Annotated in this window: 109 protein-coding genes and 7 pseudogenes (2 of these 116 cut by a window edge); 58 read left to right on the forward strand and 58 right to left on the reverse strand. The window is 35.5% G+C overall.

Annotated features, from left to right (window positions below):
* The 6 genes from GFS03_RS02825 to GFS03_RS02850 form a co-directional block, all read right to left on the reverse strand.
* Positions 1 to 76 carry the beginning of an ABC transporter permease gene (locus GFS03_RS02825; RefSeq protein WP_153422419.1) on the reverse strand. 1,532 nt of this gene lie to the left of the window's left edge, so only the first 76 of its 1,608 coding nucleotides appear in the window; it begins with the start codon at positions 74 to 76; the stop codon falls past the left edge of the window.
* Positions 69 to 767, reverse strand: coding sequence for an ABC transporter ATP-binding protein (locus GFS03_RS02830; RefSeq protein WP_153422420.1), 699 nt, complete (start codon positions 765 to 767; stop codon positions 69 to 71). Before GFS03_RS02830 ends, GFS03_RS02825 begins: the two co-directional genes overlap by 8 nt.
* Before the next feature lie 141 nt (positions 768 to 908).
* Positions 909 to 1,148, reverse strand: coding sequence for a hypothetical protein (locus GFS03_RS13740; protein ID WP_153422421.1), 240 nt, complete (start codon positions 1,146 to 1,148; stop codon positions 909 to 911).
* A gap of 33 nt (positions 1,149 to 1,181) precedes the next feature.
* A complete protein-coding gene (locus tag GFS03_RS02840; RefSeq protein WP_153422422.1) occupies positions 1,182 to 1,679 on the reverse strand; it encodes a 3-isopropylmalate dehydratase small subunit in 498 nt (165 codons plus the stop codon).
* Positions 1,680 to 2,927, reverse strand: coding sequence for a 3-isopropylmalate dehydratase large subunit (locus tag GFS03_RS02845; protein WP_153422423.1), 1,248 nt, complete (start codon positions 2,925 to 2,927; stop codon positions 1,680 to 1,682).
* 83 nt (positions 2,928 to 3,010) lie between these two features.
* Positions 3,011 to 4,312 carry a cryptochrome/photolyase family protein gene (locus GFS03_RS02850; RefSeq protein WP_153422424.1) on the reverse strand — a complete coding sequence of 434 codons (1,302 nt, stop codon included), beginning with the start codon at positions 4,310 to 4,312 and terminating at the stop codon, positions 3,011 to 3,013.
* Between the two features lie 80 nt (positions 4,313 to 4,392).
* On the opposite strand from GFS03_RS02850, the pseudogene GFS03_RS02855 reads away from it, so the two are divergent.
* Positions 4,393 to 6,015 (forward strand): annotated as a pseudogene (locus tag GFS03_RS02855) (glycoside hydrolase family 15 protein); the annotation flags it as partial.
* 16 nt (positions 6,016 to 6,031) lie between these two features.
* Here the strand turns inward: GFS03_RS02855 and GFS03_RS02860 are convergent.
* Positions 6,032 to 7,084: an ISNCY family transposase gene (locus GFS03_RS02860; RefSeq protein WP_153422088.1), complete on the reverse strand. Its 1,053-nt coding sequence runs from the start codon at positions 7,082 to 7,084 to the stop codon at positions 6,032 to 6,034.
* Positions 7,085 to 7,160: 76 nt separating this feature from the next.
* Between GFS03_RS02860 and GFS03_RS02865 the strand changes: the two are divergent.
* Positions 7,161 to 7,382 (forward strand): annotated as a pseudogene (locus GFS03_RS02865) (glycoside hydrolase family 15 protein); the annotation flags it as partial.
* 90 nt (positions 7,383 to 7,472) lie between these two features.
* Positions 7,473 to 7,868: a helix-turn-helix domain-containing protein gene (locus GFS03_RS02870; RefSeq protein ID WP_153422425.1), complete on the forward strand. Its 396-nt coding sequence runs from the start codon at positions 7,473 to 7,475 to the stop codon at positions 7,866 to 7,868.
* Positions 7,869 to 7,884: 16 nt separating this feature from the next.
* Here the strand turns inward: GFS03_RS02870 and GFS03_RS02875 are convergent, their stop codons facing one another.
* The gene (locus GFS03_RS02875; RefSeq protein ID WP_153422426.1) at positions 7,885 to 8,175 is read right to left on the reverse strand and encodes a winged helix-turn-helix domain-containing protein; all 291 of its coding nucleotides are present in this window, start codon (positions 8,173 to 8,175) and stop codon (positions 7,885 to 7,887) included.
* Positions 8,176 to 8,322: 147 nt separating this feature from the next.
* Here GFS03_RS02875 and GFS03_RS02880 point away from each other — a divergent pair, with 147 nt between their 5' ends.
* From GFS03_RS02880 to GFS03_RS02900, 5 genes are all read left to right on the forward strand, one after another.
* A complete protein-coding gene (locus tag GFS03_RS02880) occupies positions 8,323 to 9,057 on the forward strand; it encodes a ParA family protein (protein ID WP_153422427.1) in 735 nt (244 codons plus the stop codon).
* Between the two features lie 130 nt (positions 9,058 to 9,187).
* Positions 9,188 to 9,382 (forward strand): DUF3311 domain-containing protein, encoded by a 195-nt coding sequence (locus GFS03_RS02885; RefSeq protein WP_153422428.1) that lies wholly within the window; start codon positions 9,188 to 9,190, stop codon positions 9,380 to 9,382.
* A 5-nt stretch (positions 9,383 to 9,387) separates the two neighbouring features.
* Positions 9,388 to 10,902 carry a sodium:solute symporter family protein gene (locus GFS03_RS02890; RefSeq protein ID WP_153422429.1) on the forward strand — a complete coding sequence of 505 codons (1,515 nt, stop codon included), beginning with the start codon at positions 9,388 to 9,390 and terminating at the stop codon, positions 10,900 to 10,902.
* A gap of 64 nt (positions 10,903 to 10,966) precedes the next feature.
* A complete protein-coding gene (gene cobB / locus GFS03_RS02895) occupies positions 10,967 to 11,710 on the forward strand; it encodes an NAD-dependent protein deacetylase (protein ID WP_153422430.1) in 744 nt (247 codons plus the stop codon).
* A 33-nt stretch (positions 11,711 to 11,743) separates the two neighbouring features.
* Positions 11,744 to 11,944, forward strand: coding sequence for a hypothetical protein (locus GFS03_RS02900; RefSeq protein ID WP_153422431.1), 201 nt, complete (start codon positions 11,744 to 11,746; stop codon positions 11,942 to 11,944).
* A gap of 20 nt (positions 11,945 to 11,964) precedes the next feature.
* Here GFS03_RS02900 and GFS03_RS02905 read toward each other — a convergent pair whose 3' ends face one another.
* Positions 11,965 to 12,678: a nucleotidyltransferase family protein gene (locus GFS03_RS02905; RefSeq protein ID WP_153422432.1), complete on the reverse strand. Its 714-nt coding sequence runs from the start codon at positions 12,676 to 12,678 to the stop codon at positions 11,965 to 11,967.
* Between the two features lie 173 nt (positions 12,679 to 12,851).
* Here GFS03_RS02905 and GFS03_RS02910 point away from each other — a divergent pair, with 173 nt between their 5' ends.
* Positions 12,852 to 13,958 carry an ISNCY family transposase gene (locus GFS03_RS02910; protein ID WP_153422433.1) on the forward strand — a complete coding sequence of 369 codons (1,107 nt, stop codon included), beginning with the start codon at positions 12,852 to 12,854 and terminating at the stop codon, positions 13,956 to 13,958.
* 152 nt (positions 13,959 to 14,110) lie between these two features.
* On the opposite strand, the gene GFS03_RS02915 is transcribed toward GFS03_RS02910, so the two are convergent.
* Positions 14,111 to 14,566: a methylated-DNA--[protein]-cysteine S-methyltransferase gene (locus GFS03_RS02915; protein WP_153422434.1), complete on the reverse strand. Its 456-nt coding sequence runs from the start codon at positions 14,564 to 14,566 to the stop codon at positions 14,111 to 14,113.
* A 36-nt stretch (positions 14,567 to 14,602) separates the two neighbouring features.
* Positions 14,603 to 16,240, reverse strand: a complete 1,638-nt coding sequence (gene thrS, locus GFS03_RS02920; protein WP_153422435.1) for a threonine--tRNA ligase — start codon at positions 16,238 to 16,240, stop codon at positions 14,603 to 14,605.
* Positions 16,241 to 16,291: 51 nt separating this feature from the next.
* On the opposite strand from thrS, the gene GFS03_RS02925 reads away from it, so the two are divergent.
* From GFS03_RS02925 to sucD, 4 genes are all read left to right on the forward strand, one after another.
* The gene (locus tag GFS03_RS02925) at positions 16,292 to 17,248 is read left to right on the forward strand and encodes a UDP-N-acetylglucosamine--N-acetylmuramyl-(pentapeptide) pyrophosphoryl-undecaprenol N-acetylglucosamine transferase (RefSeq protein ID WP_153422436.1); all 957 of its coding nucleotides are present in this window, start codon (positions 16,292 to 16,294) and stop codon (positions 17,246 to 17,248) included.
* On the forward strand, positions 17,248 to 17,943 hold the full coding sequence (locus GFS03_RS02930) for an endonuclease III domain-containing protein (protein WP_153422437.1): 696 nt from the start codon (positions 17,248 to 17,250) through the stop codon (positions 17,941 to 17,943). The genes GFS03_RS02925 and GFS03_RS02930 overlap by 1 nt, the downstream gene beginning before the upstream one ends.
* A gap of 74 nt (positions 17,944 to 18,017) precedes the next feature.
* Positions 18,018 to 19,031, forward strand: coding sequence for a succinate--CoA ligase subunit beta (locus GFS03_RS02935; protein ID WP_153422438.1), 1,014 nt, complete (start codon positions 18,018 to 18,020; stop codon positions 19,029 to 19,031).
* Positions 19,028 to 19,879 (forward strand): succinate--CoA ligase subunit alpha, encoded by an 852-nt coding sequence (gene sucD / locus GFS03_RS02940; RefSeq protein WP_153422439.1) that lies wholly within the window; start codon positions 19,028 to 19,030, stop codon positions 19,877 to 19,879. Before GFS03_RS02935 ends, sucD begins: the two co-directional genes overlap by 4 nt.
* On the opposite strand, the gene GFS03_RS02945 is transcribed toward sucD, so the two are convergent.
* Together GFS03_RS02945 and GFS03_RS02955 are read right to left on the reverse strand one after the other, a co-directional pair.
* The gene (locus tag GFS03_RS02945) at positions 19,865 to 20,905 is read right to left on the reverse strand and encodes a hypothetical protein (protein WP_153422440.1); all 1,041 of its coding nucleotides are present in this window, start codon (positions 20,903 to 20,905) and stop codon (positions 19,865 to 19,867) included. The two genes, sucD and GFS03_RS02945, sit on opposite strands and share 15 nt — an antisense overlap.
* A gap of 440 nt (positions 20,906 to 21,345) precedes the next feature.
* Entirely contained in the window at positions 21,346 to 21,546 is a 201-nt protein-coding gene (locus tag GFS03_RS02955) for a hypothetical protein (RefSeq protein ID WP_153422442.1), read from the reverse strand.
* Positions 21,547 to 22,034: 488 nt separating this feature from the next.
* Here GFS03_RS02955 and GFS03_RS02960 point away from each other — a divergent pair, with 488 nt between their 5' ends.
* From GFS03_RS02960 to GFS03_RS02995, 8 genes are all read left to right on the forward strand, one after another.
* Positions 22,035 to 22,775, forward strand: coding sequence for a sulfocyanin (locus GFS03_RS02960; protein ID WP_153422443.1), 741 nt, complete (start codon positions 22,035 to 22,037; stop codon positions 22,773 to 22,775).
* Positions 22,776 to 22,814: 39 nt separating this feature from the next.
* On the forward strand, positions 22,815 to 23,579 hold the full coding sequence (locus tag GFS03_RS02965; protein ID WP_153422444.1) for a hypothetical protein: 765 nt from the start codon (positions 22,815 to 22,817) through the stop codon (positions 23,577 to 23,579).
* A 41-nt stretch (positions 23,580 to 23,620) separates the two neighbouring features.
* Entirely contained in the window at positions 23,621 to 24,604 is a 984-nt protein-coding gene (locus GFS03_RS02970) for an iron-containing alcohol dehydrogenase (RefSeq protein ID WP_153422445.1), read from the forward strand.
* Position 24,605: 1 nt separating this feature from the next.
* Complete coding sequence (locus tag GFS03_RS02975) at positions 24,606 to 25,070, forward strand: hypothetical protein (protein WP_153422446.1); 465 nt, start codon at positions 24,606 to 24,608, stop codon at positions 25,068 to 25,070.
* 122 nt (positions 25,071 to 25,192) lie between these two features.
* Positions 25,193 to 26,299 (forward strand): transposase, encoded by a 1,107-nt coding sequence (locus tag GFS03_RS02980; RefSeq protein WP_153422447.1) that lies wholly within the window; start codon positions 25,193 to 25,195, stop codon positions 26,297 to 26,299.
* A 106-nt stretch (positions 26,300 to 26,405) separates the two neighbouring features.
* Positions 26,406 to 27,026: a ParA family protein gene (locus GFS03_RS02985; protein WP_153422448.1), complete on the forward strand. Its 621-nt coding sequence runs from the start codon at positions 26,406 to 26,408 to the stop codon at positions 27,024 to 27,026.
* Positions 27,027 to 27,164: 138 nt separating this feature from the next.
* A complete protein-coding gene (locus GFS03_RS02990; RefSeq protein ID WP_153422449.1) occupies positions 27,165 to 28,082 on the forward strand; it encodes an alpha/beta hydrolase in 918 nt (305 codons plus the stop codon).
* 76 nt (positions 28,083 to 28,158) lie between these two features.
* Positions 28,159 to 29,169, forward strand: a complete 1,011-nt coding sequence (locus tag GFS03_RS02995; protein WP_153422450.1) for an acryloyl-coenzyme A reductase — start codon at positions 28,159 to 28,161, stop codon at positions 29,167 to 29,169.
* On the opposite strand, the gene GFS03_RS03000 is transcribed toward GFS03_RS02995, so the two are convergent.
* The 7 genes and pseudogenes from GFS03_RS03000 to GFS03_RS03030 all read right to left on the reverse strand — a co-directional run bounded on the left by GFS03_RS03000 (position 29,155) and on the right by GFS03_RS03030 (position 36,294).
* Positions 29,155 to 30,342: an acetyl-CoA C-acetyltransferase gene (locus tag GFS03_RS03000; RefSeq protein WP_153422451.1), complete on the reverse strand. Its 1,188-nt coding sequence runs from the start codon at positions 30,340 to 30,342 to the stop codon at positions 29,155 to 29,157. The two genes, GFS03_RS02995 and GFS03_RS03000, sit on opposite strands and share 15 nt — an antisense overlap.
* 39 nt (positions 30,343 to 30,381) lie before the next feature.
* The gene (locus GFS03_RS03005) at positions 30,382 to 31,281 is read right to left on the reverse strand and encodes an acyl-CoA dehydrogenase family protein (protein ID WP_153422452.1); all 900 of its coding nucleotides are present in this window, start codon (positions 31,279 to 31,281) and stop codon (positions 30,382 to 30,384) included.
* Between the two features lie 4 nt (positions 31,282 to 31,285).
* Complete coding sequence (locus GFS03_RS03010; protein ID WP_153422453.1) at positions 31,286 to 32,212, reverse strand: R2-like ligand-binding oxidase; 927 nt, start codon at positions 32,210 to 32,212, stop codon at positions 31,286 to 31,288.
* Positions 32,213 to 32,308: 96 nt separating this feature from the next.
* A complete protein-coding gene (locus GFS03_RS03015) occupies positions 32,309 to 33,067 on the reverse strand; it encodes an SDR family oxidoreductase (protein ID WP_153422454.1) in 759 nt (252 codons plus the stop codon).
* Between the two features lie 35 nt (positions 33,068 to 33,102).
* The gene (locus GFS03_RS03020) at positions 33,103 to 34,149 is read right to left on the reverse strand and encodes an alcohol dehydrogenase catalytic domain-containing protein (RefSeq protein WP_153422455.1); all 1,047 of its coding nucleotides are present in this window, start codon (positions 34,147 to 34,149) and stop codon (positions 33,103 to 33,105) included.
* A gap of 276 nt (positions 34,150 to 34,425) precedes the next feature.
* Positions 34,426 to 34,835: pseudogene (locus GFS03_RS03025) on the reverse strand (DUF3211 domain-containing protein).
* 67 nt (positions 34,836 to 34,902) lie between these two features.
* Positions 34,903 to 36,294: a 4-hydroxyphenylacetate 3-hydroxylase family protein gene (locus GFS03_RS03030; protein ID WP_153422456.1), complete on the reverse strand. Its 1,392-nt coding sequence runs from the start codon at positions 36,292 to 36,294 to the stop codon at positions 34,903 to 34,905.
* 235 nt (positions 36,295 to 36,529) lie between these two features.
* On the opposite strand from GFS03_RS03030, the pseudogene GFS03_RS03035 reads away from it, so the two are divergent.
* Positions 36,530 to 37,457: pseudogene (locus GFS03_RS03035) on the forward strand (IS1 family transposase).
* A gap of 124 nt (positions 37,458 to 37,581) precedes the next feature.
* Here GFS03_RS03035 and GFS03_RS03040 read toward each other — a convergent pair.
* Positions 37,582 to 39,042 carry an MFS transporter gene (locus GFS03_RS03040; RefSeq protein ID WP_153422457.1) on the reverse strand — a complete coding sequence of 487 codons (1,461 nt, stop codon included), beginning with the start codon at positions 39,040 to 39,042 and terminating at the stop codon, positions 37,582 to 37,584.
* A gap of 249 nt (positions 39,043 to 39,291) precedes the next feature.
* Here GFS03_RS03040 and GFS03_RS03045 point away from each other — a divergent pair, with 249 nt between their 5' ends.
* On the forward strand, positions 39,292 to 39,879 hold the full coding sequence (locus tag GFS03_RS03045; RefSeq protein ID WP_153422458.1) for a TetR/AcrR family transcriptional regulator: 588 nt from the start codon (positions 39,292 to 39,294) through the stop codon (positions 39,877 to 39,879).
* Position 39,880: 1 nt separating this feature from the next.
* Here GFS03_RS03045 and GFS03_RS03050 read toward each other — a convergent pair whose 3' ends face one another.
* Positions 39,881 to 40,324 (reverse strand): SCP2 sterol-binding domain-containing protein, encoded by a 444-nt coding sequence (locus GFS03_RS03050; RefSeq protein ID WP_153422459.1) that lies wholly within the window; start codon positions 40,322 to 40,324, stop codon positions 39,881 to 39,883.
* Between the two features lie 89 nt (positions 40,325 to 40,413).
* Here GFS03_RS03050 and GFS03_RS03055 point away from each other — a divergent pair, with 89 nt between their 5' ends.
* From GFS03_RS03055 to GFS03_RS03070, 4 genes are all read left to right on the forward strand, one after another.
* Positions 40,414 to 41,556, forward strand: coding sequence for a thiolase family protein (locus tag GFS03_RS03055; RefSeq protein ID WP_153422460.1), 1,143 nt, complete (start codon positions 40,414 to 40,416; stop codon positions 41,554 to 41,556).
* The gene (locus GFS03_RS03060) at positions 41,553 to 41,909 is read left to right on the forward strand and encodes a Zn-ribbon domain-containing OB-fold protein (protein WP_153422461.1); all 357 of its coding nucleotides are present in this window, start codon (positions 41,553 to 41,555) and stop codon (positions 41,907 to 41,909) included. Before GFS03_RS03055 ends, GFS03_RS03060 begins: the two co-directional genes overlap by 4 nt.
* Before the next feature lie 68 nt (positions 41,910 to 41,977).
* Positions 41,978 to 43,636: a long-chain-fatty-acid--CoA ligase gene (locus tag GFS03_RS03065; protein WP_153422462.1), complete on the forward strand. Its 1,659-nt coding sequence runs from the start codon at positions 41,978 to 41,980 to the stop codon at positions 43,634 to 43,636.
* A gap of 36 nt (positions 43,637 to 43,672) precedes the next feature.
* Positions 43,673 to 44,785 carry an acyl-CoA dehydrogenase family protein gene (locus tag GFS03_RS03070; RefSeq protein ID WP_153422463.1) on the forward strand — a complete coding sequence of 371 codons (1,113 nt, stop codon included), beginning with the start codon at positions 43,673 to 43,675 and terminating at the stop codon, positions 44,783 to 44,785.
* A gap of 31 nt (positions 44,786 to 44,816) precedes the next feature.
* Here the strand turns inward: GFS03_RS03070 and GFS03_RS03075 are convergent, their stop codons facing one another.
* Together GFS03_RS03075 and GFS03_RS03080 are read right to left on the reverse strand one after the other, a co-directional pair.
* A complete protein-coding gene (locus GFS03_RS03075) occupies positions 44,817 to 46,808 on the reverse strand; it encodes a 3-hydroxyacyl-CoA dehydrogenase/enoyl-CoA hydratase family protein (protein ID WP_153422464.1) in 1,992 nt (663 codons plus the stop codon).
* Between the two features lie 83 nt (positions 46,809 to 46,891).
* The gene (locus GFS03_RS03080; RefSeq protein ID WP_153422465.1) at positions 46,892 to 47,824 is read right to left on the reverse strand and encodes an MBL fold metallo-hydrolase; all 933 of its coding nucleotides are present in this window, start codon (positions 47,822 to 47,824) and stop codon (positions 46,892 to 46,894) included.
* 206 nt (positions 47,825 to 48,030) lie between these two features.
* Here GFS03_RS03080 and GFS03_RS03085 point away from each other — a divergent pair, with 206 nt between their 5' ends.
* The 3 genes from GFS03_RS03085 (at position 48,031) to GFS03_RS03095 (ending at position 51,603) form a co-directional block, all read left to right on the forward strand.
* Positions 48,031 to 49,494, forward strand: coding sequence for an MFS transporter (locus GFS03_RS03085; RefSeq protein WP_153422466.1), 1,464 nt, complete (start codon positions 48,031 to 48,033; stop codon positions 49,492 to 49,494).
* 277 nt (positions 49,495 to 49,771) lie between these two features.
* Positions 49,772 to 50,536 carry an alpha/beta hydrolase gene (locus GFS03_RS03090; protein ID WP_153422467.1) on the forward strand — a complete coding sequence of 255 codons (765 nt, stop codon included), beginning with the start codon at positions 49,772 to 49,774 and terminating at the stop codon, positions 50,534 to 50,536.
* Between the two features lie 5 nt (positions 50,537 to 50,541).
* Positions 50,542 to 51,603 (forward strand): alpha/beta hydrolase, encoded by a 1,062-nt coding sequence (locus tag GFS03_RS03095; protein WP_153422468.1) that lies wholly within the window; start codon positions 50,542 to 50,544, stop codon positions 51,601 to 51,603.
* 5 nt (positions 51,604 to 51,608) lie between these two features.
* On the opposite strand, the gene GFS03_RS03100 is transcribed toward GFS03_RS03095, so the two are convergent.
* Positions 51,609 to 52,526 (reverse strand): MBL fold metallo-hydrolase, encoded by a 918-nt coding sequence (locus GFS03_RS03100; protein WP_153422469.1) that lies wholly within the window; start codon positions 52,524 to 52,526, stop codon positions 51,609 to 51,611.
* Between the two features lie 44 nt (positions 52,527 to 52,570).
* On the opposite strand from GFS03_RS03100, the gene GFS03_RS03105 reads away from it, so the two are divergent.
* The gene (locus GFS03_RS03105; RefSeq protein ID WP_153422470.1) at positions 52,571 to 53,524 is read left to right on the forward strand and encodes a fumarylacetoacetate hydrolase family protein; all 954 of its coding nucleotides are present in this window, start codon (positions 52,571 to 52,573) and stop codon (positions 53,522 to 53,524) included.
* Here the strand turns inward: GFS03_RS03105 and GFS03_RS03110 are convergent.
* Together GFS03_RS03110 and GFS03_RS03115 are read right to left on the reverse strand one after the other, a co-directional pair.
* Positions 53,518 to 54,453 (reverse strand): alpha/beta hydrolase, encoded by a 936-nt coding sequence (locus tag GFS03_RS03110; protein WP_153422471.1) that lies wholly within the window; start codon positions 54,451 to 54,453, stop codon positions 53,518 to 53,520. The genes GFS03_RS03105 and GFS03_RS03110 overlap by 7 nt on opposite strands.
* Before the next feature lie 34 nt (positions 54,454 to 54,487).
* Positions 54,488 to 55,432 carry a phosphotriesterase family protein gene (locus GFS03_RS03115; RefSeq protein WP_153422472.1) on the reverse strand — a complete coding sequence of 315 codons (945 nt, stop codon included), beginning with the start codon at positions 55,430 to 55,432 and terminating at the stop codon, positions 54,488 to 54,490.
* An 80-nt stretch (positions 55,433 to 55,512) separates the two neighbouring features.
* Here GFS03_RS03115 and GFS03_RS03120 point away from each other — a divergent pair, with 80 nt between their 5' ends.
* Positions 55,513 to 57,195 (forward strand): long-chain fatty acid--CoA ligase, encoded by a 1,683-nt coding sequence (locus GFS03_RS03120; RefSeq protein WP_153422473.1) that lies wholly within the window; start codon positions 55,513 to 55,515, stop codon positions 57,193 to 57,195.
* A 43-nt stretch (positions 57,196 to 57,238) separates the two neighbouring features.
* Here GFS03_RS03120 and GFS03_RS03125 read toward each other — a convergent pair whose 3' ends face one another.
* Together GFS03_RS03125 and GFS03_RS03130 are read right to left on the reverse strand one after the other, a co-directional pair.
* Entirely contained in the window at positions 57,239 to 57,682 is a 444-nt protein-coding gene (locus tag GFS03_RS03125) for an SRPBCC domain-containing protein (RefSeq protein WP_153422474.1), read from the reverse strand.
* Between the two features lie 2 nt (positions 57,683 to 57,684).
* Positions 57,685 to 58,983 carry an FAD-dependent oxidoreductase gene (locus GFS03_RS03130; protein ID WP_153422475.1) on the reverse strand — a complete coding sequence of 433 codons (1,299 nt, stop codon included), beginning with the start codon at positions 58,981 to 58,983 and terminating at the stop codon, positions 57,685 to 57,687.
* Positions 58,984 to 59,165: 182 nt separating this feature from the next.
* Here GFS03_RS03130 and glpK point away from each other — a divergent pair, with 182 nt between their 5' ends.
* Together glpK and GFS03_RS03140 are read left to right on the forward strand one after the other, a co-directional pair.
* A complete protein-coding gene (gene glpK, locus GFS03_RS03135) occupies positions 59,166 to 60,665 on the forward strand; it encodes a glycerol kinase GlpK (RefSeq protein ID WP_153422476.1) in 1,500 nt (499 codons plus the stop codon).
* A 2-nt stretch (positions 60,666 to 60,667) separates the two neighbouring features.
* Complete coding sequence (locus tag GFS03_RS03140; protein WP_153422477.1) at positions 60,668 to 61,555, forward strand: MIP/aquaporin family protein; 888 nt, start codon at positions 60,668 to 60,670, stop codon at positions 61,553 to 61,555.
* 34 nt (positions 61,556 to 61,589) lie between these two features.
* On the opposite strand, the gene GFS03_RS03145 is transcribed toward GFS03_RS03140, so the two are convergent.
* Genes GFS03_RS03145 through GFS03_RS03160 form a run of 4 tightly spaced genes read right to left on the reverse strand, consistent with a single transcriptional unit; the run spans position 61,590 to position 65,182 of the window.
* Complete coding sequence (locus GFS03_RS03145) at positions 61,590 to 62,861, reverse strand: MFS transporter (RefSeq protein ID WP_153422478.1); 1,272 nt, start codon at positions 62,859 to 62,861, stop codon at positions 61,590 to 61,592.
* 50 nt (positions 62,862 to 62,911) lie between these two features.
* Positions 62,912 to 63,784, reverse strand: a complete 873-nt coding sequence (locus GFS03_RS03150) for an ABC transporter permease (protein ID WP_153422479.1) — start codon at positions 63,782 to 63,784, stop codon at positions 62,912 to 62,914.
* Complete coding sequence (locus tag GFS03_RS03155; RefSeq protein WP_153422480.1) at positions 63,781 to 64,782, reverse strand: ATP-binding cassette domain-containing protein; 1,002 nt, start codon at positions 64,780 to 64,782, stop codon at positions 63,781 to 63,783. The genes GFS03_RS03150 and GFS03_RS03155 overlap by 4 nt, the downstream gene beginning before the upstream one ends.
* Positions 64,775 to 65,182 (reverse strand): PadR family transcriptional regulator, encoded by a 408-nt coding sequence (locus GFS03_RS03160; protein WP_153422481.1) that lies wholly within the window; start codon positions 65,180 to 65,182, stop codon positions 64,775 to 64,777. The genes GFS03_RS03155 and GFS03_RS03160 overlap by 8 nt, the downstream gene beginning before the upstream one ends.
* 740 nt (positions 65,183 to 65,922) lie before the next feature.
* On the opposite strand from GFS03_RS03160, the gene GFS03_RS03165 reads away from it, so the two are divergent.
* Together GFS03_RS03165 and GFS03_RS03170 are read left to right on the forward strand one after the other, a co-directional pair.
* Positions 65,923 to 67,083: an AAA family ATPase gene (locus GFS03_RS03165; protein ID WP_153422482.1), complete on the forward strand. Its 1,161-nt coding sequence runs from the start codon at positions 65,923 to 65,925 to the stop codon at positions 67,081 to 67,083.
* Between the two features lie 28 nt (positions 67,084 to 67,111).
* Positions 67,112 to 67,534 carry a PaaI family thioesterase gene (locus tag GFS03_RS03170; RefSeq protein ID WP_153422483.1) on the forward strand — a complete coding sequence of 141 codons (423 nt, stop codon included), beginning with the start codon at positions 67,112 to 67,114 and terminating at the stop codon, positions 67,532 to 67,534.
* A 7-nt stretch (positions 67,535 to 67,541) separates the two neighbouring features.
* On the opposite strand, the gene GFS03_RS03175 is transcribed toward GFS03_RS03170, so the two are convergent.
* From GFS03_RS03175 to GFS03_RS03195, 4 genes and pseudogenes are all read right to left on the reverse strand, one after another.
* The gene (locus GFS03_RS03175) at positions 67,542 to 69,233 is read right to left on the reverse strand and encodes an alpha/beta hydrolase family protein (RefSeq protein ID WP_153422484.1); all 1,692 of its coding nucleotides are present in this window, start codon (positions 69,231 to 69,233) and stop codon (positions 67,542 to 67,544) included.
* A gap of 966 nt (positions 69,234 to 70,199) precedes the next feature.
* A complete protein-coding gene (locus GFS03_RS03180) occupies positions 70,200 to 70,469 on the reverse strand; it encodes a hypothetical protein (protein WP_153422485.1) in 270 nt (89 codons plus the stop codon).
* Between the two features lie 34 nt (positions 70,470 to 70,503).
* A pseudogene (locus tag GFS03_RS03185) lies at positions 70,504 to 71,580 on the reverse strand (MFS transporter).
* A gap of 35 nt (positions 71,581 to 71,615) precedes the next feature.
* Positions 71,616 to 73,169, reverse strand: a complete 1,554-nt coding sequence (locus GFS03_RS03195; RefSeq protein ID WP_153422488.1) for an aldehyde dehydrogenase family protein — start codon at positions 73,167 to 73,169, stop codon at positions 71,616 to 71,618.
* A 91-nt stretch (positions 73,170 to 73,260) separates the two neighbouring features.
* On the opposite strand from GFS03_RS03195, the gene GFS03_RS03200 reads away from it, so the two are divergent.
* The 3 genes from GFS03_RS03200 to GFS03_RS03210 all read left to right on the forward strand — a co-directional run bounded on the left by GFS03_RS03200 (position 73,261) and on the right by GFS03_RS03210 (position 77,292).
* On the forward strand, positions 73,261 to 73,854 hold the full coding sequence (locus GFS03_RS03200; protein WP_153422489.1) for a 2-keto-4-pentenoate hydratase: 594 nt from the start codon (positions 73,261 to 73,263) through the stop codon (positions 73,852 to 73,854).
* Between the two features lie 44 nt (positions 73,855 to 73,898).
* Positions 73,899 to 75,296 (forward strand): glycosyltransferase, encoded by a 1,398-nt coding sequence (locus GFS03_RS03205; RefSeq protein ID WP_153422490.1) that lies wholly within the window; start codon positions 73,899 to 73,901, stop codon positions 75,294 to 75,296.
* Positions 75,297 to 75,477: 181 nt separating this feature from the next.
* The gene (locus GFS03_RS03210; protein ID WP_153422491.1) at positions 75,478 to 77,292 is read left to right on the forward strand and encodes a phosphoenolpyruvate carboxykinase (GTP); all 1,815 of its coding nucleotides are present in this window, start codon (positions 75,478 to 75,480) and stop codon (positions 77,290 to 77,292) included.
* 41 nt (positions 77,293 to 77,333) lie between these two features.
* Here the strand turns inward: GFS03_RS03210 and GFS03_RS03215 are convergent, their stop codons facing one another.
* From GFS03_RS03215 to GFS03_RS03225, 3 genes are all read right to left on the reverse strand, one after another.
* Complete coding sequence (locus tag GFS03_RS03215) at positions 77,334 to 78,377, reverse strand: NAD(P)-dependent alcohol dehydrogenase (RefSeq protein WP_153422492.1); 1,044 nt, start codon at positions 78,375 to 78,377, stop codon at positions 77,334 to 77,336.
* Positions 78,378 to 78,510: 133 nt separating this feature from the next.
* A complete protein-coding gene (locus GFS03_RS03220; protein WP_153422493.1) occupies positions 78,511 to 79,254 on the reverse strand; it encodes an enoyl-CoA hydratase/isomerase family protein in 744 nt (247 codons plus the stop codon).
* Positions 79,255 to 79,440: 186 nt separating this feature from the next.
* Positions 79,441 to 80,100 carry a class I SAM-dependent methyltransferase gene (locus GFS03_RS03225; protein ID WP_153422494.1) on the reverse strand — a complete coding sequence of 220 codons (660 nt, stop codon included), beginning with the start codon at positions 80,098 to 80,100 and terminating at the stop codon, positions 79,441 to 79,443.
* Positions 80,101 to 80,262: 162 nt separating this feature from the next.
* Here GFS03_RS03225 and GFS03_RS03230 point away from each other — a divergent pair, with 162 nt between their 5' ends.
* Positions 80,263 to 81,231 carry a GH12 family glycosyl hydrolase domain-containing protein gene (locus tag GFS03_RS03230; protein ID WP_153422495.1) on the forward strand — a complete coding sequence of 323 codons (969 nt, stop codon included), beginning with the start codon at positions 80,263 to 80,265 and terminating at the stop codon, positions 81,229 to 81,231.
* On the opposite strand, the gene GFS03_RS03235 is transcribed toward GFS03_RS03230, so the two are convergent.
* A complete protein-coding gene (locus GFS03_RS03235; protein ID WP_153422496.1) occupies positions 81,220 to 81,633 on the reverse strand; it encodes a secondary thiamine-phosphate synthase enzyme YjbQ in 414 nt (137 codons plus the stop codon). The two genes, GFS03_RS03230 and GFS03_RS03235, sit on opposite strands and share 12 nt — an antisense overlap.
* Before the next feature lie 41 nt (positions 81,634 to 81,674).
* On the opposite strand from GFS03_RS03235, the gene GFS03_RS03240 reads away from it, so the two are divergent.
* The 6 genes and pseudogenes from GFS03_RS03240 (at position 81,675) to GFS03_RS03265 (ending at position 86,229) form a co-directional block, all read left to right on the forward strand.
* Positions 81,675 to 82,247: a metallophosphoesterase gene (locus GFS03_RS03240; protein ID WP_153422497.1), complete on the forward strand. Its 573-nt coding sequence runs from the start codon at positions 81,675 to 81,677 to the stop codon at positions 82,245 to 82,247.
* Between the two features lie 34 nt (positions 82,248 to 82,281).
* Positions 82,282 to 82,542 carry a hypothetical protein gene (locus GFS03_RS03245; protein ID WP_153422498.1) on the forward strand — a complete coding sequence of 87 codons (261 nt, stop codon included), beginning with the start codon at positions 82,282 to 82,284 and terminating at the stop codon, positions 82,540 to 82,542.
* Positions 82,514 to 83,308, forward strand: coding sequence for a transglutaminase-like domain-containing protein (locus GFS03_RS03250; protein ID WP_153422499.1), 795 nt, complete (start codon positions 82,514 to 82,516; stop codon positions 83,306 to 83,308). Before GFS03_RS03245 ends, GFS03_RS03250 begins: the two co-directional genes overlap by 29 nt.
* 50 nt (positions 83,309 to 83,358) lie before the next feature.
* The gene (locus GFS03_RS03255; protein ID WP_153422500.1) at positions 83,359 to 84,312 is read left to right on the forward strand and encodes a DUF973 family protein; all 954 of its coding nucleotides are present in this window, start codon (positions 83,359 to 83,361) and stop codon (positions 84,310 to 84,312) included.
* Positions 84,313 to 84,459: 147 nt separating this feature from the next.
* Positions 84,460 to 85,562 (forward strand): annotated as a pseudogene (locus GFS03_RS03260) (IS701 family transposase).
* Positions 85,563 to 85,764: 202 nt separating this feature from the next.
* Positions 85,765 to 86,229: an Lrp/AsnC family transcriptional regulator gene (locus tag GFS03_RS03265; protein WP_153422501.1), complete on the forward strand. Its 465-nt coding sequence runs from the start codon at positions 85,765 to 85,767 to the stop codon at positions 86,227 to 86,229.
* Between the two features lie 56 nt (positions 86,230 to 86,285).
* Here the strand turns inward: GFS03_RS03265 and GFS03_RS03270 are convergent, their stop codons facing one another.
* From GFS03_RS03270 to GFS03_RS03290, 5 genes and pseudogenes are all read right to left on the reverse strand, one after another.
* Positions 86,286 to 87,302 carry a thiamine pyrophosphate-dependent enzyme gene (locus GFS03_RS03270; RefSeq protein WP_153422502.1) on the reverse strand — a complete coding sequence of 339 codons (1,017 nt, stop codon included), beginning with the start codon at positions 87,300 to 87,302 and terminating at the stop codon, positions 86,286 to 86,288.
* Between the two features lie 18 nt (positions 87,303 to 87,320).
* Positions 87,321 to 88,568, reverse strand: a complete 1,248-nt coding sequence (locus tag GFS03_RS03275; protein WP_153422503.1) for a pyruvate ferredoxin oxidoreductase — start codon at positions 88,566 to 88,568, stop codon at positions 87,321 to 87,323.
* Complete coding sequence (locus GFS03_RS03280; RefSeq protein WP_153422504.1) at positions 88,565 to 89,656, reverse strand: 4Fe-4S dicluster-binding protein; 1,092 nt, start codon at positions 89,654 to 89,656, stop codon at positions 88,565 to 88,567. Before GFS03_RS03280 ends, GFS03_RS03275 begins: the two co-directional genes overlap by 4 nt.
* Positions 89,657 to 89,858: 202 nt before the next feature.
* Positions 89,859 to 91,138: pseudogene (locus GFS03_RS03285) on the reverse strand (MFS transporter).
* Positions 91,139 to 91,548: 410 nt separating this feature from the next.
* Positions 91,549 to 93,141, reverse strand: a complete 1,593-nt coding sequence (locus GFS03_RS03290) for an L-lactate permease (RefSeq protein ID WP_153422505.1) — start codon at positions 93,139 to 93,141, stop codon at positions 91,549 to 91,551.
* 1,263 nt (positions 93,142 to 94,404) lie between these two features.
* Between GFS03_RS03290 and GFS03_RS03295 the strand changes: the two genes are divergently transcribed.
* Positions 94,405 to 95,928 carry an amidase gene (locus GFS03_RS03295; protein WP_153422506.1) on the forward strand — a complete coding sequence of 508 codons (1,524 nt, stop codon included), beginning with the start codon at positions 94,405 to 94,407 and terminating at the stop codon, positions 95,926 to 95,928.
* Positions 95,929 to 95,958: 30 nt separating this feature from the next.
* On the opposite strand, the gene GFS03_RS03300 is transcribed toward GFS03_RS03295, so the two are convergent.
* Complete coding sequence (locus tag GFS03_RS03300) at positions 95,959 to 96,606, reverse strand: peroxiredoxin (RefSeq protein WP_153424533.1); 648 nt, start codon at positions 96,604 to 96,606, stop codon at positions 95,959 to 95,961.
* A gap of 1,100 nt (positions 96,607 to 97,706) precedes the next feature.
* Here GFS03_RS03300 and GFS03_RS03305 point away from each other — a divergent pair.
* Both GFS03_RS03305 and GFS03_RS03310 read left to right on the forward strand, forming a co-directional pair.
* Entirely contained in the window at positions 97,707 to 98,096 is a 390-nt protein-coding gene (locus GFS03_RS03305) for a HEPN domain-containing protein (protein ID WP_153422507.1), read from the forward strand.
* Positions 98,072 to 98,431, forward strand: coding sequence for a nucleotidyltransferase domain-containing protein (locus GFS03_RS03310; protein ID WP_153422508.1), 360 nt, complete (start codon positions 98,072 to 98,074; stop codon positions 98,429 to 98,431). The genes GFS03_RS03305 and GFS03_RS03310 overlap by 25 nt, the downstream gene beginning before the upstream one ends.
* A gap of 567 nt (positions 98,432 to 98,998) precedes the next feature.
* Here the strand turns inward: GFS03_RS03310 and GFS03_RS13455 are convergent.
* On the reverse strand, positions 98,999 to 99,556 hold the full coding sequence (locus tag GFS03_RS13455) for a hypothetical protein (RefSeq protein ID WP_238699160.1): 558 nt from the start codon (positions 99,554 to 99,556) through the stop codon (positions 98,999 to 99,001).
* Positions 99,550 to 99,825 carry a hypothetical protein gene (locus tag GFS03_RS13280; protein WP_153422509.1) on the reverse strand — a complete coding sequence of 92 codons (276 nt, stop codon included), beginning with the start codon at positions 99,823 to 99,825 and terminating at the stop codon, positions 99,550 to 99,552. Before GFS03_RS13280 ends, GFS03_RS13455 begins: the two co-directional genes overlap by 7 nt.
* 98 nt (positions 99,826 to 99,923) lie before the next feature.
* Here GFS03_RS13280 and GFS03_RS03325 point away from each other — a divergent pair, with 98 nt between their 5' ends.
* The 5 genes from GFS03_RS03325 to GFS03_RS03345 all read left to right on the forward strand — a co-directional run bounded on the left by GFS03_RS03325 (position 99,924) and on the right by GFS03_RS03345 (position 103,519).
* On the forward strand, positions 99,924 to 100,697 hold the full coding sequence (locus tag GFS03_RS03325; RefSeq protein ID WP_153422510.1) for an ATP-binding cassette domain-containing protein: 774 nt from the start codon (positions 99,924 to 99,926) through the stop codon (positions 100,695 to 100,697).
* On the forward strand, positions 100,698 to 101,312 hold the full coding sequence (locus GFS03_RS03330; RefSeq protein WP_153422511.1) for a hypothetical protein: 615 nt from the start codon (positions 100,698 to 100,700) through the stop codon (positions 101,310 to 101,312).
* Entirely contained in the window at positions 101,305 to 101,616 is a 312-nt protein-coding gene (locus GFS03_RS03335) for a winged helix-turn-helix domain-containing protein (RefSeq protein ID WP_153422512.1), read from the forward strand. The genes GFS03_RS03330 and GFS03_RS03335 overlap by 8 nt, the downstream gene beginning before the upstream one ends.
* A 126-nt stretch (positions 101,617 to 101,742) precedes the next feature.
* Positions 101,743 to 101,934: a DUF3311 domain-containing protein gene (locus tag GFS03_RS03340; protein WP_153422513.1), complete on the forward strand. Its 192-nt coding sequence runs from the start codon at positions 101,743 to 101,745 to the stop codon at positions 101,932 to 101,934.
* 4 nt (positions 101,935 to 101,938) lie between these two features.
* Positions 101,939 to 103,519, forward strand: coding sequence for a sodium:solute symporter family protein (locus GFS03_RS03345; RefSeq protein WP_153422514.1), 1,581 nt, complete (start codon positions 101,939 to 101,941; stop codon positions 103,517 to 103,519).
* A gap of 58 nt (positions 103,520 to 103,577) precedes the next feature.
* On the opposite strand, the gene GFS03_RS03350 is transcribed toward GFS03_RS03345, so the two are convergent.
* Positions 103,578 to 104,387 carry an amidohydrolase family protein gene (locus GFS03_RS03350; protein WP_153422515.1) on the reverse strand — a complete coding sequence of 270 codons (810 nt, stop codon included), beginning with the start codon at positions 104,385 to 104,387 and terminating at the stop codon, positions 103,578 to 103,580.
* 233 nt (positions 104,388 to 104,620) lie between these two features.
* Here GFS03_RS03350 and GFS03_RS03355 point away from each other — a divergent pair, with 233 nt between their 5' ends.
* A complete protein-coding gene (locus GFS03_RS03355) occupies positions 104,621 to 105,178 on the forward strand; it encodes an isochorismatase family cysteine hydrolase (RefSeq protein ID WP_153422516.1) in 558 nt (185 codons plus the stop codon).
* Here the strand turns inward: GFS03_RS03355 and GFS03_RS03360 are convergent, their stop codons facing one another.
* Together GFS03_RS03360 and GFS03_RS03365 are read right to left on the reverse strand one after the other, a co-directional pair.
* Positions 105,179 to 106,189 carry a DUF973 family protein gene (locus GFS03_RS03360; RefSeq protein WP_153422517.1) on the reverse strand — a complete coding sequence of 337 codons (1,011 nt, stop codon included), beginning with the start codon at positions 106,187 to 106,189 and terminating at the stop codon, positions 105,179 to 105,181.
* A 47-nt stretch (positions 106,190 to 106,236) separates the two neighbouring features.
* Positions 106,237 to 107,046, reverse strand: a complete 810-nt coding sequence (locus tag GFS03_RS03365; protein ID WP_153422518.1) for a hypothetical protein — start codon at positions 107,044 to 107,046, stop codon at positions 106,237 to 106,239.
* A gap of 697 nt (positions 107,047 to 107,743) precedes the next feature.
* On the opposite strand from GFS03_RS03365, the gene GFS03_RS03375 reads away from it, so the two are divergent.
* Positions 107,744 to 109,036, forward strand: coding sequence for a phytoene desaturase family protein (locus GFS03_RS03375; protein ID WP_153422519.1), 1,293 nt, complete (start codon positions 107,744 to 107,746; stop codon positions 109,034 to 109,036).
* Entirely contained in the window at positions 109,036 to 109,551 is a 516-nt protein-coding gene (locus GFS03_RS03380; protein WP_153422520.1) for a DUF488 family protein, read from the forward strand. The genes GFS03_RS03375 and GFS03_RS03380 overlap by 1 nt, the downstream gene beginning before the upstream one ends.
* Positions 109,552 to 109,561: 10 nt before the next feature.
* Here the strand turns inward: GFS03_RS03380 and GFS03_RS03385 are convergent, their stop codons facing one another.
* Genes GFS03_RS03385 through sixA form a run of 6 tightly spaced genes read right to left on the reverse strand, consistent with a single transcriptional unit; the run spans position 109,562 to position 113,996 of the window.
* A complete protein-coding gene (locus tag GFS03_RS03385; RefSeq protein ID WP_153422521.1) occupies positions 109,562 to 110,371 on the reverse strand; it encodes an amidohydrolase family protein in 810 nt (269 codons plus the stop codon).
* Positions 110,372 to 110,398: 27 nt separating this feature from the next.
* Positions 110,399 to 111,034 carry a CHAD domain-containing protein gene (locus tag GFS03_RS03390; RefSeq protein WP_153422522.1) on the reverse strand — a complete coding sequence of 212 codons (636 nt, stop codon included), beginning with the start codon at positions 111,032 to 111,034 and terminating at the stop codon, positions 110,399 to 110,401.
* Positions 111,015 to 111,632, reverse strand: a complete 618-nt coding sequence (locus tag GFS03_RS03395) for a dTMP kinase (RefSeq protein ID WP_153422523.1) — start codon at positions 111,630 to 111,632, stop codon at positions 111,015 to 111,017. Before GFS03_RS03395 ends, GFS03_RS03390 begins: the two co-directional genes overlap by 20 nt.
* Positions 111,616 to 112,260: a dTMP kinase gene (gene tmk, locus GFS03_RS03400; RefSeq protein ID WP_153422524.1), complete on the reverse strand. Its 645-nt coding sequence runs from the start codon at positions 112,258 to 112,260 to the stop codon at positions 111,616 to 111,618. The genes GFS03_RS03395 and tmk overlap by 17 nt, the downstream gene beginning before the upstream one ends.
* Positions 112,257 to 113,510 (reverse strand): Ppx/GppA phosphatase family protein, encoded by a 1,254-nt coding sequence (locus GFS03_RS03405; protein WP_153422525.1) that lies wholly within the window; start codon positions 113,508 to 113,510, stop codon positions 112,257 to 112,259. Before GFS03_RS03405 ends, tmk begins: the two co-directional genes overlap by 4 nt.
* On the reverse strand, positions 113,511 to 113,996 hold the full coding sequence (gene sixA / locus GFS03_RS03410) for a phosphohistidine phosphatase SixA (RefSeq protein ID WP_153422526.1): 486 nt from the start codon (positions 113,994 to 113,996) through the stop codon (positions 113,511 to 113,513).
* Between the two features lie 680 nt (positions 113,997 to 114,676).
* Here sixA and GFS03_RS03415 point away from each other — a divergent pair.
* Positions 114,677 to 115,343, forward strand: the 5' portion of a protein-coding gene (locus GFS03_RS03415) for an AAA family ATPase (RefSeq protein ID WP_256365654.1). Its footprint extends 281 nt past the window's final position; only the first 667 of its 948 coding nucleotides appear in the window; its start codon is at positions 114,677 to 114,679; the stop codon falls past the right edge of the window.

Here is a 115,343-nt window from a genome sequence, read left to right on the forward strand (position 1 = left end):
TTGATAAACCTATTGTTAGAAAAACCCTACCTAGTGATGCGAGAGATGCCAAAAATATCAATAGAATTTCACTCATTGCTATTCCCTCCTTTCTTTACTGGGGTTAAGAGGGCGTAAAGTATATCTAAATACTCTTGAAAACTTTCATCCTTTGGATTTCTTGGCCTTTCCAATTTTATTTCTACCTCTCCAATTACTGTAGCTGGTCTTCCGTTTAGAACGTAAACTCTATCAGCTAACTCTACCACTTCACTCAGGTTATGAGATACTAAGACTACGCTATGAAGTGTAGTAGACTCATTAAATAGCATCGAATGTACTTCTTGCCTTAAACCCTCTGCAGTTAACTCATCTAAGTGTGAAAACGGTTCGTCCATTAAAAGCACTAATGGATTAGCGGCTAAAGCTCTAGCTATTGCTATTCTTTGTCTCATTCCTCCGCTCATTTGTTTTGGGTAAAAATCCTCAAAACCTTGAAGTCCTACTACCTCTAGCATGTGCTTAGCTAATCTGTCCTCTTCTTCTTTAGGTAATTTCCTATATTTTAAACCCAGTTTAACATTTTCCAATGCAGTTAACCAAGGAAAAGTAGCTATTGATTGATGTATAAGTGTAATTTTTGGCGTCGGGCTAGTTACCTTTTTTCCTAATAGTCTAATTTCCCCTTTAAGGGGTTTTACAAATCCTCCTAGTACTCTTAGTAGTGTTGATTTACCAATCCCAGATGGACCTACTATAGCTATAAGCTCCCTATCTTTAGTGTACATATTAATATTTTCGAATACTAAATATCCATTAGGGTAAGCGTAAGCTATATCTAAGGCCTCTAGGATTCTTCCAACAGCTTCACCGTTTTCTCTCTTCTTATAAATTCTTAAAAGCTTTTCGACCGTTTTTCCTATTGTAAACTACATTGGGGATTTATCTTTACGATGAAAAATATTGGAAATTCTTTTTAATTTTAGAAGTGTGTTTAGAATTAATAACTCTATTGAAAAAATCAAACAAAGATAAATAACGTTAAACGGCATGGTAGTTAAAAGTTGATATACTGAATATCCATAAACGAGTTTAACACTCTCTATTCCAATCCTATAATCAACGAGCGTAAGCAATAGAGAGACCAAACCGATAATAATCCACTTCACAATAATAGTATTAAAAACTAAAAAATAAACTTTTTAGTTTCGGTTTACTGTCTGCATCTTCTTTAGATATTCCATTATTCCTCCAGATTCCAGTATCTCTAATGCCATTCCAGTTATGCCCTTTCCCTTAAGCACCTTATTATCAACTATGATTTCACCAGTCTCCACGTTAATTTTAACATAACTGTTTTCATTTATCTCCTTAGTGCAATTTGACAACGTTATAACTGGCAAACCATTATTAATCGCATTCCTATAGAATATTCTAGCGAACGACTCAGCGATTATTGCCTTGACTCCAGCAGCCTTAAGGGCTATGGCAGCTTGTTCTCTTGAGGATCCCATTCCAAATACTTTACCCGCTACTATTATAACACCCTTTGATGCCTTCTTGTAAAATTCTGGATCTAATGGTTCCATAGCGTGCTGAGCCAAATACTGTGGGTCAGTATATTTTAAGTACCTAGCTGGAATTATTATATCAGTATCTATTTTGTCACCAAACTTAATTACTGGACCTTCTATTATCATTCATAACACCCTAGGATCTGTAATCTTACCTTCCAATGCACTAATTGCGGCAACAGCAGGGCCAGCTAAGTAAACTTTAGCCTCATTACTTCCCATTCTCCCTTTAAAGTTTCTGGAGCTTGTTGACACAATGTTCTCACCAGGCCCGGCTATGCCGAAGTGTCCTCCTAAGCACGGTCCGCAAGTTCCATACGTTACGATACATCCCGCATCGACTAGTGTTTGTATGTAACCTCTCTCTAAAGCCTCCTTAAACATTCTGTAAGACGCGGGGATAGCGATACATCTACTCTTTACCTTCTTTCCTTTCATTATTTTAGCGGCTATCTCGAAATCGCTCAGCCTACCATTTGTACAAGAGCCTATGTAAACTTGATCTACTGGAGTACCCTCTAATTCATTCACGACCTTAACGTTATCTACACTATGAGGAGCTGCAACAAGAGGTTCCATTTTGTCTAATTGAATAGTATACTCATCAACGTATTTTGCACCGTTATCTGGTGTAACCAGTTCTGGTTCATATCCTCTCATTTCTTTGATATATCTCCTTGTCTCTTGATCTGGTATGAACATTAGTGCATCAGCATTCATTTCAATTCCCATATTTGATACTGTTGCCCTATAATCCATTGGAAAACTTAACGGATCCTTAACAAATATTTCCAACGCCATTCCATTAAAGTAATCTGCCTTAAAATCTCCTAGCAATTTTAATGCTACATCTTTCCCAGTTATCCACTTAGCCGGTCTACCATCTAAAACTACTTTAAATGGTTGTGGAACTACTAACCAAGTTTTGCCAGTTATCACAGCTGCAGCAATGTCACTAGCTCCCATACCTTGAGCAAATGCTCCTACAGCACCGGATGTAGTTGTATGGCTATCTGCTGCTAAAATAACTTGTCCAGGGTTTGCGTATTGCTCTATCATAATTTCGTGTAAAATTCCATAGTTTATATCGTAAAAATTAGGAATGCCTTCTGATTTAACGAACTTTCTTATATATCCTTGAATTTCAGCGCTCCTTACATCGGGAGGAGGAGCTAGATGATCGAAAGCTATTACCAATTTATTTTTATCGAAAACTTTGACCATGTTAGCTTTTTCCATTACCTCAATCACATGGTAACCAGTTAAGTCATGAAATGCTACTATGTCTACCTTAGCCTCTATAACATCTCCCGGTGAGACGTCCTTTCCAGAAGCTCTACTTAGAATTTTCTCAGTTAACGTTTTTGCCGACATCAATAAGAAATTAAAATCATTAATAAATAAGCGTTTCTTACGAAGGAATTACATTTACATCGTACCAAATTCGAAAAAGAAACTTATTTCAGTTTAGATTTTTTGCATATCTCGTAAAGCCTTTTTGCAATATTTACCCTTATTCTCCAATCTACTATAGGTTTAGGATAGTTTTTCAGAGTATATTTGTACACATTATGTATAATCTCTGCGTCATAGCTTTCCAATTCGTTTACCCACTTTTTTATATACTTTGCCTCAGGATCATAAGTAATCTGCTGTTTCCAGGGATCAAATACTCTAAATATATAATCAGTACCTACTGAGGCGACCCATTGCCAATTCCCATTGTTAACTGAAGGATCATAGTCAATTAGTTTACTTGCAAAGTATTTCTCACCTATCTTCCAATCTATTAGAAGAACCTTAACTAAGAAAAATGCGGTCAACATTCTAACCCTGTTTGGCATATCTCCAGTTAGTTGCAATTGCCTCATTCCAGCATCAATTATTGGGTATCCAGTTTTTCCCTCAACCCAAGCTCGAAATAGTCTTTGATTATTCTCCCACTCAACACAATTGTACTCACTTCTTAAAGGTTCATGAAATACCCTCTCATTATAGTAAGCCAATAAGGTATAGAAATCCCTCCAATACAATTGTCTAATTATAGCCTGATTATCTATTAGAAAATAATAAACTTCTCTTACGGATACAGTTCCAAATTTCAGATGAGGTGAAAGAAAAGTCCTGTTATCCTCTGCTACAAAGTCCCTCCTACTATAGTCGATATGTTTTGCTCTATCTATTAATTTCAAGGCCTCCTTTCTTCCTCCTCTTACCCCTCTACGAGGCGGTAGTTCATATTCATCTCCCAGAGAATTTCTATAGTAATTCGTATAATTATTTTGAATGGGCTTCCTAACTTGCTTATTCTTCACTGCGTTGTAAAATGTTGTGAAGTTCCTATAGTTTTTAAAATCGTTCTTGGTAGTGAGTAAGTAATCCTCAAAAGATTTTACAGTTTTTCCACTTTCCTCACAATATTCGTAGATTCTTTTGTCTCTCATTTTGCTAAAGGGAGTATAGTCTTCATTTAGATAAATCGCGTCAACCTCTTTAAGTAAGCTCTTTATTACTTCTTCAGCAACTCCGTAATAAACGTAAAGCCGTGATCCCCTTTCCCTTAACTCGTCATTTAGCTCATTTAATGAGTTAATCATAAAGTTTAAGGCAAATTCCGATTTGTACTGATTTTCATCACCAACTTGTCTGGGATCCAGTATAAATGCAGGGATGACTTTCTCGCATTCCTCTAGAGCTTTGATTAGTCCAGTATTATCATCTAACCTCAGATCCCTTCTAAACATAAATAGACAGAGCACGCTTGTATTTTATACGTGAGTTATTAGATTTGTGTTAAAAGGGGTTAGAATAAAAGGGAATTTAACATTATGTATTATATATGACAAGATATTTGATTTTAGGCAATGGATCATTAACAGTCTTATATGATGGTAATTTTACTATAAGAGAATTGTATTGGCCATTAACAACTTCAAACAACTTACACAAGGGTAGGTTTGGAGTATTCGTTAACGGTAAGTTCTCATGGCTAGATAATTTAAGTCCAAAGATTGGGTATATAGATAATACCTTAGCAGTATATTCCTCTTTCTCCTTTGAAGGAGTTAATTTTTATTTAGAAGATGTAATAGATATGGCTTATGATATTTGGATTAGAAAAGTTTCAGTAAAGAATGTAGAAGATAAAGACGTTAGAGTTTTTAACACCTTTGATTTTCATGTTGGTGGAACACCAGACGGTAATACTGCACTTTTTGATCCTTACTCTGAGTCTATGATACAATATAAAGGTTCTAGATGGTTTTTGGTTTCATCTTCCATTCTCTTCTACCAGTATGCTACGGGAATTAAGGAATATAAAGGACTTTTAGGTACATGGAAGGATTGTGAGGATGGTGAGCTTTCAGGCAATCCAATTGCTCAAGGTTCAGTGGATTTCGCTAGTAGTTTCAAATTGTATGGAGAAGATTTTTACATATGGTTGGTAGCTGGTAAGAATTATAACGAAGTTAGGGGTTTAAACGATTACGTGAGGAAAAGAACACCCCAGGTTTTGTTTAAAAGGGTTAAGGATTATTGGAGTGGATGGATAAGTAAAGTAGACGATTATGGCGATTATAATTCCATTTTGAGGAAGAACTTATTAATTTTGCAATCACATGTACAGAACAATGGTGCCATAGTAGCATCACTCGATACTGATATTATGAAGTTTAATAGAGATACATATAACTACGTATGGCATAGGGATGCAGTATTTTGCATTTTAGCTCTTGAGCTAATGGGATACTTTGATAGATCTAGACAATTCTTTGAATTTACTAGAAAACTTTTTACAATAAATGGAGCACTGTTTCATAAATACACTGTCGAAGGACATTTCGGTTCTACATGGCATCCTTGGACTTTAGACTATTTGCCTATTCAAGAAGACGAAACTGCATTAGTACTTTACGCTTTATGGTTTCATTTCTCAAGATGGAAGGATGTTGATTTTATAAAGACGTACTATAGACCTATGGTGAAGGGAATAGCTGATTTTCTAATAAATTATAGAGAAAAGGCTACTGGGCTTCCACTTCCCTCATTCGATCTATGGGAAGAGAGAATTGGTATTCACTTTTATACCGCAATAACTGTAATTGCCGCATTAAGAGCTGCAGCAAATTTTGCGAGGTTTTTCGGAGAAGATGAGCTAGCTAAAAAATACGAAAATGTCTCAGATCAGATGCGCAATGCGCTAGATCTATTTTGGGTTGGTGACCATTACGCTAGAACAATATACATAAAGGAAGGTCAAGTTTATAAGATCGATAAAACTGTTGACGCAAGTACATTATTAGCGCCAATATTTAACGTAATTCCAATTGATGATTCTCGGTTTGCTAAGAATTTAGAGACTGTAATAGAGAAGTTAAATGTTAAAATGGGATTAGCTAGGTATGAGGGTGATCAATATTTGAGAGGAGGTGATAAACCCAATGTTTGGTTTATATCTACATAGTACTTTATAGATTTTATCGTAGTCTGAATAGTTTCTTATAGTCAAAGAAGTATCCATAAACGTTTTTCAAGTACCTTGAGAGAGCCTTTACACCAAGGTGGGAACCGAGCTCATACTTCAAGATGTGGAGGAAGTTCACAACTAGTCCAACAAGCTTCATGTATCCGAGGATCTTGACTACGCTCTTGAACGAACTGCTCCTAAGGCCTAGGACCTTCAAATCCCTTATCATAGTTTCAACATCCCACCTATTCTCCCAAGTCGTTATTACCTCCTCAGAGGTCATGGTTAGATCGGTCGTGAAGAAGTACCTCCTCCCGCAACCTTTATAATTGTCAACTACAATTAATTTAATAGGAACGCCGAGGTACGTGACGGAGAACTCTCCCTCGGGGAACTCGGCGACCGGCACGGATCTACCTCCCTCGGTAACCCGCGCGCTCGCCTTGAGTTCCGAAACAACACCGGGCAGAAGAGTTCTCCCGTTCACGTACCACGAATCGAACGCTATTGAACTAACGTTAAGCCTCCTCCTCACTTTCTCTATCAGCTCAATTGCGATTTCGATCTTCGTTCTGAACTGGACTGGCTTCCCTTCTTGTTTCAAGATATTCACGACTTTTTGTGGTAGGTAGATCTCGAGGTGGATCAGGTAGACCTCGTTGGTTTCCAAGTCTCTTATTGTGGCTACAAGGATTTGGTGTGCTGGGATGTAGGTTTTATCCTTCCTGGAGTAGAAGAATTGGGTCATGTGACCTGAGACCCACGCGGCTTTAGCGTAGTATTTCTCGTTTAGTGTATCGTCTATTGAGAGCTGGACCTTGTGTTCCCCTACTAATTCCTTCACTACTTCGATTAGATCGACCTTAGCGACCTCCTCTAACTTCCTCAAGGCGTATTCGTAGTCAATTCCAGCCGTGGTGCACTTGGCCCTCATTGATCCATCCTCGATCAGAGATGCACCCAGTAACTTCTCTAGGGATTTACTGCCTAGCGTCTTCTTCACTTTCTCTAGGTACTTCCTTACCCTTGCAAATCTCCTGTTGAAGAGACTCGTTATTTTCATTGTTTAGTCTTGGTATTATCATCCTAAAAAGTTTTTAAGGTATTTCAAATTGACGTCATTTTCAGGAAACTACTAATCTACATTATGGTTGTCTGAGGTTTATTCGTTAATGGGTGAGAAAGAAAAGGCTAAGGAGAAAATAGATTGGGTTATATCGAAATCTCTACCAACTGGGGTTATACCAGAACAAATCGATGAGCATGATAATTATCCATCAGTTTCTCCCTTAGCGTGGAGTCATGCCGAGTTAATTAGGGCAATATATGCGTTAAGAAATGGTATATTAGATCCTAAATAAATCGTAATTTTAACTATTATCTTTTATCATTATAAATTAAGTTTACAAGTTACCAAAAGATTTTTAAGAGTTTTATGAAATCCTCTAATCATGCAAGGTAAAAATGAAATAAGCATGCCGGATGGAAGAGTAGCCGATATCTTCAACGTAGTAAAATTCCTTTATGGGCTTAGCGATAGGGATATAGAAATTTTAAAACTACTAATTAAATCTCAGAATCCACTAACAATGGAGGAAATTTCAAACGAATTAAATATTACAAAATCTGTTGTAAATAAATCTATATTAAATCTTGAGAAGAAGAATATAATAATTAAAGAAAAAATGGAAACTTCTAAAAAAGGGAGAAGAGCATATACGTATAAAGTGAATGCACAGTATTTAAGCGATAAATTACTCAGTGATCTAGACCAATTAGTGAAGGATTTAAAGGAAAAGATAGCAAAGATGATGGGTGTAGAGATGGAAAAAACTACTAGTATTTAAAGGAAAAAACTTCCTTTTATTGTTTAATAGATAGAACGCTATTAATTTTCTCCTTTAGTTGATCCATGCTCTTTCTCATATCGTTGAATTTCCTTATATCTTCAAGTAGTTCCTCTCCCTTTTTAGTTAACATGTATTGCTTTCCTTCTTGTTTTATGATTTCCAAATCCATTAACATCTTTATATATCTTCCAGTTAGAGCATAGCTCAAATTGGCACCATACATTATTCTGGTCTTAGGAGAACCAGATTTACAAGCCTCTAGTATCGCCTGTATAATTTCTAACTTGCTTCTTTTCTTAGCCATGGTAAACTTTCTATATATTGTAGTTTATAAACTTTTGCTTTACACCCAATATATTATTAGTCTTATAAGTTTAGAGTTGTCTTTACTTTTTCACATTACTGGAAACTACTAACTTATTTAAACTCTAATGATTAAATGATTCTTATAATGGAAAGAATTGACATAGTGAGCGTTAAAGGAGGTGTAGGAAAATCATTTATAGCTTATTTTCTAACTAAATTGCTTGCTACGAACCTTAGAACATTATTGATAGATAAAGATTTAACGTCTACAATTAGTAGAGTCTATAATATAAGAGGCAACTTACTATCTTATTTGACAATGGATCAGTCTTATCCATCTTATTTTAAGGAAGTTGATAGTAAACTTACAGTAGTTAATCTAGGCTGCAGTAGAAAGATAAAAAATGTAGAACCCAGAAAAATAGCAGAAATCTATAATGGATTTTCGGATTACGATTTGATGATAGTTGACAATCCACCAATACCTTCAGATGTTTGTTTAGATACTGAGCTTCAAGCTTACTATACTTATTTAAGGGAAAAGAGATTGAATTACAATATGATCTTAATACTACCCCCCAATCAGATTTTGTTAGATGAGAGTTTAGCATTTATTGAATTGTTTAAGGATTATGTTAATAATGAATTGAGTATATTGTTGGGTACAGATTTGGTAAATTTTGACGTGATATCCTCAGTAATAAATATGTATAATCCTAGAGAAAGAATAGACATTAGCAAGGTTGAGAATCTAACTGATAAAATAGTTAAAATTCCATTCAAAAAGGAAGCAATATATACACCTCTTAATCAACTAAGCATGCCGAAGGAAATTGAGGAATTGGCTAAATATGTGCTAGAGTATCTAGAGAACAATTAAGATATAACTATTCTTGATAATATCAGTTCATTAAAGTTAATACCATTCGATGAATACTTTAATGTTTCAAACGATATAATGAAAGAAAGAATTATATACATGGAATTACTCATCGAAAAATAGTGATAAAATGGTTAGTGGTAAAAGAGTTTTAGCTGGAATATTAATTATAATACCATTTATCGTATATTTTCCGATACCAACATATAATAAAGTAGAGCCAGATTTAGGGAGTTTGCCATTCTTCTATTGGTATCAAACATTGTGGCTAGTAATATCAACAATACTTTTCTCAGTAGCTGCACTCCTTCTTGCCAGAAGGTGATGTAGGTGTTAGGGCTAGCTGGAATGATAGTTTTTATAGTGCTTTTCATAATATTTGTATTTCTTGGATTTTATGGAGCCTTTTGGAGAAAGGGAAACTTAGATTTGCTTCACGAATGGGGATTGGCTGGTAGAAGATTAGGTACTGTTCTAGTATGGTTCTTAATGGGTGCAGATTTATATACAGCATATACTTTTATTGCAGTACCATCAGGCCTTTACGCTAAAGGTGCGATATATTTCTTCGCAGTACCATATGTTTCTTTAACCTTTGCAATAGCAATGTTAACAATGCCTAGGTTATGGATTGTTTCGAGAAATAGAGGTTATGTGACTGCAGCTGATTTCGTTAAGGATAGATTCAATAGTAGTATTTTAGCAGTTTTAATAGCATTAACTGGTGTAGTTGCCGAATTACCTTATATAGCACTACAAATAGTAGGTATGAAGTCGGTCTTGCAGATAATGCTATTAGGAATAGGTAACGAGGCCTTAGTATCTGAAATCTCCCTAATAGTTTCCTTCATAATTTTAGCTGCATTTACGTACACTTCTGGCCTTAGAGGAGCTGCATTATCTGGAGTCTTTAAGGATATTTTGATCTGGATTACGGTTATATCGATAATCGTAATCGTGCCACTACAATATGGAGGTTTCGCTCACGCCTTTAGCGTTATAAATTCAGCAAATCTTTCAGCAAAATATTCTACATTACCAAGTAACTTAGATGTAGCATATTGGAGTTTATTCTTAGGGAGTGCATTAGCCCTATACCTTTATCCACATGCAATAAACGGTTCATTAAGTGCTGATGACAAGAATAAGTTAATGTATAGTACTGCCTTACTTCCAATTTACGGAATTGGTCTGGCAATAATAGCTATGTTCGGCATTCTAGTTTACGCAGTACCAAACGCGTTAAGTGTTGTATCTAAATATGGGGGCGCTCTAGTAGTTCCTGCATTAATAACATCAACTATGCCAGACTGGGCTGCTGGTATAATGTTACTCGGTATATTTGTAGGTGGTTTAGTCCCGGCAGCAATAATGGCTATTGCGGCTGCTAACTTGCTAGTGAGAAATGTAATTAAGGAGGTAAATCCAAGCATTACACCTAAAGGGGAAACTTCGTTAGCTAAGTGGATTTCAGCGGTTATAAAGTTCTTAGCTTTAGCCTTCGTCTTCCTAGTTCCATCCACATATGCCATCACCCTTCAATTGTTAGGAGGAATATTTATAACACAGACATTACCGGCAGTGTTCCTAGGTTTATATACAGAATGGTTTAATCCGTGGGCATTAACTGCTGGATGGGCTATTGGAATTGGAAGCGGAACTTACATGTTTTTCACGTTTGGATTGCCTCGTGCCTCATCTCTATATCCTACACCCTTTGGTTTAATGTATGCTGCAGTGATAGCGTTAGTGCTAAATCTAGTTATTTCAGTTATAGGTACACTTATAGCTAATGCCCTAGGATTCAAGACTAAAAGTAACATATCTGCGGAAGATCTAAAATGATAAAAGTTAAACCCCCTTTTTTATTTTAAAAATCTTATTTACTTACTAGTAGTATATTCTAATTATGGAGTATGAGAAAATAGCTGAAGAACTTATTTCCTCTTCTTACGCAATAGCCTTTACCGGAGCCGGAATCAGTACAGCTTCCGGTATTCCCGATTTTAGAGGCCCTCAAGGACTATGGAAAAAGTATTCTCCAGAGTTAGCTACTGTAGAATATTTTGAAAAAGAACCTAAAAAATTTTGGGAGTTCTATTCATTGAGGATGAGGGGATTATTTGAAGCCAAACCTAATAAGGCACACTACTCACTGGCTGAATTAGAAAAAATGGGTATAATTAAGGTAATAATAACGCAAAATATCGACGGTTTGCATCAGAAAGCTGGTTCCAAGAATGTTATTGAACTTCACGGAACTATGAGGAGATCGTACTGTGTTTCATGTTTAAGGACATATGATTCGCTAAACGTCTTAGGTATGATAGAAAAGGGTATTATTCCACCTAGATGTGAGTGTGGTGGGATAATAAGGCCAGATGTTGTGCTTTTTGGAGAACCAGTTAAGAATATTTATGAGGCTTTAAGTATCGCTTATGAATCTGATCTCGTAATCTCAATAGGTTCTTCATTAACTGTGTATCCAGCCAATTTAATTCCACAAACTGTTAAGGAAAGAGGAGGTAAACTGATAATTTTAAACATGGAGGAGACCCCATTGGATAGTATTGCAGATTACGTTGTTAGAGAACCAGTAGAAATTTCGTTGCCAAAGATAGTAGAAGCTGTGAGACAAAAAATACTTTCGTGAATCTCACTAATGGTTTTAAGCAAAATTTCTAATATGATTGACGAGGAAGAGGAATTAAAGTTAATAAAACAAATATTTTTAATAATTAAGGAGAACGTGCCGGACGATTGTAGAGATTTGGTAATTAATAGATTGATGGATCGATTAATGAATGATATTAAGGATCTCGGCGTTAAAGAGGCAGTGAAAAAATGGTTAGTAGAGGAGGATGAGGAAGTTATCATAATTCATTAAATCAGGCGCGGATTTGATCTTCACCTTTCAGTGCTTAGCCCGTTCTTCATCTTTATTAAATCTTCATAGACCTCCTCTATATCTTTTATTGTATCTATTGATCTCCAATAGACATCATAATACTTGATGCCCATCAATAATGATTCTTTAGCAAGTTTCGGAAAAGTGAGTTTTTCCATGTCTCCCTTCTCTGGTAAGTATTTGAATATTTCCTTTTTCATTAAATAAACTCCTGCATTTATCCAGTAGTTTTCTAAGATTGGCTTCTCCTTAAAATCTATAATCTTATCGTCCTTAGTCTCTACTATTCCATATGGGCTCTTTAAGGGAACAAGTGACATTGACATTACGTTTTCACTAGATACTTTTAACTTACTTATGTCTAAATTAGTGATTATATCGCCATTGAGTACTATAAATGCATTTTCAGTACTTAATAATTTCTCGACCTTCTTGAGCGCTCCTCCAGTACCTAAAGGTTCCTCCTCTATAGAAAAATACGTTGAAATTCCTAATCTCTTTTCGTTGTCACTTAACCACTTTATGAGAACCTCCCATTTATAACCCGTTAATATTATAAATGACGTAATACCGAATTGTTTAAGCCAAGAGATCTGCCATTCTATGATTGGTCTCCCAGCTATTTCAATCAATGGCTTAGGTCTATCATCTGTAAGTGGTCTTAATCTCTTACCATAACCGCCTGCTAAAATAACTGCATGCATAACATACATATTATTTCTAATTTAATAAACATTTTCTTATAGTAGCCTAAAAACTTCATAGTGTGGAGCATTATCTGCAATTTCTTTTCATGACAGCAGTTATCATATTTTCCCTTAGTAGTACCGAGTCTACGGTACTACCTAGAAAGTTTTTAACATTCTAGGTCATTTTATTAAAAGGTATGAAAAACGAGATCAAGGACTTGGCAAGTAGAGCTAAGACAGAACTCGTAAACACCATCAATTTCGTAGTAGGAACACTAAGGATGCAAGGACTAACAAAAAAGGTCGCTATCGCACTAGCCTTAATCGCATTCATAAGCGATAGAGCTAGCGTGAAGAACATCTCACAAACGTTCAACCTAGATTACAACAACCTACTCAAAGCATTAGAGGAAGTGGAAAAAGCGTGGACGAACTACCTAGACAAATTAAGAGAACTAATCAAAGGACCAGTAGTGATCATAATCGACGACACGTTCGACCACAAGGAATACGCTAGAGCTAGAAACAGAGCGAGCGGACAAGGAAACTACATCATGTGGTGTCAAGCACACAAGAGATTCGAATCCGGAGTCCAATTACTAACAATCGCAATCTACGATCTTAACACCAAGAAAGCTTACATGATAGGAGCCTTCCCCTACGCCATTAGAGAAATGTACGAGAGGGGAATGGTGAAGGAGTTCCAAACCAAGATCCAGATGGCCTCTGCATTAATGAAGCTGCTGAGAGAGAAGTTTCAAGTGATGAGAGTCGTCTTCGACTCTTGGTATTGGTCGAGTGAGCTCGTCACTGACAAGGTAGTGTCTGAACTGAAGTCCAATAGGAGAGTCCTCAGAGTCAAGTCAATCCAGGGGACCCATGATGAGGTGGAGGGTCACCTTCACGTGGGCGATCTACCCCCTGGAAGTTATTTGGTTGACTTGACCCTGAAGGACAAAGTTATTACAGTTAAGTTGTTCGTCGAGGAATATAAAGATTACGGCAGGAGGAACCTCTATACTACTGACCTATCCCTTAGCAAGGAAGAGGTTGAGGAGACTTGGAGGATAAGGTGGGAGATCGAGAAGTTTCACAGGGACATTAAGGTTCTAGGTCTTCAAGATACCTCTTTCTTCAAGAGGATTAGGCTTCAAGGTTATGTCCTCCTCTTCGTGATGCTCGTTAACGCGGTTAGGGAGCTATTGGCCTCCCTTAACTTAAGGAGCGTTGAGGAGTTGTTGAGGTTCGTTGAAAGGCATTTAGGAGGGATAGTGGGACTAATGAAAATCTTTAAACTACGTTAAAATCTCATAACTGCTGTCATGAATTCTTTAGCTCTAAAGACATAAACTTGTCAGCTTGGACTTCTGGGAAAAATATTCAAGTAACTCATAGATGATATAAAACTTTTTTATAAAAAGTTCTGGTTGCACAACTGTATAATAAATTTTTCATATCATTCTGGTAATTTGACTCCCTCCAATTCCAATAAGGCTCTCTTCAACTTGACTCCTCTGGAATATCCTCCAATGCCGTTCTCAGCTATTACTCGATGGCATGGTATGATTAGAAGAATTGGATTTTTAGATAACGCCATGCCAACAGCCCTTGGTGAGGTTCCCAGTGAATCAGCGATCTGTTTATACGTCATAACCTTTCCCCAAGGAATCTTCATTACTTCTTTAAATACTGATAACCTAAAGGGATAGGTTTTTATGCTAATAGGCTCCCTTAAGTTTACTGGTTTACCTTCAAAGTAAAGATCTAACTTATGGAAGAAATCAGCAAAATTACTGTCATCTCTAGAATTTCCTTCTACACAATTACAAAAATCTAACATAATGAATCCTTTATCATCCTTAGCTACTGTTATGTAACCAAAAGGACTTTTGTATAAACCATATACTAGCACAAGAATTAATATACTACATATTGATATAAAAATTAGCTATTTTAACGCTTTTACTGCAGTCTGCTCTACATCCCTTTGCGCAATCTCGTTAATCAATAGCTCTAGTAACTTTTCAAACTTAACGTTCCTCACTTCAACGTTACCCCTAGCTCTAACAGTTACTGTACCCTCACTAGCTTCCTTCTTACCAACTATTAATATGTATGGAACTCCTTGATCATATGCGTTCTTAATCCTCTTACTTAAAGTCTCTCCGGCGTAATCGATCTCTGCCCTTATTCTCCTTTTTCTCAAATCGTTTAGCACTTTTTCTGCATATTCGTTTATCTCGTCAGTTATTGGTAAAACCTTAACTTGTACTGGGCTCAACCACGTAGGTAACTTACCTTTAAAGTGTTCCAGTAATATTGCAATAAATCTATCTATTGATCCATATATTGCTCTATGCACCATTACCGGCCTCTTTTTTATTCCATCCTTATCAATATATTCCAACTTGAACCTTTCTGGCAAGTTGAAGTCAACTTGTATCGTTGATAGTTGCCACCATCTACCTAGACTATCCCTTATCTCGAAGTCGATTTTAGGTCCATAAAACGCACCTTCCTTTTCCTTAATACCAAATTTTAAGCCCGATTCTTGCAACGCGGAGATCAACGCGTTAGTAGCTTTTTCCCACAGTTCATCAGAACCTATACTTTCATCCGGCCTAGTACTTAAATAAGGCTTAATATCGTCGTCTTTGAAACCAAACTTATGCCAAACTTCTACGGTCTTAGAAATGAGCATCTTAATCTCTTCCTTTAGTTGATCTTCTCTAAGGAAAATGTGACCATCGTCCTGGACGAAACCTCTAACTCTAAGTAACCCATACAATTCCCCTTTCTTTTCCCATCTATATACGTGACCAAACTCTGAGAATCTAATTGGAAGATCACGATAGGTTCTGGGTTTAGATTTGTAAATTAGGATATGTGCTGGGCAATTCATTGGTTTTACTCCGTACTCGTCACCTTCCATGTTAAACACGATTAGCTTATCCCTATACAAGGTGTAATGACCAGATATCTTCCATATATCAGTCTTTAGAACGTGACTAGTATAAACTTCTTGATATCCCATACTGTCATTTATCTCTCTCATAAATGCAATGAGTTCATTTCTTATCGTTTGTCCTTTAGGATGAAATAGTACTAATCCGGATCCAGCTTCTTCGTGAAAACTAAACAAGTCTAACCTTTCTCCAATTAACCTATGGTCAGTCTCTTCAGCTTTTTCTAACCAAGTAAGGTAGTCCTTCAGTTGTTCTTCAGTCTCGAAAGCCACACCCCTAATTCTAACGTATTGTTCATTGGGATTAGGATGATGGGTTGAGATATTTAAAATTTCAAAATACTTGGGATTTAGAGTGGTTGAAATTGAAACCTTATCCTCTACTATTGAAACCTTGTTTCCTTTATATACTACTTCATTATTACTAATTGATATATTAGCTTGAACGTTTTCATTAATTGCCTTTTTTACCTCATCTAAGGTAATGCTAGTGTCCGATTTCACATCGATGTAGAAATCCCTTTCGCCTAGTCCAACTGCGACTGGCTTATATCCCTTTTCTATTAGATTTATGGCTAAAATTATCGCACCTTTTAGCCACATTGGCTTATAACTTTCCATAAATATCGCTATGTCATTTAACTTAAATCTTTAGCTGTTACAAAGAGTATTGTGTCACGAATCCTAATAATAGCTAGTGGTGGTGGTCATACAGGATTTGCCAGGGCTATTGCACAATATTTACCCGAAAAAGTGGATTTCGTAATACCTAAAAATGACTCTTACAGTAGACAGATGATATCACAATACGCAAATAAAATCTATGAAATACCTAAAGGAAGAGAACCAGATGAAAGTAGTCTAGTATTATTTAAGAGACTATTCTCTATTATAATGAAGAGCGCTAATCTTAAGAAATATGACCTAATTATAGCTACCGGAAGTAATCACTCCATATTTCCTTCATTTTTTCAATACTTAAAAGGTGGGAAGGTTTACGGTATCGAAAGTCAGGATAGACTTATCACCAAGGGAAAGGCTATAAGTATAATATCGAATTACGCTAAGGGTATATTTCTTCATTGGCAAGAGCAAAAGAGGCTTTATGAAAAAAAGGGTATTGTTGTGGGACCTATCGTTGAAAAGCCTAAGTATGAGAGTAAAGATGAAGGCTACATATTAGTTACGGCTGGTAGTATGGGTTTTAAGAGGTTATTCGACGTAGTTGTAAAATATGTTATAGGGAAGAGGATTGTCATACAGACGGGGAAAGTAGATCCGACAATTTATCGTAATCAAAATATTACTACGTTTAGTTTTGATCCAGATTTAGAAAAATGGATAGCTAACGCATCTTTAGTGATAACACATCAAGGTAAGACTGCAATGGAAGCTGTAGTAATGTACAGGAAGCCTGTAATAATAGTTTATAATAATGATTGGAAGAGTGCAACTACGTCAAGCGATGCCAAGAAGTATGCTGAGATATTGGGAGCCACATTTTTGAGTGATCCAATAACGTGGAGCGACTATAACGTTTTATTAGAAGCTATAGAAAATGCTAATAAACCTAACGTTTTTGATATAGGTACTCCAAATCTAGTTAGACATGTATTGAGTGAACTATAATGGTTAGTAAAATATTTGAAGTATTATTGGAAATATTTGAACATAATAGAAATGTATTGAAGGAAAAAGGTTGGATAGTTTCATCTGAAAATTCTTATGAATGGTGGGACGGACTAAAAAGTGCAGAGGAAATAATTATTTCGGCAATATTGGTTCAGATGTCAAGATGGGAAATTGTAAAAAGCAAAGTGGAAGAGATGAGGAATAAAGGTTTGACTGATTTTTATAGATTATACAATGCAACAGAGCAAGAATTATATGATATATTAAAGGGGATTAACTTCTATAAGACTAAGGTCAAGAGATTAATTAATATATCTAAAATCATAATAAATCTAGGTAGTATTGACAAATTTTATGACAGAAAGTTACTTTTAAGTATTGATGGCATAGGTGAAGAAACAGCTGATTCAATCTTGCTTTTTGCAGGACATAAGCCAAATTTCCCACCATCGGAATACGGTAGGAGAGTATTATCTCGAGTATTAGGGATTAACATAATGAAAAAGAATGAAGTAAAAACATTAGTAGAAGAAAACTTAGAGCGAAATGTCTATGAATACAAATTACTACATGCTGGAATAGTCACTGTAGGTAGAGCGTTCTGCTTTATTAAAAATCCCAAATGTGAAGATTGTATTTTGAAGAACGTATGTAAATATCATTTAGAGAAAATTCACCGTGATACAAAATAGACCTCTTTAAATACTTTTACTAAATTTAAGTAATGCATAGTAATGTTTAAATTTTTATGTGATAAGTATGTGATATGAAGTTATACGAATATGAGGGAAAGAATCTTTTTAAGCGTGTAGGAATACCAGTACCCAATGGTGTTGTAACCTCTGAACCAATAAAATGGCAAGGAAAAGCTGTAGTGAAATCTCAACTATTGGAAGGCGCAAGAGGAAAGAGAGGTCTTGTAAGAGTAACTGATGACGTTTATAATACTATTTTGGAGTTGAAAAAACTAGGAGTAGATAAATTCTTAGTGGAGGAGTTTGTTCCTCATGAGAAGGAGTTTTACGTCTCAGTATTGTTAGATAGGGAAACTGCAGAGCCAATGTTAGTTTTATCTAGAGAAGGAGGTATTGATGTCGAGCAAGCTAAGGATGTTAAGAAGATGATAATACCACTAGAGAGAGGAGTTAGGAGTTATGATATTATTGAGGCTGAGAAGTATTTAGGAGTTAAGGGATTAGGGCAAATAATACAAGGTTTATATAAATTATTTGTAGATTACGACGCCGAACTAGTTGAGATTAACCCATTAGCTGTAACTAACGATGGTAGGATATTAGCTCTTGACTCTAAGGTGATTTTAGAGGATAATGCATTATACAGGCATGAGGATTTGTTAAAAGAGTTAGGGAGGCATGAAGTTCGTGATAATTATGTGGAACTAGATGGGGATATAGGGATAATAGGGAATGGGGCAGGATTAACTATGGCTTCGATGGATCTAGTTAAGTTAAATGGTGGGAATCCAGCGAATTTCTTGGATGTTGGTGGAGGAGCTAGTAGGGAACATGTTAAAGAAAGTGTTCTTAAAGTAGGTAGTAATCCTAGAGTTAAAAAAATTGTTATAAATATTTACGGTGGAATTACTAGATGTGATGAAGTAGCGTTAGGTATAGTTGATGCCTTAAAGGAGATAAAGAAGCCAATATTTGTTAGATTATTAGGTACTAATGAAGAATTAGGGAAGAAAATATTAAGGGAGAATGGAGTAAACGTATATGATGACGTATTAAAAATGATAGGTGATGCAGTACGCTCATAAACAAAAATACTAGGGTAATTGTTCAAGGAATAACTGGAAGAGAAGGGAGTTTTCATACACAACAAATGCTTAAATATGGTACAAAAATAGTTGCTGGTGTTACACCAGGTAAGGGTGGAACTCAAGTTAACGGTGTTCCAGTTTACGACACAGTAAAGGATGCGATGAAAGAACACGAAGCAGACGCTTCTATAATTTTCGTTCCAGCAAGATACGCAGTTGATGCTATATACGAGGCAGTTGATGCGGGAATAAAACTAATTGTAACTATAACCGAGCATATACCGGTTTTAGATATGGCTAGAGCTATAAAATATGCTAGAGGTAGGGGATCTAGAATAATAGGGCCTAATTGCCCTGGAATAATAGCTCCAGAGGAAAGTCTAGTTGGAATACTTCCAGCTAGAGCATTCAAGAAAGGTAAAATAGGGATAGTATCTAGGTCTGGTACGCTAACATATGAAGTTTCAGAGTTACTTAAGAACTCTGGTATGGGTCAATCTACTGTTATAGGTATAGGAGGAGATCCAATAATTGGTACGACTACTTTAGAAGTTGTGAAGATGTTTGATCAAGATCCAGAGACTGAAAAAATTGTCGTGATAGGAGAAATAGGTGGTACTATGGAGGAGAGATTAGCGGAGGCATATAAGAGGGGAGAAATTAAGAAACCGGTTATAGCTTACATAGCAGGAATGACTGCACCAAGAGAGAAAAGAATGGGACATGCGGGGGCTGTCGTTTACATGGGTATGGGAACTTTTGAGAGTAAAATAAGAGCATTTAAAGAAGCTGGAATTCCAGTCGCTAATACTCCTTATGATATCCCTAAGTTACTTCTTTCTTAACATATAAGTAGCTAGAGAAACAACTGCAACTACTATAACTGCAGATAATGCGTAGATTAGGGAGAAACCATTACCTATCTCACTATTTTTTACATTGAAACTTCCCTCAATGTAATTTGAGTAGTGATTTCCAAATACGATTATTAGGTTTCCGGAATAAGGAATCGATATCATGTAGTAATTTGTTCCGGGGAGATAGCTTCCAATTATTGGTACCGATGTATTGTAATAGTACGCATTTCCCGATGATGTTAATACTATCATGTAAATGCTTCCATTATATATGAACTTAGACACTCCAAGTAAGTCATTGAATGTAGTTATGGGTATTAGCAGACTTATGAACTTTGAACCAGTTATGTTAAGAGCGACATGATTAGAGTAATTTAGGAAATTAATGTTAGCATTAGATGAGGCTAATAATAAGAATAGATCTACAGTGTAGTTTTGGTATACGTATTTCAATGAGACATTATACAAGTTATACGGTCCAGTATAGAAGTTTAAGTCGCCTTTTGTTAACGTAGCGGTAGCACTATATGTTAAATTTGAGGCAGGGTCTATATTTATACTGTAGTATGACTTTAGGGGTATCATATACTGTAGTGAGATGTAGGTGTAGTTGTTATAGTCAAGGAATTCCACAGCCGGAATGCCATTGTAAGTAGTGAATTCCTTACCTGTTTCTAGAAATCCGCTGGGTGTACCAGCAGCCGCGGTGTTAATCCATACACTTAGAGGATATGGATAAGAGCCACTTATGTTCTCTATTGTTAAATTGTTTGTATTTATTGCAGGAAATACTTTATTCACCGATTCACCATTTATCACGAAAGCAGTTCCATTCCAAATTAGGTTCATAGTTATATTGAAGGTTAAATAGGTTCCAAGTCTGGATGAAGTTTCATAAATATTATAACTAATTGAATTTCCAATATTTATAAAATTAAATTGGTTAGCGGAATATGTTATTGATACAAATATTATACTTGTTAAAACTAAAAATAATAAGAGGTGTCTTTTCATCCTAAGTAGTACTGTATTTTTTATTAATATTTATTGTTTATCCACATCCTCAAATAGGTATCGATTAAATATCTCTTATGTCAAATTAAATACTGTGAAAAAGAAAGCAATTGGGTTAAGCAATGATGGTTACTATGTAATATTTATAACATCAGAGAACGAGGTAGGTTATAAAAAGACTCATATTAATGAAATTTATTATATTTCATTTTTTAGTATCTTATTGCTATCCATTTTATATATAATTTTTAGAGAGATTTTCATCCTATTACTTTTTGTCATACCTATTCTGATCTATCTAATCACGATTGTAATCTCCTTAAATCTCTACAAACCTGAGGTTTATGAAAAAATAGTTACACTTGAAACAAAGGACAAAATTATCAAAATCCACACAGCTAATAAAACGTTCATTATACGTAAGGGGAAAATCCTTGGTCTTACTGACCAGATTTAGGCTTTATAGTTATTGTACCACTATCCTCATCGATCTGAAGCATGTATTTTGTTCCAAATTTCTCTACCATTGACTTAGGCAAGTATAGATTTAATGGCAATGTGAAGTATTCATATTCGTATACTTTTCCTCTTACATTCTTCTTTCCAACTAATCTTTTAGCTTCAACTTCTCTTTCTTTCATAAGATAATGTGCGTACTCTCTCTTTTTAAAACTTTTCCATAATGTACTTTAACACCTTATTATTATACGAGTTTTTCCACAGCTATTTAACCTTGTTATCTACTATCTTAATATAGTTCACTATTACTAAATTGTATTTGAAATGAATTACTCAAAAAATCTTGATTTCTTGAAGATTAAGTGGAATTACTCAAAAAATGTCTTGACTTTAATTAAGTATATCTATCGTCTAAGTCTCTCGTTATTGACAATTGTTACTGCATATCCAATACTTAAAGTATAGAAGCCTAACACGAACTCAACTTTAAGTTTGAATTAAATTATTTGAAAAAATGTATATACAAAATCTAATGAAACAATATTAAATTTAATTAAGGTCGCCCTTTACTTAAACTTAAGTTTACTCCTTATTTCATTTAATTTCGATAATAGAGCTAATTACTATAATTTGGAAAAGATTTAAATATCTTCTTAATGAGTAGCCCCTAATGAACACATCAGTAATTGTTACTATTGTGGTCATAGTAATAATAATAGCCGGAGTAGCTGCTTATCTGACATTATCACATCATCCTACTACAACACCTTCAACAACTAGCTCACTTACATCTACCACAACGAGTTTTACACCAACCTCATCATCAGCGACTTCTACTACGACAACCACGACAACTACAACAAGCTCAACTACTACATATTCCACTACTACGGTACAGACGGTAACTTTACCTCCTGGGGCTAAGACATTACCTTATAATCCTAACAATAAGACTGTATTTATTTATTTAACTGCAACAGCTACAGGTACAGGATTTAATTATAATGGAACAGCATACGGACAAATGAAAATTTATGTCCCTGCCGGATGGAATGTGATGATAATTTTAACGAACGATCAGTCCATGCCACATAATGCTAATATAGTATTAAATAATACTCAAATGCCTAATAATCCGAATATTTCAAAGGATGGTAAAATCTTACTATATGTTGGTGATTCACCATCTGATTTTACTAACAATGGGGTTCAACAAGGTCAGACTGCAATTGGAATATTAGATAATATTTCGGCTGGTTACTATTGGATTGCTTGTGGAATACTTGGCCATGCCGAATATGGAATGTGGGCTGATTTAATAGTATCAAATTCTATATCAGTTCCATACTTCATAATTTCGTCTTCATCCTCTACAACATCTACGACCACATCGTCTTCAAGTTGGGGTTAAGGGAAAATTTTTTATTTAATATTTTTCTTAAATATCGTTATGATTAAAAGACTAGCAATATCCCCTATTTTTCTAGCAATCTCCTTAATAGCCTACCATTTCAGTAAGACTGATACCCTTCTTTACTCAACAATATCCACAATATCGTTTTGGACATTCATTATCTTAATTTTACCGACTTCTTTCTATAACTACATTAAGAATGGTATTATAAAAAATTGGAAAAGGAAAATATTTTGGTTAATAGTAGGATTATATATGGCATATCATATAGTTCTATATTCATTCTTCTTCTATATATTACTCCCTGGTTCAATTAGGGCTTTAAGTTTTAGTCTTTCCTTCAATGCAGGAATAGGTTACTCCATACCTCCTCCATTCACGTATTTTCTAGAATGGGTATCTAACAGCCCTGCAATATGGTTCTTTATAGGTCCTTATGAGGGAGATATCATACCCTTCTCCACTTTCATAGGAGTTATATTGGCACTATTAATAGGGTTAAATGCTATCGAAATAATGAAATTGTGGGGAATTTCAAATAAACCTGGTAAGTCAATTGTTATAGTTCCTTCCCTAGGAGTTGTATCTGGGTCATCTTGCTGTGTGTTCCTACCTAGTATAATAATGTACTCTATTGCTCTTTCAATAAGCTCGATTACAGCCACAATACTTTCCATTTTATCTTCATTTGTATATTTCGTATTAGCATATTACGCCTTACCAATAATCTCAGCAATTGTCCTATTTCACAACCTTACATTACTTAATAAATTAAACAAGAAACTATCGTTTACCAGATAGACTTTTGCAAGTTTATTAATTAATTTGCTAGATATTAATACATGTTTAAAGTAGAGTATCCAGCTACACAAGTAATTTATGGAGTTAACGCATTAGATTGGTTAGCAAATGTAAAAGGTAAAAGAATAGCTTTAGTTACTACGAGAAGTTTACTTAAAAGTAAGATTCTTGAACAAATATTAAGCTTTATAAATGCGGAGATAATTGAAGGACCCAGACAACATACTCCAGCAGACGATGTAAATGAATTAACGGAGAAACTTAAGGGATATGATATTGTAATAGGCTTAGGAGGAGGGAGTATAATAGATGGTATAAAGCTTTCATTCAATGGTTATTATATAGCTATACCTACTACTTTTTCTGGAGCAGAGCATACTAGATCTGGTGGAGCAACAGTCAATGGAATAAAGAAAAGTAGGATTGGAAAAGAGCCGGATGTGATAATCTTAGATCCTAGAGCTACCCTTGAGACGCCTGAATGGTTACTTATAGCGAGTGGGGTAAGGGCAATAGATCACGCAGTAGAGGCATTATACTCTAAAGACTCTACACCATTTACTGATTCCTTAGCAATAGAAGGGTACAAGAAGCTAGTTAAATGCCTAAGAGATCTGAATTCCCTTGATAATAGGGCATTATGCCAAATAGGTACATGGTTATCCTCATTAACGATGAGATATGCGAAAATGGGGATAAGTCATAATTTCGGTTATGTGTACGGTCCTAGATTTAACATACCTCATGGAGTAACCTCTTGTATCTCATTGCCATCAGCAATTAAGTTAAACTATAATGTTGCTAGAAATAAATTGAAGGAAATAGAGAATGAAGGAGAGCCATTGTACGAGTTCATGGATAAATTCCTAAAGGAGATCAGAGCTAGACGGAGACTATCCGAATTTACTACATTAGACGAGGCATTAAAATATGTACAAACTTTTGTTGAAATTGTGAACAATAGTGGAAATCCAGTTAAAATTGATATAGAAACAGCTAAAAGATTCGTGGAGGAGGTCTTTTAAAATGATAGAGTGGAAAGGTTTTGGGAAAAAATGGGATAAGTGTGAGGAGTGTTGGCTAGCTTATGAAAAAGGAATCCAACATGAAAATTCTTTAAACTGTTATAAACTGGGAATTCCAATAAATGCCATAAAAATTCCCCTAGATCAGTTTTTAAATATAGTTAAGGATCTGCCTGGAAAATATTCAATTTTTGGATTCCCCCTAAACCTCTTGAGTAGAGGAGTTATAATTTTCTATTTTGATACAAAAGAAGAAATGGAAAATTTTATAGAAAATATAAGGAAGTATATAAAAGATGAAATATCCTTAAGGGAAAAGAAGTTTTATGATATTTTTGTTAATGTAGAATGGATTGGAGGTATGAATTGGAGAAGGGGATGTCCAGAATACGATAAAAAGTTTGGTGACTGGAGAAGATGGAAGAATTATGAAAAACAAAATTACCAGTGCTCAAATGATAGATAGTATGTAAACACGTCTATAGAAATAGTTAGATATCAGCAGTTATCATATTTTCCCTTAGTAGTACCGAGTCTACGGTACTACCTAGAAAGTTTTTAACATTCTAGGTCATTTCATTAAAAGGTATGAAAAACGAGATCAAGGACTTGGTAGGTAGAGCTAAGGCAGAGCTCATAAACACCATCAATTTCGTAGTAGGAACACTAAGGATGCAAGGACTAACAAAAAAGGTCGCTATCGCACTAGCCTTAATCGCATTCATAAGCGATAGAGCTAGCGTGAAGAACATCTCAGAAACGTTCAACCTAGATTACAACAACCTACTCAAAGCGTTAGAGGAAGTGGAAAAAACGTGGACGAACTACCTAGACAAATTAAGAGAACTAATCAAAGGACCAGTAGTGATCATAATCGACGACACGTTCGACCACAAGGAATACGCTAGAGCTAGAAACAGAGCGAGCGGACAAGGAAACTACATCATGTGGTGTCAAGCACACAAGAGATTCGAATCCGGAGTCCAATTACTAACAATCGCAATCTACGATCTGAACACCAAGAAAACTTACATGATAGGAGCCTTCCCCTACGCTACTAGAGAAATGTACGAGAGGGGAATGGTGAAGGAGTTCCAAACCAAGATCCAGATGGCCTCTGCATTAATGAAGCTGCTGAGAGAGAAGTTTCAAGTGATGAGAGTCGTCTTCGACTCTTGGTATTGGTCGAGTGAGCTCGTAACTGACAAGGTAGTGTCTGAACTGAAGTCCAATAGGAGAGTCCTCAGAGTCAAGTCAATCCAGGGGACCCATGATGAGGTGGAGGGTCACCTTCACGTGGGCGATCTACCCCCTGGAAGTTATTTGGTTGACTTGACCCTGAAGGACAAGGTCATTACTGTTATGTTGTTCGTCGAGGAATATAAAGATTACGGCAGGAGGAACCTCTATACTACTGACCTATCCCTTAGCAAGGAAGAGGTTGAGGAGACTTGGAGGATAAGGTGGGAGATCGAGAAGTTTCACAGGGACATTAAGGCTCTAGGTCTTCAAGATACCTCTTTCTTCAAGAGGGTTAGGCTTCAAGGTTATGTCCTCCTCTTCGTGATGCTCGTTAACGCGGTTAGGGAGCTATTGGCCTCCCTTAACTTAAGGAGCGTTGAGGAGTTGTTGAGGTTCGTTGAAAGGCATTTAGGAGGGATAGTGGGACTAATGAAAATCTTTAAACTACGTTAAAATCTCATAACTGCTGTTAGATATTTAAATTAGATATTAAAGAACGAAAGTAGTTAGAATCTTTCTAACTAATCTTTATTAAGGGAAAAGCTTATTCGAAGTCGATATGTCTATTTCAATTTTTATCTTAGGTCTAAAAGGGGGAATAGGAAAGAGTAGACTATCTTATGAATTATCTAAATATATTTCTGGAAAGAAATTTAAAAAGGTTCTCCTGATCGATAACGATTCTCTATCTACTTTATCAAATGTTTTAGGGCATTATGGGGATGGATTACTGGATGGTTTCGATTTAAGATCTTCATTAAAAGAAATAGATGGTATTTTTATGCTCAAATTACGTAATAAAGTATATTTGTTAGATAAATCTTACGATAATGAAAGATTGGAGCAACTTAAATCTATCTTATCTAGAAATTGGGACTACATTATTGTGGATAATTATGTTGGGATACTAGAGGAAAATCCAATAATTAGGTCTGTTTATGAATTTTCTCACACTAAAATAGGTATTTTTATTAGTGACGATTTATCCTTAGATTCTACAATACGATACTCCATTAGTTGGAACCAGTTAGATTCTAAACATGTAATATTAATAAACAGAGTCTATGATACTGCTAATATAATAGATAAGACTATACTTGACCTTATATTAAACCAGAATTTAACTAATTATGTTAATGGGCTTAATGTAATAGGAACTGATAAAGCAGATATATCATGATATTTATGACTAAATTTTGACCTTCTATATTAAATTCGTACTTACAAGTTCTAATTTAGAACAACAAGAGTGAAGAGAGTATGGGAAGCATTAAAAAATATCAAAAAGGTATTTATCCTTGATATCTTAATATAATATATGCCTCTAGATTCTAGAATCAAAAAGTTACTAGAATCGGGTTTTATTATACCTATAGGTAAAGCCTCGGTAGATGAGGTTAGAAAAATATTTAGGCAATTGGCATCAGCAGCACCCAAAGTTGAAGTGGGAAAGGTAGAAGATATAAAAATACCAGGTAGTGAAACCAATATAAATGCTCGAGTATATTTTCCAAAGGCTAACGGTCCCTATGGGGTTTTAGTATATTTTCATGGAGGAGGATTTGTTATAGGAGACGTGGAATCTTATGACCCATTATGTAGAGCTATTACAAATGCGTGCAACTGCGTTGTAGTATCAGTGGATTATCGGTTAGCCCCAGAATACAAGTTTCCTTCTGCTGTTATTGATGCATTCGATGCTACTAATTGGGTTTATAATAATTTGGAGAAGTTTAATGGAAAGATGGGAGTTGCCGTAGCTGGGGATAGTGCTGGCGGAAATTTAGCAGCAGTAGTAGCTCTTCTTTCTAAAGGGAAAATTAATTTAAAGTATCAAATCCTAATTTACCCAGCAGTAGGTTTTGATAATGTTTCAAGATCTATGATAGAATACTCTGATGGGTTCTTCCTAACTAGAGAGCATATAGAGTGGTTCGGTTCTCAATATCTGAGAAGCCCTGCAGACTTATTAGATTTTAGGTTCTCTCCAATTATAGCACAAGATTTGAGCGGATTACCTCCAGCCTTAATAATAACAGCAGAGTATGATCCGTTAAGGGATCAAGGAGAGGCTTATGGAAATAAATTACTACAAGCTGGAGTACCAGTTACTAGTGTGAGGTTTAATAATGTTATACATGGATTCCTTTCCTTCTTTCCGTTAATAGAGCAAGGAAGAGACGCAATAGGTTTAATAGGCTCTATTTTGAGACGTGTATTTTACGAGAAAATTTAATAATCTTTTTTATTTTAATTTTAGTTTTAAGGCATTATTAAAAACATTTAAAAAGAGTCAACAACAAATTAAGACTATGAAAGCTGTTATTCTTCCAGCTCATAAACAAGGTTATAGAATCGAGCAGGTACCAGATCCTAAACCAGGTAAGGATGAGGTCATTATCAAGGTTAACAAGGCAGCCTTGTGCTATAGGGACTTATTACAAATAAAGGGATTTTATCCCAGATCTAAATATCCGTTGATTTTAGGTCATGAAGTAGTGGGAACTATTGAAGAAGTCGGAGAAAACGTTAATGAGTTTATGAAAGGAGATAGAGTTACATCAATGCTTTTTGTTCCTGATTGGTCATGTGAATATTGTAAAAGGGGAGAAGAGGTTTACTGTAAGAATAATGTTCTATACGCTCAAGAACTAGATGGGTTTTTCGCAGAAAAAGCTAAAGTCAAGGCTAGTAGTCTAGTCAAAGTTCCTGAAGGCGTGTCCGATGAGGGAGCAGTTATAGTTCCATGTGTTGCAGCAATGGTTTATAGAGGTCTGAAAAAGGCTGGAATAAAGGAAGGGGAAATTGTATTGGTTACCGGAGCAAGTGGTGGTGTAGGTATTCATGCAATACAAGTGGCAAAAGCTTTAGGGGCCAAGGTAATAGGAGTTACTAGTAGCGAGAGTAAGGCTAAGATAGTTTCCAAATTCGCTGACTACGTAATAGTAGGCGAGAAGTTCTCAGAAGAGGCTAAAAAGATAGGTGATGTTTCCATCGTTATTGAAAATGTTGGTCCCTATACATTAGAGGAAAGCATGAGGAGTTTAAGGAGTGGTGGTAAAATTATCCAGATCGGTAATTTAGATCCCTCTGTAACGTTCAATCTAAGGTTAGGCTATTTAATTCTCAAGGACTTAAGTTTAATGGGACATATAGGTGCAAACAAGAAGGATATAATAGAGACTCTAAACTTAGTTAAGGAAGGGAAAATAAAGCCGGTAATTGGAAATGAGTTTAGGTTAGAGGAATTTGAAAAAGCTCTTGATTTACTTAGCAATAATAAAAATAGGTATGGAAAAATATTGATCTCAAACTCTCTCTAGCACTATCGCTCCTCCTTGACCTCCACCAACACATAGTGTTGCAACACCGTAATCCTTTCCTTCTAGTATCAGCTGTCTAGCCAGAGTGCCTACTAATCTAGCTCCAGTAGCTCCTAATGGATGCCCTATAGCAATAGCACCTCCTCTCTTATTTACTGTGTTCTCGTCTAACTCCAATTCTTTTATGGCATTTAATACTACCACAGCAAATGCCTCATTTATTTCCCATAAATCAACTTTTCTAATACTTAAATTTGCCTTTTCTAATGCCTTTTTAGAGGCTGGAACTGGACCCTTTCCCATTACTGCTGGAGGTACTCCCGCAAATCCAAAACTCTTAATCTTAGCCATTGGAGTTAGTCCATACTTCTTTAATGCATTCTTTGACATCAGAAGTACATAAGAAGCTCCTGAATTCAAAGGTGCTGAATTTCCAGCCGTTATGACACCGTTAGGTTTGAACGCCGGAGGCAATTGAGCTAACTTCTCCAGACTTGTATCCGGTCTAACAGATTGATCTACATTTACTAGAGTCTTCTTTCCTTCAATTTCTACTTCTATAGGCAGTATTTCATCCTTGAAATATCCCTCTTGTATGGCTTTCCACGCTAATTGATGGCTCCTTAAAGACCATCTATCCATTTCCTCCCTACTTATTTTAGCTTCTTCAGCTAGTTTCTCAGCAGTTAATCCCATAACATATCCTGTAGTCAAATCATACTGAATATATTTACTATCAGTAAGAAACTTAGTGTTAATTTCAATGTGGGGATTATCAAACATTGGTGTTCTAGATAGTTTTTCCACTCCACCCGCTAATACTATATCAGCCATTCCAGTTGATATTTCCATGGCTCCTATAGAAACTGTGGTTAATGATGAAGCGCATTGCCTATCCACAGCCATAGTTGGTATGTTATATGGTAATCTAGCTGCGAAAACTTCATGCCTACCTCCAAAAGCCCACTGTTCACCTACTTGAAGTGCACATCCAGTGATTATCTCGTCTATCTCTTCAGCCTTAATTCCGTTTTTCTCAATTAACCTATTTATCACCATTCCAGCTAACTCTTCTGGTCTTATATTGTAGAATGGATCTTTTTGATAATCCTTACGAGAAAATCTCGTAAACGCTGTCCTTGCATAATCTACTAGATATACATCCTCTAACATCTTACCATCTACCTACTATATTATATTTTATTTGATAGATTATATAGCTTGCAGGAACTCAGAGATATCCACTTTACTATTGTATAACTTACTTAATGTTAACGCTCTCCTTAAGTGAAGATGAATATCAAGATCATCCGTAAATCCTATCCCACCATGAACTTGTATACCACTTAAGAGAACCTTAGGTATCTTCTTATTAGCTAGATCCTTAGCTATCCACACGTACTTTATGTTTTCGGCTGCTTCCAATATTAAAGATCTGGCTAACTCCACATCAATTGCGTCATTAACCACTCTATGTTTAATTGCTTGGTACGAACCTATAGGTTTACCAAAAGCAATTCTCTCCTTACTATACTTAATTGACATACTAAGAACTTCTTCACCGCTTCCTACCATCTGAGAAGCCAATGAAAGTGCAACTTCAGCGTTGTTAACTTCTATGTCTTCATGCTTTTCAATGCGATCTACCTTACTGATTTTCATGGAGTTATCAAGTGAATTGAAAGTGCGAATTGTGCAGTCTCTTCTCTGGATAAGCCTATTTCCTATTACTATATAATCAGCCTCATTAGCTGAGGGTACGAAATTTGAGTCAGATATTGCGATTTTAACTTCGCCGGAGTACAGTCTGTTTAAAATGTCTTTACTCTTAATACCCCTAGCTGCGACTATACTACTTACTACAATTCCGGGCAGTAATTTTCTACCGATAAACTCATTTATTATCACGTTATCTTTTAATGATAGCGTGGAAAGGTAAGGTAAGATATCAAGCTTAACTATTTCCTTCCATAGCTCCTCAGTATAACTCTTATTTCCTTCCATGACTGCCCTTAACTTCTTTGTGGACCATTTTGATTCCAGTAATTCATTTAAACTGCCTAAAATCAGCTTAAGATCCTCACTAATTTCGAAGTTAAGATCTAGAATCATCAAATCACCAAGATTCAATTACATCCAAATCCTTTGGTAATAATGTTTCCAATTTCATCTCCTTAGCTCTATTTATCGCATCAATCCTAGTATTTAAAAGCCTTTTAGCGTAGTCCACTAGCTCCATACCGGAGAGGCCAAAAGGTAGAGTTGTAACTTGAGGCATTGTGGGTTCAGAGAAGATTCCTATAGCATAAGGCGTAAGGTAATTTATGTGATCCATAGCAACCTTATATATTCCCTCTCCATATTCCTTTATTAATCTTGCGATTAAATATACTCCAAATGCTATATGTCTAGATTCGTCAGTAGCTATGAGGTTTACCATCTTAGCTAAACCAGGTAGGATTTTTCTTGTACTTGTTATACGCCTAAAAATATTGTAACCTCCCTCAGCTGCTACTCCTTCAACTATTAAATTATAAGTTACCACGGCTCTAACTTGATTTTCTGGTGAAGGATCTCTAGATAAATTCCACATGGCCTTTGGCAATTCTTCATAAAATATCTTCCTATAATTAGGCGAAAGGTCTTTTGTATATGCACTTAGATCTTCCATTACATTAACAACGTCGAAAAATCTTCTAAACGCTTCAACATGTTTAGCTTCCTCATAAACGAACTGTTCTAAATACATAACTTCCTCTACTTTTCCCTCTTTAACTAACGTCACAATTAGCGGATGAAGGTCCAATGCTACAGCTTCTTCTCCCGCAGCAAACTTTGAACCGACATTTATTATGAACATTTTCTCTAAATCATCTAATTTTTTCCAGTCTTCTGCATCTTTACTTAGATCTATATTGGCTGGGTCCCAGAAAAGTTTCTTCCCTAGCTGATATAATTTCATTGGGAAGAGTGACCAATTTAAGCCTCCAGATCTTATGGACTTAAAATACTCGTGTTTATATTCTTCAAAACTCATGCCCATAATTAACTATAAATGATTTGTTTATATTTAAATTTTGCCTTAGATACGATAAAATAAAGTTTTAGTTAAAGCATTAAATGAAAAAGATTCCTTAATTTATTTTATTCCACCTTTTATACTCTCTCCAGAATCTAACACGAAAACTTGTCCAGTGAGAGATTCTATCTTAAGAATTGCAGCAGTGAACTCAGCTACTTCTTCTGGGTCGAGAATTTTACCCATTAATGTGAATTTTTCACCAAATTCCTTTTCACTCATCCCTAACACTTGAAACATACTTTCACCGAGTTTTGTTTTTACAAATCCTGGAGCTATGGCATTAACTCTTATTTTAGGAGCTAGTTCTAAAGCTAAATACTTTGTTAACGCAATTACTGCAGCTTTCATAGCGCCATATATTGATAATCCGTAGGCTGGTGAGATTCCAGCAACTGATGCAACGTTGACAATAGCTCCTCCATCTCTCATTTCCTTTGCGAAACTTTGAGAGCAGTAAACTACAGATTTAAAGTCTGTTGAAATATGCTTTTCCAGAAGTTTATCATCTACGTTTAAAAAGGGAGAGTATAGTCCTAAGCCAGCATTATTTATCAATATGTCAGCTACTCTATACCTATCGATGGTCGCTTTAAGTAAAGTTTCACATCCCTCCCTAGTGGAGACATCAGCTAGGATTCCAATAGCTTCTCCTCCATTCTCCTTAATGATCTTTACCGTTTCATTCATCTCCTCAACTCTCTTTTTAGCGTTCACTACAATTAAACTACCCTCACTCGCTAATCTCACAGCAATAGCCCTACCAATACCTCTACCGGAACCCGTTACTACAACAACCCTATTCTTTAGAGAGTACATGAATGATAATAAAATTTTTAGCAATAAAAAACTTTCTAATTCCACCTCACTATTGCCCTTATATGTATTCCTTTCTTTAAATTCTCATAAGCCTCATTTATCTTGTCTGGAGTATAAATATGCGAAACTAACTTCTTAATGTCAATTTTCCCGGAAGATGTTAAGCTCACCAGTTCGGGTAAGTCAATTCTGGGTCTATAGCCTAAACTCCCTATAATGGTTATGCCTCTGGAGACAAACAATGTTACGGGGATTTGTGCCAATGTAGAGAATCCTCCTAGTCCAGTAACAACTATAGTTCCACCGGCTTTAACTATTTCCAATGATAATTTCAGATCTGGATAAGGTTTTGTCTCATACACTATGTCAGCACCATCTTCCAAAACTTCTAGAACTTTCGCTCTCGCATCGCTTTCATTAGCGTTAATAGTGTGAGTTGCACCTAACTCTTTAGCCTTCTTTAATTTGTTCTCATCTATGTCAACTGCAATGATCGGATTTAATCCAATTGCGTTGGCCAATTGTATTGCTGAAGAACCTACACCACCAGACCCCACTATAACAATACTCTTACCTGAAGTGGCATTCGCGCTCTTTAATGCGTTATAAGCAGTACCATATGCGCATGCTAGTGGTGAAGAATAATATGGATCAAGATTTTTGGCTAGAGGAATTACTGCTATCTCCGGGACAGTTAAATATTCGGCATGGCCACCATTAATACCAATTAGGCCTACTAGCCTTTTCGCATTTTCTTTACAATAATTCTCCTTACCACTTGCACAATATCTACATATACCACATGGCACAATCCAAGAAACTAGAACTGGATCTCCCTCCTTTAGTCCATATGGGTTCTTAACGTTACTACCTATCTTCTCCACCCATCCGGCTATTTCATGACCAATTATAAATTCGTTGGGAAGTGGTCCCACCAGTTCACCACTTAATAGATGCAAATCACTATGGCATATTCCAGTTGACGCTACTTTCACTAAGATTTCCCCTTCTTTTGGAGTAGGATTAGGAACTTCTTTTATTTCTAATGGTAATCCATACCCCTTATATACTGCAGCCTTCATTATCTCTTTCTATGCTTTAATACAATTAATCTCTTCATTTATAATAGTTGGCTTTTTATTCGATACTCCGCTATTAAAATATAAACTCGTCTAATGATATAGGAAACAATTTTAATGTGAAATTTTACACTGCATCAAAGTGTATGTAACATATCATACAAGCAAAACAGTCAACTTTTAATGGTAGTAGCCTCTACTATTTTCAAACAATTTATCTAAATTGATAGTCGAGTCAGAATTCAATCTAGCTTTTCATGAGAAATTAACAAGATTACCTTAGATCTTTCTCTTAATTCTTTCCAATCTTACTTCTTCATCAAGTCTTTTCATATTTTTCTCAATCTTTCTCCTTAAAGAAAATTTAATAAAAGAGGAGAATCTGCCTTCATATTCTAATATTACGCCTATCTCACCCTTTTTAAACAAGTTAAATTCCAAAACTCCACCTTCTCCTTTTTGTGTTCCCACACTATAAAACTTATAAGATACCTTGTTATCCCCTATATAGACAGTACCGTGTAAAATTAATGATGTGACTCCTAACGATATCAAGGTATCATATTCGTTACCCTTAACAGTACAGTTACTGTTTCAGCTCCTAATATCTTGTATAACGTAAAAATAGGATCAGAGAGAATTTTTACTAGCGCTTGTGTATCATGTTGCGTAAGGAATGTGAGTTCCATAGATTAATTTTCCTATTTATTCTTTTTATGCTTTTCTATTGCTAAATCAAAAAGAAGAAGAAAAAGATTAACTTAAGATCCTTTTAACTAAGTTCTCAGCTTCCTTGAAATTATAGCTCCTGAATAGTTCTATTTTGCTAGCCTCCATCGAACCTTCAGCGTGTATCATACCAGTAAGTAAATATCCAGTAACTGTACTAGCCCCTAATTCCTTAGCTAGTTTTAATACCTTTGCTCTTTCCTCACCATCCACTGAGCCCCTTAAGTATTTAACAATATTCTTCCCTTCCTCGCTTTCCAAATCTTCTTGAGACGGCATAGTAGCTATTATTCCCCCAGCAATATCAATTAAATCTCTTACAACATCATGGAAGTGCATATTTGAGTACAGTTTCCCTACATTAGTAAAAATTGGGTTGGGCACAGCTATACCCTCCATATTTACTGGATACACAGCTGCAGATATTGCACTACTCCTCATAATTTCCTTATAGAGAATTATATCAACTATATCATCTCTCACATGCTTCTCGTTCTCAATACCATTTACTTGGGATGTTACTATAGAAGTCCCCAAGAACAGATTCATAGTTGCTGATCTATACGATAATGCCGTAAATCTATGAAAGGTAGCAAATAACATTGCCAATGTTCCAGCATAGTCGTATTCCCTAAATAAAAATACCCTATCCCAAGGAACGAAAACGTTATCGAAGACAGTTAAAGTTTCTAGCTCATAATCTTTTCTACTGAGTATTGAGGAGGAATTTCCCTCAATTTCGTCGATTGGTCTAACATACATCTTCAAGCCTTTAGTATTTGCAGGAATTGCAAAAGCTACCGCGTAATCTTTATCACTATCCCTCATTGCTCTAGTTGGTATAACAATAATCTCATCAGACACTGCAGATTGGGTAGTATGGGCCTTGGCGCCTCTAACTACTATTCCATCGCTCTTCACGTCAACTATTCTAACGTACATATCTGGATCAACTTGTTCGGAGGGCCTCTTACTTCTATCTCCTTTAACGTCAGTCTGAGCAGTGGCTAAAGTTAGATCTTCTTTAGCAATTCTTTCAAAATATCTCTCTATACGCTTTGAGTAATCCGTTCCATATTTCCTATCGACTTGTTTTGCAGTGATCATAAGTGCAAATATCGCATCACTCCCAATTGCTTGTGAAATGTTAAATATACCATTACAATACATCGTTAAATCGTAAATTAACTTATGTCTATCCAATAAATCCTGTGATGTTAATGGTACCTTAAAGAACTTGCTTATTCTTCCCATTTTACTATCTTCATAAAGCCTATCAGGGTATTCATATAATTTAGCAGCATGTAATGCGGCTGTCTTTAAAATTTGGTGTGTTGTTATATCTTCTACTGGTTTTCCCCTATAATACATAGTTCTACCATCTCTCAAGGACTTTAGGAAATCTTCTTTTGATCTCATAAATAATATTACTCTGGATAGTCTATTAACTTTTTCTTTGCCTTTGGGAGTGTTCTCATGGGGAGTGTTCTCAAACAGTCATCTTATTCGATATCTAGTTGTAAAATTATATCAGACTAGAAATTTTTATAATTACTCATCTTAACCTATAGGTTAAGGAATTAGAACGCAAAGAATTGTCTCTGAAAAAGGTTTATGTGCGAGGATTACGAGATTCTCTGTGAGGCTATTACAGATGGATCCCGTAATCCTCGCACAATTATTCATTATGATTTTAAGAAATTTAAATCTTAAAAGAAAGTACGAGCTAAAGGATATTGCACTAGCGTTAGCATACTCCTTGGGAGTTCAGATCACGAAAATAGGAATCCCACCATCAACACTATACTACTACTTGAGGAAAGTTGGAATAAGAAGGAGAAGAGACCAACATGTCCATCATGCAACTCGAATAGGGTAGTCAAGAACGGCTCATCTAGAGGGAAGGCAAAGTATAGATGCAAAGTGTGTGGAAGAACGTTTTACAATACACTGAAGCACAGAATGAATAAGGAACAAAGGGAGAGAATCTTAAAGGAGTACTTGAACAGGATGAGCATGAGGGCAATATCAAGAGTTGAGGGAAAGCCATTAACTACAGCCTAGTGAAGAGGATTGGAGCAAAGGCCTTCACGAGCTTGGTAATATTGAAGGGTAAACTCAAGAGTTTCATGGCCAAGTCTACAGTATTTGACGAGTTCTGGACTTATCTTCGTGTTAGGCATGGGAAGGTTAGAGCGGATCTCTGGATTTGGACTGCTCTTTCTGATGGGATACCTTTTTACGAGTCTGGGGACAGAAGTTATGGAACTTTCCGTCTCCTCTTGAGCTGGTTACCTAGGAGTGGGGTAAATTATACTGATCACTACTGTGTTTATCAAGTTCTTGATAAACGCGTGGCGAGCAAGAAGTACACTTACATTGTGGAGAGCCATAATTCTTGGTGTAGGTCTCACCTTGCTAGGTTAGCTAGGGATACTAAGGTTAATAGGAGTCAGAGGATGGTGGATTACAGTTTAGCCTTGTTGAACGTTATGTATCCTCACGTGTTCTCAAGAGAGATAACGCCCTTAAACGAGATCTACTTGAAGGGAATACAGTATATTAGAGATAATTTGATATAATTTTACTAACAGTTCTCGAATAAGATGACTGAATGAGAACACTCCCAAATAAAACTCACCTTTCAAAAAATTTTATTAGTTATCTTTTCCTTTAACGCTACTTTTCGCTTTTTATAATTCCTCCTTAAGGTTGTTGCGGAGTTAGATGGATTTCGTTTATTTCTTCTAACCTTACTCCCACAGTCCTAGGAACAGTAAACCATAAGATCACTGCAGCTATAACTACAGGGAATGCCTCAATAGCCCATGCGTTTATTGGCCCAGTAGCTACTACTAGAGGGAAGAGCAATAATGGACCTATAGCTCCTCCAATATGCCCTAGTCCATCAGTAATAGCAAATCCAGTAGATCTGGCTGCAGTTGGAAATGACTCACTACTCATTAAATACCCAGCTAAGTATGACAGTCCACCTCCGATAGCATTTGTGATAAGGCCTAAGGTCAAACTCATACCTAGTAGATTAAAATGCACTGCAAAATATGCTGCAACAATCATACCTACTAACCAACCTATGGAACCTATTTGGGTCAGTAATCTCCTATCTACTCTCTCAATAAAGGTTAAAAGGAGAAACGCCATCAGAGTATCTCCCAAGGCCGCAAATCCGGTAAGAAGAACGAACTGGTTAAACATTGCCCCAGAGTAACCTATGAATTTTCCATAGTAATCCCATAATGTCGAAAACGTATACTGTACGAAGTAAATGAAGAACCAGAACAATAAGAGCACTATTAGGCGTTTCATAAATACGGGCTTAGCTAGTATTGAAAATGGATTTGTAGTCTGATAGGAGTAATTTATTATTTTAGGTTCTGGTAATGACTGTACTCCAGCTCTTCTCATAGCAGTCTCTTCCATTATTCTCACAATACTCTCAGCCTCACTTATCCTCCCCTTTTTAACTAGGAATCTTACAGTCTCTGGAGCTCTGATCCTAAATACTAGTGCGGCTACTGCCATTATGGCAGCTATTCCAAAGGCTAATCTCCATCCTATGGATGGTAAGCCAGTAACTAGCAATGCAGCAATTGTTGCACCCACACCAACTGCTATCCATCCAGCCAAGTATATCCAATTCGCATATTTACCTCTTTTTGCACTTGGAGCAAATTCGGATACATATACCATAGCTAAGTTTAAATCTCCTCCTATTCCAGCTCCCTCAATGAATCTAAATACTGCGAGCATGGGGAAGTTAATAGATAATGCCATCCCCAGACTACCTATAGCAGTGAGTAACACGGTGAGTATTAGAACGGGCCTTCTACCTATTCTATCTGCTAAGTAACCTAATCCTAGAGAACCAGGAATATACCCAAAGAGACCAAGGGAAGCTACTAGTGAAGCTTGAGATGCGTTGATAAAGGGTATATATGGTAGTGCTGCTCCTATATTTCCTACAGCATCATAGAGCGTTATGAAGTAGCTAAATCCTATAGCCCATAGTAGTGCATATGATAGTCCCCAAGTGGGTAATCTATCTATCCTAGCTAGATATTCATCTAACTTACTACTCATGCGATTAGTTATGTTGATTAATTCATAAAGATATCTTATGAAAGTCAATTTTGTAGATTTATACATCAATTCTATTGTAAGAAATTCTCAATCATTGTTTTAAATTATACTACATTCCTATATACTAACTTGTTAATCTAACTCATATTTAGAAAAAAGAGGTTAGTGCTACACTGACTGTGATTTTCTTATACTCATAAATAACAGTTATTTATAAGTAGGGAAAGTATTATTGTATGCTAATTCCCTTTAGAAAGGTTTATATACTATTAGAATAAATTATAAATTGACTCAGTAGTCAAAAAGGGGGGCTAAATGTATAGGTATCCTAAAACTGAAAAGGGAAAGGAGTCATTAAATAAGATATTAAATGCTTCACTCGAACTAATTTCGGAAAGGGGATTCCTGAACACCAGCATAAGTGATATAACTAATAAGGCCGGTGTAGCTTATGGTTTGTTCTATTTCTATTTTAAGAGTAAACATGATATACTAGACGAGCTAATTAGAAGATTCAATACCAGCATGAGATATTATTTAAAGGTAAATACAATGGGTATACAAAACAGGATAGAAATGGAAAAGGAAGGTTTAGCTAAATTTCTAGAATGGATGGATCAGAATAAAAAATACTACAAGGTATTTGTGGAGGCTCAGGTACATAGACCAGAGATGTATATATGGCATTTCACTAAATTGGCAGAGAGATATAAGATTGGTCTAAAGGAGGCTATGGATAGAGGAGAGATTGTTAAAGTGGATCCAGAATTATTAGCTTACGTGCTAATAGGAATTGGCGAGATGATAGGTAGAAGATATATTTTGTGGACAAATCAAGGATTAACCAAAAAACAATATGATGACTTGGCCATTCTCATAGAAAATATGCTAAGACCTAAGTAGGCTAAACAAGGAATTTTGTATTTATTTTACTTGAGATATTAGCCATTACCACTGAAGCAGTAGTGTATCTAGCTAGATCGAAAAGGCTACCCTTCTTAAGTTTTATTGTACCAGATAACAACGCTGATACTACTTGCAATTTACCGCTTATTATATCCTTCCATGAATTATAACTTGCTTCAAGTACGTATGGTGCATCAGCCTTGCTAATATCGGTGAAAAATTCTGTACCTTGGCATTTTCCATTATTTAGATATAGTTTCATTGCCAAAGTGTTAGTGCCCTTTACGCCTAAATAGTCCAACACTTGAGCAGGTATGTCGGTCGCTATGAATAAAATTGGTGATACCCACCCTTTCCCTGCCTCATTATATTCCTTGCTTTCATTTAGGAGTCTACACCATTCTTCTGCCCACTCCTTGCTAGGATACACAAACTCAGCCATAATAGAAATTAATATGGACTTCTATATAAGTATTATTAGAAAGCGAAATTTGAACAAGATTTTTTAATAGTAGTAAATTATGATTATTGATGATTGTAGGATTTGCTGGAAGATTATATAAAAATTATGAGAAAGATGGAATAGAGCTATTAAAGGAAACCATTGATGAGGCCCTAGAAATGGCAGGATTAAGCTATGCTGATATTAATGGGATAATGGCCAACATAGGCAGAGGTTCATTCCACGGTAATAAAACGTATTTAAATCCTCCAGCTCAAATAAGTGAATATTTTGGAATAAAGCCGAAAATTATAGACCATGTACAATATGGTGGGCCATCAGTATTATCAATGATATATAGAGCATATAAAGCAATCAAGGCAGGGGATGCAGACACAATACTTTGTATACAAGGAGGAAAGATATCTCATTTGAGAGATAACCATTTTCAAAAAACAGATATAATTGATAGTCCCTTTGATGACTACATTAAGATTTATGAGCAGATGTCTCCAATATCGGATTATGCAATGGTAGCTTATAGGCATTCGAAACTCTTCGGTACCACTGATGAACAAAGAGCAAAAGTCGCTGTAATGCAGAGATATAGTGCAAGTTATAATCCTAAGGCTCTATTTAGAAATCCTATTACAGTTAAGGATGTTTTACAATCCAGGATAGTTTCTTATCCTTTACATCTTCTTGAAATAGTATATCCAATTGATGGTTTTCACGTTTTTATAGTAAGTAGAAAAAGTAGTAAATCATCCCTTAGAAATATAGATATTTTAGCATATGGAGAGGCTCACTGGCCAAATCCACCAGCTGAATGGGATGATATAATATATACTCCAGCAATCGAAAGTGCGAAAAAGGCTTCATTTGACCTTAGCAAGGTAGATGCCTTTCAGCTTTACGACTCATTCACAATAACCGTAATGTTACAGATGGAGGATATTGGATTAGTTGAGAAAGGTAAGGTTGGACAATTTGTTGAATCTCATGACTTAACTTTCAAGGGTGATGTTCCTATCAATACTGGGGGAGGTAGTTTGAATACTGGTCAACCGGCTTACATGAGTGGTGGAGTTATTTTAGAAGAAGCATTGCTTCAATTAAACGATATGGCTGATGGTCATCAAGTTAAGGGAGCTGACGTTATATTCTTAAATGGAATTGGGTGGTGGAGTAGAAGGCATAGCGTAACTTTAGTATTGGGTGAGCGGAAATGAAAGATGATGAGATAAGAGAATTATACTTTAAATATTTCAATGAAGAGAAGCTACCATTCATTCAGTGTAATAAGTGTGGTTATAGGTTTTACTATCCAAGAGTATTTTGCCCTAAATGTCATTCTTCAGATATAGAAGTTAGATTTAGTAAAGGACATGGTAAAATATTTGCCATGACTAAAATTTATAGGAAAGACGGTAGTCATGTTGTTTATGGAATTGTAGAGCTAGAAGAGGGATTTAGAATGTATTCCAATATAGTAGAGGAGAGTCAAGCTGACATTGGAAAGAGGGTTGAATTAATATTTAAGGAGATAAACGGCAAGAAGTATCCCCTATTTAGGGTAGTCTAGCCCCTTAGTTTCATTTTTTATCTATAAAGGTAAAAAAGCTTAAATATAGAAAAGATCACATATTACATGTGGAGATAATAAAAGGTTTTCCTTCAACTATGATGGACGACTATCAACTTAATGTTGTACAAATATTGGAACATGCGGGTAAGTGGTATGGTGAGCAAGAAATCGTCTCTAGGAGGAAAGATAATACAATTTTAAGATACAATTATAGAGAAGCATTTAGAAGGGTTAAAAAACTCGCAAGTTCACTTAAGTCTTTAGGTGTTAAGGTTGGTGACAGAGTAGGTGTATTAGAATGGAATACACATAGGTTTTACGAATTATACTTCGCAATACCCGCAACTGGTGCAGTACTGTTAGAGCTAAATCCTAGACTTCACCCACTTCAATTGGCAAAGATTATCAACCACTCTAAAGTATCATTTTTGTTCTTAAACGAGGACTTCATTCCCCTAGTTGAGAGTATATCAAATAATATTCCATCAGTTAAGAAGTTCATATTAATTTCTGATTTAGAGAAGACACATCAAGGTAATTATTACGATTACGAGAAACTAGTAGAGGAAGGCGATGAGGAATACGAGATACCAATGTTTGATGAGAAGACAGCGTGCTATGCAGCATATACTACTGGTACTACAGGAGATCCCAAAGGCATATATTATTCACATAGATCGATAGTATTAAATACATTGGTAATATCACGTAATATTACAATAGATGATACTTTTATGCAATTAGTACCCATGTTCCATGTAAATGGTTGGTTGGGATTCATGGCTGCTACACTAGTTGGAGCAAAGCTTGTGTTACCGGGAAGATATACTGCTGAGAATCCGAAACCATTAGTTGACTTAATGATTAACGAGAAAGTAACAGTTACAGCTGGTGTTCCAGAAGTGTTTAGCTCTATTTTAAATTACTTAAGAAATATGGAAAACAAGCCATTATTTGTAAATTCCAGAATACTTATAGGCGGAAGTGAGCCTCCTCTGAGCTTAGTTTTAGGTCTAATGGAGTTTGGATTTCAAGTTGGTCAAGGGTACGGTGCTACCGAAACCACTCCTTCAGTTGCGGGTAGTGTTATTAAACCCAAAATAAGGGAGAAATATTCTGAAAAGGATATGCTAGATTTGTTAAGAAAACAAGGTATACCAGCTTTTGGAATTGATATAAAGGTTGTTGATCCATCAACTGGTAAAGAGGTACCACATGACGGTAAGACTGTAGGAGAATTATGGATCAGAGGGCCGTGGATCGCCTCATCCTATTATAATGATCCCAGAACAATGGAGTCGTTTGTTGGTGATGGTGTAGATAGATGGTGGAGAAGTGGCGATTTAGCTGTAGTAGATGAGCTAGGTTATATTAAAATAGTAGATAGAATAAAGGATGTTATAAAGAGCGGAGGAGAATGGATAAGTACTGTAGATTTGGAGAATCAATTAATGACTCATCCTGCTGTAGCTGAGGCTACAGTCATAGGTGTTCCTCATCCCAAGTGGGGAGAAAGACCATTAGCGTTTGTTGTGTTAAGGCAAGGATTCGAAAATAAGGTTAGCAAGGAGGAACTATTAAGGCATTTAAGTCAGAGGTTTGCTAAGTGGCAGCTACCTGACGATATAATATTTGTTAAGGAGATTCCTAAGACTAGTGTAGGTAAATTCGATAAGAAGGTTTTAAGGGAAAAATATAAGGATTTCTTTACTAGTGGTAGATAAGAAAATATTTAAAAGTAAAGAGGAGGTATTTAAACTATGAGTAAGAATGAGGATGAATTAGAAGAGTACAGAAATAAGGTAAGGGAATGGATAAGGAATAATGTACCCGAGGAGGTGAGGACTAAGGGAGACATGGCCCCTCCAGATGTCTTAAGGGAATGGCAAAGGAAAATATATGAGGCCGGATATTTAGGGGTCTCTTGGCCAAAGGAATATGGAGGATGGGGAGAAAATCCAATTAAAGAGATAATAGTTAGAGAAGAATTCGCTAAGGCAGGAGTACCCTATGCGACAGTTGGTCTAGGAGTATCCGTAGTTGGTCCGGCAATTATTCTTAATGGTACTGAGGAACAAAAGAAGAAATACATAAGGAGAATATTAACGGCTGAGGATATATGGTGTCAAGGTTTTTCTGAACCTCATGCTGGATCAGATTTGGCTGGCATAAAGACTAAAGCTGAGGATAAGGGAGACTACTTTCTAGTTAATGGACAGAAGATATGGAGTAGTTATGCGCATTTGGCTAACTATTGCCTTCTCTTGACTAGAACTGGCGATGTATCAGAGAGACACAAGGGACTTACCATGCTTATAGTTGATATGAAAAGCGAGGGAATAAGAGTAAGTCCAATCAAGCAAATTACTGGGAGATCAGAATTTAACACAGTATATTTTAATAACGTAAAGGTTCCTAAGGAGAACGTAGTTGGCAAAATAGGTGAAGGATGGAAAGTAGCGATGTCCACGTTAAATTATGAGAGGCTTAACATAGGAACAATATTGTTTACAGTAGAAAGACTCATAAGGGATTTGTCAATCAATAATGAGCAATTATTTAATATAGCAGAAGATATAATTGCGCTAAAGTCATTTTATAAAAGAATATTGGAAAGGTTAAAGAAAGGATATATTGCAGGTCCAGAGGCTGCAGTAATAAAGTTAGTAGCTTCAGAAGCAATACAGAGGGTTTACGAAAATGCCATGGCTAATGCTGAAATAGAAGGACTAGTTATGGAAAGAGAACCTGAATTTAGACCAGAGATAGCGTATGGCTTATTAGCCTCTAGAGCAATAACAATAGCTGGCGGTACTTCTGAGATATTGAGGAATTTATTAGGGGAAGTCGTCCTAGGATTACCAAAAGGTTAAATAAAAATAAAAAGAGAGAGAATAAAAAACATTATTCTCCTTTAAATTGCGGTTTTCTTTTTTCCAAGAAAGCTCTTACTCCCTCCTCTACATCTTTAGTTGTAAATAGAAGTCCAAATAGTGTTGACTCTAGAGTTTGTCCAGTCCAGATATTAGATTCATAGCCTAACTCTATAGCTAATTTAGCTGCTAATAGGGATATTGGAGATTTTTCTGCTATTTTTAAGGCTACTCTTCTCACTTCTTCCTCAAATCTATTGGCTGGAACTACTAAATCCACTAATCCCATCTTATAAGCATCTTCAGCTGAGACCATATCACCAGTATATATCATTAACTTTGCCCTTCCCTTACCAACTAGTCTAGGTAGTCTTTGTGTTCCTCCAGCTCCAGGTATTATGCCTATATTTATTTCAGGTTGTCCCAGTTGTGCTACCTCAGAGGCTATCCTTATATCACAAGCCATGGCTAACTCAAGCCCACCTCCTAATGCAAACCCATTTATTCCCGCAATTATTGGCTTAGTATAAAGAGCAATTTTGTTCACTACATTCCTTAAAGTCCTTAACCTTATTACGTCTATTGGTCTTAGCGTAGTGAATGAACCTATATCGGCTCCAGCTGAAAAAGCTCTACCATTGCCAGTAATTATAACAACTCTCACATCATTTCTGCTTTCCAATTCATCTAGACTTTTGTCAAGTTCACTAACTAACTCTGGATTTAGTGCGTTTAATCGTTCGGGTCTATTTAATATAATCCATGCTAATGGTGGTTCAATACGTAAGATAAGTGTATTTAGTTTCTTCTCCTCAATCTTTCCATACTGGTAAAATCCGCTCCCTGTCTTTATTCCTAACTTATTCTCATTTACCATTTGGGTTATCAATGGATCTGGTGAGAAAACATTATAACCAGATAATGCCTTCAGATCCTCCAAAGCCTTAAGGACATTATCAACACCTAACTCGTCTGCATATTGGAATATTCCTTTTGGAAGTCCTAATCCTAATCTCACGCCTAAATCTATATCATCCCTACTCGCTATTCCTTCTCTTAATAGTCTAGCAGCCTCATTTACACCTCCAGCCAAAATTAATGCGGGATTTAATTTATCAGCCAATTCCTTTGGCAACTCTGGTTTAACATATTTACCAGGCGCTGGATAAGTGTAGAAACCCTTACCGGTCTTCACACCCAATTCATTATTTTTAAACTTCTGCTCTATCAAACTGCATATAGGTATATTATCTCTTATTCCTAGTTCTTCTCTGGACTTCGAAACGTAATATGCTACATCTATTCCCGTGTAGTCTATTAATTCAAATACTCCCATTGGAAATCCCAATTTATATCTGGCAACTGCGTCAACTTCTCTGTAGTCTGCCACTTTCTTCTCAACTAATACGCATGAGGCAATATTTATCTGACCTAAAATCCTGTTTACAACGTATCCTGGTACATCCTTATTTATCATTATTGGCTGTTTGCCAAACTTCTTAGCTAAATCGTAAGTTATTTTAGCAGTCTCATCACTAGTTTTATCCCCTTTCATTACTTCTACAAGTTGCATTAATACTGGAGGATTGAAGAAGTGCATTCCCACAACTTTATCTTGTCTCTTAGTAGCTTCAGCTATTTTAGTAATTGGTAGGCTACTTGTATTTGTAGCCAATATTGCATGGGGTGGTAATAATTCGTCAAGTTTGGAGAAAACTTGTTTCTTTATGTCAATTCTCTCGGTTGAAGCTTCTATCGAAAAGTCTGCATCGCTTACTGTCTTATCCAATCCCACTATGGTAGTAATCCTTGACATTATGGTATCTACACTCTCTTTTAACTGCCCTCTCTCTTGTAACTTACTTAAACTCCATCTTATCCTTTCTAACGCATTGTTAAGTATATCTTGAGATATATCGCTTAAGTACACCTTATATCCAGAAATTGCTGCAACTTCAGCTATTCCATGTCCCATTGTTCCTGCTCCTACGACGAGAATCTTTTTAATATCTTCTACCTTCATCGGATATATATAAAGCGAAATAAGGTTAAAAAGTAATCTCAATTCATTCTTCATACAATTTTAAATATTTTACCCATTTTATATCAACTAATCATAGCATAATAAATACTATTATTGACATTTATCTCCTTTATAAAACCCTCCTCAACTAGATATTTAATATGTGATAATGTTTCTCCCATAGCTAATTGTTTATCAAAAGTTGAGAGCTCATCCCACTTCTTATACCAAGAAATTCTAGATGCAATATCAAATCCATTAGCCCTCCTTAAGGTCCTTAAAATATTTATTATTTCCTCTAGCCGTTTTTTATGATGTTCCTTTATTTCCTCTACCCTTTTACTTACGTCTTTAAACGGCTCTCCATGCGCTGGATATAATTGCTCAACATTTAGTTTTTCCACTCTATCAAGGCTTTCTAAATACGCCTTTAATGGATTATCCTCCAATCTTAACAACGATACGTTTGGCGTTACATCTTGTAATATGTGATCCCCACTAAATATTACTTTCTCGTAAACTAGGCAAATATGACCCATAGTGTGACCTGGAGTTAATAACACTCTCATTTGTTCTTGGCCTAATTTTATCACATCTCCATCCTTAACAGTATTGAAATTTACGCCGTCAATAATTTCACTAAATCTACTCCGATTTCTAAGCATTCTCTGAATAAACTCTTCTGGAAAACCATTTGCGAGAAAATATTGTCTCATTTCTCTTTCATATTCTTCACTAAGCAAGTATGTTATATATTCGTACTCCTTTTCCGAGATCAATATGTTACTCTTATCCTTAAACAATCTAACTAAGCCCATGTGGTCTGGATGATAATGAGTAATTAAGACGAAGGTTGGAAAACCATGAACTTTCAAATAACTTGTTAAAGCGATTATATCTTCTTGAGTAGGTAGCCCAGTATCGATTAATATGCTTTCTTCATTGTCTTTTACTAAATATGCGTTTATGTACTTTAAGGGCCCTTGCATTGGTAGCTTTAATGTATATATCATCACACACTCAATCTCTCTTAACTAGCTTTAAAATTTATCCCTTAAGTCCAATAAAGCTATTTTACTTTTTCTCTCTTTTATAAACTGAATAAATATCTAATTAAATAGTTAAAAATTATCATTACTGGGACTAAAACTACTTAGATTATACTATTTATTTCAGTCAAGACTCGTATTACTGACAAAGATAGTACCTAACTATACAATATATGTATAAATCTACAAAATTGACTTTTATAAGACATTTTTATAAATTAATCGGCAGAAGTAGTCTCATGAGTAGTAAGTTAGATGAATATTTAGCTAGGATAGATAGGCTACCAACTTGGGGACTATCATACGCGCTACTATGGGCATTGGGAATAGGATACTTTGCAACGCTATATGACGCAGTGTCCAATTTAGGTTATGCTTTACCTTTCATCCCTTTTATAAACGCGATACAAGCTTCAATTATTGTTTCAGTAGGATTGGCAGGTTACATCATAGGCTCAATAGGGCTTGGCATTGCATCAGATAGGATAGGTAGAAGACCAATATTGGTATCCACATTTGCGCTTTTATGTATTGGAAGTTTAGGTATGGGTTTATCTACCAATTATTTCATACTTTTAGTTTTTAGAATCATAGAAGGTATAGGTATTGGTGCAAGTCTAAATTTAGCTATGGTTTATGTTGCAGAGTTTTCTCCCAGTATGAAAAGAGGAAAATACGCTAATTGGATTTTCATCTCAGGTTGGACAGCAGTAGGGGTAGGTACAGTGGCCGCAGCTTTCATCGTTACTCTAACTCCAGCAGTAGGTTGGAGAGTAATTTTCCTTATCCCTGGAATCTTATCACTTATAACTACTGTTATTTTAGCTATTTTGTCTCCAGAAAGTATTAGAATATTAATAAGGAAAGGAAAGGTGCAAGAAGTCGAAAAAATTGTAAATAAAATGGAAGAAGTAAGTATGAAAAGGGCTAAGGTGGAATCACTTCCACAGCCCAAAATAGTTCATTATGAGGAGATTCCATCTTCTAGTCAGCTTAAAATACTAAGAGAGCCGAAATATCTTAAACGCCTAATCTCGCTCATAGTTTTTTGGTTCTTCATCTACTTTATACAGTACACATCCACTGGCCTTGGTCCCACATTCGTAAAGGTAGTAGTGGGCTTTTCTTCTGCCCAGTACGCGGAATATATCAGATTGTCGGGGTTTGCAGCTATTGGCGCTACCATTATCTCATTTATTCTATTAGGGGTAGTAGAAAGGACTGATAGAAGGCTACTAACCCAGATTGGAGGAATAGGGTTCTTAGTCAGCTCTTTCGTATCTACATATTTACTTCTTAACAAGGAACTTATAACTTGGTTTATAGCATATTTTCTATTGGAATTCGTTGTTAACCCACCATACTTAGCTGGATATTTGATGAGCAGTGAAGCATTCCCAACAGCGGCTAGATCAACGGGCTTCGCAATAACTGATGGTATAGGGCATTTAGGTGGAGTTATTGGGCCTCTACTTTTATTTCCTCTAATAAAAATAATAGGTCCTTTACCAGCATGGGTAGTTCTAGGTCTTCCAGTTCCGTTCGCTGCTGCACTATTATGGTTTACTATTCCGAAGACGGTAGGTGTAAGACTTGAAGAGGTTAATGAAGCCTTTAAAGAGAATACGGGAAGATAAAGCCTTTCTCTAAAATGGCCTTGGCAAATCTTTGAGAGCTAATAGTGAAAGCTTCTTAAAATTAGATAGTAAACCATATATGGAGTCAAAAATATAAGGTTAATTAGGTGGAAAAATTCCTCTAGATCCAGAGGTAAGAAAGTTTTTAGACTACTTTTATAAGTATAACGTTTTAGATTTTTCAAAATATTCATTACAAGAAATTAGGGAAAAACTCAATAAGCTTTTAGCAGAGGCAACTCCGAAGGATCCAGTATATAAGATTGAAGATAGGAAAATTAGAGGTTCAGAAACTGAGATACCTATAAGAATATATTATCCAGATGATAAAAAGGCACATCCCATTATTCTCCACTTTCATGGTGGCGCTTGGATTTTAGGCAGTATCGAAACTGAGGATAGTGTGTCTAGAATATTAGCTAATTCTTGTAACTGTATAATTATTTCAGTTGATTACAGACTTGCGCCAGAACATAAGTTTCCCGCAGCCGTAACTGACTGCTTCGATTCGATTAAATGGGCTTATGAGAATGCTGAAAATATAGGTGGAGATAAAAATAGGATTGCAGTTTTCGGGATTAGCGCTGGAGGCAACTTAGCAGCAGTCACATCTATTCTTTCCAGAGATCATGGGATAAAATTAAAGGCACAAGCACTTGTGGTTCCATTCGTATATCTAGATTTAGCCTCTAGATCAATGACTGAATATAGAAAAGGTTATTTCTTGGACATCAATGTACCAATAGATTACGGAGTAAGAATGTACATAAGAGACGAAAGGGATATCCTTAATCCTATGTTCGTCCCCTTAATTGCAGAAAATCTTTCAAATTTACCACAAGCTATAGTTGTGACTGCAGAATTTGATCCCCTAAGAGATCAGGGAGAAGCTTACGCTAAAAGGTTAATGGAATCCGGAGTTTCTACTTTAAGCTTTAGAGTGAATAGTATGGTTCACGCTTTTTTAGGTTCACCTAACGTGAGTAGATTAGTTACAATTATGATCGGTTCTGCGCTAAAGGATATCTTAACAAGGGGTTAACTTGAATGTATGAAGAATGGAAAATTGTAAAAAAGGACTCCCCAATCTTAGGTAACGATGAGCTTGTAGAGAGCATGTGGAGGATAAAGAGGGAGGGTTCGCCATACGATGTTATATCCCTTCATAAGGTAAATTTTGTAGGAGGTGGTAATGATGCTATCTTTATACTGCCTGGTACATGGTCTAGTGGAGAACAATTAGTATCAATAAGTTGGCATGGCGTATATTATACAATACCAGATTATAGAAAATCTATAGTACTTTACCTAGCTAGAAACGGATTTAATGTTTATACAATTGACTATAGAACTCACTATGTTCCCCCATTTCTAAGAGATAGGCAGCTCTCCTTTATGTACAATTGGGGATGGAGTACGTGGATAAACGATATCAAAGAAACAGTTAGTTTTATTAAAAGAAATTCGCAGCAAGAGAAAATATTTTTAGCAGGAGAGAGTTTTGGAGGCGGAGCGGCCCTTAATTACTCCTCTATATATTGGAAGGATGACATTAAAGGGCTAATCCTATTAGATGGAGGTCCCGTTAAGCATGGAATAAGACCAAGATTTTATAATCCTGAAGTAAGTAGTGTTGAGGAAATGGAAGCTAAAGGCATCTACGCTATACCTAGTAGAGGCGGGCCAAATAACCCTATATGGGCTTACGCTTTAGCAAATCCAGATATGCCAAGTCCAGAACCTAAATATAAGACTATAAGTGATTTCTTAATGGATAGTTTATATGTAACTGGCTCAGCGAATCCTTACGATTACCCTTACTCTAAAAAGGAGGACATGTTTCCAATATTAGCCTCTTTCGATCCTTACTGGCCATATAGGTTAAGTCTGGAAAGGGGATTAAAATTCGATTATAAGGGGATACTCGTACCTACTATAGCATTCGTTAGTGAAAGGTTTGGCCTTCAGATCTTTGATAGTGAGAGATTACCTCCGAATAGTGAAGTCATCTTACTGAAAGGATATGGCCATTTGGATGTCTATACTGGGGAAAATAGTGAAAAAGACGTTAACACCTTAGTGTTGAAGTGGTTGTCACAACAACGTTAATTACTTCATCCCCCTCTCTTTTCTCTATATTTAATCATTTCTATCAGTATTTCTTCACTATTTTTTAATTTTGAGGCTGGAGGATCCCCTTTCAACTCACTATATGCCCTAGCTAAATTTCCAACTATTCTCTCCTTACTTATCCACTCCTCATATTTGCCCAAATTTATCTCATAAGCGGCCTTAATAGGATCATCAGTAACCTTCATCAATTTTCTTGCCTCATCTCTCACAAAAATTAAGTAATCCCTTGATTCGTATAAAGCCTTTCTATTATAACTCACCTCACCGTGACCCGGTACATAAACCTCTGCGTCGAGACTAGCTAAGTTCTCTAACGCATTTATATATCCTTGGATATAACCCATTAAAGCAAATGGAGTACAAGGTGGAGAAAAGAGAAGGTCACCAGTAAATACAACCTTTTTGTTGGGAATATACACGTAGATATCACTAGTAGTATGGGCGTAGCCGACGTATACTATTCTAACTTCTTCATCATCACTAATAAATATCCTCATCTCGTCATTAATTACTACTTCTTGAGGAGTGTATTTATATCCTGAAAAATTTATTGTACTAAATAGCTTTTCATAGGGATTAGTCCCTCTTTTCATTCCCTCTACTACTTTCTCCCTGCAATTTTTATGGCAAATAGTTATTGCGTTAGGGAATAAGTGATTAGTCCACAAGTGGTCCTCATGTTCGTGAGTATTTATCAAGTACTTTATTGGCTTATCCGTTACTTTCCTTATTTCAGAAATGAAGTGTTTTGCCATTTTCTCATTTGTTAATGAATCCACTACTACGGCGTAATTTTTACCTATTATTACCCCCGCATTGCTTAAGAACCAATCGCCATTAGGCTGAATGAAAGCGTATACGTTATCACTTATCCTTTCGAACTTATATTGAACTTCCATAGTAATATATATTACCTTTTTTGATTAAATATTTTTTAGAGAGCATGAAACTACTAAGTTTTATTAAGGATAATAGGGTGAGAAGTGGTGTCTTAGTTAACGATGAATATATAGCAGATCTGAATACCTCTTGTTACCTAATGCTGATTGAAAAAGGGGAAGACGAGCAGTTTGTTGAGAGATATTGTAATGCAATAGTCCCCCCAGATATGTTAGGAGTACTTCAAGCTGGGGATCTGGGATTAGAATTTATTAAGAAAATTTTGGAATGGTCAAAGAAAAGAAATGACGTTCTTTACAATATTAAGCAAGTTAAGCTAAAGGCACCCCTATTAAGGGCTAATATGTTAAGGGATTTCCTAGCATTTAAAGGTCACGTTGAGGCTACTTATAAGAGAAGAGGACAGTCGATACCAGAAGAGTGGTTTAAGATACCTATTTATTATAAAGGGGATCCAGCAATATTTTATGGGCATTTAGAAGAAGTACCTTGGCCAAAGTACTCTAATCACGTTGACATAGAGCTAGAAATAGCTGCTATAATATATAAGAAAGGAAAGGATATTGATAGGAGGAATGCTAGAGAGTATATACTAGGTTTTACTATTTTCAATGATTTTAGCGCAAGGGATATTCAAATGGCTGAGATGAAAGGTTTACTAGGTCCTGCAAAGGGTAAAGATTTCGCAAATGGATTGGGACCTTGGATAGTAACTAAAGACGAATTGCCGGATATTAAGGGATTGAGAGTTTACGCCAAGGTCAATGACGAAGTCTGGTGTGATACAAGAGCAGAAGATATGCAATGGAGTTTTGAAGACATGATTGCATATGTGTCTCAAGATGAGTACATTAGATCTGGCGATGTTTTCGGAAGTGGTACTGTAAGTGGATGTACTGGGTTAGATATAGGCAAATCGTTAAAGCCAAATAGCAGTATAGAACTATACGTGGAGAAGATAGGGATTCTGAAAAATATCATAGTAAAAAATCAGTAAAAATTGTTAAACATTTTTCTAATCGATGATGCAATATGATGTATTGCTTCTCTTCCGGTATCTAAATACTCATAGAAGCTCACGAAACCGTGTATCATGCCGTTATATCTTAGGCTTATCGCCTTTACTCCGTTTGCTTTTAGTTTATGAGCATACATTTCACCTTGATCTCTCAAGGGATCATATTCGGCTGTAATTACTAACGCAGGAGGGAGGTTTTGTAGTTCAGCCAATATTGGCGAAGCTAAAGGATTATAATAATCGCTATCGTCTTTAACATATTGCTTATTGTACCATAAAATTCTCTCATAGGTTAGGAAATAACCATCACCATAATTATACATTGAGGGAGACGAGTCTAACATGTTAACTACGGGATATATCATTATTTGATATTTCACAATGTTTTCTTTATTATCTCTATCGAGAATACTAACTACTGCGGATAAATTTCCGCCTGCACTATCTCCCGCGACTGCAATTCTTGACGTATCTATTGATAACTTTCCTCCATTATGAGCTATCCACTTAACTACGTCGTATGCATCATAAACTTGTGTGGGGAATTTGTGTTCTGGAGCTAATCTATAATCAACCGAGACTACTATGGTATTTGATAACTTTGAAATTAGCCTACATATACTATCATGAGTATCTAAATTTCCGTAAACGAAACCTCCTCCATGATAATACACTACAGCGGGGAGGTTTTCCCTTTGGCTTGGAAAATACACTCTTATTTTTATATCCCCATTCCTAACCGGGACAATCATGTCACGAATATTATATAGCTCAACTTTTTCGTTATTGAACATCTTTATAAAGAGATCATTTCTGACTTTTCTGAACTCTTGGGGTGTTAAAGGAGTTGTAGGTAATAGTGAGTTCATTTTAGTTAAGAGGTCTTTAACCTGTGGATCTAGTGGCATGATATGATAAAAAATGTTAAGTTAAAATAAATATTTAGCTGAAGAACTTTTTGGGATTCTCCTTAAATATTATATTTATGACCTCTTCATTAACTCCATTTTTCTTTAAGAACGGTATAGTATCCTCAAATATCAGAGTCATACTCCATCTTGGAGCAAGTTTAGGTTTAAGCTCTGGTTTAGCAGTCCCCCAATCAATTGTGCAACAATAATCGTGTGAGATCATTATTCTATCCGAATAACCATCTTTAATTAGTCTTAAGGTAATTTCATTTCTCTTATCAACTGGTAAGAATAAATCTAAACCATATCTATCTAATCCAACAAAGGATCCCTTATCTGCTATCCTCTTTATATAATTTATATTATCAGTATCGCCTAAATGCCCTATTAATATCTTATGTGGATCAACACCTTCTTCAGTCAGTATTCTTTGTTGCTCTAATCCAGTGTTGTTGTGAGCGTTAGAGTGCGTAATTATGGGAACTTTAGTCTCCTTATGGGCTATAGCAGCTGCTCTTATTACCTTCTCCACATCTTTAGTAATCCCTGGCTCATCTGCAGCTATCTTTATGAAGCCTGCCTTATTAGAAGTACCTTGTATTCCCTCTTTTATATCATGAATGAATAAGTCAGCTATCTCATTAATTGATCTATTTAAGAAATAGAAAGGTAAATCAACATATATGTAAATCCCAGTCCCTGCTACTAAATTTATCCCAGTGGCCTTTACTACCTTCTCCATAAATCTTATATCCCTACCTAATCCCATTACTGTAGGATCTACTATAGTCCTCACTCCAAATCCCATAGCTCTCTTAACTTCGTTTACCGCATTTCTGAACTCTTCTTCTTCATTGTATAAATGGGGCCATTGCATTCTAACTGCTTCGCTAAAGACTCTCAAATGTTCGTGTATGAGCGTAAATCCCATATCCTTAGCTTCTATTGGTTCCTTTCCAACTAAAGGTATTCTCATACAAATAGTTTATTTTTATCCATAATAGATAAGCTTTTCTGTGAATAAAGGTTTATTAGTGTGTATATTTAAATTTTCTTATGAATCAAAGTATACCACTTGATAGACCTTGGTTTAAATATTGGCCACCTAAATTACCTAAGACCTTAGATTACCCAGAGGTTCCCTTATTCAATATTGTAGAAGTCTCCTCGCAGAGATATCCCAATAAGACTGCTATAATATATTACGGTAATAGAATAACGTATAAGGAGTTATGGGAAAGCATAGTTAGATTTTCATCATTTCTATTTAATGAACTTAAAGTTAGAAAAGGGGATAGAATAGCAATATTTATGCCTAACTCAGTACAATGGATCATAGCTTATTTCGGAATCCTTAGGGCTAATGCAATATTGGTTCCAATAAATCCATTATTAGCGGAAGACGAGCTCAACTACATACTTAACGACTCTGGTTCGGTTGGAGTAGTCACTTTATCCTCATATCTTAGTAAGGTAATGAAAGCTAAAGAGAATACTCAAGTTAAATGGGTTATAGCGGGTAGATTTAAGGACTATCTTCCAGAGCAACCAGAAATAAAAGTCCATCCATTAATGCAGAAGGAGCCAGAGTTAAGTAATGACGTAATCCCTTGGAAGGAAACTTTAAGAAACAGTTATACTCCACCACCAGTTGAGGTAAATGCAGAAGATATTGCAGTGCTTCCATACACTTCTGGTACAACTGGATTTCCAAAGGGCTGTATTCATACACATTCAACCATATGGCCTACAGTTTTGGGTTCAGTTATCTGGAATATGCTAACGCCTTCTGCAGTAGTTCTATCATCATTACCCATATTTCATGTAACTGGCTTCGTTCATAGTTTGAATGCTCCATTATATATCGGGAGTACAATGGTTTTACAGTCCATTTGGGATAGAGAAGCAGCGTTAGACGCAATAGAGAAGTATAAAGTTACCCATTGGACTAACATATCCACTATGGTTGTAGATTTGTTAGCAACGCCTGGTATAGAAAAGAGGAACTTGAGTTCCCTAATGTTAATAGGAGGTGGAGGTGCTCCAATGCCAGAGGCTGTCGCCAAGAGGCTTAAGGAGTTAACTGGTTTAGAATATGTAGAGGGTTATGGATTAACTGAAACTATGTCCCAAACTCACGTTAATCCTCCACACAGACCTAAGTTACAGTGTTTAGGGATTCCGCATTTCGGAGTTGATGCTTTAGTAATAGATCCATCAACTGGCGAAGTGCTTCCACCTAATAAAGAAGGGGAAATAGTAGTTAGGTGCCCTAGTTTATTTAAGGGTTATTGGAAAAAGGAGGATGAAACTAGAAAGTCGTTTATAACTGTTAATGGTCAAGAGTATTTCAGAACCGGGGACCTTGGATACATGGATGAAGAAGGGTATTTCTTTATCGTGGATAGGATAAAGAGAATGATAAATAGGGCAGGATATAAAGTATGGCCAACTAAGGTAGAAAACAAATTATATCAACATCCAGCAGTTTTAGAAGCGTGTGTAGTCGCGACACCAGATCCAAGAACCAATGAGGAAGTTAAGGCATATATAGTATTAAAACCAGAATATAGAGGAAAAATAACACCTGATGAAATAAGGGAATGGTGCAAACAACATATGAGTGCTTATGAATATCCCAGGATTATAGAGTTCGTTGATTCATTACCAAAAAGTGGATCTGGAAAAATATTGTGGAGAGTGCTTCAAGAAAAAGAAAAAGGAATTATGAATAAATAGACTAATTAAACTTTTTATTACAATAATGTTAATTATTACGAAATTATGATAATTTTGAGGAGATACAGTTTATAATATGAGTTATATTGGGCTCAGCAATTCTTCTAATGTTTTCCTCTCCTAAAAGTTTAGATAACATTCCAAGATCTACCTTAGCTAGCCAATTCACTCTAGTAATCTCCCCAACTTCCTCTAATGCCATGGTAATATTAAACTTTATTCCAACTCCAGCAGATCTACCATTACCACTTATCTTTATGTTATTCTCTTTTTCGAGGATATTAGCGTTTATTAAGGCAGTTAATGTGCTCATATGGGGTATTTTCATTTGCGACACATCTAGCTTGAAACTAGCTTTAAATGTATTATTTGCTATCTCATAGCTCTGCAAGCCAGGAAGGCACTCAGCGAACTGTTTAGGATTAATTAAAAATTCCTTAACCACGTTTGTCTTTTTCTTTACGTCAAAAATTCCCTTAAAATCCATTTCTATATCCTCCCTTTAGAAATTAGTGATAAAAGGATATATAGTGAACTCAAATACCTTTCCTCATCTAACGATCCTTTCCTATCTAAAATACTCTTCACTACTACTTTAGGTATCCCAATCCTTTCAGCGTAATCTAATAGGTTAATATCAAGAGGACTTATTAGCTTAGTTGTCGCAGTTTTACTCACGCTCTTTATGCCTAGTTTAGAAGAAACTAAATCAGCTACTTTCTCTCCAATTAGTCTTCCAGTTGTAAACTTACCCCCAATTACGGATACTAATCCTCTTAACCCATTTTCTTTTTCATGGTCGATTATTCTGAAATCTCTAGTAGCCTCTCTTGCAGATACTTCACTTTTAATTAAGGGTCTTATGGAGGCATAAGCTCTAACTACCCTCATATTCTTCAGCTTCGGTATTAGGTAAGCTCCCTCACTTACTAACATGTTAATATCTTCATCTGATATAGCGAAGCTATCTATATCTTCGATAATTGTAGCTGTAGTTCCTAGAATGGACGAGTCACCATATGGTACAATTATATCTCCATCAGAGGGTGGTCTTAATCTATTAATAACCATATTATTAACTCTCTGTTCAAATACGACCATAATTCCCGCAGTTGGCATTATTGGCATTTCCTCTAAACCAGCCATCTTTATGATTTTGAATGACCAAGGGCCTGCAGTATTAACTATAAAGTCGGATTTTATCACATTAGTAGTGTTGTTTATTTTGTCGAAAACCTTAACTCCCTTAAGGCTATCGTTTTCCCTTATTAGTTCGACAACCTCATTATATGTTAGAATCTTCGCCCCGTGTAACGATGCAGTAACTGCAACGCTAGCCATTAGATCATAACCATAAACTACTTTGTCCGGAACCCAAATTGCAAGTTTTGTATCTCTGTTAATATAAGGTTCTCTTTGCAATACTTCTTTAACATCTATGACCTTTTCCTCGATCCCAACATTTTTTAACGCTTTTATGAAAGTTTCAGAGAATTCCAAGTCATTGTCAGTAATGCCAAGAAATACTCCACCCGTATCTTTTACTGTGTGAGGAGCTATTTTTGATATTATTTTATTCTCTTGGATACACTCCTTAGCGGACTCGGGATCAGTTACTGCATATCTAGCTCCACTATGAAGAAGCCCGTGAAATTTTCCAGAAGTTCCAGACCCTATATCACCTCTTTCTACCAATGCTACATCTATTCCCCTTAACGCTAAATCTAATGCAGTAAACAAACCGCTTATCCCTCCCCCAATCACTGTAACTGTAGCTCTAATTTCCATAGTAATGAGTTGTGAGGTGAACATTAAAAATTTTGATATTGGTTAACTCCCTAGAAATATATCACTTGTAAATCTTATTTTTAAAAACGTATCTAACAATTAATGCTAATTAGATGGAAATCTAAATGAACTTTCAAGATTAGCTAAAGGAGTTAAATAAAAGTTATACAAATAACTTTCTGATGGCCAATAACTTTATCTTAGCAATAGATGAGGGAACAACAAGTGCTAGAGCAATAATTTATAATCAAGATTTAGAAATAGTAGGAATAGGCCAACGCGAGTTCCCTCAATATTATCCACAGCCGGGGTATGTAGAGCATAATCCAGATGAGATATGGTATGCACAGATGTTAGCTATTAAAGAGGCAATGGAAAAGGCAAAGATTCAAGCTAAACAGATTATTGGAATTGGAGTAACTAATCAAAGGGAAACAACTATATTGTGGGATGTAAAAAGTGGAAAACCAATTTACAATGCAATAGTTTGGCAAGATAGAAGAACATCTAATATAACAGATTGGCTAAAGGCAAATTACTTTAGGATGATAAAGGACAAAACTGGACTAGTCCCTGATCCTTATTTTAGCGGATCTAAAATAAAGTGGATATTAGATAATATCCCTAATGCAAGGGAGAAGGCTGAAAGAGGAGAGATAAAGTTTGGAACTATTGATACATATCTAATATGGAAATTAACTAATGGTAAGGTTCACATAACTGATTACTCAAACGCCTCTAGAACTATGTTATTTAATATAAATAATCTTGAATGGGATAGTGAAATATTAGAACTATTGAAAATTCCGGAGAACATATTACCTGAGGTAAGGCCCTCGAGTGAGATCTATGGTTATAGTGAAGTTTTGGGATCCTCAATTCCAATATCTGGAGATGCTGGGGATCAACAAGCTGCACTATTTGGGCAAGTAGCCTACGAAGTGGGTGAAGTAAAGTCAACGTATGGGACTGGAAGTTTTATCTTAATGAATATAGGTAGTAATCCAATTTTTTCAGAAAATTTATTAACTACTATAGCCTGGGGTCTGGAGGATAAAAAGGTTACATATGCTTTAGAAGGGAGTATATTCATAACTGGCGCAGCAGTACAATGGTTTAGAGATGGGTTAAGGGCAATAGACGTATCGGATGAAATTGAACCACTAGCTGCAAGTGTTCCAGATACTGATGGTGTTTATTTCGTACCTGCATTTGTTGGTCTAGGAGCTCCATATTGGGATCCTTATGCAAGGGGATTGATAATAGGCATTACAAGAGGTACTACGAAGGCTCATATAGCTAGGGCAATACTAGAATCAATTGCATACCAAACTAGAGATGTTATAGAAACAATGGAGAAGGATTCCGCAAGTAAAATAAAAGTACTAAAAGTAGATGGTGGAGCAGCTAAGGACAATTTACTAATGCAATTTCAAGCAGATATTTTAGGGATAAAGGTGATAAGGCCAAAAATAATGGAGACTACTTCTATGGGTGTTGCTATGTTAGCTGGCTTAGCGGTGAATTATTGGAATTCCCTTGATGAATTGAAACAAAAATGGAAGATTGGTAATGAGTTCACTCCAGCTATGGGTGAAAAGGAAAGGGAAAGACGCTACAGGGCGTGGAAGGAAGCTGTGAAGAGATCTATGGGATGGGAAAAATCATTAGGTAGTGAGTAATTATGTCATTAGTCATCATAAAGGATTCTCTATGGAGATATTTCGCTGAGTTTATCGGTACTTTTATTCTTATATTATTCGGAGACGGTGCAGTAGTAGCCTCGTTATTAACTAACACTCCAAGTTATGGATTCATAATGGTCTCATGGGGTTTTGGAGTAGTTTTAGCAATCTACGCTGTTGGTCCAATAAGTTGTGCACATATAAATCCAAATGTGACACTAGCTATGGCTGTAACGAAAAGGATGAAATGGGTTGATGTAATACCGTACATTTTATTCCAAATTTTAGGCGCTGCAGCCGCTGCCGGAGTATTGCTAGCATTTTGGGGAAACATCATTGTGAAAATGGATCCTCCACCGTATTTAGACGCTCAAGTAGCAGCTGCGTTCTTTACACAATACACCAATCCATTCTTCTGGGGTCAGTACTGGCCAAAGTCGTTACTTTTACCCAATACTCCCAATGCCGGTATATTATCCTATCAGATAAATACTGTATTCCCCTTATGGATAGGTGCTTTAGGAGAAGCTTTAATGACATTTCTCTTATTACTAATAGTGCTTGCAGTAACAGATTCGGACTCACCTTATTTTAATCAGTCGTTAGCACCGTGGGCAATAGGAATAGGTTATGTTATGCCATTTCTGCTATTTGAAGCGCAATTAACTGGAGGAATGATAAATGAAGCGAGAAGCTGGGGACCTATGTTAGCGCTTTGGCTTTTTGGATATAAGACTGGTGCGTTCAACTTTAGAGGAGAATATTTCTTCGTTTACGGGATTCCAGATTTTATAGGAGGTATTTTAGGAGCACTTTTCTGGGATTATGCACTAAAACCTTATTTAAGGTTCTTGAAAAAGAATAGTGGAGAAAATAATAAAAAATAAAACTATGCTATTCTCTTTTTTCTTTTTTATATATTTATTTAATCCCCTCCGAGGTAATTTCTAATGGTTTTTTAGCAGTCTCTTTACTCATGAGTGTAGATATTATGAACGCTATCAAACATACAGAACCAAATAGTAATAATGAGTTAAAGAATCCTATCTGTTTCGTTAATATTGGGAAGTAAAATACACCAAGCACTGAACCAACTCTACTAATTGCAGTAGCGAATCCTTGTCCAACCGCTCTTACTGGAGTAGGATATAGTTCGGTTGGATAAAATAGGGTTACTGCACCTGCCCATTGTTCAAAAGCTACGAATAACATGAAATATGGTACTAATATTCCTCCAGTGACCTTATAAACACCACCTAGGTATAATAGTAACGTCATGAAACCTAATCCAACTAGTAATACTACTCTCCTTCCTAATGAGTCAACAAGGGCTTCAGCAATGATATATCCTAAAACAGAAGCTCCTGCGATAGCTAGAGTACCTAGTACTGTTTCATATTTTGATGGGAATGCGAATTCCTCAAGCAAAGCTGGATAATACAAACCAATTCCATAAGCGGCAACGTCAAATAAAAACCAAACACTGGTTACGAAAAGTGTAATTTTTAGTAATTTTCCCTTAAATAAATCTGCTACACCTCTAACTCCCTTATTCTCCATTTCTCTGCTTATCTCCTTAATATTAGCCTTTCCAGAGGAAACTAGCCATCTTGGAGACTCAATTAATCTAAGTCTAAGAAGAATTATTGGTACTGATATCAAACCCCCTATTAGAAAGACATATCTCCAGAAGTAATTTCCAGTTGGTAATAAAAATAACGTTACAATTCCAGAAATTGCAACGCCAATCCAGTACATTGCTACGGACCCAGTCAAATACCTACCTCTGGATCTTGAAGGTGATAGTTCTGACATCAATGTGCTACTTAGTGGATAATCTCCACCTATTCCTACTCCTAATAGCAGTCTAGAAATAAAAAGTTCAACAAAGTTCTGGGAAATTGCAGATAATATACCAAAAACTAAAAAGAAGAAAAGATCAAGCCCCATTATCTTACTCCTACCCATCTTATCTGATAACCATCCAAATAGGATAGAGCCCGGTATCATGCCAATTAATGACGCAGCTAGCAATAAACCATATTGAACAGTTGTTAATGAGAACTCTTTATATATTACAGTGGCAGCGAACGATATGCTGTTTAAATCATAGCCATCCAATAAAAAACCAGCTGAAGTTACTATGAACGTTTTGATTCTTGTTGAAAGTGGTATATTATCGAAGTAGCTCATTACGATTATCTCATAATTTTATAAATAAAAGTGTTTCTACGAGAAAAAGTTCACTTGGAGAGATATTTCCAAGATAGTACTATACCGATAGTAGATAATATTACTGCGAATAATCCTAGATACAGAAAGTCTAGGCCAAGATTTGTGCTTATTCCTAGTAACAATCCTCTCGCAACACCATTGGAATACGTTAATGGATTAATGTAAGCTACCGGCTTTAACCAATACGGCATTGATTTTATTGGATAGAATGCGTTGCTAGTAAAGAGCAATGGTAGGTTTAATAGATTCATTATTGCCATTTGCGACTCCCAACTAGTAGCTCTTAATGCTAGCATTAGGAATAGTGAAGATAAGCCAAAGGACATTAGAAACAACGCAGCGTAAACTCCTAAGAAGTCTAGAGGGCTTATCCCTGGTGCAAAAGTCATTCCCAATAGTACTGCAACAACAAGAACAATTGTAGCTTGAACTAGTGACCTTATTACCGCTGAAAGTACCTTTCCTATTATTATATTCCCTCTAGGGACTGGTGTTGTTAGAATTCTATCTAATACTCCTAATCTCCTATCCCAAACTATTGACATACCACTCTGCATTGATGTAAATAATACAATGAAAGATAGCATTCCAGCAGCCAAGAAAGAGAAGTAATCAGTAGTTCCGAAGGTCTGTTTGAGTATTTCTAAACCTATTTCGTCTAATACTTGCTTTGGTATTGTCAGACCAGGTATGTTAAAGGCGGTCTCTGTGAAAATAGTACCTAGATTCATTGCCTTGCCGAATATTCCTAACCAGAATATTGGCTGTATTAATGAAAGGAGGAGTATTACCGGTGCCTTATACCACTTCTTCAGTTCCCTAGATGCTAAAGTCCACAAACCGTGGAAAACAGAATAGTTATTTCTTTCCTCCTCTATCATGTTCTGGCCCTCCTCATAGTTCTTCTAAACGCAAACATTTCTTGAGCGCTTGCCTCTTCATCTCTTAAGCTCTTTCCAGTAAACTCCATATACACTTCATCCATAGTGGGTTCAGTAATTGACATCCTACTAACCTTAATTCCATTTTTAACTAGAGACTCTAATATCTCAGGTGCTTTCTCTTCACCATTTTTAACCTTAATTCTAATACCATCACTAACTCTTCTTACATCTAAGATTCCATCCTTTGATGAAGAGATTATCTTAATAGCCAATTCATCATTACTGGTTTGAAGTGAGACCACATCTCCACCAACCTTTTCCTTTAACTCCTTAGGGCTTCCTATTGCTAAGATCTTTCCTTTATCAATTATCGCAATTCTATCTCCGTACATATCTGCCTCTTCTAAGTAATGCGTTGTGACGAAAATTGTCATTTTGTATTCCTCCTTGAGTTTCATTATGTATTGCCATATTGCGGCCCTAGTTTGTGCATCTAAACCTAATGTTGGTTCGTCTAAGAACAATATTCTAGGCCTACTTATTAATGACATTGCAATTTCTAATCTCCTCCTCATTCCACCAGAGTATGTCTCCACTTTTCTCTTAGCTGCATAAGTTAACTCAACCATTTCAAGTAACTCCTTAGCTCTCTCCTCTGCTATTCTTTTCGGAATTCCATAAAGTCCCGCCATCATCATCATGTTTTCCCAACCAGTCAAATCCTCATCTGCTGTGTATTCTTGAGGAACTACGCCAATTGATTGTCTAACTAATGCAGGCTGTTTTACTACATCATATCCACTAACCGTCGCAGTACCCTCAGATGGTTTCAATACTGTTGTTAGCATTTTAATTGTAGTTGACTTTCCAGCACCGTTGGGACCTAGAAAACCAAATATTTCTCCCTCATATACTTCGAAGTTGATGTGATCGACTGCGACAAATTTCCCAAATCTCTTAGTCAGATTTATAGCCTTTATCGCAACATTACGCATTTTTAACAACCTCCTCAATTTCCTTTATTGCACTAATGATTCGGTGCTTATATTCGATTAGTTTATTCCTTTCAACTTCTTTAAAGAATTGTGCTAATCCCTCAAGTTCTTGTACAGAATCCTCAATACTATTAATCTGTTTGATAGGTAAAAATTCCTTAATCTCTTCGGTTCCCTTAGCGGTAATCTTGTATTTACCATCTGAAGTTTTCTCTATGACTCCTTCCTCTTCCATTTTATTAAGTAGTGGATATATGGAACCAGGTGAAGGTTTCCAAAATCCCCAAGTCATCTTATTAATATCATCGATTATTTCGATACCTCTTCTAGGGGATTGCCATAGCAACCAAAGTGTCATTAATCTTAATCTCCCTTTCTGTCTAGCTATTAACTCACTCATACTATCAGTTTCGATAGTAATAAATTTAAATTTACCGGATTATCAGTTTCGATAGTAATAGTCATAGACGTTTACGTTTGTCCTAACAATAATTTAAAATATATTATAATTTATTATTTCTTTATTATTTTCTGATTTTAATGTCGTTTAATTCTCATACTAAATAGGAGGGAAGAAATTTCGATCTATAATGTATAGATAATTGCGATTTAATTATAGAACTATCATCGCTAAAAGAGTATAAGTATTACTTTGTGTAAATTTACCTCAAATCCCTTAAACCTTAAATACTAAGATAGATTCTCCTCAAGAAAATTTAAGAATTGTAAATAGTTGAAGCGTAAATAGTATAAATACACCTTATCTTGTATTGTAAAAATTAAACATTATATACTATACGTCATTTTCAAGAAACTACTATATATGAGTTTAATACTGAACTATCCCGATAATAGGGCAGAGAAGGAGGAATGGAGAAAAGTTCCGGGACTTCAGTGAAATCCAAGGGCTGAGGGTTAATATTAAATATTATGAAATTCTATGAACCCCAAACCCCTTTTATCACTTTAATTAGTTAAAAATAAACACTTATCATGAGCCCAATGACTCATCCTTTAAGTATGCGTTCCGTATATTAATTCAAAAACTTTTGTAATCGAGTTATTTCTCGAATAAAAGTATAATCTAATCTTATAAAGATAAACTTTAATAGTATGGGTACCTATGAAATAGGGGTACCTATGAAATTCATTTTCGGTAAACCAGTTGACGAACCTTTTGATAGGGAGAATGAGGTAAAACAGTTAGTTGAAATGATGAATAGAAGACAACCAGTTGCAATTATTGGCGTTAGAAGGATAGGAAAGACTTCCGTAATATTAAAAAGTTTAAAAATTATTGAGACTCCGAAAGTCTATATCTCTGTAGAGGACTTTATAGAAGGTAAAAGTTTTGACCTAGTCTCATTTCTATCATTATATTCATCACTTCTAATAACCAATACCTTGAATTACGTGGAACCAAAAAGGAAAATATCTCAAATAGTTAAGCAGAAGGGTAAGGAATTACTTGATAAGTTAAGAGAACTAATAGGGTATGTTAAGCTCTCGTTTAATATAAATCTTGTAGAAGTAGAAGTATTTCTTAATAGCGTAAAAAGAGGGGGTGTTAAGGAGTCAATTCCACAAATTTTAGAATTACCGGAAAGGCTTGCTGAAGAGTTTGGGTTAAATACTATTGTAGTTGCCATTGATGAGTTCCAGTACTTAAAACTAGCGTCTCAGAATTATCCTGGGATTTTCCACTTATTAAGGAGTAAGTGGCAATTTCATAATAAAGTATCATATGTGATTTCCGGTTCTTCAGTAGGTCTTTTAGAAAAAATATTCTACGATAAAAAGGAACCATTTTACCAATTTTTCTTTCCAATTTATATAAAACAGTTTGATAAAAATACCTCGTTTAATTTCTTAAAGCAAGGCTTTAGAGACGAGGGAAAGGACTATGAGGATAACGCTCTATTACTTGCTATAGAAGAGCTAGATGGTATTCCTGCTTGGCTTAACTATTTCGGGTTAAAGAGTTTGCAGTGTAATGAGGTTACATTAGAATGTGCTAAGAAAGTAATTGAAGATATAACATTTAACGACCCAATTGTAAGAGGAATAGTTCAAGAGGAGTACAACAAATTAGGAAAGAATGCTAGAATCATATTGAAATACTTAGCAGAGAAAGGTGGTAAAGGTGATCTGAAGGGTTTGGAGTTAGGCAAGGCGAGTATAAATGAAGGATTGAAGAGCTTATTAGGTAGTGGTTACATCGTTAAAGAAGAAAGGGGTAAGTATGCCATTATTGATCCGGTAATTGTTAAGGTTTTAAAAAGCTCTACGCAAACTATTTAAGACAATTTGCTTTTAAATTCTACTTGTCATGGAGGACCCTATTAAAGCAATTGAGGAAATTTTTAAGAAGGCTGATCAAATTTTTAAATTTCTAGATGTAAAAGTGGTTAATTTGGAAAAAGGTAGAGCAGTTGTGGAGATACCATATAAAGAAGAATTTACCAGAAGAGGCGGTGTTCTACATGGTGGTATTATTATGTCCGCAATTGATATTACTGGAGGTCTCGCTGCACTTACGGTAAATGATGCTATGGATCAAGTGACCCAGGAGCTTAAGATTAACTTTTTAGAACCAATGTACAAGGGGCCGTTCACAATCGAAGGTAAGGTCCTTAGAAAAGGTAGTACAGTAATAGTCGTCGAAATAGAGTTTAAGGACGCAGACGGGAAATTAGGTGCTAAGGCTATAGGTTCATGGTATATTTTGAGAAGCAAGGTACAAGCAAAGTAGCGCAATTTTATTGTTGCTCCTCTAGTTTCTTAAGAAATATTAAGGCAGGAAGTAGTATATCTATTGCGTCACTAACTTTATATATAGCATGACCAAGATTCGGTATAACATGAAATTCATAAGTTTTACCGTTTCTTTGTAATTCTTGTACATATTTCATTACTGGACTTAGCGGAGTTCTTGTATCATTTTGAGAATGGATTATACATAATGGTACTTTAACATTATTAACGTATGTTATAGGAGACCTTTCTTTCATTAGACTAGTATTCTTACCATTAAATAATATCTCCATGAATCCTCTAAATAAGGAATCAGATAGTTCGTACATTTCAACCCAATCCGCTACAGCTGCACCCGCTATACCGAAATTCCATTTCTCTGGCTCTTTCCCTACTGCTAATAAAGTCATATATCCACCATAACTATAACCCATTATTCCTACCTTATTTGCAATTCCAGATTCGAAAGCGTAATCCCTTGCCTTAATCACGTCTCTTAGATCACCACCTCCGGCATCTCCAACATTCATTAACGTGAATTTACTCCCATAACCCGTAGATCCCCTATAGTTAGGTGCAATTACATTATATCCAGCTAATACTAGAGGTGCGATTAACAAATTCCAACTGTTGTCAACTTCAGACCAAGGTCCTCCATGAATATATATTATCGTAGTCCCCGGAGTTTTTCTCTTTATAATCCATGTAGGTACCTCTACTTCTGTCTTTAACTTAACGTACTCTAGTTCCCCCATGTCAACCTTCTTATTGTCTATCACGATCTCTACTTTCCCATCTCTACTTGCCTTATATACCTTATGTGGAGATACTAAGGAGGAGTGCGAAAAATATATTTCATCACCTATTCTAGTTGCACCGCTAATAGTACCTCTTGGAGTGTTAACCTCTTTGCCATTATAAAATAATCTAGACTCTCCATCTTTCTTTGCTATTATTAACGAATCTTCTGGGTCATAATATAACTCAACTGGCTTAAATCCAAACTCAGGCATTTCAACTTTCTTGTACTCTTTACTCTCTATATCGTAAGTATAAATCCAGTAAGACTCTCCTAGTGTTTCGTAATCACTTACCAAGTAAACTTTATTTCCCATTAAATAATACGCATTGGTTACACTCCCTTCTTTTGGAGTCAATATTTGCATTTCTCCACTAAAATCAGCTATGAAGAACTCTTGTGATCTTGGATTTCCCTTCAATACTCCCGTACCTATAATATATTTTTCATTAATATCTGTAACAAATGAGAAGGGTGATATCGTAGTAAGTTTGCTTAATCTTCCATTTTCAATAACATATATTGAGGTTTCAGTTTGCGAAGAACCAGTAAATACTATACGCTTACTATCATAAGCTAATGACGAAATTCTAACCTTTGGCGACTCAACTTGAAACTCCTCTCCTTTCAAATTTGCTATATATATTGCATGAATTTCCTTTCCCTTTTCTTCATCTCTTGTGAAAGGTATGAAATCTAAGTTAGATTTTGGTCTAGTTGTTCCTGCTATCGGCAATTTTGTCAGCTTTACCGTATTTCCATTCATTAATGTATAAATGCTATTTTCCCCTTCAGATGTTGATAAGAATATCAAATTGTTTTTCAACTTACCTAATACATCATATAATGGAATTCTAACCGTTTCCTCCAAAAGTTTTACGAGTTCCGAATATTCCATATATTATAGTTTAGTTTATAATATTAATACTTTTTACAAGGTTTCCATTAAGAAAAATTATCGACTTCTGGGGGAGAAGTAATATTATGGAGTAGAAGTCGTTATTTGATAAGAGATCTAAGATGAGGAATTGTCTAATAGAGAAGAAAAGCTAAGGGAACTCGAAGGAACACAGATACACTATTAATCCTTTCTCAAATTCAAGAATTCTTGAAGGAAACAAGTTTAGCTATTTTTCATAACTCCAGTTAAGAGGAATTAGAATAATTGGTAACTACTCAGAGATTTTATGGAATTGAAGGAACTTTGTGTCTTTATCGGATTTATTAGACTATATAAATTAAATAAACAAAGATAAATAATTCCCTTTGATAAGGCACTAAAACTTAGAAGTCCCCTTGAATATAAAGGAGGCTATAGTTCCCGCTTACGATTATGATTGAAACTTGACGTTTATGCTTACTCTGTAAAAGTTGACTTTTGTATAATTTCATAAGTATAGAAGACCTTCTCAACACTTTATGATAGGCTTTATTATAAAATCCAGCTTAAGAACTTTAGCAAAAGCGTAACGATAAAAGATAAGGTTTCTGAGGAAATTATAAATTTCTTTGACGAAATTCTAGGTTAGCTAACGTTTTTCGAAAATCTTTGTGTAAACTTTAAGGATATTAAGAGGGTAAAGAGGTCTTAATAAGTGTAGTTTTAAAAGAATTGAAGGATTTAATAGAGAATAGGAGAAGAATTTCAGAAGTAATGGGGAGGAGGTACTTATATTATTAAAGACGTATAACGGAAGGTAATAATAGGTGGAGTGAGTAAGAAAGGTGTTTAAGTGATAGCGAGGGGAGTTCAATATCCTCTAGTGTATTAAGTAATATCACGAAATAACTTGAGAGTACGAGTTTGATAAAATATTATCACATTTTTGATTATATTTTTTATAAATAATAAGGACTAAAGAGGTTACCTCTTTAATTTTTCCTCTAGATATTTCAATATATCACTTACATTCTGAGTCGTACTATCGCTATTAATTGTTGAGTTTAAGTCTCTACTTTTTATTACAATATGTCGAAGTTTCTCATCACAGTAGTAGAGTTCTATTTTTAAATCCTTGTAAGTGTACTCATCAACCTTAATTATTCCCTCATAAACGTAACTTCTAGTCTTAAACACGTTCATTTTTGCTTTTACAAAAGCCTCAACGTCTTTTAGAACATTTTCACTTTCCATAATTATTATAGTGTAAAGTCAAGTTTTTATATTTTTATAACAAGCTCATTCCTATTGTACTGATAACTGACGTAGTAATTAACGCGATTGCTAACGAGAGTCTTAATGGTAATGGAATTATTGATATTATTAACGTTCCAAATCCTCCACCTATTAATCTGCCAATCAACAATGCGAAATTCGACCCAGTTCCTCTAACGCTTACTGGGTATAATTCGCTTAGCCACACCCCAAAGAAGGCGAAGAAGGCTGATGAAAAGAAGAGTGCAAGTGCGGCGAGTTTATACACAATAAATGCTAAAGAGGAAACTATTGCCAAGACGCCAAACACTACCGCAGAAAATTTTCTTCCTTTAATATCCGATAGGTAACCGGAAATTGCAAACGAGAATACTGCTAGAATATCCCCTATTGCAATTAACTCGTCGTTTTTAAGTATTGTAGGTATAAGTTCGAATGTTGGAATTATGAAGAGAAATGAGGATAGTGATACTATTGAACCCAGTATTGTAATTCTTAATAAGGTTGGCGAGAACACATCAAGAAATCTGCTATTTATCTCATTACTTCTTACTCTTTCTTCTGGAATAAAGGGATAAAAAGCAAAGGACAATAAGGAAATTAATCCAGCAATTAAAAATAGCGTTTTAAATGTTGCAAATGTTGCAGTAACTGCACCTAGCAATGCACCTAAGGCATAAAAGCCTTGCATTATTCCACCAATAAATCCCTTACGACTAGTTATTCTCAATTCTGCAACTACTGCGTAACTTATTCCATTCTCACCATTAACTCCAAATCCTATTATAAACCATATAATGTAAAATTCTAGCAAATTATGAATAAACTATAATAAGATTTCCGGAATTGAAAATAGGAAGAAAGACATCAGTAACGCTCTTCTTCTACCAATTAAATCTGAAAGTCTTCCGAAAATTAGTCCACCTATTGCACCTCCAATCCATGATAATGTTATAGCAATTACGATACTTGATATTGTAGTCGAGAAGTAGTGTGATAATGGTGTTAAGACAAATGAGATCGTGTACATCACGTAAGCAGAGAGCAAAAATGGGATTATCACGGAAAATATTGCAAGTGTCTTATTCATAATTTGATATGAAAGTTAACAATAAAAAGATTAACTTAATCGTATACAGTCCTAGCTTGTTCTCTCATGAATGAGAGAAGATAATATGGACCCCCAGCATTTCTTCCAGTCCAACCTGAATCCTTCCAACCTCCAAATGGTTGCACTCCGGGCATAGCTCCAGTAGTTGATCCTACAGTTCTGTTAGCGTATACAACTCCAGCCTCTATGTGGTCGAAGAAATATTGTATCTCTTTGTGATCTTCAGAAAAGATACCTGCGGTTAAACCATAATCGACGTCATTAGCGAGTTTCACAGCTTCTTCAAGGTTTTTGACCTCCTTTACTAGTAAGATTGGTACAAATAACTCAGTTTTCCATAACGAGCTTGAGTATGGTAATTCGACAATTACTGTGGGCTCAACTAGATAGCTCTTTTCGTCATCAATTACTCTCCCTCCCACTAATATTTTGCCTCCCTCTTCAACAGCTTGTTTAATATACCTTCTAAACTTTTCAATAGCTCCCCTATTTATTAATGGACCTAAGAATGTTTCCCTCTTCCTTGGATCGCCTATTATAGTTTTCTCAACCTTCTCCTTTATTCTATTCAAGAACTCATCATATATTGGGCTCTCAATAAACACTCTAGAAGTAGCACTACATTTTTGTCCTCCAAATCCGAAAGCACCTCTAAAAGTACCTTCAACTGCCTTATTTAAATCAGCTCTTGCGGTAATTACTGTAGCGTTCTTTCCGCCCAATTCAAGAACTGCTGGTCTAGGCTTCTTATTTATAAACGTCTTTAGCAATTTATGACCAACGTCCCTTGAACCCGTAAATGCAAAACCGTCAACCTCATCCAGAACTGGTGGTATAAGCTCTCCGGGTATTGTGACGTAGTTAACTGCTTCAGGAGGAAATCCCGCTCTCCTCAAAATAGTTACTAACATATATGCAGAAATGGGAGTATCTGATGAGGGCTTCACTACTACTGTATTTCCTGTCAGTAGTGCTCCTAAAGTCATTGTGGCAGTTATAGCTAATGGAAAGTTAAATGGAGAGATTATTAGCCAAGCACCATAAGGTCTCATTATCGAAAAGGCTCTTTCATTCCTATATATTCTCCCTTCCATCTCTCTTGCATATCCCCTATTATCTTCTAAGAGCTTAGCGTAATAGAGAAAATAATCTATAGTTTCGTCAACTTCAGCTATTGCTTCATATCTATTTTTACCGTTTTCGTAAGTAATTATTGCAGAAAGCTCGAACTTTCTTCTCCTTAATTCCTCAGCTGCTTTATATGCAAATTCCACCCTATCTTTCCAGTCTGAGTATTGCCAATACTCAAAGGATTTCTTTGCAATTTTTATCGCACTCCGTAAATTAGTTCCATCATCCTTTTGAGTAATTGCTAAAGTCAAACTCGTATCTACTGGAGTTTTAACTACATACTTAGATGAAAGTTTAATTTCATCCTTTCCAATTAAGATAGGATATTCCTTTCCAAGTTCAATATGTTCTAATGCTCTTTCGTATTCCTTATGAAATTCTTCCTCCCTTCCTTGTTCAACATATCTTTGATAAGTTTTTTCATTTACGAATACCATATGTAATATTTGATAGCTAAAGATATAAGACTAATCTAACCATACACTAGATAGGAAAAATATTTAATCTAATTTTTCTCGTTAAATATTAATGAAAAAAGCTGAGTTATTATTTAATGCATACAAGAGTAGGAAGGAGATTGAGCCCTTTCCATTGACTGAAGAAGAGGCTAAAAAGGTTAAGGAGGAATTTGTAGAGCTGTTAATAAATAACGAGGGTTTTGGTGGGTACAAATTATCTGGTTTTGGGGAAGGAGTGCTAACAAAACCAATGATAACTAGAGAAAATACCATAGAATTGTGGTTTAGAAATCACAAATTAGAAGTTGAGATAGTTGCTCTAGTCGAAAATGGTGAAGTTAAAAGGACATTCCTAGGATTGGAAATACCAGCTCCCAGATTTACTACTTGGGATCTTCCTTCACACTACATCGTTGCAGATAACATTTTTGCAGCTAGATTATATATAGGGCCAGAAATTGATCCTCCTTTTGGCTCATTTAAGCTTTATATAAATGGCAAATTTGTAGGTGAGGGTGAGCCAAAATACAAGCCAGAAGACAAGGTTAAGGAGTACATGAAAGGCTACGTGTCTTTGGGAGTATTTATTGGTCCTATTAGCGTTAAAAAAGGAGATAAGATAAGGGTAGAGGGGAAGAGAAGTATAAACGTAAGTCTAATATGATTTGGAAATAGTTTTTTAATTGGTTGCTTATTAAGCAGTTAGATATGATAGTGAGCGTTACAGCTGAGCTTGGTTTAGATATTGGTCGAAATTTCGCTGGAGGTCTAGGTATTCTTGAAGGGGATAAATTTTACGCAGCGGCTAGATTAGGTATAGACTATACAGTAATTACGCTATTTTACAGAAGAGGCTACGTTAACGGAGAGGAAGAACAAAAAGAGCTATTATCTAATTTAAATAAGGAATGGGAGAGTGAAATTACCCTTGGAGGTCAAAGAATAAAGGTTGAGTATTTGGTTTACACTTTAAATACGGCAAAAGCTATATTTACTAATCCAGTAAACACTAATCTTAATGATGTGCTCTATGTGGAGAATAGTGACGAGGAGAGGTTTTACAAATGCCTTCTATTAGCTAAGGTTGCTGAAAAATACATTAACGAAAGGATAGGATGGGATAAGGTGAAATACGTTGATATGCAAGAAGCTTGCCCAGCATTTCTTCCATTATTAAAGTATTTTCCGAGGTATAGAGTCATAATTCATACACCAGCTCCTTGGGGTCATCCAACCTTTCCATCATATTTGTTCAAAAAGGAGTTCGCTTTTGAGTTTCCGCTAGATCACGTGGTGATGACAGATATTGGGCTCTCCTCATCTATTGAAGGTATTGTAGTATCCAAGAAGATGTTAAAACATGTGGGTAGAAGTTTTCCTCAACATATGTATAAAATAAGGGCAGTAACTAATGCAGTTGAAATTCCAAGGTGGAGACATCAATCTCTTAATGACGTTAAAGATCTAGATGACTTCATCAAAAAGAGGAAGGAAGTGAAAAGAGATAGTATTAAGAAATTAGGAAAGGATACTGATAAACCTACCATAGCGTGGTTAAGGAGGATTACGGCGTATAAGAGACCAGATTTTATACTAAGATTAATCGATGATCTAAAAGACGATGTTTTCTTTATAATTGGAGGATTAGCTCATCCTAAAGATTATTCAGCTGTGGAAATTGAGAAAAGATTTAGGGAAATTTCTGAAAAAAGAAATAATGTAATCCTTGTGAGGGGTGGCGATCCTAATTTAATGAAACTTGCTATATGGGCGAGTGATATATGGACCTTTACTCCATTTTCTGGCTGGGAGGCTAGTGGTACTAGTTTCATGAAGGCAGGAATAAATGGAGTCCCATCTATAGCATCTAGAGACGGTGCCGTCCCAGAGATAATAATTGATGGCTATAATGGATGGCTTTATGGGGAAGATAGAGAGAACCTTCTTCCATTAAACGTTTACAATCATAATGTAGAGTATGAGGAGTTTCTCAAAAAGGTTAAACTGGCTTTAAATCAATATTATGAGGTGGGATATAATGCTTATAAGACGTTTCCTAATTATTGCTCTATGGATAGACTCATGAAAGAGTATGCATATTACTAAATCTTGATCATTGCCCAATTGACCTCAATATTTGTGTAAAAGTAAGGTAGTTAAATGGTTAATTAATAGTAAATAATGAGTTCTCCACTTGACAACACTATATTAATGAGAACTATTAATGATTGATTATAACTTGTTAAAAGGAAAACATTTATATTTTCTTAAATACTATAAATATGACATGAGTGCTAGTTTAGATTTTTTAAAAGATTCAGTTCAGAGTGATGCAGTAAAAAAATTAGAATCTCTGAATAATTTCCAATTAATTGAATTTTTAAATAACATCGTTAAGATATGTGAACCGGATAGCGTATATCTTATAACTGGAACCGATGAGGAGAAGGAATATATAAGGAAAAAAGCCTTAGAAAGCGGGGAAGAGATTAAACTAAAGACCAGTGGACACACTATACATTTTGATCACCCTTTAGATCAAGCTAGAGCCAGAGAAGACACGTTCATTCTCAGTGATGTCAAGATCCCCTATGTTAATACTAAACCTAGGAATGAGGGTTTAAATGAGATCCTAGGTTTACTTAAGGGGTCAATGAGAGGTAGAGAGATGTATATAGGGTTTTACTCTTTAGGTCCTAGAAATTCTCCCTTCCAAATTTTAGCAGTTCAAGTGACTGATTCTCCATACGTTATTCACAGTGAAAATATATTATATAGAAATGCATTCGAACATTTTAGTAATAATAAGAAGTTTTTGAGATTCGTCCATTCTAAAGGAGAACTGGATATAAGAAAAAGGAGAATAATGATAGACTTGGCAGATAATACTGTCTATAGTGTTAACACAACTTATGCCGGCAACAGTGTAGGTTTAAAGAAATTGGCTTTAAGGTTAACTATAACTAAGGCTGTAGAAGAAGGATGGCTCTCAGAACATATGGCTATAGTTGGTTTCAACGGAGATAAGGGTATACATTACTTCACAGCGTCATTTCCTTCTGGAAGTGGAAAGACCTCTACTTCCATGATTGGGAGTCTAATAAGTGATGACTTAGCATTTATAAGAGAATTTGACGGTATTCCCAAAGCAGTAAATCCGGAAATTGGAGTTTTCGGCATTATACAAGGGATAAATGCCAGGGATGATCCAATAATATGGGAAGTTCTTCATAAGCCTGGAGAAGTGATATTCTCTAATGTACTAATGACTGATGATGGTGATGTATACTGGGAGGGGAGCGAATTGCCAAAACCAGAAAGGGGATATAACTATGAGGGAAAGTGGAGTAGGGAAAGTGGCAAGCCGGCTTCACATCCGAACGCCAGATTTACAGTTCCTTTAACTTCATTTAAGAATTTAGATGGTAATTGGGATAACCCAAATGGTGTAGTTATTGATGGCATAATATTTGGGGTTAGAGATTATAACACTCTTATTCCAATTGTTGAGGCATTTTCATGGTCTCACGGAGTTGTGACAATCGGAGCTTCAATGGAGTCCGCTAGAACCTCAGCAGTAATCGGGAAAGCTGATGAACTAGAGTTTAATCCAATGGCGATTTTAGATTTCATGCCTATCTCACTCAGTAGATATTTAAGAAACTATTTGAATTTTGGTAAAAGATTAAGGAAAAGCCCTAAAATATTTGGATTTAACTATTTTCTAAAAGACGAAAATAATAAATTCTTGAATTCAAAGGAAGATAAGAAAATATGGGTTAAATGGGCTGTGAAGAGAGTAGAGGAAACTATAGACGCGATCTATGCACCCATTGGTCTCATCCCATTTTATGAAGATCTAAAAACTCTATTCAAAACGATTTTAGGAAAGGAGTACAGTAAAGAGCAGTATGAGAAGCAATTTACAATAAAGTTGAGAAGATACTTAGAGAAAACAGAGCGCATAATTGGGATTTATCTTAAATTTGACGATATTCCCTCTGAGGTTATTGGTGAATTAGAAATGCAAAGAAAGAGAATTATTGATTATATTAGCAAATATGGCGATTCAGTATCTCCATTTAAACTAGAAAAAGCTTAAATCATTAAAAAAGAACTCTTTTATAAAGGAAGTTAAGATTTTTATGGTATTAATACTTGCCTTCCTACAGCCTTAAAATTCTCTAAGTTATCAATTGCCTCATTTGCCTCTTCTAATTTCATGGTCTTCGTTACCATTGGTTTAACTTTACCAGCCTCTGCTAATCTCATTATTCCCAAAAAGTCAGATTGATTCCCTACTAAACTACCTATAAACTGTATTTCTGACAAGGTTATTAACGGTGCGTGGAAGTGTAAATCAGCACCAAATAATCCTACCATGACGTATTTACCTTGTTTAGCTAAAGCCTTAGGATAAACCGAAAGCGTTTTCTCCGAGTTGTTTAGATCTATTACAGCATCAACACCCTTACCTTCAGTTATCCTCCTTATCTCTACCAGCGTATCTTGGGTGGACGCATTTATTACATAATCAGCTCCTGCTCTCTTTGCAGCCTCCACAGCCTCCTCCCTTACATCTACACCTATTATCGTTGCTCCACTAACGGCTTTGGCTATCTGCACTGCCATTGTTCCTAACCCTCCACCAGCACCCACTACTAGTAATGTCTTAGTTGGATCTAAGGATGCCTTTCTAACTGCTCTATATGTGGTTATCCCTGAACAAGTTAACGGCGCGGCTTCTACTGCATTAAGTCTTTTCAGTTTGTACATGTACTTATAATGAGGTACTAATACGTACTCTGCATAAGCCCCATCGTAATTAATTCCTAACCATCTAGGAGAATCACACATATGCTCATCCCCTATTCTGCAATAATAACAACTTCCTTCTCCCTGCCAAGGATTAACCGCAACTAGATCCCCCTTAGAGTATCCAACAACTTCATCTCCAACTTCCTCAATTTTCCCTGCAATTTCATGACCTAAAGTTATTGGCAATTTTACACCTAAATCTTCTACTATTCTTAAATTTCCAAACCTCCCTTGTCTCATGTGAACATCAGAGTGGCAAACTCCTGCAGCCTCTACCTTTATCAAAACCTGTGTTCCCTTAGGTTTAGGCACATTTATATCTTGTAAACTAAGGGGTTTTCCTATTTCTACCAATCTAACTGCTCTCATTCTATCACACAAAATATAAATATGTTTAACGCGTTATTAAATATTATAATGTTATTTAACGTAATAGCATTACTGACAATTATATAGTGTATTATGATATCGGGATTTATATAGATGAAATTACTAAAAAATTCTATCGGGTTCGTTTTCTATTTACGAATTCCTCCATTCTCTTTTTTGCGGAATCGCTCAGTGACATCAACGCTAACTCTACAACTGCATTTCTTATTTTCTCCTTATCATTTTTCAACCAGTACTTCATCGTCCTAATGGAATTCTTATCAATACTTTTAATTTTCTCTAATTGTTTCTCAACTTCTGCATGAAGGTCTTCTTTTTGAACTACTATGTCAACTAATCCTATAATCTTAGCCTCCTCAGCAGTTATAGAATCTCCAGTTAACGCTAGCCTAGCTATCGACCTACCTAATATTGAATAACCCACTGATATCGCCATAGGCGGAATTAATCCTAACTTTCCTTCTGGAATTGAAAAAGTGGCATCTTTAACTGCAATTGTTACATCGCAGAAGAGGAGTATCTCACAACCACCGCCATATGCAAGTCCATTAACTGCACACAATAAAGGCTTTTTCAAATCCACTAGGTTTTCAATCGCGCTGTATAAGGTGTTAAAGAAGTCTAAAGCATCCCTTTGATCCTTCAGCTCTAACATCGCATTGATATCGTCCCCTGCAGAGAAAGCTCTTCCATTGCCAGTTAAGACTATTGCCGAAATCGATTGATCGTCATTGCAATCCTTTAAGTGCCTTGCTAAAAGACTCCAGCTTTCCTTATCTAACGCATTTAGCTTTTCTGGTCTATTTAATATGATCCAGCAAACGTCATTCCTTCTTTCAGAAAGGACTTTAGCCATAATATTATATTGGGAAGGTATATCTTAAGTGTTAGTACTTCAAAAATGTAACTGTGGAGGACTCTAAAATTTAAGATCGAAATAAAATTAAACAATGTACTACTACGATGTCTAATCACTAAGTATGTTAACAATCTTTATGCATCTACTAGCTAACCATCTTTTTATATAAAATGGCCTTATACTTCAACTATTATCATTTTGTACCTTCGTAGCCTTAATACAAATATAATCCCCTTTTTCGTATCCCATTGAAGGACTCTCAACTTCATTATTAGAGTATTTGGGATGTGTAGTCAAGGTCTGCATGATTTTTACCTCTTTAAATCCGACATTTCTCAATAAACTTCTAACCTCTTCTACGGTTGGCCATAATGCTTCTCGAATGAACTCCTCTGGATATGGAAATTCTGGGGCAAGATTTTTTATCTTCTCCCATTTTAAGATGGAGGCCAGTCTATAAAGAAGTCCATAAGATCCTTCACCAGTAACCCAGCACAATACTAAATTCCCGTTAGGTTTTAACACTCTTCTTATTTCATTTAGCGCCTTAATTGGATCCTTTAAATAATGTATAACACCGTTCAGGAGTACAATATCATAACTCTCACTTTCGATTGGTAATTTTTCAGCATAGCCCCTTTTTACTTTTAGACCCCTCTTCTCAGCTATCTTACCCATTTCGGAAGGTTCTACACAGTCTTCAATTCTAATCCCCTTTTCTTTTAGAATGTATTCAAAAAGACCACTCCCACAACCTATACTCAAGATTTTCTTTCCTTTCTCATCTCTCAGCATCTCTTCTATCAAAAGAGCTTCAGAGTATAGTACGTTTCGATTTTTCATAAACCACGAATCTTATTCTTCTGCGTATTTATCGAAAGCGGATACCATATATAATTTACTTATAAACCAATTTATAATCCTTTATATAAGGCTAGGAAGATGTAACAAAGAGTTATAACATGCTTAACTAATTTTTTAAAATTGTAAAAGTAAATAGTACCTATGAATAAGTTAATCCCTATATTAGTTGTGGTAATAGTTATACTTGGCATAGTTGTGTCTCTAGAATATGGGAAGTTCCAACAAAATTCCAGCTTAACTAAAGTCACTAATACTTATGTATTGTTTCCCGGTCACAATCATCCTTTCAATATAGTTGCGAACTATTCCGGTAATTATGCAGATACTTTAGCAATAATAAACTCATCCACGAATGCCACTTTGATGGCTTCGCCTTTTCTATGGAATATAGGATATGCTTTAGGAAATGTTAATATGACGTTTACTAATAATTATTTACACGTAGCAGTAAATCTATCTCAAATAAACAAGATATCATCTAATGTAGTTGATGGTTATCCAGGTTTAATGTATGGTCAAGAATTGTGGTGGCCATTTGAGTATAGAACAACACAGCTTCAATCCCTATCCTTACCTATGATTGTTATACACTTACCTAACTTCTATTCAATTCTTAATTACTCCGTATATCTCGTTAATGGAAGTATTGATGATTTCTCCTATGATATTTGGCTTTCCGAAAATCCCAACATAACCTCTTTACAATATGGAGATTTTGAAGTTATGATTTGGATGTATTGGAGTGAAAACTTGTCACATGTTCCATATTTCGTATATGTCGGCAACATGACAATCCCAACACTTATAAATGGTAAGATCCAGAACTTGAGTTGGGAAGTGTACATATTACCTAGAACTGGCTCAGCAAATGGTTGGACTGGAGTCTACTTCTTATCACCTTTAAGAGAAACTAAGGTAGAATTTGGAGTTCCGATTGCTTATATATTAAAAAACATGGGGCCATATATTGAAAAAGCTGGGGTGAATATATACAATCCTAACACTTACTATCTAGATGCAATACAGGTTGGTATGGAGTTTAGCGACAATCATGGTACTGCGATAATGGGTTATTACTTGTATTCGTGGCAAATTTGGTTACTCTCCTAAAATCTCAACTGTGATACGTCTCTCACTTCTTGGTCCATCTAATTCCACCAAAAATATGTTTTGCCATGTTCCTCTAATTAATTTACCATCCCTAACTGGGAACACTCTCTCAGCTCCTAGGAAAGTTGCCCCTAAATGCGCGTGTGCGTTATCGTCAATTAAATTATGTTTCCAACCTCTTGAAGGTTCCGTAAACTCTTTTATCTTAGTTAAAATGTCTTCCATCAGTCCTCTTTCGTGTTCATTGGCGACTATCGCAGCAGTGGAATGTGCTACAAAAATTAGACAAATTCCATTCTTTACACCGCTCTTCTCTACAATTTCCTCAACCTGGTCGGTAATGTCTATTAATTCAAACTGCCTTGTTGTAGAGACTTGTATATCCTCAAAGTACACCTTCATTTTTTACCACTGATTAAAATTATACCATAGGGATAAAAAGTTTGAGAGAAATTTCCTTTGAATGGAATGGTAAGATATTAGTTCTGTCTGATATTCACTACCCTCATTGTAATATTGAAGAGATAAATAACATAATGCTAACAGAGAAACCTTCCCTCACCGTTCTCTTAGGAGATATAATTGTCTCTAAGGGAGAAGACTATAGAAACTTTATCAATAATCTAAAAATTAGAAAGAATATAATTTACATTAAAGGTGATGAAGACAAGCTCAAAGGAGATTATGATTTAATTAAGATTAAGAATAATGGTAAGCGTTTTATTCTACTACATGGTCATCAATACATTAATGAAAGGAATGAGTATAGTATAGCCAAAATCTTAAAGAAAATAAATGATGATATTCCACCTTTTCTCTTCTGTATATCTTTCAGAATTCTTCTCAGAAATTTCAAAGATACAATAATATTAGGGCACTCTCATGCATTAAGGTATTTTAAGGCTATTAATTGCGTAAACTCGGGTACTTTGTCCAATATAGTCAATCTATACAACGATAGGGGCTACGTTGTTATTGAAAACGGTAACGTTAGATTAGTAGAGAGTAAAGTTTAAAATATCAGATATCGAATTCTATATCGGTGATAAAGTGTTTAGAGCTTGGATATACCAAGCGTTAAGTGAGCTGTCAAAAGGCAAAAAGAGCATAGACGAACTCAAAAAGACTTTACCACTATACGGTTGTGCTTTTGATTTCGTAATTAGTGCTTTATTGTCATCTGGTTTAGCTAAAAGGACTATTGAGGGAAATACAGAATATTTAGAAATAACTGACTTCGGTAGAGCTACTCTTTCATATCCTATGAGCTGGCATTTCCATCATCGACCTTATCATTACAGATGGTGGTAAAGTTTTTCTTTTTTCCTTTCCTAGTAGCAAGGTAATGAGTAGATATAAGGTGTCTGCTGAAGTTTCCTTTTCTAGGCCTAGTGAAGTGATGGGCAAGCTTTATATGATTCCTTATAAGGATAATGGACAGAAGGTCCTTTATTTTGATGTTCACTATCCATCATTTTGCAAGATAAGTATAAACCAAGACAGATTTAGAAATCAGTATTTAGTCTTTAACTGTAATCCCTCTGACGACTTTTCAATTAATATTAATTATGAGGTTGAAATTTATTCTCTCTCAAAATTCGAGAATAATGAGGAGAATTTATTTCTCTCTTCTAGCAAATATGTTGATATTGATAAGTTTAAGAGGTTCAACATATCATATTCCTCACTTAATGACCTCCTAAATAAGGTCATAAATTTAGTTAGGGGTAGTATTAAATACGACAAAAATAACAATAGTGTTAAATCAGCTTTTGGCTCCCTAATTATGGGTTCTGGAGTTTGCGTAAACTATAGTCATGTTACATTAGGAATTTTGAGGGCATTGGGAATTCCTGCAAGATACGTTGTTGGTATAATTCCATTTACTAAAGAGGCTCACGCATGGGTAGAGGTTAAAGTTGACGATGTGTGGTTCCCTATTGATCCCACAAATGGAACTAAAGGAATGCAATACTTGAAATGGGCTATAGGGAGGGATGACAGTGATGTTAGGAGTAAAATATGGTACCGTAAATCCACAAATTTTAACTTCTCATTTAACTGGTATTTCAGATAATATGTTCATATGAGAAAAATATTTTTATTCAAATGGAATGAGTATATGATATGTCTCATCAAGATAGTGAGATTTTAGGGTTGCAAAAGGTAAGGAAAGGAGTATGGTATATAATATTATCACAAGCAATTAGTATTCCTCTTACAATAGCAATTCTTGTAGTTATATTTGTATCTGAAAGTCTTTTACCAATTATAATCACTGTATTAGCTGGTCTAGTAATTACTATTCCTTTCTTGATCTTGACATACACTAATATGAAGAAAGGATTTGAAGATTTAGTTTCAATTGGTAGGGACTTAAGGGATGGTGTGAATGGTATAATTCTAGTAGTGATCGGAACTGTATTAGTATTGATAGATTTAATGTTTATAGCACCGTTTATATTTTCACTATTAATATCGTCAACACCTTCGATCTCTTCATTAGCGTCTTCATCAGTCATAGGGGGTAGCATTATCTTTATAATTGGTGGTATAATAGGTCTAATTGGTTATGTACTCCTTTTCATAGCTTTTATGAAAACCGGAGAGATTTACAGAAATAGTAACGTAAAAAACGGTGGACTGATCGCATTAATAGGTTATATCTTATCTATAATTATTTCATTAATAGGTTTGATAGTAGTTTTAATAGGATTCTATATGATATATTCTGGATTAGGAAGTGTAATAAATACTATATCTAAATCACAAGCTATACAGCCTAACCCATCCTTGCCTTCTACACCTATAGGGCAAGTAGGGGTTGGGAAGCTTTACAGTAATGGCATTGCAGAAGTTACTATATATTCTCAATATCAACTAGGAATTCTAAGTGCTACAATATTAGGCGCTAATTATTTAACGAGTGACATTACACCCAATCAGCTTTCTTTAGGCTATAACGTCATTAAAATTAATTTCAAAACTTCTTTCATGTTTGTAGCAGGTAACATTTACGTTATACAGCTAACCTTATCAAATGGGCAAACGTTAAATGTTAGTGTTGTATACCAACCTTAAAAAATTAAAAATTTCTTAACTTATATTTCTATAAACTATTCTCTATAATCTAATGTTTCAGCAGTTATCATATTTTCCCTTAGTAGTACCGAGTCCACGGTACTACCTAGAAAGTTTTTAACATTCTAGGTCATTTCATTAAAAGGTATGAAAAACGAGATCAAGGACTTGGTAGGTAGAGCTAAGGCAGAACTCGTAAACACCATCAATTTCGTAGTAGGAACACTAAGGATGCAAGGACTAACAAAAAAGGTCGCTATCGCACTAGCCTTAATCGCATTCATAAGCGATAGAGCTAGCGTGAAGAACATCTCAGAAACGTTCAACCTAGATTACAACCTACTCAAAGCGTTAGAGGAAGTGGAAAAGCGTGGACGAACTACCTAGACAAATTAAGAGAACTAATCAAAGGACCAGTAGTAATCATAATCGACGACACGTTCGACCACAAGGAATACGCTAGAGCTAGAAACAGAGCGAGCGGACAAGGAAACTACATCATGTGGTGTCAAGCACACAAGAGATTCGAATCCGGAGTCCAATTACTAACAATCGCAATCTACGATCTGAACACCAAGAAAGCTTACATGATAGGAGCCTTCCCCTACGCTACTAGAGAAATGTACGAGAGGGGAATGGTGAAGGAGTTCCAAACCAAGATCCAGATGGCCTCTGCATTAATGAAGCTGCTAAGAGAGAAGTTTCAAGTGATGAGAGTCGTCTTCGACTCTTGGTATTGGTCGAGTGAGCTCGTAACTGACAAGGTAGTGTCTGAACTGAAGTCCAATAGGAGAGTCCTCAGAGTCAAGTCAATCCAGGGGACCCATGATGAGGTGGAGGGTCACCTTCACGTGGGCGATCTACCCCCTGGAAGTTATTTGGTCGACTTGACCCTGAAGGACAAAGTTATTACTGTTAAGTTGTTCGTCGAGGAATATAAAGATTACGGCAGGAGGAACCTCTATACTACTGACCTATCCCTTAGCAAGGAAGAGGTTGAGGAGACTTGGAGGATAAGGTGGGAGATCGAGAAGTTTCACAGGGACATTAAGGTTCTAGGTCTTCAAGATACCTCTTTCTTCAAGAGGGTTAGGCTTCAAGGTTATGTCCTCCTCTTCGTGATGCTCGTTAACGCTGTTAGGGAGCTATTGGCCTCCCTTAACTTAAGGAGCGTTGAGGAATTGTTGAGGTTCGTTGAAAGGCATTTAGGAGGGATAGTGGGACTAATGAAAATCTTTAAACTACGTTAAAATCTCATAACTGCTGTAATGTTTTTTAATTATCAACTAAAAAGTGATAAATATTTAAAACTTTGATAATTCTCTACTTTCTTGAATTTGCAAAACTGTTAACTATAAGAAGATATAACTTTGATTTATGCAATAAATCAGCGGATAACTTTGTAATTTTTACAATAATCCTTATATGTTTGATAATGTATAATGTATATTGATGGGAGTTAATATAATAAGACTTGATGATATTGATGAGAAAATACTCGATATTTTACGTTATAATGCTAAAAAGAGTTTAAAAGAGCTATCGGACGAACTGGGAATACCTATAAGTACTGTAAGGTATAGGATTAAGAGATTGGAAGATGCCCAGATAATAAAGGGATATGTAGCAATAATAGACAGAGTGAATCTAGGGTTAAACGTCTCATTAGTTATGGAAATAGAAACAGTACCATATTCCATAAAAAAGGTCGCTCAAGAATTAGGTGAAATACCGGAGGTAGTGAGAATATATGGTTTAGATAATGGACCTAGATTACATGTGCATATGATCTTTAAAGACGATGCGAGTGCACATCAATTTATAGCAAATAAATTGTACAATATTAAGGGAATTAAGACTGTTTCCATTTCAAGAATAATTGAGAGATATAAAATAGACCCTTCAGTATTGCTATGAGAAAATAAGAAGTGGAAGGAAAAAAAGAAGATATATCCCTTTTCTCTTTCTCTTTATTATCTATCGCTTATCTTAACATTTAAAGACTTTATCGGCATTACCCCAGGTATTTCCCATTCTTCATACATCTCGTCAACCATCCTTTGTACATATTCTATGTCTTCTTCCGTAAAGTGTGAAAATCTTCCTTGCTTTTCTAAGTATTCTTTTACTGGTTTTCTCTTCATTCTACCCTCTACTATACTCTTTGTAGGCTCATTGTAAACTATCTCACCATCAATATACTCATATAAGGGCCATAACCCTGTTTCGGCTGCTAATACTCCCAGTTCATGAGAGAACCTTGGATCGTAATCCCATCCTTTCGGGCATGGGTCTAAGGAGTGAATGAATGTTGGTCCACCTATTGCTAATGCCTTTCTAATCTTATTTATGGAATCCAAAGGATACGCCGGTGTCATAGTAGCGGCGTATCTAATATTCCTATGTCCAGCTATTATCATTGGGACTACGCTCTTCTTCCATCTCTTCTTCATTATCCTTCTTTGTTTACCAGGCCTACTAAATGAGGTCTGTGCTCCAAAAGGTGTCATGCTAGTCTCTTGTATATCAGTGTTAGCTGAAGATTCATTATCATATAGTATTATGAGTAAATTATAATCGTACGTCATTGCGTTTGAAACACCAGACAAACCCATATCTGCACATCCTAGATCTCCACAGAAGGCGATCACATTTATAGGTTCTTGCTTTATTTTTCCTTTTCTCATTAACGCTCTTAATGCGGCAGCAGTACCTAATGCGGCTGCACCAGATCCTCCCAATTGTGTGTGAACCCAGGGAACTATCCATGACGTGCTATAATATGTAGTATTTGCTACATACATGCATCCCGTGGCTCCTATAACTATTGTCCTTTGCCCAGCAGCTTTAGCTAAAAATCTCATAACTAGTGCGGACTCACATCCTTGGCAAGTCCTATGGCCTGATGTATAGAACTCCTCTAATGGTGTATCTTTTATTGTCTTAATTATTGACTTATACACTTTTTCTTCTATTTCCTTTTCAACCATACGAGATCACCTCCAATTTTACCAGGGGTCTCCTCTGACCCCGACCCAATAAACTGGTTTTGTTACGGGAGTATCCCTATGTTCATAACCTATCTTAATTATCTTCTCCACATCTTGAATAGTTATTTCCCTCCCACCCAATCCTCCTATAAAACTTATGACCTTAGGTCTCTGATCTACATCATATAGTGAAGATCTAATTTCATGATAAATGACTCCTCCTCTGTTTGGCGATCCCATTGAGTAATCCCTATCAACAACACACACTACTCTAGAATTTGCTAAATACTTAATGACATCTTGTGTTGGGAATGGCCTGAACCATCTAATCCTTAACATTCCCACCTTATAGCCTTGTCGTCTCATATTCTTTATCGCGACCTTCATTGGTTTAGAAACTGTTCCCATTCCAATTAACACCACCTCAGCATCATCAATCATATACGGTTCTACAAATGGGTTCTCCGGCATTTTTATTTCATTAGTGGAACCAGGATATCTCCCGAACACCTTTTTAAATTCCTCATAGGCTTCTACTATTACATTCCTAGCCCTTTCCATAGCCTCTTCATGTTGCCTTCTGATTTCCATAACCCAATCCTCGTTGACTTGAGGAGCTACAGTAATTGGATTGTCAGGATGAACCAAATATTTACCTCTATTATATGGTGGTAAGAAGTTCTTAACTAGCTCCTTTGGAGGCAATCTCACTATCTGTTCTGAGTGTGTTAGAAATCCACCGTCCATAGATATACCTAAGGGTAGTAATACTCTTTGATCCTCTGCTACCCTATAAGCTATTAACGTAGTATCGAAAGCCTCTTGAGCAGTGTCCACCCATACCAATAACCAACCCACATCCCTTACCATTAATGCATCATTGTGTTCAACTCCATAAGCTCCAGGATCATCTAGAGCCCTATTCCCTATTATTGCCACTACTGGAGCACGATCTGTAGCCGTAACTACTATTGCCTCCATTCCGTAAAGCCATCCAACTCCACTACTTCCCACTAAAGTCCTAGCTCCAACTAACGAGGCATGCTTCACAGTTTCAAACTGTCCGTGTTCTCCTTCAGCAACTATGAACTCTGCATCCAATTCACCATCTGCTATTAATTTGGAGATCGTATCCATAACTTCAGTATATGGTCTAATTGGATAAGCTGCAACTACATCTACATCCGCATACATTGCAGCATAAGCAACAGCTTGTGTTCCATTCATTAATACCTCTTTTTCTACTAATTTCTTGACCTCTGTCATCTCCCTAACCCCGGTACGTAAACCCTTTCTTTTCTAGCTTGCCTTACACTCTTTAACCATTCCTTGTACTTTATCTTGTTCTCCTTCCACATTTCATATGGTCTTCTGTAATCTGTGAACATCGATTCATCTACCATTACTATACAATCCTTAACGGGGCATACATCTGCACATATGCCACAGCCAACACAGTAATCATACGCTATATCGTAATATCCATCTGGCGTTTCATCAAAACATTCGTCAGGGCAGTATATCCAGCATAACTTACATTTGATACAAATATCGAAATCTACTGTAGGTCTTTCAAATTTAGTGGTTCCTCTCTTGAAGAGTTCGTTTCTCTTTCCTCTAGGAACTGCTGGTATTACTGTACCTTCCAACATCTCTTGCCATGTTAATAATCTAGGTGGATTATACACGAAATCAATTCCCTCACCTTTCATCACAGTTCTATAATCTACTGATGAATACGCTTCTTTCACCGTAGATATTCTCTTGTCAGCATCTTGTTTTTTACTTACATATTTAATTAGATGATCTAAATCAATGATATCTGGTCTTAACTTTGCCAATCCTCCCCAGACTTTCTCCATCGTTAAGTCGTCCTTAAATGCCCATAATCCAGAAAATGATGGTTGAGTGTTTACTACTCCTAGAGTCCAATTGAAGTCTTTTTTAGGTATCATTTTTAACAACTCATTAATTCTCTTAGTAGAAGTTACTAACATTGTTCCGTTGCTTTTCAGTTTAAGGTTAATTGGTTGTACTCCTTGCCATGCCCATGATTCGACACCCTTTAATAGGGTATCGTCAAGTACTATAATGGCATCTACTAGATCTGGTTCCACTCTTGTGGAGTATCCTATTAGATCTTCCTCATTTACGTTATCACCTATTCCAACATAGTATTTTGCCGGCACTCCGTTCCTTTCTGGGGAATCTCCATATCTTCCAAAAGATAACGCTGGCCTACCCATTTCCCTGGCAGTGTACACGATCCCCTCTGCAATATACTTAGCTAATCTTTTCTGGAATATACCTCTATATACTATCTCTACATACTTCACTTCATCCTTTACTCCCATATGAGAATATTTCGTAATCTATTATATATAGATTGATTTGTAACTATATTAATTTACGTATATAAGGTTTTGCAACACATTAGGTTGTTTCTGTTATGTTTTGTAAAATATGCAACTTCTGGGGAAGAAAGTTTGACTTGACTATTAAGAAATTTTTTAGAAAATAAAAAATAATAAAAATTACAATAAAAAATGTTTATCACTACAAATTATTTGGTTTTTGACTTTCAGCAGATGCAATCTGTGCAGTAGTTAGCTTTGGCGGTCGTAGGGTTAAGGCTAGGATTGCAGCTATTATGGCCATTAAACCAGTTATGACTAATGTCTCTTTTATGCCATATGAGGTGAATAGTATTGATGCACCGTATCCTGCAAATATACCAGCTAATGCTTTTGCAGTATAGGTCAATCCGTAATTAGATCCAGAGTACTTAGGTCCATAATAATCACCTACTAGCGGAGGGAATAAGGAAAATAGTGGACCCCATGTGAATGCAGTGATGAAAATCAAGGCAAGATATAATGGTGCAATTTTTGGTATGAATGCTACTGAAAGCATAGAAATACCGCTAATTCCAAAAGAGAGCGTCATAGTATATGGTCTACCTAAGTAATCAGATACCGTACCCATCACAAATCTTCCTAAACCATTAGCGAAGGGAAATAAGAACACAGCAATTACTGAGGCTATACTAAATCCAAGAGATCTACCGTAAGGTATTAGATGACCAATTATCGATAAACCAGATCCTGCAATAAGGAAAAACGCCATGTAAATTACCCACCATTGCCACGTTTTAACCATTTGTGATACACTAAAATCATTTTTACTCCTCTTTATCATCTTACGTTTTCTCTCATATTCCTCTGCATTAAATCCCTTAGGTAACCATTGGGGAGGAGGATAGGCAAAGAAAAACGCTAACAGAGTAATAACTATTAATTGGACAATTCCCATATAAACAAATGCAGCATTGTAACTAATTGAGGTGATAATATATTGTATTAAAGGGGATAATGCAAACGCACCACCACCAAAACCTATTTCTATAATACCAGTTGCTAGACCTCTTTTATCTGGGAACCATCTGACAGCAGTGCTAACTGCAGTGCCGTATATTATACCTATCCTATACTCCCGAAACCATAGGTAAGATATAGTAGTGGTAGTGAATTAGCGAAAGCTGAGGTAATGTATCCAATGCCAGTGATTATCCCACCTAACATGGAAATTAGTCTAGGACCATACCTATCGGCTATCCTGCCTGCAACAAACATTGATAGAGCTTGGACAATAATATAGATTGTATAGGTAAGTCCTAGTGCAGGTGACCCTGGAGCTACATGAAACACTTTACCTAATGGTACTGTATATAATGTCCATGAGTATTCATATATACTGACAAGGGCCATCGAAATAGTAGCTGCTACTACTAACATCCACCTAAACCATCCTTTTTCAAACCACTTATTGCTCATCATTCATTCTATACGTAAAAAATGGTTTTAACTTTTGTTTCTAAAATTAGCCTATATTTATTAGAAATTTAACTAACTATAATCAAATCTCCTTGCATAAAATGCAAGTAATCACGTTAAAAATATAATTCTTTAGCCTAGCTAGTTGCACTATATATGGAAATTAAATTTAAAAATATGTTGTTATTATCATATATAGTTCAGTGGATTAATAGTGTAGATAACTAAATTTTCGTATATAAACGAAAATCTTATGAATAATATCCAAGCATACCTTAAAAGCTAAGGGGAATTTTACCTTTTTAGTTTTTGCTTGAAACTTCGGCAGAACTAACGAGTTAAACAATTCTAGATATGTAAAAACATTAGAAGTTAACTTAATAGCAAAGAAAAAGGGAGATATTCTATAGGCACTAAGGTACAAATAGAGATGGAGCCAAGAAAGCATAGAGCGCTCCTATAAGTATTAGATATATCAATATACCTATAGCCCAAGGTAAGTTTTTCCTAATTACTATTCCCTCTTTTCGCACATATTTTGTTGTTGATACCCCTGCACTTGCAGTCTGCGGAGCGACTGGTTTACCTAACTCAGCACCAACAGAGTTTAAAGCAGGCGGTAATCCCACTGGCAATCCCACTAAACGTGCAGTAGCTACTTGGAAAGCTCCAAAAAGGGCGTTAGTCGAAGTATTGCTTCCAGACAGTGCACATCCAATCCATCCAAATAAGGGTGATACTATTATAAATGCTATTCCTAGATCACTAGCTTTCCAGGCTAATGAGTAAGCCATTCCGCTGAAATTAAAAACATATGCGAGTCCAACTACGAAAACACCAGTTAGTATCCCTCCCCAGTATTGATGAAAAGACCTCTTTATTGATTCTCCCATAATTTTTGGCGAGGCCCTTAAAACTAGGGAAATGATTATCCATGATACCATAATTGATGTACCTGCTACGAAAGGATTAAAGGCAAATCTTACTGCCACGTTCTTATGAAGAAGTGAAGAGTAAGCTGGCTGAGATAAGGTGACTAGTGAAAATTTAGTCAATGGTGACCATGGACCCGTCCATAGAGTTACAACTATTATTAATATTATGAAAGCTGATAACGCTTCGATAACGTCTTTTGTCGAGTATTTCTTACTATTCCCACCATTAGGCTGAAGACTTCTTAAGCTTAGCACTCTTTTAGGTCTCCACACTCTTAAGAATAAAAGCAATATTACAAAAGATACTAATGACCCCGTAATGTCAGGCAAATAAGGACCAACAAAACTGGCTATTGGATATTGACCTAAGATATAGGACAATGAGCCGAGTATGGCTATTGGCCATGCTTCCTTTATCCCTCTCCATTTATCAACTAAGTATAATAATATCCAAGGTGGTAATAGAGCTAAAATTGCTACTATCTTTGCCACTGAAGATGATACAAAAAGTAGTGGTAAACCGGTAACTGATGCCAATATGACAATTGGTGTTCCTAATGCACCATAGGATACTGGTGCATTATTAGCTAATGCTGAAACCTGAAGAGCTTTTAGATCATCAAAACCTAAATATATTAATAATGGAGCAATAAATGCCCAAGGATATCCAAATCCTACTAATCCCTCAAATAATGCTCCTAATGACCATGCTAATACGATAGCTTGAACTCTAGCGTCATTAGTAGAGTTTCTCACTATCCAATCCCTAAACGCATCGAATTTTCCAGTTAACACTAACGTATTATAAATTGTTAGCCCCCAAAACACTATCCAAGATATTGCCCAAGTTCCTACTAATGCTCCTATGAGCCATGCATAACTTACTTGTACTATAGGAGCCCCCCATACAAACGTTGCAACCAAAATAGTTATTATTGAACCTATTAGCGTAGCTAACCACGCAGTTATTCTTAGCCCAGCCAACAACACCAGTAGTACTATTATTGGCGTTAAGGATGCTAGAATAGTTAGACCTACGTTACCAGTTGGGTTTAAGGGTTGTATATACATACTTCTCTAAATGGGAATATATTTCTAACTTTATAAGCTTATCTTTGATGGATTATCAAAAAGATTAAAAAAAATTATTATATGGTTTGCAACATCATATCGTTTCATTTTATAGAAGTTTTAAAGCAACTACAAGAAGATACAGATAATTCTTAAACATTAACTTAAAACCATAATTTATATAACTAAGGTAAAGTCAATTAAAAATAGAGAGGAAGTTAAGTTTGATTAATATAGTTAAAGAAAACCTATGAAAATCTTTGGTGATGCAGATTTAACCTAACGATTAAAGGGCTAATGTACGGAATGAGTAGGAATGCCAAGTGATATTATGGTGCCCAGATTAGGTTAGTAGCAGAAGGAAAATTTAGAGCAATAAGTAGAGAATTTGATTATAGAGAATGTATAGAAGTTAATGGATCTTAGACTATAAGAAACTACTAAGGCTCTAATAGTATCCAAATCTTAAGCAAATAGAGTTCTCGGCTATGTAGAGATTAGTGTTAGGGAAGGATATGAACTTCCCATAGGGATCAAGAAAGCAATAGGAACTTGACTGGAAAAGGGATACTTGTAAAAACCTGTAGTTTTTTCGAATGTCAATAATAAATTTTCAACATAGCTCAAGAGGAGACTTCTGGTTAGCGTTAGTTATAATGTATTCACACTTGAAGATGAAGCTATTTCACTAACAAAGGACGTAGTTTAATGTTTGGTATTCTATCCGGAATAGTGAGTACAGAAAAGTCTTTGGTGTTTCTGGAGAAATTAAAGCTAAAGCGTTTGGAGAAATGATGCATAGAATCAGTCGGTTGAAGTAACGTAGAAACGATACAAATAGAGATTGTTAGAGAATTGGGATTGAAAGGATAGTAGTTTCTTGAAAATGACGTATAGTATGTAACGTTTTAATTTTTCCAATATAAGAGTGTATTTATATTATGCATGCTTGAAGTATTTACGATTACTTAAATCTCTTCGGTGAGAATTTACGTTATTATTAAGGTTTAAGGGATTTGAAGTAAATTTACGTAAAGTACTTCAAGAATTTAGAATTTCTCTGAGGTAGAGATGATATATACAAATGCTGATGAAAAACTACTCTCATTTTAAGTAGATATTTAAAGATTAACACTGAAGGTAATTAATAAACCTAAGGAAGGGAAAACTTATACTTCAATTTCTGTTCTTTTGAACCTAATAACCACAAACCGCTTAACAAGTTGCTCTTTTGTTTATAAGGTAGCTTTACTAAATTATTTTATGGGAATTAAGTTACCTACCTTAGAGGAATTAAGAGAAATATCTAAGCAATTTAGTTTGGATTTAGATGATGAGGAATTAAAATCCTTTTTGTCATTAGCAAAGCTTCAGTTAGAATCCTATGAAAGGTTAGACTCATTGCTTGATTATGTTCCAAACGTTAAGTATCAGAGAACATTTGGTCGACCACCTACGAAAGAAGAAAACCCATACGGTGCTTTAGTATGGATTACTTCAATAAAAGGAAAGGAAGAGGGTAAGTTAAAGGGAAAGAGGATCTGCATTAAGGATAATATAATGGTAGCTGGTTTACCAATGCTTAATGGATCTAGATTGTTGGAAGGTTTCGTTCCAAATATGGACGCTACCGTAGTTTCAAGGATTTTGGAGGAGGGTGGAGAAATCGTAGCAAAGACCACATGTGAGGATTTATGTTTCTCAGGAGGTAGTCATACTTCATATCCTTGGCCTGTACTAAATCCGAGAAACCCAGAATATATGGCAGGAGGATCGTCAAGTGGTAGTGCTGTAGCAGTAGCCTCCGGATATTGTGACATGGCTATTGGAGGAGATCAAGGTGGTTCAATTAGAATTCCCAGTTCGTGGGTTGGGATATATGGACTCAAACCAACTTATGGGCTAGTTCCATATACTGGTGCTTTCTCTATTGAGCCCACATTAGATCACTTAGGACCTATGGCTAATACAGTAAAGGATGTAGCTTTACTTTTAGAGGTAATAGCTGGAAGAGACGGGTTAGATCCTAGACAGCCAGACACTTTACCTCAACCTCCGGTTAAATCTTATTCGAACCTTATTGATGGCAGTGTAAAGGGTATGAGGGTAGGCGTAGTTAAGGAAGGGTTTAGTTGGCCAAATTCAGAAAAGGATGTTGATGAGTTAGTATTGGATTCTACAAAGAAGTTGGAAGATTACGGGATTAAGGTAGAAGAGATCTCGGTACCTTTCCATAGATTAGGATTGGATATATGGACTCCAATTGCGATTGAGGGTGCTACAGCCACTATGATATTGGGAAGCGGAGTAGGGTGGGGTAGGAAGGGATTCTTTGAGACACAAATTGCAGAATTCTTTGGGAACTCCTTGAAGTCTAGATCCAGGGATCTTCCTAATACCGTAAAGGGCGTATTAATGCTAGGTTATTTCTTAATAAAGAGATATAATAATAGGTACTATGCCAAGGCTAGAAATTTATCAATAATGTTAAGGGATGCCTATGATGAAGCGTTAAGGAAATATGACGCTTTGATAATGCCAACGACTCCAATGAAAGCAATGAGATATAGGAGTGAACCGAGCTTTGATGAGTATTTCATGATGGCATTAGGAATGATAAATAATACAGCACCTTTTGACGTAACCGGTCATCCCGCCATGAATGTACCAGTAGGATATTCAAATGGTTTACCAGTTGGGCTAATGATAATAGGAAGGTATTTTGAAGAGGACACGATACTTAAAATTGCTAACGTGTTTGAAAGAATGGGTAAAAATAGAATATGATTTTTAAGGCAAAATATGTATATATTCTCGTTATGCTGTTTTAACTTCCTTATAAGTAAACCACCAATCAAAGGGCTGACCTAATCTCATTTTAGCATCTTTAATTGTTCTAGGTGCTGGATTTATTACTTTATCTCCTATTAGTTCATTATTAGGCCAGTTTGCTGGCGTAACAACTCCAGCTTTATCAACCAATTGTAATGCTCTGATAGCTCTTAAAATTTCATCGATATTCCTTCCAATCTCCATAGGATAGTATAGTATTAATCTAATAGTTCCTTTATCGTCAACTATGAATACCGCTCTAACCGTAGCTGTAGAGGATTCTGCGTGAATCATTCCTAGCCTCTTAGCTACATTACCCATTGGATCCGCAATTATTGGAAATGGAACTTCAACCTTTAGGTTCTTCTCTATCCACATTACCCATTCAATATGAGAGATATTACTATCTACTGAAAGTCCTATTAGCTCTGTGTTTAACTTCTTGAATTCCTCGTATTTTTTAGCAAACGAATAGAACTCTGTAGTGCATACTGGTGTAAAGTCACCAGGGTGACTGAATAAGACGAACCATTTACCTTTGAAATCGTCTGGTAATTTTATCTTACCATAGGTTGTTATTACTTCCATCTCAGGGAATTTCTCTCCTATTAGTGGAATTCTTCCTTCACTCATTTTCTCACTATACATAATTTGGAATAGCTCCTATTTAAAATTAACTCATTTTCATTAAAATGTAACTTTTAAATTAAAGTCGTTCTAAATTTACCATACTGACTTTCGTTATGGGGCTACATAATTATGGAGAGCGATAATGTAGTTTGTGGACTCGGCTACTAAGAGTTAAGAGATATCACAAGCAGAAATTGTGCGTCTAATCATTTATTGAAATGAAAATAATAACAGTTCTGGGGAGAAATATTTAAGAAACTAACTAAGTAGCGATAATGGTAAAATTTAGAGTTAAGATATCAGGTTTTACGTCTTTATTAGATGTTTTCTATATAAGTATGTCAACCGTCCAACAAATCATCTAAAAGGTGAAAGTGAACATGCTATATATTAGCTTTATATGCTATAAAAGAAGAAAATTGTATATACGAAAGTTGCAATACCAACTACGAATGGCTATGTTTCAAGACCAGTGAAGGATATGTTGCTTAAATTTATGAAATAAAATGGAAAGGAATACAAAATAATAAAAGAGTATGAGAATCAGCATTAAATGCTACTTCGGCTAGAGGTATTCATATGTTAAAATCTGTCACTAATAAAAGGTGTTAATGCCGTAGTTGTTGAGAGAACTATGTCCCCTAGGGTTTAGGATTTTACAGAGGTATAACGTGAAAACATATATCGGAACGAGCCTTGAAGTAAGACTGCATTGGAGAAGCTGATTAATAATAAATTGATTGAAACTACGTAATCAACGCATGATGGGCATCATCATGAGGAATATTGTCGCTAGAGTTGACTATTCTCTTCGAGAATAAGAGATAAAATCATGGTTAACAGTTTGAGATAAACCATCAAGTTTATGTAGTACTTAATATTTGTCACCCAAGTCGTAATTACTCTAATCAATGTTAGATAAGGTGGAATAAGAGATTTCTATTAATTTAGCAAGCCTCCTTAAACCTCTGTACCTTTCCACATTTATGCGTCAATAAATGATAGCAAGAGTGTTCTGTTGATATGATATAGTATTCAATCATCGTCTCCCACTTCTTGTTAGAATAGTTATGATTAAAAGGTTTAGATGCTAATCTAAGCTGATGAGAGAGGAAGCAGAGAAATGGTTTAGACAAGCCTTAGAGGATTTGGCAACTGCAAAAGACACTATTGCTACTGGTCATTACTACGCTTCAGCCTTTTGGGCGGAACAAGCTGCTGAAAAAGCTCTAAAAGCACTCTTAATCGAGAATGGAAAGATTGAGAGGACGCATGATTTAAACCAGTTACTAGATATAATAAAGGAGGAGATAGGATTGCCGGTAGAGGAGATAAGGAGCGAAGTAAGCAAACTCACTTTACATTACACTATCTCTAGATATCCTGATGCAGCAAATACTTTACCTTACTCGTTATATATGAAAGAGGATGCTGAGGAATTAGTGAAAAAAGCGGAAAAGGTGATAGAATGGGTAAAGCGAAATCTGCATTAAAAAGTCAAGTTGAATTGGTAAAAGTTGCAATGGAATTTATTAATCGTATAAGTAATGAAATTAAAATTGAAGATGTATACGTAGTAGGTTCTAGGGCCAGAGGAGATTACTTAGAAACAAGTGACATAGATTTAGTCATAATATCACGGGACTTTGAAGGCTTAAGGTATATTGATAGGCTTGAAAAACTTGGAAAGCATTTAAGGGCCCGCATAGAATTGTTTGCATTTACACCCGATGAATGGAAAGAGCCTAAATCTCTTTTCGTTGAACAGATGAAAAAAGAAGCTAAGAGGCTAAAGGATTTAGCTAGAGACATCGGATTATCTTTTTAGTTGGATAATGTCAAAACTCTTAAAAGTAAACGCTAACTACAAGTATCTTAAAAACTTTTTAGGATGATAGTATCTAGATTAGACAATAAAAGTTCAGTGGATGCTGAAGAAAATTGACAACATCAGAAGGATAGACTACTTACCAGAAAGGTAAAGAAGAGGTTTGAAGGACTTGTGTTATAAAGTGTTCTAAACACAATTAATTTAATGAATCTATATGAATGTTTATAGACAAGTATTCGGAAAAAGTAAGATAAATTGTTGAGAAATTTTCCCTCGAATCGAAAAGTTAAGTAATAACTGACCAGAAATCGAGAAAACATAATACCATTATTTTTGAAACAATGAATAAAGCGCTACAATTGCCGAGACTACGCTAGGAAACAAGGGTAGTATAGAGTGTAGTTAAAATTCTGTTTTCCCCATGATTGGTCTACTAAAGGGAAATATAATATTATAGAAAGAAAGATAGAGATCAAATATAATAATATTTTTATACTAGCAGAAGATTAATTCTATATTATAATAGAAAAATCTCTATTAAATTATTTGTATTTGGGATACTCTCTAGAGTTGTCTACTCTCTTCTATATTGGTGTAGTATATCCTTCTTATTATAATGACATCTATGATAGTTATCACGAGAGTCCACAATATAGAGGATAAAATAATAGTCTCAAGAGATACACTTTCTTGTGTATTTTGAAAGTTTATTGGTGGTATATTTCCAGTATATCCGTAATATAGGAGAAGCATTATTGACAAGTATGGAGATATATAGTCCAAACTGCTTGGATATTCTGAAAATGTTAATAGAGAATAGAAGATAAAGCCTAGTATTAGAGGTATAAAGCTAATTAGGTTTTGGATTCTCATTCCCTTAAATTTGATTGTAATTAACACTAGAAGTGTTGAGAATGATATAAAGAATAAGCTTCCGAGAATTATTATTGGAATCAGAATGGGAATTTGTGAAGGAAGCGTAGTTATTCCTATACCATTATTTGAAAACATATATGGAATCACAATTGTCATTAGCAGTTCAATTATTAGTCCAATTACTAAAAATCCTAGATAGAAGGAAAATATATATGTGCTTGCTTTTAGTTTGCTGTATCTTAGCAAGTATGGCAAGGTCCACTTTGATAAAAAAGTGTAAAAGCTATTGATACAGCTAGTGAGCTAAGTGATAATATTACTAAATCGGAATACCACACCGCAACGTAACTTTGATATATTATTTTAGTGTAAATGCTAGGAATTTGTTTTATAAAGCCCGGTGCCATGAGATAGGCTCCTATTATCCCCCAGAATAGTATAAAGAGTATTCCCCAACCTATCAAGTTAGGATTTGTAAGGTTTCGTTTTACTACGTATGTAAATAATCTTCTCATAATTAATCGATTAGTAAAAAGAATTATAAGTGCCAATGATAGTTCAAGTTTTGAACTATATTGTTAATTTTTATGTCTAGAGGTAAAGATAGGTTCATATGCTAGAGTATAAAGATTTTGGAATAATCTTTGATAGCGTATTATTTCAAGGAGTTAATTTGAGAATCGATAATAGAAGTATTATGCTGGGACCAAATGGTTCAGGTAAAACTAGCATCATAAAGGCAACATGTGGATTACTATCTTATGAGGGTTACATTTACGTTGATGGTAATGAAGTGAGGAAAATAAGGAATTATTCAAATCTTTCAACGAATCTTGTGGAAGTGTATAGTATAGGTATAAAGGTTAAGGATATTGTATATATATTTGAGGAGATTAAGAATTTGGATGTTAATATGTTTAGCAGACTACTAAAGGAGGTTAGACTGTTTGAGCAAGTTATAAATAAGCCTTTATATAAGCTCTCAGCTGGGCAATCGTCAATAGTTAGATTAGCCTTAGCCTTATCTACAAACCCAAAGATTGCATTAATAGACGAGCCATTTGAAAATTTAGATCCCGCTAGAAGAGTGGTTATAGCCAAATGGCTAAAGGAGTATTTTGAAGAAGGTATTGTAACAACGCATGAGTTGGATCAATTAAAGGAATTTAAGGATTGGGACTCCTATATTCTAATCAATGGAAGGATTTACGGTCCAATTTCAGTTGCTGATCTGATTGAGGCTAACGTAGTTGAAGGTGATGTAGAAAACTCTATACTAACCATACAGCTTCATGACGGGAGAAAGATATCATTTGTTAAAAGTACCCAGATGGGGGCTAAATTAACTAATTTAGGCAGTATAGATCGAATTTATGGTGTAGTTTGAATGAGCTATAAGGACTTAGTTAAGGATGCTAATAACTTTGCTAGAATCTTAATCAAGAAAAAGTCCAGAAAAGTATTAGGTATATATTATGCAGTCTGGGGATTTTATAGTCTGATTCTGAGCTTTATCTATGCGATTTTAGATTCTCTAAATATTAACATTGCTCTTCTATATGGACTTATTCCCATTATTTTAGTAATTCCTTTTGCTTATTTTACCGTTAAGATCTTTGGAAGTATTAATGTTGACTATGTAAAACTTATTGGTGGAAAAGACTATGGAATGGCAAGGATTGGTTACGTAATAATGATTCTACTTATAATAATGCTATTTATATCATTTCTTTTAGTCTCAAGATTTAATCTAGATATAGCATATTTTGTGTTATCATATTATATATATGTGATCTTTATTGTATATTTATTATATCGTTTCCTCTATTCAAAATATAAACTAGTAGATCCTAAATATTATGACCTTATAGCAATTTTCGCACTTTTATTAGTTCCTTTAGGGGTCGTATCTCAAACACTTTATCCGCTGTTTATAGCTTTCGAAATAGCTTGGTTCTACGCTTCTATCAATTCTTTATTAGAGGTGTCTGCTATTGAATAGTGAAGAGGAGAGAATCAAAGAGCTAATTCAATTCTTGAATAACAGAGCCTTAAATAATTCGGTTAGACTAGCTATTCTAATAGCCTTGCATACTTTTGGTCAAATGACGTTCTCTGAATTACTGGAGTACTCCCAAATTCCTAAAAGCTCCTTATTAATGCATTTGCAAATCTTAGAAGAAGAGGGTCTAGCAATAATTAAAAAGGGTTTTACAGTAAATGGTGTAAGGACATTTGTGAAAATTACTGATAAAGGAAGAGAGACAGTGAAGGAGTACCTTAGACTGATCGGTAATATCTCTTAAATCCTAGTTATTTATTTTATGGATTGCTCACTTATGTCTTAGATATTACATTATAAGTTTAAAATCAACAATTGTACTATTTAAAAAAGTAAAGCTTAAAAAGAAGATTTTTACATTATTACATAAATGGCAGGAAAGTTTTATGTCATAGTTGGGATTTTAGCCCTAATCTTCATAACATTATACTCTCTACTGCCACTTTATTCAAAAAACGATCCAACGCTTCTAGGATTACCACTATTTTACTGGTATCAAATTATATTAATGCCAATAGGGGCCCTTGTATTCACCGCAATCGTAATGGTTATAAGGGATTGAGAGCATGGACGGGCTACACGTTTCAATCATTTCAGTAGCACTGTTTATAATTTTATTTGTAATTTTTGTATATTTAGGCTTTTATGGAAGTAGATGGAGAAGAGGAGACTTATCAAAGCTTCATGAATGGGCATTAGCAGGAAGAAGATTAGGACCATATTTAATGTGGTTTCTCCTCACTGCAGACTTATATACAGCGTATACGTTCATTGCAGTCCCATCTCTAGTCTTAGCCAGTGGTCCAGTCGGATTTTTTGCTGCCTTCTATTCTGCGGTCACACCATTCATAGCCCTCCTCTTCATGCCTAGACTATGGACAATTGCTAGAAACCGAGGATATATTACAGCAGCTGATTTCGTTAAGGATAGATTTAACAATAAGATTCTGGCTGGCCTTGTTGCTATAACTGGAGTAGTGGCTGAATTACCTTATATAGCATTACAAATAGTGGGTATGCAAGTAGCATTACTTATATTATTGCTAGGTATGGGAGTCAGTAACGTTTCATTAGCAAGTGACTTAAGCCTTTTAGTAGCATTTATAATTTTGGCAGCATTCGTATTTACCAGTGGTCTTAGAGGTGCAGCGTTAACTGCGGTATATAAGGATATCATAATTTTAGGAACAGTAATAAGTATTGTAATTTACGTCCCATTAGCCTTTGGAGGATTCTCAACTGCCTTTCATAATGCTCAAACATTGAGCTCACAGATTAACTTAGCATTAAATAACGTTCATAAACCAATTTTCTATAACTATTTACCTAATACCTTGGCTGCACAAACTGCTTATATTTCCTTAGCTATTGGGAGTGCATTTGCCCTTTATCTATATCCTCATGCCGTAAATGCAAGCGTGAGTTCAGATTCTAAAAAATCCCTTAAATTATCACTATCATTACAACCTTTTTATTCTATCATACTAGCAATTATAGCCTTATTTGGAATTCTGGTCTACGCTAACCCTAATGTAATTAACTTTATCGCTAAAACGCATTCTGGTGCGGTAGCGGTTCCAGCTCTGATAGGATATTCAATGCCAGATTGGTTTGTTGGAATAGCGTTGTTGGGAATTTTCATAGGAGGTCTAGTTCCCGCAGCTATAATGGCAATTGGAGCAGCTAATCTGCTTACTAGGAACATCATAAAGGAGTTTAAACCTAATATGACTCCTGGTACAGAATCAGCCTTAGCCAAATGGATATCCACTGCATTTAAATTTTTAGCCTTAGCTCTAGTATTCGCTACGCCTTCAACGTACGCCATACAGCTACAATTATTAGGTGGTATAATTATTTTACAAACTTTACCTTCAGTGTTCTTAGGTCTTTACACTAACAAGCTAAACGGTTATGCGTTAGTAGGAGGTTGGGTAGGAGGAATGTTTAGCGGTATATATTTAACATTATTGGCCAATCATTTTGGACCACTTAAAACCTCGTCTTTCTTAACGCCACTAGGACCAATGTATATAGGAGTATTATCAACTCTCATTAACTTAGCTATCGGAATAATTGGTACTGCAATAGCTTACGGAATAGGTTGGAGACCAGTGAGTAATATAAGAGCAGAAGAAATAGGTTAAACTATTATTATTTTTTAATATTAATCGTATTGTAAATATTTTTTAAGAAGATAAAAAACTAATTCTTATTGATTAGCTTCTCAGCGTTATACTTCAGTATTTTATCCTTGATATCTTGACTTAAATTTACACTCTTGAACTCATCTATCCAACGTTCAGGCCTTATTAGAGGGAAATCTGAGCCAAACAATAATTTATCGCTAAGCCTTTTCGCATTGTTCCAAATTGTCTGCGGAATATATCTTGGAGCCCAACCGGAAAGATCTAAATAAATGTTAGGTTTATGCAATGCGATTGCAATTGCCTCTTCAGTCCACGGCCAACCAAAATGTGCTAATACGATTTTCATTTGCTGATATCTCACTGCTATTTCATCAAAATAAATTGGTCTACCATAATCTAATCTAATACTCGATTTTACTCCGGCCCCAATACCAGATGTACCAGTGTGAAAAACAACTACTAGTCCGTGACTATCAATTATCTCGTAAAGTTTTAATGCTCTCTCGTCCAACGGATGGAAATTTTGCAACTGAGGATGAAGTTTAATACCTATTGGCTCAAATTCCTTTATTGCTTTTTTTAGTTCCTCAACAGCGTTTGGCTTTAATGGATCGATGGAAATAAATTTCACAATCCTATCATCTAGATTAACCACATGATTTGGAATTCTTCTGCCTAAAAACGTTGTTGAATCTATTGGTAATACGACAAATCTTTTTATCCCTAAAGACTCGTAATAGTCTAAGGTTTCCTTTAATCCCTTGATTTCCACTTTTGCATTAAAGTACTTAATAGCAGGATCTGCGTATTCTCCTAAAAAATCTAGAAACTCTTTAACAGGAGCATGAAAATGAAAATCTATCATTATTAAATCTTTGTAGTTAAGCGTTAAATATTTTACGAGAAGAGTACAATATTAATAGAGAGTTAGACACTCTCTCAATAAAGATAATCTTAACGGTGTAAGATTTCCTTTTAGATTAGGTGACGAAGCTCTAGCTCGATTTTATTGCTAATTAAAAGTTTCAAGCTCTTCATTAGCTTTCTATCTCGTTTGTAAGTAGTTAAACTTTTAGTGTATTAATGAAATTTTATTATATGTCTTTCTTCAACGCGGACGAAATAAAGAAGTTAATAAACAGGAACAATTCTGTATTAGTAGTATGGGATGTTCAAGAAGCATTAGTAAATTCAATCTTCAACAAGACCGAATTTATTTCGAAATTAAAGGAATTGATAGAATCTGCGAGAAAGTATAACGTGCCAATAGTTTATACAATGATTACACCTTTTCCCGAGAGATTCCAGCCTAAAATCAGACGTTCCTTTAATCCCGGTGACATTTACAAGGAAGTTTATCCGAAAGAAGGAGATGTAATCTTAAGGAAAAACACTCCAAGTATATTTGTGGGAACAAATTTCGAGCTAATGTTAAGGAATGCTGGTATTTCTTCAATAGTCTTTACTGGAATAGCTACAGATATTGGAGTAGAAACCTCAGCAAGACATGCACAAGCTTTAGGTTTTATACCAGTTATTGCTAAGGAAGCTGTATCATCAGCTGATAAGGAAGCACATGAGAGATCATTATTAAATATGCAAAAACTGATGCTTGTATTATCAAATAAAGAGATTATTGAATTGTGGGAGAAGTAATTAAGCTTTGAAAACAACGTTGATATCTACATTTGCTCCACTTGCTAGAACTAGTCTAATTACGTAAGTGTTACCAGCTATAAATTGTTGTAAATTAATATTAAACTTTATTTTTATGAAATTATAACCTTTAGATATTGTTTTTGGCATGATCTCATTTGTAAAGTAATCTGTATTTAGAATAGTAGAACTAAGAATTTGATCTTCAATATCAGAGGAGACCTCAATAAACGCTTCTCCATTACTTCTCAATATTCCGCTATGCACAGTAATATTAGGCATAGGAGAACTGCTTGAAACATTAGTAGAAGGTGTAACTGGTGGTTGAGCTGATGGTTGTGTTGCATCTGAAATATTAGTAGAAGAAGTAGAAGAGGCCTGAGTTGAAGGTGTAGCAGTAACGGGCTTTTTCACGGCTGATAAGTTACCAAGTCCTATATACGTAATAATTAAGCCTATAAACGCCAAAAGTCCACCATATTCTAGTTTAAAGATGAATATAATTACCCCTAAAATTAAAATAATTCCTCCTATTGATAAGTGATTATTTCTATAGTGATCTCCGACTAACCTATACGAAAATCCCAACATTATAAACGTTATAAATGCAAATAACTCCAATAATGTCTGTATTGGGCTAAGTATTGAACTTGTTGTGCCATTCAACACTAAAGACAATGCGTATATGACAACTCCAATAATAGCTAATATTGATAATATTAGGAATAAGGATGAGAGTACATTCCCTAACCCAATATTTACCTCTGCCTTTCTTAATGTATAAAAACCTCGCTGGATATCGAGATATGTTAGGATTATCAATAATGTCGATATTGCTGAGGAAGGTAGTAATACTAAAAAGTCTTGTAGTGGAGTGGGTAAACCTAGATATTCCATGACGTAGGTGAATAATACTGCGAGCAACTCAATTAATATTATGATAATTATTTCAATATTGCTCCTCCTCAAATAGCTCAGGCCTTTATATTCTATTTCACTATAGTTCATCACTTTATATACAATCGTATCACTATTAAAATGTTTCTAAATTTGTATAATTATTGAGCAGCTTTCCAAGAAATAAAATAATAGCCAAAACTTGGGTAAACTAGTTTTAGAATAATCCTATTTCTCTCAATAATCAAGCGATGATCTCTTATGGGAGAAGGTATTTGAGGACCATCAATTATTACTAAATCGTACTTTTCGGCTTTTACATCTATAAATCTATAACTCTCAGGGAACCTAATTTCTAATGTAGCAAGCAAAGTTGGTTGCATCACTGATAAACCGTCCATCATTTCGGGGTCTCCATATCTTTCTATGGTTTCCTTTTGAGTAAATGTGAAGTAATTTGACTGGATTACTTTAAATCCGTGGATTATTTTCTCTCCTGCTCTCGTCGGAGGATTTAATGTTAATTTAATGTATGCTTTTTGAACTCCTAGTTCGATCTTCTCCACAACTATTTTACCAAACTCCCTTTTAGGCTTATAGACTTTTAGTTTAGTTTTAACCTTATCATCAATTGACCAGTAACTACTATCTTCAATAGAAGCTATGCTATTCTTTAATGCAACAGTATGAAATTTAAAGCTTTTAGTTTTACTCTTATCTTCATAAAAGATAACTTTAACTTTCTGTTCAAGATTGAGGAACTGGGGCTCTCGAACCAAGTGAAGCTCAAATCTATTATTACTCAATTCTCCGTCAATTTGAATTAGTCCTAACTTGCTCAGTGTTAATATAGCCTTGTATAATTGGTTCGTAGAAACCTTCTTAGATCTGGGGAGTTCTCGGGATGTAAGATGCCCGTTATTTTCCAATAAGCTCTTTATAAGGCCTAATATGACTTTCGGTTTCTTCACATCTTATCTATATGTTAAGAAAGCTTATTACTCTTTTTTCAGTTTCAATAATCTCTAACTAATATTTTGGTAAAAAAACTTTTTCCTTCTTGCTTTACCACTCTTCTTCCTCTTCTTCCCATAAGTCCTCTTCTTCCTCGTCCCAATCTTCCTCTTCTTCCCATAAGTCCTCTTCTTCCTCGAATATCATTATACCACTCCATTTTAACCTTTAACATGGGATTAAAATGTTTTTGGGGGTAAAGCACGTCCATACTCACATTCATTTGCAATTTGACCAATGATAGGTACGATATTTTAATTGTATGATTAAATATGATACTTTTCATTAGTATCTCCTTATGAGATAATCACTTTTTATAGGTGATAAGAAACAAACGGATAGAGGCTAAGTTATCGGGGCGAATCTATGTATTTACTACTAACTCCTTAACAATATCTAGTTAAGTTATAATGAAATAGGACAAAAAGTTTTAGAGAGTGAAGATTACTTAAAACTTTTTAAGTCATAGACGTAATTCTTACGCTAAAACGATTTATGTATGTCTGGTACGCTTTGAGAGATGTTTCTTATTCCATGAGGTGAACTCAAATCCGAGAAAGTAAGTGATTGAAAACTAATTATTTAAAGTGAATAGGGAAGAATGCCAGATCTCTGACGTAACTTTAATTTGTTCCTCAACAATATAAGTATGTTATGAAATATGATGTAGTAATTATCGGTGCCGGCCATAATGGTCTAGTTTCCTCAATATATTTAGCTCAAAAGGGACTTAAGGTACTAGTCATCGAGGCCAGAAACAGACCCGGTGGAATGAGTGATACTGCAGAATATAAAGGAGTAAAATATAGTAGAGCCTCATATGTGTTAGGTCTATTTCCTAAAAGAATTCAACAGGAATTAGGAGTAGTTTTCCCTGTGGTTGATTCAGATGTTGCTGATGTTTTTGTTACTGAAGAGGGAAAGATTGTGAATATATGGAGAAATAAAGAGAAAAGGCTTGAGGAGTTTAAGCGACTAGGTCAAACCAAATACCCTAAAATGGAGGAATTACTGTTCAAGATTAAGGAGAAGATTGAAAACGAAATGCAATACGTTACTAAGCCACCCTCCTTTGAGGATTTTGTAAAAGCGGTAGAAGGAACTGAGCTTGAAATATTCACTCAACCAGCTAGAAAGTTCTTGAACGAATATTTGGATGAAGAATTCCAACCATATTTCTCATATGGCTTTATGTACGATTTACCAGCATATGTTGTAGCATATTATTTTAGCCTTGATTGGAAGATAGTGAAGGGAGGAATGGGAAAAGTAGGAGAAATATTAATGAATAGAGCTAAGCAGTTGGGCGTTAACTTCATATTCAATACAAGGGTGGATGAGATTATTATAAAGGATAACGTGGCGACTGGAGTAAGAACTAATGATGATAAAATTATTGAGAGTAAAATAGTGATTAATGCTGCAAGCCCAGTCTTGCTAAACAAGTTAACTAACGGATTGCTCAAGGTTCATCATCCAGAGTTTAGGCCCGGTTGGAAGAGATATACTCTAGTGTTAAGAAAACTACCAGGCCTACCGGATTACATGAGAAGTCATTTAGATACCTTATTTACGTTACCATTTGGTGAAGTTACTATTCCTTCAGCTGTTGATAACAGCCTAGGAGGTCATGTGATGACAATAATGGGCAGTTATGAAGAAGCTAAAGAGTTCTTCCCGGGTCTGGAAAAGGAGGTGATATATGTTGATGAATTAGACGCTTATAAACTCGAGAGTGAATACAATGTTCCCTTCGGAGATATGAATCACATGCCGATGTATACTGAATACTTATTTGATGGTAGACCAGTTAAAGGTTGGGGATACACTACTCCAGTCAAAAACTTATACGTCACTGGTTCTGGAACTTATCCAGGTGGACAAGTCACTGGAATACCTGGAAGAAACGCTGCAATGAAAATTATAAGTGATTTAGGTATCGAATAATGTTGTTAACTATAGGTCATTCAAATAGGAGCCTAGATGAGTTTATTGAAATATTAAAGAAATTTAATGTCGAGATACTAATAGATGTGAGGAGATGGCCTAAAAGTTCTAGGTATCCACACTTTAACAAGGAAAATCTCAAAACATCTTTGGAAGAAAATGGAATAAAATATTTATGGAAGGAACAGTTAGGAGGGTATAGGAAAATCGGAAAAGATGTTGAAAATATAGATATTGGAAAGTGCTTTAAGAGTGAGGGTTTTAGAGCTTATGCAATCTATATTTTAACTAATGAAAAGGCTATTGAGACATTAGAGGAGATTAGGAGAATTAATAAAATAAAGGTGATAATGTGTGCTGAGAAGTCTCCTTGGAATTGCCATAGAAAGATAATTTCTGACTGGTTTTTAGCTAAGGGAGATGAGGTAGTACACATAATAGATAGGGAAAATACTATTAAACATAAACTCACTATATGTGCAGAAATTGTAGAAAATAATTTACATTATAAATAATAAAAGGATATCACACAATTTTCAATATTCTCTTTGCGTTATCTCTCATTATCTTCTCATCCTTTAAAACATTATATACTTGGTAAGCGTATTCAGCTAAATCTTGTCCTTTAAATGCTGGAAAATCGCTTCCGTAAATTACCTTATCTGAAATCTCGTGTAACCTAGGCAATACTTTCAATATATTCTTAGGGGGTATAGATGAGATCTCTAGAAACACATTTTGTATAAACCGAGCCATGTGAAATGCAGTGTTATACCATAATGGTCTCCCGGCATGTGCTAAGATTATCCTAAGCTTCGGAAAATCCTTTGCAACGTCATCAGTGTAAATTGGATCAGCATATTTGTTTCTACTTTGTACCCCTATACTGGTCCCAGTGTGAATTAGGATAGGTAAGTCATGATCTTCAGCGAATTCATAGATGTAAAGTAGTTGTTTTAGTCCTCCTTCCTCCTCTCTATACGCATTAGGTTTAAACGCATGATGTATTGGGTGTAGCTTAATTCCTATAATGCCCAACGAATACTGTTTATCCAACTCTCTCCTAACATCACATTTCCACGGATTTACTTCTCCCCATTGCAGATAAAGATCTGGGTTTCTCTTCCTCTCCTCGTAATCGATATAAAAACCATCATAACACTCATCACTATGACATGGATGCGAGGGAACAAGAAGGATTTTTTCAATTTCCACGTAATCATTCTTTAAAGTCATTTTAGTTCCCTCAACATTCTCTAAGAATTCCTTACAGTGTTCAGGAATTTTTCTAGCGTATATGTGATAATGAACATGGGCATCAATGACTTTTATCATCAAGATAGGTATATTTCCTTTCTATTATTAATATCTATCTTTGATTTTGAAATGATGGAACTCGTCTTGAGATGCTATTATCTTTAGTATTATCCCCTTAGCCTCTTCCTTAAACTGATTTATGTTTATATCTGGAGGAGTTACTCCTCTACACCTCATCTTTAGCATCTCATCTCTTATATCTCCCATTTTCTTGGCTAGAGCTTTAATTTCGGTGTTATCATAGCCTAGAGCCTCAATTAGATTTCTGGTCACCCTTACGTTTTTCCTTAATTCATGGAAGTCTGTTATATCTTGAATTTGACGTAGAGAAGAGAGAATTCTATTATATATAACAAGTCTAGCCCCATATATCTTATTGTTGATAAAACAAACTTTGAGTCCTCTAACTTCCTTTGTAGCTCTGATGGCTAGTTTATCTCTTTCTTCATTTATTATTTCGCAGATATCCATATCTCTTACCTTTCCTAATTTACTAATTACCTCTTTTGCTAAGAATAGGCACTCAACGTTTTCGTATACTGGATGAATAGTATATAGTACATCGAAATACTTTCTTACTGCTACTCTAATATCATGAATTTCCTCAATGCTAATACCATTTATTTGTAACGCTTTTTTCAACTGTAGATTAAGGTAATCCTCAACCCGTGATATTGTCAATTCTCTTCACTATCTCCTTTTGTACTTCATCGAACTCCTTGTCAGTGTATATTATGTTTTCCTTGGGGGAGATTGATATTAAAACTTCTTGAAACTTGTTAACATAGTCTCTATAGGCTTCGAATATGTCCTCCTTTATGTAGATGTCTATTCCAGTTTCTAGTGGATCTAAATAGCCTCTTTTCTTTATTATTCTTCTTACTATTTCATCAGGTGTTGATACTAATGGTAAGGAGATTGAAGGTTTTGGAAGTATTGAGAGGACGTCGTCTATCCATTCTTTCTCCAATCCCCTAGTTAAACCCCATGAGGTCAACGTTAGTGTATAACCGTCAGCTAGGGCTATAAATCCAGAATCTATTGATGGCTTAACGTAGTTTTCAATTTGATCAGCTAAGTCTGTGACATAGGCCAAAAATAGTGTCCTCCTCTCAAATATTATGTTTCTTTTAACTTGTGCTATCCTTTCTCCTATTAGTTTAGACTTCTGAAGTCCAAATGTAATTACTCCATATCCTCCTTTTTCCAAATACCTTTTCGTAGCCTCTAGATGGGATGTTTTACCAGACCCTTCAATTCCTTCAAAGGCTATTATCATTAATGTATTCACCCATGATCTTTCTTATATCCATCTGAACATCCTTTAATGGTCTATTTCCATCTATCGCTATGAAGTTGTTTTCCTCTTTAGCTATTTTATCGTAAATTTCTACAATCATACCTTGATATTTTAAAAAGCCCTCTTCCAAAGGAACCTCACCTAATATATCAACTCCAGCTTCTTGAGGCTTTATCTTCCTCTTTGATTTTTTAATTCTATCTAAAGCAACTTCTGGTGTAACCCTTATATAGAACGTAAAGTTAGGCTTTATCGCAAAAGAGTATAACTTCTTCACCCAATTAAAATCCACATTTCTAGCTACATCTCTGGCGTAAGCAGTATATACGTATCGATCACATATAACGACAAATCCACTTTTAAGCATCGGTAAGATGAACCTTTCATACCTATCTGAAAAATCAGTGGCATGAATAAGGCTAAATGTGGTCGGCGTAAGGATATTTTTCTTTTTTGCCTCCTTTATTATATCGTGAATCCAGTCAGATGAATTCCACTCAGTTAGGTAAACGTCCCTTTTCATTTCAATCCAATCTTTAAGTAGTACAGCTTGGCTAGACTTACCAGAACCATCTATACCTTCAAGGGCTATTAATAAACCCTTCATACTCTTACACCAACGACGTATTTATCAATACTATTCTTTACTATATTTCCAAAACTTAATAATTCTTTTTTTGTAATATCGTCCTTTAAAAGTTTCACATGTTTTTTCTTAACTTTCCCATTGGCAGCCTCACAAATTAAACCAATTAATAATGCCTCATCTAGAGTAAAACCTGGTAAAACTGATTCCTTGATAAATCTATAGCAAGCCCTACATGGGTTAAAATACCCAATCATCTTAAAGATTAAGGATAAGAAAGCGGAGGAAGCGACATAGAAGGAGTATTTACTATCAACCTCACTCATTACCTCTTTAAAAATTCCAAGAGGAGGATCAATTGCATTAGAATATGATATTTCCTCCAGCCAATTCATCTTATCTAACTTCTTACCTTCAGTTAGTACTCCTTCTCTCATACCGAAAAGGGAGACAACTATATCACTTCCATTGAGATATTTTACAAGTTCATCAATAATTACCGAAGCTGAGTGTATAGTTAAAGCCCTTTCCTTACTTATCCCAGGGAGGGATTTTCTACTATCATCATCTAGTGAAGGTAAAAGAGAGGCATATTTACTAATTTGTTTCGAAGATAGTAAATAACCGTGTATTGACTTTGTCGGAAAAGAAGAAAGCTTGAGATCGAGCTTAGCTAATGCCCTAACGTTCCCTCCTGAGCCAACTATGGTACTAGCTTTCTTAATATTTATGGTTGAGAGCTCATCGTATACCTTTTTCCTAATTTCCCTTTCCGGAAGGTTAACTAGTTTCAATGCTCCAATTGGCAATTGATGAACTCTAATTATATTACCAGAGGTAACTTCGGCTATTTCCAATGATCCCCCACCTAATTCGAAAAATATTCCGTCAGAAATTGGGAGAGTGTTTAACATACCCAAAGCTGCATAACTACCTTCTTCCTCTCCAGAAATTACTCTAACTTCATTTTCTATTATTTTACTTAGCCTTAACCTAGCCTCGTTACCGTTAGCCGCATATCGAAATGCGCTAGTAGCAACTATTTTGACTTCATCTACGTTTATGCCATTTAATATTCTTTTAAAAATAATAAAAGTCCTTTCTGCTTTTTCGACTTTTTCCTCTGGAATAGTGTCTCCTTCCTTTAATCCTTCTCCTATTCTAACGAATGATTTAGAAGAACCAAGCGCTCTGAACGTTCCGTTACGAAAAACTTGGTAAACTATCATTCGAAACGAATTATAGCCACAATCTATAACTGCCGATATCATCTAAATCAGCTTAAGAACTTTCTGGCTGAGTAGGATTTTCAAGGTCCCTCTTCCTTCCTTCAGATCATAATCTAAAACTACAACTCCACCTTTCTTAATCTCAACGTTAGCTCCACTTATCGTCTTTACGAAACTGGATAAATACGGTTCATGGCCAACTAAGAGAATTGTTGAGTTATCAACAAAATCCTTAAGTTTTTCCAAAAATAGAGAAGGTTCCTTATCTGGAGTCAAATCGTCAAAAGTTTCAACTTTTTTCTCACTATTGTCATCGAAGAGTTCCTCTAATATAACTTCGGCAGATTGATAGGCTCTCAAGTACGGACTGGAAATTATTCTATCTACGCTAAATCCTAATTCTTCCAAGAAATTAGCCACTCTTCTCATTTGTTTCACTCCTTTTTTTACTAGTTTTCTGTCCTTGTCCTCTTTACCATCAACTTGAGGTTCAGCGTCCCCATGCCTCACCAAGATTAAAGTTATCATATCTATAATATCGTTTCAGAATATTTAAGCATTTTTATAACATAGTCATATAATTGTACAGTTATTTTAAAAATTTAATAATTCTTTCCATATGTGCAGTTATAACAATTTCTAGGTTAGAGCTAAATAAAAAGGTCTTTCACTGTTAATGATAAGAAATTGATTCACTAGTTGAGTTATCATAATTATTATTAAAGCGAATCATTTCTTCTTATAAAAGTCGGAAGAATTTCTTGATGGCAACAATATTATTCAAGGTGCTGTTTCAAAAATCTAAATAAAAAGAAGGGAAATAGTTAAGTAAAAGCTAACGTTAGGAAGCAATAAGGTGGACGAAGAGCTATTAGATCGTGGAGGAAGTTCAGACTGTTTTGTTGATCTGTTGGACATTTTTTCATACTGAGCTATTATTATCTTCCTTTCAATAATCTCAAGTGTACAATTTAGGTTTGTAATGTCTCTTGAATATTTGTGGAAATTCAACGAATCAATAAAGCGTGTTCGAGTAAAATGTTAAAAACTTTAGTCTTCATGAAGATATTTAACTGTAGTATCACCAGTTACTGGTGTGGGTACAGTTGATATTTGATCTTCATCCAAAGGAAACAATTGAGGAACTTGTAGGTAGAAAGAAGGAGGTTGAATATTGTATTTCGTAGATTCTTTCTAAAAATTGGATAATAATTGGAGGTCAAAGAGAGATTGGAAAAACTTCATTAATGAAAGTTGTTATAAACGAGATAAAGAAAAGGGAGCAAATACCCGGTATTTATATTAATTTAAGGGGAGTAAGAAGTTTAAATTCACTTCTTTTTATGTTAGTTTCAGAAATTAACAAGGAGAAAATCTCATGGAGGTTTAAAGTTAATATTAACTTCCTAATAACTTCAGCGGGAATTGAAATAAGAGGAGGTAGTAAAGGAAGGGTAGTGAATAGTTTGATAGAACTTCTAAACTCTTCAGATGACATAGTAATTGCATTCGATGAGGTGCAAGAGTTGTCCTTTGCGTCTAAGCAGTTTTTGGACGTCTTGGGGAACGTTTACGCAACTAACCCTAAAGTTCACATAATATTATCCGGTTCTTATGTGGGTCTTGTTAAAGCTTTATTATCACCTCCATCAGACTCTCCGCTACACGGAAGACCACCTACTGAGATTAGACTAAAGCCATTTGATAAGGAAAAGTCAATTTACTTTTTAGAGAAAGGAATGCAGGAGCTAGGAATCAGATTCAATAGGCATGACGAGGTTATTGAAAAATTAGATGGTATTGTAGGATGGTTGACGCTCTTCGGTAATTTTCACGTTGTGAGAAAATTAGATTTTGAAATTGCATTACGTGAGA

Origin of the sequence: Sulfolobus sp. E5-1-F (assembly GCF_009601705.1) — an archaeon.
Classification (GTDB): domain Archaea; phylum Thermoproteota; class Thermoprotei_A; order Sulfolobales; family Sulfolobaceae; genus Saccharolobus.

Bases quoted from the DNA above. Each gene is read 5' to 3' on its own strand.
- GFS03_RS02830 (WP_153422420.1), bottom strand. From the start codon at position 767: ATGTACACTAAAGATAGGGAGCTTATAGCTATAGTAGGTCCATCTGGG.
- GFS03_RS02840 (WP_153422422.1), bottom strand. From the start codon at position 1,679: ATGATAATAGAAGGTCCAGTAATTAAGTTTGGTGACAAAATAGATACT.
- GFS03_RS02845 (WP_153422423.1), bottom strand. From the start codon at position 2,927: ATGTCGGCAAAAACGTTAACTGAGAAAATTCTAAGTAGAGCTTCTGGA.
- GFS03_RS02860 (WP_153422088.1), bottom strand. From the start codon at position 7,084: ATGAAAATAACGAGTCTCTTCAACAGGAGATTTGCAAGGGTAAGGAAG.
- GFS03_RS02870 (WP_153422425.1), top strand. From the start codon at position 7,473: ATGCAAGGTAAAAATGAAATAAGCATGCCGGATGGAAGAGTAGCCGAT.
- GFS03_RS02875 (WP_153422426.1), bottom strand. From the start codon at position 8,175: ATGGCTAAGAAAAGAAGCAAGTTAGAAATTATACAGGCGATACTAGAG.
- GFS03_RS02880 (WP_153422427.1), top strand. From the start codon at position 8,323: ATGGAAAGAATTGACATAGTGAGCGTTAAAGGAGGTGTAGGAAAATCA.
- GFS03_RS02885 (WP_153422428.1), top strand. From the start codon at position 9,188: ATGGTTAGTGGTAAAAGAGTTTTAGCTGGAATATTAATTATAATACCA.
- cobB (WP_153422430.1), top strand. From the start codon at position 10,967: ATGGAGTATGAGAAAATAGCTGAAGAACTTATTTCCTCTTCTTACGCA.
- GFS03_RS02900 (WP_153422431.1), top strand. From the start codon at position 11,744: ATGATTGACGAGGAAGAGGAATTAAAGTTAATAAAACAAATATTTTTA.
- GFS03_RS02905 (WP_153422432.1), bottom strand. From the start codon at position 12,678: ATGTATGTTATGCATGCAGTTATTTTAGCAGGCGGTTATGGTAAGAGA.
- GFS03_RS02910 (WP_153422433.1), top strand. From the start codon at position 12,852: ATGAAAAACGAGATCAAGGACTTGGCAAGTAGAGCTAAGACAGAACTC.
- thrS (WP_153422435.1), bottom strand. From the start codon at position 16,240: ATGGAAAGTTATAAGCCAATGTGGCTAAAAGGTGCGATAATTTTAGCC.
- GFS03_RS02930 (WP_153422437.1), top strand. From the start codon at position 17,248: ATGGTTAGTAAAATATTTGAAGTATTATTGGAAATATTTGAACATAAT.
- GFS03_RS02935 (WP_153422438.1), top strand. From the start codon at position 18,018: ATGAAGTTATACGAATATGAGGGAAAGAATCTTTTTAAGCGTGTAGGA.
- GFS03_RS02945 (WP_153422440.1), bottom strand. From the start codon at position 20,905: ATGAAAAGACACCTCTTATTATTTTTAGTTTTAACAAGTATAATATTT.
- GFS03_RS02955 (WP_153422442.1), bottom strand. From the start codon at position 21,546: ATGAAAGAAAGAGAAGTTGAAGCTAAAAGATTAGTTGGAAAGAAGAAT.
- GFS03_RS02960 (WP_153422443.1), top strand. From the start codon at position 22,035: ATGAACACATCAGTAATTGTTACTATTGTGGTCATAGTAATAATAATA.
- GFS03_RS02965 (WP_153422444.1), top strand. From the start codon at position 22,815: ATGATTAAAAGACTAGCAATATCCCCTATTTTTCTAGCAATCTCCTTA.
- GFS03_RS02970 (WP_153422445.1), top strand. From the start codon at position 23,621: ATGTTTAAAGTAGAGTATCCAGCTACACAAGTAATTTATGGAGTTAAC.
- GFS03_RS02975 (WP_153422446.1), top strand. From the start codon at position 24,606: ATGATAGAGTGGAAAGGTTTTGGGAAAAAATGGGATAAGTGTGAGGAG.
- GFS03_RS02980 (WP_153422447.1), top strand. From the start codon at position 25,193: ATGAAAAACGAGATCAAGGACTTGGTAGGTAGAGCTAAGGCAGAGCTC.
- GFS03_RS02985 (WP_153422448.1), top strand. From the start codon at position 26,406: ATGTCTATTTCAATTTTTATCTTAGGTCTAAAAGGGGGAATAGGAAAG.
- GFS03_RS02990 (WP_153422449.1), top strand. From the start codon at position 27,165: ATGCCTCTAGATTCTAGAATCAAAAAGTTACTAGAATCGGGTTTTATT.
- GFS03_RS02995 (WP_153422450.1), top strand. From the start codon at position 28,159: ATGAAAGCTGTTATTCTTCCAGCTCATAAACAAGGTTATAGAATCGAG.
- GFS03_RS03000 (WP_153422451.1), bottom strand. From the start codon at position 30,342: ATGTTAGAGGATGTATATCTAGTAGATTATGCAAGGACAGCGTTTACG.
- GFS03_RS03005 (WP_153422452.1), bottom strand. From the start codon at position 31,281: ATGATTCTAGATCTTAACTTCGAAATTAGTGAGGATCTTAAGCTGATT.
- GFS03_RS03010 (WP_153422453.1), bottom strand. From the start codon at position 32,212: ATGGGCATGAGTTTTGAAGAATATAAACACGAGTATTTTAAGTCCATA.
- GFS03_RS03015 (WP_153422454.1), bottom strand. From the start codon at position 33,067: ATGTACTCTCTAAAGAATAGGGTTGTTGTAGTAACGGGTTCCGGTAGA.
- GFS03_RS03020 (WP_153422455.1), bottom strand. From the start codon at position 34,149: ATGAAGGCTGCAGTATATAAGGGGTATGGATTACCATTAGAAATAAAA.
- GFS03_RS03030 (WP_153422456.1), bottom strand. From the start codon at position 36,294: ATGAGATCAAAAGAAGATTTCCTAAAGTCCTTGAGAGATGGTAGAACT.
- GFS03_RS03040 (WP_153422457.1), bottom strand. From the start codon at position 39,042: ATGTATAAATCTACAAAATTGACTTTCATAAGATATCTTTATGAATTA.
- GFS03_RS03045 (WP_153422458.1), top strand. From the start codon at position 39,292: ATGTATAGGTATCCTAAAACTGAAAAGGGAAAGGAGTCATTAAATAAG.
- GFS03_RS03050 (WP_153422459.1), bottom strand. From the start codon at position 40,324: ATGGCTGAGTTTGTGTATCCTAGCAAGGAGTGGGCAGAAGAATGGTGT.
- GFS03_RS03055 (WP_153422460.1), top strand. From the start codon at position 40,414: ATGATTGTAGGATTTGCTGGAAGATTATATAAAAATTATGAGAAAGAT.
- GFS03_RS03060 (WP_153422461.1), top strand. From the start codon at position 41,553: ATGAAAGATGATGAGATAAGAGAATTATACTTTAAATATTTCAATGAA.
- GFS03_RS03070 (WP_153422463.1), top strand. From the start codon at position 43,673: ATGAGTAAGAATGAGGATGAATTAGAAGAGTACAGAAATAAGGTAAGG.
- GFS03_RS03075 (WP_153422464.1), bottom strand. From the start codon at position 46,808: ATGAAGGTAGAAGATATTAAAAAGATTCTCGTCGTAGGAGCAGGAACA.
- GFS03_RS03085 (WP_153422466.1), top strand. From the start codon at position 48,031: ATGTATAAATCTACAAAATTGACTTTTATAAGACATTTTTATAAATTA.
- GFS03_RS03095 (WP_153422468.1), top strand. From the start codon at position 50,542: ATGTATGAAGAATGGAAAATTGTAAAAAAGGACTCCCCAATCTTAGGT.
- GFS03_RS03100 (WP_153422469.1), bottom strand. From the start codon at position 52,526: ATGGAAGTTCAATATAAGTTCGAAAGGATAAGTGATAACGTATACGCT.
- GFS03_RS03105 (WP_153422470.1), top strand. From the start codon at position 52,571: ATGAAACTACTAAGTTTTATTAAGGATAATAGGGTGAGAAGTGGTGTC.
- GFS03_RS03110 (WP_153422471.1), bottom strand. From the start codon at position 54,453: ATGCCACTAGATCCACAGGTTAAAGACCTCTTAACTAAAATGAACTCA.
- GFS03_RS03115 (WP_153422472.1), bottom strand. From the start codon at position 55,432: ATGAGAATACCTTTAGTTGGAAAGGAACCAATAGAAGCTAAGGATATG.
- GFS03_RS03120 (WP_153422473.1), top strand. From the start codon at position 55,513: ATGAATCAAAGTATACCACTTGATAGACCTTGGTTTAAATATTGGCCA.
- GFS03_RS03125 (WP_153422474.1), bottom strand. From the start codon at position 57,682: ATGGATTTTAAGGGAATTTTTGACGTAAAGAAAAAGACAAACGTGGTT.
- GFS03_RS03130 (WP_153422475.1), bottom strand. From the start codon at position 58,983: ATGGAAATTAGAGCTACAGTTACAGTGATTGGGGGAGGGATAAGCGGT.
- glpK (WP_153422476.1), top strand. From the start codon at position 59,166: ATGGCCAATAACTTTATCTTAGCAATAGATGAGGGAACAACAAGTGCT.
- GFS03_RS03140 (WP_153422477.1), top strand. From the start codon at position 60,668: ATGTCATTAGTCATCATAAAGGATTCTCTATGGAGATATTTCGCTGAG.
- GFS03_RS03145 (WP_153422478.1), bottom strand. From the start codon at position 62,861: ATGAGCTACTTCGATAATATACCACTTTCAACAAGAATCAAAACGTTC.
- GFS03_RS03150 (WP_153422479.1), bottom strand. From the start codon at position 63,784: ATGATAGAGGAGGAAAGAAATAACTATTCTGTTTTCCACGGTTTGTGG.
- GFS03_RS03155 (WP_153422480.1), bottom strand. From the start codon at position 64,782: ATGCGTAATGTTGCGATAAAGGCTATAAATCTGACTAAGAGATTTGGG.
- GFS03_RS03160 (WP_153422481.1), bottom strand. From the start codon at position 65,182: ATGAGTGAGTTAATAGCTAGACAGAAAGGGAGATTAAGATTAATGACA.
- GFS03_RS03165 (WP_153422482.1), top strand. From the start codon at position 65,923: ATGAAATTCATTTTCGGTAAACCAGTTGACGAACCTTTTGATAGGGAG.
- GFS03_RS03170 (WP_153422483.1), top strand. From the start codon at position 67,112: ATGGAGGACCCTATTAAAGCAATTGAGGAAATTTTTAAGAAGGCTGAT.
- GFS03_RS03175 (WP_153422484.1), bottom strand. From the start codon at position 69,233: ATGGAATATTCGGAACTCGTAAAACTTTTGGAGGAAACGGTTAGAATT.
- GFS03_RS03180 (WP_153422485.1), bottom strand. From the start codon at position 70,469: ATGGAAAGTGAAAATGTTCTAAAAGACGTTGAGGCTTTTGTAAAAGCA.
- GFS03_RS03195 (WP_153422488.1), bottom strand. From the start codon at position 73,169: ATGGTATTCGTAAATGAAAAAACTTATCAAAGATATGTTGAACAAGGA.
- GFS03_RS03200 (WP_153422489.1), top strand. From the start codon at position 73,261: ATGAAAAAAGCTGAGTTATTATTTAATGCATACAAGAGTAGGAAGGAG.
- GFS03_RS03205 (WP_153422490.1), top strand. From the start codon at position 73,899: ATGATAGTGAGCGTTACAGCTGAGCTTGGTTTAGATATTGGTCGAAAT.
- GFS03_RS03210 (WP_153422491.1), top strand. From the start codon at position 75,478: ATGAGTGCTAGTTTAGATTTTTTAAAAGATTCAGTTCAGAGTGATGCA.
- GFS03_RS03215 (WP_153422492.1), bottom strand. From the start codon at position 78,377: ATGAGAGCAGTTAGATTGGTAGAAATAGGAAAACCCCTTAGTTTACAA.
- GFS03_RS03220 (WP_153422493.1), bottom strand. From the start codon at position 79,254: ATGGCTAAAGTCCTTTCTGAAAGAAGGAATGACGTTTGCTGGATCATA.
- GFS03_RS03225 (WP_153422494.1), bottom strand. From the start codon at position 80,100: ATGAAAAATCGAAACGTACTATACTCTGAAGCTCTTTTGATAGAAGAG.
- GFS03_RS03230 (WP_153422495.1), top strand. From the start codon at position 80,263: ATGAATAAGTTAATCCCTATATTAGTTGTGGTAATAGTTATACTTGGC.
- GFS03_RS03235 (WP_153422496.1), bottom strand. From the start codon at position 81,633: ATGAAGGTGTACTTTGAGGATATACAAGTCTCTACAACAAGGCAGTTT.
- GFS03_RS03255 (WP_153422500.1), top strand. From the start codon at position 83,359: ATGTCTCATCAAGATAGTGAGATTTTAGGGTTGCAAAAGGTAAGGAAA.
- GFS03_RS03265 (WP_153422501.1), top strand. From the start codon at position 85,765: ATGGGAGTTAATATAATAAGACTTGATGATATTGATGAGAAAATACTC.
- GFS03_RS03270 (WP_153422502.1), bottom strand. From the start codon at position 87,302: ATGGTTGAAAAGGAAATAGAAGAAAAAGTGTATAAGTCAATAATTAAG.
- GFS03_RS03275 (WP_153422503.1), bottom strand. From the start codon at position 88,568: ATGACAGAGGTCAAGAAATTAGTAGAAAAAGAGGTATTAATGAATGGA.
- GFS03_RS03280 (WP_153422504.1), bottom strand. From the start codon at position 89,656: ATGGGAGTAAAGGATGAAGTGAAGTATGTAGAGATAGTATATAGAGGT.
- GFS03_RS03290 (WP_153422505.1), bottom strand. From the start codon at position 93,141: ATGTATATACAACCCTTAAACCCAACTGGTAACGTAGGTCTAACTATT.
- GFS03_RS03295 (WP_153422506.1), top strand. From the start codon at position 94,405: ATGGGAATTAAGTTACCTACCTTAGAGGAATTAAGAGAAATATCTAAG.
- GFS03_RS03300 (WP_153424533.1), bottom strand. From the start codon at position 96,606: ATGAGTGAAGGAAGAATTCCACTAATAGGAGAGAAATTCCCTGAGATG.
- GFS03_RS03305 (WP_153422507.1), top strand. From the start codon at position 97,707: ATGAGAGAGGAAGCAGAGAAATGGTTTAGACAAGCCTTAGAGGATTTG.
- GFS03_RS03310 (WP_153422508.1), top strand. From the start codon at position 98,072: ATGGGTAAAGCGAAATCTGCATTAAAAAGTCAAGTTGAATTGGTAAAA.
- GFS03_RS13280 (WP_153422509.1), bottom strand. From the start codon at position 99,825: ATGAGAAGATTATTTACATACGTAGTAAAACGAAACCTTACAAATCCT.
- GFS03_RS03325 (WP_153422510.1), top strand. From the start codon at position 99,924: ATGCTAGAGTATAAAGATTTTGGAATAATCTTTGATAGCGTATTATTT.
- GFS03_RS03330 (WP_153422511.1), top strand. From the start codon at position 100,698: ATGAGCTATAAGGACTTAGTTAAGGATGCTAATAACTTTGCTAGAATC.
- GFS03_RS03340 (WP_153422513.1), top strand. From the start codon at position 101,743: ATGGCAGGAAAGTTTTATGTCATAGTTGGGATTTTAGCCCTAATCTTC.
- GFS03_RS03345 (WP_153422514.1), top strand. From the start codon at position 101,939: ATGGACGGGCTACACGTTTCAATCATTTCAGTAGCACTGTTTATAATT.
- GFS03_RS03350 (WP_153422515.1), bottom strand. From the start codon at position 104,387: ATGATAGATTTTCATTTTCATGCTCCTGTTAAAGAGTTTCTAGATTTT.
- GFS03_RS03355 (WP_153422516.1), top strand. From the start codon at position 104,621: ATGTCTTTCTTCAACGCGGACGAAATAAAGAAGTTAATAAACAGGAAC.
- GFS03_RS03375 (WP_153422519.1), top strand. From the start codon at position 107,744: ATGAAATATGATGTAGTAATTATCGGTGCCGGCCATAATGGTCTAGTT.
- GFS03_RS03380 (WP_153422520.1), top strand. From the start codon at position 109,036: ATGTTGTTAACTATAGGTCATTCAAATAGGAGCCTAGATGAGTTTATT.
- GFS03_RS03385 (WP_153422521.1), bottom strand. From the start codon at position 110,371: ATGATAAAAGTCATTGATGCCCATGTTCATTATCACATATACGCTAGA.
- GFS03_RS03395 (WP_153422523.1), bottom strand. From the start codon at position 111,632: ATGATAATAGCCTTTGAAGGAATTGAAGGGTCTGGTAAAACATCCCAT.
- tmk (WP_153422524.1), bottom strand. From the start codon at position 112,260: ATGAAGGGTTTATTAATAGCCCTTGAAGGTATAGATGGTTCTGGTAAG.
- GFS03_RS03405 (WP_153422525.1), bottom strand. From the start codon at position 113,510: ATGATATCGGCAGTTATAGATTGTGGCTATAATTCGTTTCGAATGATA.
- sixA (WP_153422526.1), bottom strand. From the start codon at position 113,996: ATGATAACTTTAATCTTGGTGAGGCATGGGGACGCTGAACCTCAAGTT.